Annotated in this window: 108 protein-coding genes, 4 tRNA genes and 3 pseudogenes (1 of these 115 running past the window's edge); 76 read left to right on the top strand and 39 right to left on the bottom strand. The window is 65.8% G+C overall.

Annotated features, from left to right (window positions below):
* Nucleotides 1–160: 160 nt before the first annotated feature.
* The 7 genes from IEW19_RS05825 (at nucleotide 161) to IEW19_RS05855 (ending at nucleotide 7995) form a co-directional block, all read left to right on the top strand.
* On the top strand, nucleotides 161–766 hold the full coding sequence (locus tag IEW19_RS05825; RefSeq protein WP_188570741.1) for a TetR/AcrR family transcriptional regulator: 606 nt from the start codon (nucleotides 161–163) through the stop codon (nucleotides 764–766).
* Nucleotides 766–2037, top strand: a complete 1272-nt coding sequence (locus tag IEW19_RS05830) for a glycosyltransferase (RefSeq protein ID WP_188570742.1) — start codon at nucleotides 766–768, stop codon at nucleotides 2035–2037. Before IEW19_RS05825 ends, IEW19_RS05830 begins: the two co-directional genes overlap by 1 nt.
* Nucleotides 2038–2071: 34 nt before the next feature.
* Entirely contained in the window at nucleotides 2072–3421 is a 1350-nt protein-coding gene (locus IEW19_RS05835; RefSeq protein WP_188570743.1) for a GAF domain-containing protein, read from the top strand.
* Nucleotides 3422–3511: 90 nt separating this feature from the next.
* Complete coding sequence (locus tag IEW19_RS05840; protein WP_229748359.1) at nucleotides 3512–4210, top strand: hypothetical protein; 699 nt, start codon at nucleotides 3512–3514, stop codon at nucleotides 4208–4210.
* A gap of 112 nt (nucleotides 4211–4322) precedes the next feature.
* Nucleotides 4323–5846 carry an acetaldehyde dehydrogenase ExaC gene (gene exaC, locus IEW19_RS05845; RefSeq protein WP_188570744.1) on the top strand — a complete coding sequence of 508 codons (1524 nt, stop codon included), beginning with the start codon at nucleotides 4323–4325 and terminating at the stop codon, nucleotides 5844–5846.
* 3 nt (nucleotides 5847–5849) lie between these two features.
* Nucleotides 5850–6257 (top strand): DUF779 domain-containing protein, encoded by a 408-nt coding sequence (locus tag IEW19_RS05850; protein WP_188570745.1) that lies wholly within the window; start codon nucleotides 5850–5852, stop codon nucleotides 6255–6257.
* A gap of 175 nt (nucleotides 6258–6432) precedes the next feature.
* Nucleotides 6433–7995, top strand: coding sequence for an amino acid permease (locus IEW19_RS05855; protein WP_188570746.1), 1563 nt, complete (start codon nucleotides 6433–6435; stop codon nucleotides 7993–7995).
* Nucleotides 7996–8148: 153 nt separating this feature from the next.
* Here IEW19_RS05855 and IEW19_RS05860 read toward each other — a convergent pair whose 3' ends face one another.
* The 3 genes from IEW19_RS05860 to IEW19_RS05870 form a co-directional block, all read right to left on the bottom strand.
* Complete coding sequence (locus IEW19_RS05860; RefSeq protein ID WP_188570747.1) at nucleotides 8149–8784, bottom strand: DUF2461 domain-containing protein; 636 nt, start codon at nucleotides 8782–8784, stop codon at nucleotides 8149–8151.
* A gap of 140 nt (nucleotides 8785–8924) precedes the next feature.
* Nucleotides 8925–10421, bottom strand: coding sequence for a catalase (locus tag IEW19_RS05865; RefSeq protein WP_188570748.1), 1497 nt, complete (start codon nucleotides 10419–10421; stop codon nucleotides 8925–8927).
* Nucleotides 10422–10428: 7 nt separating this feature from the next.
* Nucleotides 10429–10914: a Fur family transcriptional regulator gene (locus IEW19_RS05870; protein ID WP_188570749.1), complete on the bottom strand. Its 486-nt coding sequence runs from the start codon at nucleotides 10912–10914 to the stop codon at nucleotides 10429–10431.
* A gap of 80 nt (nucleotides 10915–10994) precedes the next feature.
* On the opposite strand from IEW19_RS05870, the gene IEW19_RS05875 reads away from it, so the two are divergent.
* Together IEW19_RS05875 and htpX are read left to right on the top strand one after the other, a co-directional pair.
* Nucleotides 10995–12266 (top strand): MFS transporter, encoded by a 1272-nt coding sequence (locus tag IEW19_RS05875; RefSeq protein WP_188570750.1) that lies wholly within the window; start codon nucleotides 10995–10997, stop codon nucleotides 12264–12266.
* Between the two features lie 28 nt (nucleotides 12267–12294).
* Entirely contained in the window at nucleotides 12295–13164 is an 870-nt protein-coding gene (gene htpX / locus IEW19_RS05880; protein ID WP_188570751.1) for a zinc metalloprotease HtpX, read from the top strand.
* Nucleotides 13165–13318: 154 nt separating this feature from the next.
* Here htpX and IEW19_RS05885 read toward each other — a convergent pair whose 3' ends face one another.
* On the bottom strand, nucleotides 13319–13810 hold the full coding sequence (locus IEW19_RS05885) for a YajQ family cyclic di-GMP-binding protein (RefSeq protein WP_018760541.1): 492 nt from the start codon (nucleotides 13808–13810) through the stop codon (nucleotides 13319–13321).
* Nucleotides 13811–13997: 187 nt separating this feature from the next.
* Here IEW19_RS05885 and IEW19_RS05890 point away from each other — a divergent pair, with 187 nt between their 5' ends.
* The 3 genes from IEW19_RS05890 to IEW19_RS05900 all read left to right on the top strand — a co-directional run bounded on the left by IEW19_RS05890 (nucleotide 13998) and on the right by IEW19_RS05900 (nucleotide 15090).
* Nucleotides 13998–14252 carry a hypothetical protein gene (locus IEW19_RS05890; RefSeq protein ID WP_188570752.1) on the top strand — a complete coding sequence of 85 codons (255 nt, stop codon included), beginning with the start codon at nucleotides 13998–14000 and terminating at the stop codon, nucleotides 14250–14252.
* Nucleotides 14253–14419: 167 nt separating this feature from the next.
* Nucleotides 14420–14501, top strand: a tRNA-Tyr gene (locus tag IEW19_RS05895).
* 163 nt (nucleotides 14502–14664) lie between these two features.
* Nucleotides 14665–15090: a CBS domain-containing protein gene (locus tag IEW19_RS05900; RefSeq protein WP_188570753.1), complete on the top strand. Its 426-nt coding sequence runs from the start codon at nucleotides 14665–14667 to the stop codon at nucleotides 15088–15090.
* Between the two features lie 82 nt (nucleotides 15091–15172).
* Here IEW19_RS05900 and IEW19_RS05905 read toward each other — a convergent pair whose 3' ends face one another.
* Nucleotides 15173–16168, bottom strand: coding sequence for a LysM peptidoglycan-binding domain-containing protein (locus tag IEW19_RS05905; RefSeq protein ID WP_188570754.1), 996 nt, complete (start codon nucleotides 16166–16168; stop codon nucleotides 15173–15175).
* A gap of 500 nt (nucleotides 16169–16668) precedes the next feature.
* Here IEW19_RS05905 and IEW19_RS05910 point away from each other — a divergent pair, with 500 nt between their 5' ends.
* Together IEW19_RS05910 and IEW19_RS05915 are read left to right on the top strand one after the other, a co-directional pair.
* The gene (locus IEW19_RS05910; protein WP_188570755.1) at nucleotides 16669–17223 is read left to right on the top strand and encodes an acyl-CoA thioesterase; all 555 of its coding nucleotides are present in this window, start codon (nucleotides 16669–16671) and stop codon (nucleotides 17221–17223) included.
* Nucleotides 17224–17317: 94 nt separating this feature from the next.
* Nucleotides 17318–17755, top strand: coding sequence for a thioredoxin family protein (locus IEW19_RS05915; RefSeq protein WP_188570756.1), 438 nt, complete (start codon nucleotides 17318–17320; stop codon nucleotides 17753–17755).
* 63 nt (nucleotides 17756–17818) lie between these two features.
* On the opposite strand, the gene IEW19_RS05920 is transcribed toward IEW19_RS05915, so the two are convergent.
* Entirely contained in the window at nucleotides 17819–18097 is a 279-nt protein-coding gene (locus IEW19_RS05920) for a putative quinol monooxygenase (protein WP_188570757.1), read from the bottom strand.
* A gap of 102 nt (nucleotides 18098–18199) precedes the next feature.
* Here IEW19_RS05920 and IEW19_RS05925 point away from each other — a divergent pair, with 102 nt between their 5' ends.
* Nucleotides 18200–19876, top strand: coding sequence for an AMP-binding protein (locus IEW19_RS05925; RefSeq protein WP_188570758.1), 1677 nt, complete (start codon nucleotides 18200–18202; stop codon nucleotides 19874–19876).
* Nucleotides 19877–20010: 134 nt separating this feature from the next.
* Here the strand turns inward: IEW19_RS05925 and IEW19_RS05930 are convergent, their stop codons facing one another.
* On the bottom strand, nucleotides 20011–20616 hold the full coding sequence (locus IEW19_RS05930; protein WP_188570759.1) for a hypothetical protein: 606 nt from the start codon (nucleotides 20614–20616) through the stop codon (nucleotides 20011–20013).
* Nucleotides 20617–20724: 108 nt separating this feature from the next.
* Nucleotides 20725–21708 carry a DNA-3-methyladenine glycosylase family protein gene (locus IEW19_RS05935; protein WP_188570760.1) on the bottom strand — a complete coding sequence of 328 codons (984 nt, stop codon included), beginning with the start codon at nucleotides 21706–21708 and terminating at the stop codon, nucleotides 20725–20727.
* A 152-nt stretch (nucleotides 21709–21860) separates the two neighbouring features.
* Here IEW19_RS05935 and IEW19_RS05940 point away from each other — a divergent pair, with 152 nt between their 5' ends.
* Nucleotides 21861–22265 (top strand): VOC family protein, encoded by a 405-nt coding sequence (locus IEW19_RS05940; RefSeq protein WP_188570761.1) that lies wholly within the window; start codon nucleotides 21861–21863, stop codon nucleotides 22263–22265.
* Between the two features lie 26 nt (nucleotides 22266–22291).
* Here the strand turns inward: IEW19_RS05940 and IEW19_RS05945 are convergent, their stop codons facing one another.
* Entirely contained in the window at nucleotides 22292–23479 is a 1188-nt protein-coding gene (locus IEW19_RS05945) for an ArsB/NhaD family transporter (protein ID WP_188570762.1), read from the bottom strand.
* Between the two features lie 59 nt (nucleotides 23480–23538).
* Between IEW19_RS05945 and IEW19_RS05950 the strand changes: the two genes are divergently transcribed.
* From IEW19_RS05950 to IEW19_RS05970, 5 genes are all read left to right on the top strand, one after another.
* Entirely contained in the window at nucleotides 23539–24924 is a 1386-nt protein-coding gene (locus tag IEW19_RS05950) for a cystathionine beta-synthase (protein ID WP_188570763.1), read from the top strand.
* A gap of 26 nt (nucleotides 24925–24950) precedes the next feature.
* Nucleotides 24951–26114 carry a cystathionine gamma-synthase gene (locus tag IEW19_RS05955; protein WP_188570764.1) on the top strand — a complete coding sequence of 388 codons (1164 nt, stop codon included), beginning with the start codon at nucleotides 24951–24953 and terminating at the stop codon, nucleotides 26112–26114.
* 110 nt (nucleotides 26115–26224) lie between these two features.
* A complete protein-coding gene (locus IEW19_RS05960) occupies nucleotides 26225–26731 on the top strand; it encodes a winged helix-turn-helix transcriptional regulator (protein WP_188570765.1) in 507 nt (168 codons plus the stop codon).
* Nucleotides 26728–28104, top strand: coding sequence for an MFS transporter (locus tag IEW19_RS05965; protein ID WP_188570766.1), 1377 nt, complete (start codon nucleotides 26728–26730; stop codon nucleotides 28102–28104). The genes IEW19_RS05960 and IEW19_RS05965 overlap by 4 nt, the downstream gene beginning before the upstream one ends.
* 37 nt (nucleotides 28105–28141) lie before the next feature.
* Nucleotides 28142–28912, top strand: a complete 771-nt coding sequence (locus tag IEW19_RS05970; protein WP_188570767.1) for an SDR family oxidoreductase — start codon at nucleotides 28142–28144, stop codon at nucleotides 28910–28912.
* A gap of 115 nt (nucleotides 28913–29027) precedes the next feature.
* On the opposite strand, the gene IEW19_RS05975 is transcribed toward IEW19_RS05970, so the two are convergent.
* On the bottom strand, nucleotides 29028–30203 hold the full coding sequence (locus IEW19_RS05975) for an acyl-CoA dehydrogenase family protein (protein WP_188570768.1): 1176 nt from the start codon (nucleotides 30201–30203) through the stop codon (nucleotides 29028–29030).
* A pseudogene (locus IEW19_RS05980) lies at nucleotides 30200–30490 on the bottom strand (amino acid transporter); the annotation flags it as partial. The gene IEW19_RS05975 and the pseudogene IEW19_RS05980, both read right to left, overlap by 4 nt.
* Nucleotides 30491–30823: 333 nt before the next feature.
* Here IEW19_RS05980 and IEW19_RS05985 point away from each other — a divergent pair.
* From IEW19_RS05985 to IEW19_RS06010, 6 genes are all read left to right on the top strand, one after another.
* Nucleotides 30824–31477, top strand: coding sequence for an MOSC domain-containing protein (locus IEW19_RS05985; RefSeq protein ID WP_188570769.1), 654 nt, complete (start codon nucleotides 30824–30826; stop codon nucleotides 31475–31477).
* A 406-nt stretch (nucleotides 31478–31883) separates the two neighbouring features.
* On the top strand, nucleotides 31884–33959 hold the full coding sequence (locus tag IEW19_RS05990; protein WP_188570770.1) for a DEAD/DEAH box helicase: 2076 nt from the start codon (nucleotides 31884–31886) through the stop codon (nucleotides 33957–33959).
* A gap of 297 nt (nucleotides 33960–34256) precedes the next feature.
* Nucleotides 34257–34328 (top strand) — tRNA-Thr (locus IEW19_RS05995).
* 60 nt (nucleotides 34329–34388) lie between these two features.
* Nucleotides 34389–34462, top strand: a tRNA-Met gene (locus IEW19_RS06000).
* A 254-nt stretch (nucleotides 34463–34716) separates the two neighbouring features.
* Nucleotides 34717–35514 (top strand): membrane protein insertase YidC, encoded by a 798-nt coding sequence (gene yidC, locus IEW19_RS06005; RefSeq protein WP_188570771.1) that lies wholly within the window; start codon nucleotides 34717–34719, stop codon nucleotides 35512–35514.
* Between the two features lie 22 nt (nucleotides 35515–35536).
* Nucleotides 35537–36091, top strand: a complete 555-nt coding sequence (locus IEW19_RS06010) for a dihydrofolate reductase family protein (RefSeq protein ID WP_188570772.1) — start codon at nucleotides 35537–35539, stop codon at nucleotides 36089–36091.
* Here the strand turns inward: IEW19_RS06010 and IEW19_RS06015 are convergent.
* The 5 genes from IEW19_RS06015 to IEW19_RS06035 are packed head-to-tail and all read right to left on the bottom strand — an operon-like array spanning nucleotide 36076 to nucleotide 44154.
* On the bottom strand, nucleotides 36076–37293 hold the full coding sequence (locus IEW19_RS06015) for an MFS transporter (protein ID WP_188570773.1): 1218 nt from the start codon (nucleotides 37291–37293) through the stop codon (nucleotides 36076–36078). The genes IEW19_RS06010 and IEW19_RS06015 overlap by 16 nt on opposite strands.
* A gap of 39 nt (nucleotides 37294–37332) precedes the next feature.
* Nucleotides 37333–38130: a respiratory nitrate reductase subunit gamma gene (gene narI, locus IEW19_RS06020; protein WP_188570774.1), complete on the bottom strand. Its 798-nt coding sequence runs from the start codon at nucleotides 38128–38130 to the stop codon at nucleotides 37333–37335.
* A 2-nt stretch (nucleotides 38131–38132) separates the two neighbouring features.
* Nucleotides 38133–38753, bottom strand: a complete 621-nt coding sequence (narJ, locus tag IEW19_RS06025; protein WP_188570775.1) for a nitrate reductase molybdenum cofactor assembly chaperone — start codon at nucleotides 38751–38753, stop codon at nucleotides 38133–38135.
* Nucleotides 38750–40444, bottom strand: coding sequence for a nitrate reductase subunit beta (narH, locus tag IEW19_RS06030; RefSeq protein WP_188570776.1), 1695 nt, complete (start codon nucleotides 40442–40444; stop codon nucleotides 38750–38752). Before narH ends, narJ begins: the two co-directional genes overlap by 4 nt.
* Nucleotides 40444–44154, bottom strand: a complete 3711-nt coding sequence (locus IEW19_RS06035; protein WP_188570777.1) for a nitrate reductase subunit alpha — start codon at nucleotides 44152–44154, stop codon at nucleotides 40444–40446. The genes narH and IEW19_RS06035 overlap by 1 nt, the downstream gene beginning before the upstream one ends.
* Before the next feature lie 104 nt (nucleotides 44155–44258).
* Here IEW19_RS06035 and IEW19_RS06040 point away from each other — a divergent pair, with 104 nt between their 5' ends.
* Nucleotides 44259–44915 carry an NAD(P)H-binding protein gene (locus tag IEW19_RS06040; protein WP_188570778.1) on the top strand — a complete coding sequence of 219 codons (657 nt, stop codon included), beginning with the start codon at nucleotides 44259–44261 and terminating at the stop codon, nucleotides 44913–44915.
* Here IEW19_RS06040 and IEW19_RS06045 read toward each other — a convergent pair.
* Nucleotides 44912–46126, bottom strand: coding sequence for an ROK family protein (locus IEW19_RS06045; RefSeq protein WP_188570779.1), 1215 nt, complete (start codon nucleotides 46124–46126; stop codon nucleotides 44912–44914). The genes IEW19_RS06040 and IEW19_RS06045 overlap by 4 nt on opposite strands.
* A 96-nt stretch (nucleotides 46127–46222) precedes the next feature.
* Here IEW19_RS06045 and IEW19_RS06050 point away from each other — a divergent pair, with 96 nt between their 5' ends.
* The 10 genes and pseudogenes from IEW19_RS06050 (at nucleotide 46223) to IEW19_RS06095 (ending at nucleotide 55711) form a co-directional block, all read left to right on the top strand.
* Nucleotides 46223–47935, top strand: coding sequence for a glycoside hydrolase family 13 protein (locus tag IEW19_RS06050; RefSeq protein ID WP_188570780.1), 1713 nt, complete (start codon nucleotides 46223–46225; stop codon nucleotides 47933–47935).
* A gap of 31 nt (nucleotides 47936–47966) precedes the next feature.
* A complete protein-coding gene (locus IEW19_RS06055; RefSeq protein ID WP_188570781.1) occupies nucleotides 47967–48908 on the top strand; it encodes an aldo/keto reductase in 942 nt (313 codons plus the stop codon).
* Nucleotides 48909–49076: 168 nt separating this feature from the next.
* Entirely contained in the window at nucleotides 49077–49940 is an 864-nt protein-coding gene (locus IEW19_RS06060) for an HpcH/HpaI aldolase/citrate lyase family protein (protein ID WP_188570782.1), read from the top strand.
* 28 nt (nucleotides 49941–49968) lie between these two features.
* Nucleotides 49969–50945: pseudogene (locus tag IEW19_RS06065) on the top strand (DUF2797 domain-containing protein).
* 54 nt (nucleotides 50946–50999) lie between these two features.
* Nucleotides 51000–51224 (top strand): DUF3188 domain-containing protein, encoded by a 225-nt coding sequence (locus IEW19_RS06070; protein WP_188570783.1) that lies wholly within the window; start codon nucleotides 51000–51002, stop codon nucleotides 51222–51224.
* 60 nt (nucleotides 51225–51284) lie between these two features.
* Entirely contained in the window at nucleotides 51285–51746 is a 462-nt protein-coding gene (locus tag IEW19_RS06075; protein ID WP_188570784.1) for an FAS1-like dehydratase domain-containing protein, read from the top strand.
* Between the two features lie 2 nt (nucleotides 51747–51748).
* On the top strand, nucleotides 51749–52186 hold the full coding sequence (locus tag IEW19_RS06080) for a MaoC family dehydratase (protein ID WP_188570785.1): 438 nt from the start codon (nucleotides 51749–51751) through the stop codon (nucleotides 52184–52186).
* Nucleotides 52187–52202: 16 nt separating this feature from the next.
* Nucleotides 52203–53480 carry an MFS transporter gene (locus IEW19_RS06085; protein WP_188570786.1) on the top strand — a complete coding sequence of 426 codons (1278 nt, stop codon included), beginning with the start codon at nucleotides 52203–52205 and terminating at the stop codon, nucleotides 53478–53480.
* A gap of 22 nt (nucleotides 53481–53502) precedes the next feature.
* Nucleotides 53503–54570 (top strand): UDP-N-acetylmuramate dehydrogenase, encoded by a 1068-nt coding sequence (locus IEW19_RS06090; RefSeq protein ID WP_188570787.1) that lies wholly within the window; start codon nucleotides 53503–53505, stop codon nucleotides 54568–54570.
* 37 nt (nucleotides 54571–54607) lie between these two features.
* Entirely contained in the window at nucleotides 54608–55711 is a 1104-nt protein-coding gene (locus tag IEW19_RS06095) for a winged helix DNA-binding domain-containing protein (protein ID WP_188570788.1), read from the top strand.
* A gap of 14 nt (nucleotides 55712–55725) precedes the next feature.
* Here the strand turns inward: IEW19_RS06095 and IEW19_RS06100 are convergent, their stop codons facing one another.
* A complete protein-coding gene (locus IEW19_RS06100; RefSeq protein ID WP_188570789.1) occupies nucleotides 55726–57369 on the bottom strand; it encodes an MFS transporter in 1644 nt (547 codons plus the stop codon).
* A 41-nt stretch (nucleotides 57370–57410) separates the two neighbouring features.
* On the bottom strand, nucleotides 57411–57803 hold the full coding sequence (locus IEW19_RS06105) for an SHOCT domain-containing protein (RefSeq protein ID WP_188570790.1): 393 nt from the start codon (nucleotides 57801–57803) through the stop codon (nucleotides 57411–57413).
* Nucleotides 57804–57939: 136 nt separating this feature from the next.
* Here IEW19_RS06105 and IEW19_RS06110 point away from each other — a divergent pair, with 136 nt between their 5' ends.
* A complete protein-coding gene (locus tag IEW19_RS06110) occupies nucleotides 57940–58506 on the top strand; it encodes a potassium channel family protein (protein WP_188570791.1) in 567 nt (188 codons plus the stop codon).
* 27 nt (nucleotides 58507–58533) lie between these two features.
* Here IEW19_RS06110 and asd read toward each other — a convergent pair whose 3' ends face one another.
* The 11 genes from asd to IEW19_RS06165 form a co-directional block, all read right to left on the bottom strand.
* Nucleotides 58534–59664: an aspartate-semialdehyde dehydrogenase gene (gene asd, locus IEW19_RS06115; RefSeq protein ID WP_188570792.1), complete on the bottom strand. Its 1131-nt coding sequence runs from the start codon at nucleotides 59662–59664 to the stop codon at nucleotides 58534–58536.
* Between the two features lie 632 nt (nucleotides 59665–60296).
* Nucleotides 60297–60698, bottom strand: a complete 402-nt coding sequence (locus IEW19_RS06120; RefSeq protein ID WP_188570793.1) for a hypothetical protein — start codon at nucleotides 60696–60698, stop codon at nucleotides 60297–60299.
* Complete coding sequence (locus tag IEW19_RS06125; protein WP_188570794.1) at nucleotides 60685–61338, bottom strand: hypothetical protein; 654 nt, start codon at nucleotides 61336–61338, stop codon at nucleotides 60685–60687. Before IEW19_RS06125 ends, IEW19_RS06120 begins: the two co-directional genes overlap by 14 nt.
* A gap of 9 nt (nucleotides 61339–61347) precedes the next feature.
* Complete coding sequence (locus IEW19_RS23405; protein WP_229748360.1) at nucleotides 61348–62460, bottom strand: hypothetical protein; 1113 nt, start codon at nucleotides 62458–62460, stop codon at nucleotides 61348–61350.
* Nucleotides 62461–62578: 118 nt separating this feature from the next.
* Complete coding sequence (locus IEW19_RS06135) at nucleotides 62579–62797, bottom strand: NF038396 family protein (protein ID WP_188570795.1); 219 nt, start codon at nucleotides 62795–62797, stop codon at nucleotides 62579–62581.
* Nucleotides 62798–62801: 4 nt separating this feature from the next.
* The gene (locus tag IEW19_RS06140) at nucleotides 62802–63386 is read right to left on the bottom strand and encodes a dihydrofolate reductase (RefSeq protein ID WP_188570796.1); all 585 of its coding nucleotides are present in this window, start codon (nucleotides 63384–63386) and stop codon (nucleotides 62802–62804) included.
* Nucleotides 63383–64186, bottom strand: a complete 804-nt coding sequence (locus tag IEW19_RS06145) for a thymidylate synthase (protein WP_188570797.1) — start codon at nucleotides 64184–64186, stop codon at nucleotides 63383–63385. The genes IEW19_RS06140 and IEW19_RS06145 overlap by 4 nt, the downstream gene beginning before the upstream one ends.
* 26 nt (nucleotides 64187–64212) lie before the next feature.
* Complete coding sequence (locus IEW19_RS06150) at nucleotides 64213–65181, bottom strand: NUDIX hydrolase (RefSeq protein ID WP_188570798.1); 969 nt, start codon at nucleotides 65179–65181, stop codon at nucleotides 64213–64215.
* A 9-nt stretch (nucleotides 65182–65190) separates the two neighbouring features.
* Nucleotides 65191–67440, bottom strand: a complete 2250-nt coding sequence (locus IEW19_RS06155) for an RNA degradosome polyphosphate kinase (protein ID WP_188570799.1) — start codon at nucleotides 67438–67440, stop codon at nucleotides 65191–65193.
* A gap of 130 nt (nucleotides 67441–67570) precedes the next feature.
* Complete coding sequence (gene mshD / locus IEW19_RS06160; protein WP_188570800.1) at nucleotides 67571–68539, bottom strand: mycothiol synthase; 969 nt, start codon at nucleotides 68537–68539, stop codon at nucleotides 67571–67573.
* A gap of 33 nt (nucleotides 68540–68572) precedes the next feature.
* Nucleotides 68573–69271, bottom strand: coding sequence for a winged helix-turn-helix transcriptional regulator (locus IEW19_RS06165; protein WP_133345752.1), 699 nt, complete (start codon nucleotides 69269–69271; stop codon nucleotides 68573–68575).
* A gap of 340 nt (nucleotides 69272–69611) precedes the next feature.
* Here IEW19_RS06165 and IEW19_RS06170 point away from each other — a divergent pair, with 340 nt between their 5' ends.
* The 6 genes from IEW19_RS06170 (at nucleotide 69612) to IEW19_RS06195 (ending at nucleotide 75041) form a co-directional block, all read left to right on the top strand.
* Nucleotides 69612–70379: a permease gene (locus tag IEW19_RS06170; protein WP_188570801.1), complete on the top strand. Its 768-nt coding sequence runs from the start codon at nucleotides 69612–69614 to the stop codon at nucleotides 70377–70379.
* A gap of 172 nt (nucleotides 70380–70551) precedes the next feature.
* Nucleotides 70552–71160: a nitrobindin family protein gene (locus tag IEW19_RS06175; RefSeq protein ID WP_188570802.1), complete on the top strand. Its 609-nt coding sequence runs from the start codon at nucleotides 70552–70554 to the stop codon at nucleotides 71158–71160.
* 17 nt (nucleotides 71161–71177) lie between these two features.
* Nucleotides 71178–71912, top strand: coding sequence for a flavodoxin family protein (locus tag IEW19_RS06180; RefSeq protein WP_188570803.1), 735 nt, complete (start codon nucleotides 71178–71180; stop codon nucleotides 71910–71912).
* Between the two features lie 22 nt (nucleotides 71913–71934).
* Nucleotides 71935–73017 carry a CAF17-like 4Fe-4S cluster assembly/insertion protein YgfZ gene (gene ygfZ / locus IEW19_RS06185; protein WP_188570804.1) on the top strand — a complete coding sequence of 361 codons (1083 nt, stop codon included), beginning with the start codon at nucleotides 71935–71937 and terminating at the stop codon, nucleotides 73015–73017.
* Nucleotides 73017–73448, top strand: coding sequence for an ankyrin repeat domain-containing protein (locus IEW19_RS06190; RefSeq protein ID WP_188570805.1), 432 nt, complete (start codon nucleotides 73017–73019; stop codon nucleotides 73446–73448). Before ygfZ ends, IEW19_RS06190 begins: the two co-directional genes overlap by 1 nt.
* 51 nt (nucleotides 73449–73499) lie before the next feature.
* Nucleotides 73500–75041, top strand: a complete 1542-nt coding sequence (locus IEW19_RS06195) for a DHA2 family efflux MFS transporter permease subunit (protein ID WP_188570806.1) — start codon at nucleotides 73500–73502, stop codon at nucleotides 75039–75041.
* Here IEW19_RS06195 and IEW19_RS06200 read toward each other — a convergent pair.
* The 5 genes from IEW19_RS06200 to IEW19_RS06220 all read right to left on the bottom strand — a co-directional run bounded on the left by IEW19_RS06200 (nucleotide 75003) and on the right by IEW19_RS06220 (nucleotide 79030).
* Nucleotides 75003–75719, bottom strand: coding sequence for a GNAT family N-acetyltransferase (locus IEW19_RS06200; RefSeq protein WP_188570807.1), 717 nt, complete (start codon nucleotides 75717–75719; stop codon nucleotides 75003–75005). The two genes, IEW19_RS06195 and IEW19_RS06200, sit on opposite strands and share 39 nt — an antisense overlap.
* Before the next feature lie 27 nt (nucleotides 75720–75746).
* A complete protein-coding gene (locus tag IEW19_RS06205) occupies nucleotides 75747–76772 on the bottom strand; it encodes an ATP-dependent 6-phosphofructokinase (RefSeq protein ID WP_188570808.1) in 1026 nt (341 codons plus the stop codon).
* Nucleotides 76773–76971: 199 nt separating this feature from the next.
* Nucleotides 76972–77226: a PspC domain-containing protein gene (locus tag IEW19_RS06210; RefSeq protein ID WP_188570809.1), complete on the bottom strand. Its 255-nt coding sequence runs from the start codon at nucleotides 77224–77226 to the stop codon at nucleotides 76972–76974.
* Nucleotides 77227–77229: 3 nt separating this feature from the next.
* Complete coding sequence (locus IEW19_RS06215) at nucleotides 77230–77487, bottom strand: hypothetical protein (protein WP_188570810.1); 258 nt, start codon at nucleotides 77485–77487, stop codon at nucleotides 77230–77232.
* 1 nt (nucleotide 77488) lies between these two features.
* Nucleotides 77489–79030: a PspC domain-containing protein gene (locus IEW19_RS06220; RefSeq protein ID WP_188570811.1), complete on the bottom strand. Its 1542-nt coding sequence runs from the start codon at nucleotides 79028–79030 to the stop codon at nucleotides 77489–77491.
* Between the two features lie 125 nt (nucleotides 79031–79155).
* Here IEW19_RS06220 and IEW19_RS06225 point away from each other — a divergent pair.
* Nucleotides 79156–80533, top strand: a pseudogene (locus IEW19_RS06225) (ATP-binding protein).
* Nucleotides 80530–81219 carry a LuxR C-terminal-related transcriptional regulator gene (locus tag IEW19_RS06230; protein WP_188570812.1) on the top strand — a complete coding sequence of 230 codons (690 nt, stop codon included), beginning with the start codon at nucleotides 80530–80532 and terminating at the stop codon, nucleotides 81217–81219. The pseudogene IEW19_RS06225 and the gene IEW19_RS06230 overlap by 4 nt, the downstream one beginning before the upstream one ends.
* Before the next feature lie 93 nt (nucleotides 81220–81312).
* Here IEW19_RS06230 and IEW19_RS06235 read toward each other — a convergent pair whose 3' ends face one another.
* Complete coding sequence (locus IEW19_RS06235; protein WP_188570813.1) at nucleotides 81313–82530, bottom strand: pyridoxal phosphate-dependent aminotransferase; 1218 nt, start codon at nucleotides 82528–82530, stop codon at nucleotides 81313–81315.
* 276 nt (nucleotides 82531–82806) lie between these two features.
* On the opposite strand from IEW19_RS06235, the gene IEW19_RS06240 reads away from it, so the two are divergent.
* From IEW19_RS06240 to rplL, 9 genes are all read left to right on the top strand, one after another.
* Nucleotides 82807–82879 (top strand) — tRNA-Trp (locus IEW19_RS06240).
* Nucleotides 82880–82961: 82 nt separating this feature from the next.
* Nucleotides 82962–83246 carry a preprotein translocase subunit SecE gene (gene secE, locus IEW19_RS06245; protein ID WP_056388913.1) on the top strand — a complete coding sequence of 95 codons (285 nt, stop codon included), beginning with the start codon at nucleotides 82962–82964 and terminating at the stop codon, nucleotides 83244–83246.
* Between the two features lie 113 nt (nucleotides 83247–83359).
* The gene (gene nusG / locus IEW19_RS06250; RefSeq protein WP_188570814.1) at nucleotides 83360–84172 is read left to right on the top strand and encodes a transcription termination/antitermination protein NusG; all 813 of its coding nucleotides are present in this window, start codon (nucleotides 83360–83362) and stop codon (nucleotides 84170–84172) included.
* A 128-nt stretch (nucleotides 84173–84300) separates the two neighbouring features.
* Nucleotides 84301–84732, top strand: a complete 432-nt coding sequence (gene rplK / locus IEW19_RS06255; RefSeq protein WP_003803853.1) for a 50S ribosomal protein L11 — start codon at nucleotides 84301–84303, stop codon at nucleotides 84730–84732.
* 180 nt (nucleotides 84733–84912) lie between these two features.
* Entirely contained in the window at nucleotides 84913–85620 is a 708-nt protein-coding gene (gene rplA, locus IEW19_RS06260; protein ID WP_188570815.1) for a 50S ribosomal protein L1, read from the top strand.
* A 133-nt stretch (nucleotides 85621–85753) separates the two neighbouring features.
* Nucleotides 85754–86848, top strand: coding sequence for a GNAT family N-acetyltransferase (locus IEW19_RS06265; protein WP_188570816.1), 1095 nt, complete (start codon nucleotides 85754–85756; stop codon nucleotides 86846–86848).
* Nucleotides 86849–86855: 7 nt separating this feature from the next.
* Nucleotides 86856–87974, top strand: a complete 1119-nt coding sequence (locus IEW19_RS06270; RefSeq protein WP_188570817.1) for a GNAT family N-acetyltransferase — start codon at nucleotides 86856–86858, stop codon at nucleotides 87972–87974.
* 296 nt (nucleotides 87975–88270) lie between these two features.
* Nucleotides 88271–88852: a 50S ribosomal protein L10 gene (gene rplJ / locus IEW19_RS06275; RefSeq protein WP_188570818.1), complete on the top strand. Its 582-nt coding sequence runs from the start codon at nucleotides 88271–88273 to the stop codon at nucleotides 88850–88852.
* 77 nt (nucleotides 88853–88929) lie between these two features.
* Nucleotides 88930–89307 carry a 50S ribosomal protein L7/L12 gene (rplL, locus tag IEW19_RS06280; RefSeq protein WP_188570819.1) on the top strand — a complete coding sequence of 126 codons (378 nt, stop codon included), beginning with the start codon at nucleotides 88930–88932 and terminating at the stop codon, nucleotides 89305–89307.
* Between the two features lie 72 nt (nucleotides 89308–89379).
* Here rplL and IEW19_RS06285 read toward each other — a convergent pair whose 3' ends face one another.
* Both IEW19_RS06285 and IEW19_RS06290 read right to left on the bottom strand, forming a co-directional pair.
* The gene (locus IEW19_RS06285) at nucleotides 89380–89877 is read right to left on the bottom strand and encodes an aminoacyl-tRNA deacylase (protein ID WP_188570820.1); all 498 of its coding nucleotides are present in this window, start codon (nucleotides 89875–89877) and stop codon (nucleotides 89380–89382) included.
* Nucleotides 89877–91076 carry an acetyl-CoA C-acetyltransferase gene (locus IEW19_RS06290; RefSeq protein ID WP_188570821.1) on the bottom strand — a complete coding sequence of 400 codons (1200 nt, stop codon included), beginning with the start codon at nucleotides 91074–91076 and terminating at the stop codon, nucleotides 89877–89879. Before IEW19_RS06290 ends, IEW19_RS06285 begins: the two co-directional genes overlap by 1 nt.
* Before the next feature lie 249 nt (nucleotides 91077–91325).
* On the opposite strand from IEW19_RS06290, the gene IEW19_RS06295 reads away from it, so the two are divergent.
* The 9 genes from IEW19_RS06295 to IEW19_RS06330 all read left to right on the top strand — a co-directional run bounded on the left by IEW19_RS06295 (nucleotide 91326) and on the right by IEW19_RS06330 (nucleotide 106139).
* A complete protein-coding gene (locus IEW19_RS06295; RefSeq protein WP_229748361.1) occupies nucleotides 91326–91808 on the top strand; it encodes a hypothetical protein in 483 nt (160 codons plus the stop codon).
* A 309-nt stretch (nucleotides 91809–92117) separates the two neighbouring features.
* A complete protein-coding gene (gene rpoB / locus IEW19_RS06300) occupies nucleotides 92118–95627 on the top strand; it encodes a DNA-directed RNA polymerase subunit beta (protein WP_188570822.1) in 3510 nt (1169 codons plus the stop codon).
* A gap of 104 nt (nucleotides 95628–95731) precedes the next feature.
* Complete coding sequence (locus IEW19_RS06305) at nucleotides 95732–99631, top strand: DNA-directed RNA polymerase subunit beta' (RefSeq protein WP_188570823.1); 3900 nt, start codon at nucleotides 95732–95734, stop codon at nucleotides 99629–99631.
* A 460-nt stretch (nucleotides 99632–100091) separates the two neighbouring features.
* Nucleotides 100092–100466 (top strand): 30S ribosomal protein S12, encoded by a 375-nt coding sequence (gene rpsL / locus IEW19_RS06310; RefSeq protein WP_009358312.1) that lies wholly within the window; start codon nucleotides 100092–100094, stop codon nucleotides 100464–100466.
* Nucleotide 100467: 1 nt separating this feature from the next.
* The gene (gene rpsG, locus IEW19_RS06315) at nucleotides 100468–100938 is read left to right on the top strand and encodes a 30S ribosomal protein S7 (protein ID WP_003803829.1); all 471 of its coding nucleotides are present in this window, start codon (nucleotides 100468–100470) and stop codon (nucleotides 100936–100938) included.
* A 69-nt stretch (nucleotides 100939–101007) separates the two neighbouring features.
* Complete coding sequence (gene fusA, locus IEW19_RS06320; RefSeq protein WP_188570824.1) at nucleotides 101008–103122, top strand: elongation factor G; 2115 nt, start codon at nucleotides 101008–101010, stop codon at nucleotides 103120–103122.
* Nucleotides 103123–103371: 249 nt separating this feature from the next.
* Entirely contained in the window at nucleotides 103372–104562 is a 1191-nt protein-coding gene (gene tuf / locus IEW19_RS06325) for an elongation factor Tu (RefSeq protein WP_018760460.1), read from the top strand.
* Between the two features lie 102 nt (nucleotides 104563–104664).
* The gene (locus tag IEW19_RS23900) at nucleotides 104665–104790 is read left to right on the top strand and encodes a hypothetical protein (RefSeq protein WP_256371453.1); all 126 of its coding nucleotides are present in this window, start codon (nucleotides 104665–104667) and stop codon (nucleotides 104788–104790) included.
* A 98-nt stretch (nucleotides 104791–104888) separates the two neighbouring features.
* Complete coding sequence (locus tag IEW19_RS06330) at nucleotides 104889–106139, top strand: Nramp family divalent metal transporter (RefSeq protein ID WP_188570825.1); 1251 nt, start codon at nucleotides 104889–104891, stop codon at nucleotides 106137–106139.
* Between the two features lie 18 nt (nucleotides 106140–106157).
* Here IEW19_RS06330 and IEW19_RS06335 read toward each other — a convergent pair whose 3' ends face one another.
* On the bottom strand, nucleotides 106158–107594 hold the full coding sequence (locus IEW19_RS06335) for a GH1 family beta-glucosidase (RefSeq protein ID WP_188570826.1): 1437 nt from the start codon (nucleotides 107592–107594) through the stop codon (nucleotides 106158–106160).
* A 396-nt stretch (nucleotides 107595–107990) separates the two neighbouring features.
* Between IEW19_RS06335 and rpsJ the strand changes: the two genes are divergently transcribed.
* The 11 genes in view from rpsJ to rpsQ are tightly spaced (at most 38 nt apart) and all read left to right on the top strand, a layout consistent with a single transcriptional unit that may run on beyond the window.
* Nucleotides 107991–108299 (top strand): 30S ribosomal protein S10, encoded by a 309-nt coding sequence (rpsJ, locus tag IEW19_RS06340; protein WP_003803825.1) that lies wholly within the window; start codon nucleotides 107991–107993, stop codon nucleotides 108297–108299.
* Between the two features lie 17 nt (nucleotides 108300–108316).
* Nucleotides 108317–108967 (top strand): 50S ribosomal protein L3, encoded by a 651-nt coding sequence (gene rplC / locus IEW19_RS06345; RefSeq protein ID WP_188570827.1) that lies wholly within the window; start codon nucleotides 108317–108319, stop codon nucleotides 108965–108967.
* A gap of 4 nt (nucleotides 108968–108971) precedes the next feature.
* Nucleotides 108972–109592, top strand: coding sequence for a 50S ribosomal protein L4 (rplD, locus tag IEW19_RS06350; RefSeq protein WP_188570828.1), 621 nt, complete (start codon nucleotides 108972–108974; stop codon nucleotides 109590–109592).
* On the top strand, nucleotides 109589–109894 hold the full coding sequence (rplW, locus tag IEW19_RS06355; protein ID WP_011692807.1) for a 50S ribosomal protein L23: 306 nt from the start codon (nucleotides 109589–109591) through the stop codon (nucleotides 109892–109894). The genes rplD and rplW overlap by 4 nt, the downstream gene beginning before the upstream one ends.
* A 29-nt stretch (nucleotides 109895–109923) precedes the next feature.
* Nucleotides 109924–110763: a 50S ribosomal protein L2 gene (rplB, locus tag IEW19_RS06360; protein ID WP_026264302.1), complete on the top strand. Its 840-nt coding sequence runs from the start codon at nucleotides 109924–109926 to the stop codon at nucleotides 110761–110763.
* A 12-nt stretch (nucleotides 110764–110775) separates the two neighbouring features.
* On the top strand, nucleotides 110776–111057 hold the full coding sequence (gene rpsS, locus IEW19_RS06365; RefSeq protein WP_003803803.1) for a 30S ribosomal protein S19: 282 nt from the start codon (nucleotides 110776–110778) through the stop codon (nucleotides 111055–111057).
* Between the two features lie 38 nt (nucleotides 111058–111095).
* Nucleotides 111096–111461, top strand: coding sequence for a 50S ribosomal protein L22 (gene rplV / locus IEW19_RS06370; RefSeq protein WP_009358304.1), 366 nt, complete (start codon nucleotides 111096–111098; stop codon nucleotides 111459–111461).
* Nucleotides 111462–112292, top strand: coding sequence for a 30S ribosomal protein S3 (gene rpsC, locus IEW19_RS06375; protein ID WP_188570829.1), 831 nt, complete (start codon nucleotides 111462–111464; stop codon nucleotides 112290–112292).
* Nucleotides 112293–112709: a 50S ribosomal protein L16 gene (gene rplP / locus IEW19_RS06380; RefSeq protein ID WP_015937848.1), complete on the top strand. Its 417-nt coding sequence runs from the start codon at nucleotides 112293–112295 to the stop codon at nucleotides 112707–112709.
* Nucleotides 112710–112711: 2 nt separating this feature from the next.
* A complete protein-coding gene (gene rpmC, locus IEW19_RS24110; RefSeq protein ID WP_188570830.1) occupies nucleotides 112712–113041 on the top strand; it encodes a 50S ribosomal protein L29 in 330 nt (109 codons plus the stop codon).
* Nucleotides 113038–113210 carry the 5' portion of a 30S ribosomal protein S17 gene (gene rpsQ / locus IEW19_RS06390; protein ID WP_018760451.1) on the top strand. 133 nt of this gene lie beyond the right edge of the window, so only the first 173 of its 306 coding nucleotides appear in the window; its start codon is at nucleotides 113038–113040; its stop codon lies off the right edge, out of view. Before rpmC ends, rpsQ begins: the two co-directional genes overlap by 4 nt.

Genomic DNA, 113210 nt, shown 5'->3' on the forward strand with positions numbered 1-113210 from the left:
CGCCGGCCTGCAGAGGACGGCAGTAGCGGCTGGATGCGGGCCCATTGCCCATCAGTCAAAACGGAAGTACGCGACACCCATCAAGCATCCCGGATGCGGTCATCAGGCTTTGGGAGACACGCCCTAGGCGCGGAAACGCATTCGAGTTAGTCTAATTAACATGAATGCGGGCGGGGCCCAACCCCGGGCATACGACTCCAGGAAACGTGCCTCCTCGGCGGCCGAAACGGGGCGCCGGATCCTGCAGGCCACCGAGGACCTCTTCCTGGAGGGGCCGTTGGCCGGGGTCACGCTCAGTGCAGTCGCCGCCCGTGCCGGTGTCACGGTGCAGACGGTCATCCGCAGGTTCGGGGACCGGGCAAGCCTGATCGATGCCTGCGCCCAAGCCGCCTCCGGCCGGGTGGGCAGCCAGCGCAACGCTGCTCCTCCCGGCGACGTCCCGGCCGCCATCGACAATCTCCTGGAACACTACGAAACCACCGCCGCGCTGGCCTTGAAGCTGTTGGCCGAGGAGCAAACCTCCCCCGTTTTGGCGGACATTACCGCTGGCGGCCGCCGCCTGCACCGCCAATGGTGCGGTCGGGTCTTCGCCCCATTCCTGGACCCACTGAACGGCAGCCCGGACCACGACCGCCGGCTGGCCCAGTTCGTCGCCCTCTGCGACGTCTACACCTGGAAACTGCTGCGCCTCGACGCCGGACTGAGCCGCGACCAGGTGGCACACTGCCTGCTCGAAATGCTCGCACCCTTCACCCGGAGGCCCTGATGTCCACAGTGCTTGCCTATACCTCACCCGCCATCGGCCACCTCTTCCCGATGGTCCCGCTGCTCCAGGAGCTTAAGGCCCGTGGGCATGAGGTGCATGTCCGCACCCTCCGCCAACAGGTCCCGCTGCTCCGCGACACAGGGTTGTATGCCAGCCCGGTGGCTGACAGCATCCTTGCGGTCGAGGCTGCGGACTACCGCGCCAGCGGCGCAAAGGCCGCGTTGGCTTCCAGTGTGGAGACCTTCACGGCCCGCGCCCGTTTCGATGCCCCTGACCTCCAGGAAGCCATCGACGCCGTGGACCCGGACCTGCTGCTTGTCGACATCAACGCGTGGGGAGCCCGCATCCAGGCCGAGGCCTCGGGCCTGCCGTGGGCCACTTTCAGCCCCTATACTCCGCCGCTGCAGTCGAGGGGAACGCCCCCATTCGGCCCCGGACTCGCGCCCATGTCCGGTCCTTTGGGACGGGCGCGCGATGCGGTGGCCCGCCGCCTGGTGATCGGGGCCGTCGAAAAGCTGATGCTGCCGCGCATCAATTCGCTGCGGGCAGGCCTGTCCGGCGGCACGCTTCCGCCCGTCAGCGGTGCCGACGAGATGTTCCTGACCGCGCCGCTGATGCTCGTGGCCACATCCGAGCCGTTCGAGTACCCCCATCCGGACTGGGGGCACGCCGTGCGCATGATCGGCGCCCTTGAGTGGGAGCCGCCCGCCGAGCATCCCGCCTGGCTCCGCGAGGGCCCGGGTCCGCTGGTCCTGGTAACCACCTCCTCCGAATACCAGGCCGACGAGGCCATCGTCCACGCCGCGCTGGCGGGCCTGGCCGCTGAACCGTTCACTGTGGTGGCCACCCTTCCGGCGTCGGAAGCGGGATCCGCGGGCGCCGGGCGTGCGCCCGGCACGGACGGCTTCGGGCCGGTCCCGGCAAACGCCCGACTTGAGCACTTTGTCCCGCACGGCAAGGTTCTTGACCACGCAGCAGTTGCCATAACCCACGGCGGCATGGGGGCAACACAGAAGGCGCTGGCCAAAGGCGTGCCCGTGGTGGTGGTTCCGTTCGGGCGCGACCAGCATGAGGTGGCGGCACGGGTGGTGGCGGCAGGCGCTGGAGTGCGGCTCAACAGGAAGCAGCTCACCCCCGAAAAGCTGCGTGCCGCCGTCCATCAGGCCCGGGGCAAAGCAGCGGGGGCGCGGCGGATTGCCGAAGGCTACGTTGCCGCCGGCGGAGCGGCGGCAGGGGTGGATGCGCTGGAGGAACTGGTACGGCTAGACTGACGGCCCTAGACGCCTGCACTTTTTCGGGAATTCGATGACGAACCTGCTCCAGCCTGAACCGCGCCAGCGTGCCGCCCTGGCCGGGCATGAGCGCCTGGGCGGCGCCACTCCCGAAATCCCCGGCCTGCGCAAACTCATCCGGGAATCCTGGCAGCGGTCGGCAAGCTTCAAGGCCGACCCGGACAGCCTGGCGGCGCCGCTGGCCTTCGACTGGGACGAGCTGGAGGATTACCGCCGGCAGCACCCCCTGGCCGCAATCATGCCGGTCATCAACAAACTCCTGGTCCAGCCCAGCCACGACAGCGGCCTCCTGGTGGCGGTGGGCGACGAAGTAGGCAGGCTGCTGTGGGTGGACGGCGACCCTGCCCTCCAGCGCCGTGCGGAAGGCATGATGTTCGTCCCCGGCGCCGACTGGTCCGAAGCCAGTGTTGGAACCAGCGCCCCGGGCACTGCCCTTGCCCTGGGCCGCGGAATCCAGATCGCCGGCGCCGAGCATTACCAGCGCGCGGTCCATCCCTGGAGCTGCACGGCGGTCCCTTTCCACGACCCCGACTCCGGCGCCGTGCTCGGCGTCGTGGACATCACCGGGACGGCCACCGCGGTGGCACCGCACACGCTGTCGCTGGTGGAGGCCACAGTGGCGGCGGCCCAGGCACAGTTGCGGGTGGAACGCCTGCAGCATGCCGCGGACCTTTCCAGGAAGCCGGCACGACGACGGTCCCCGGCCTCCGGCGCCGGCCAGGGTCCTGCTGCCCGGGAAGGAAGTCGTGCCAGGGAGGGCAGCCTCTACCGGAACAGCCTGCAGCTGCTGGGCCGGGACCAGGCGCTGCTCAGCATGGGCGGCAGGACGGTGTCCCTGTCCGCGCGGCACAGCGAAATCCTGGCCCTGCTCAGCACGCACCCGGAGGGGCTCAGCGCCGAGGAACTCAGTTCGCTGCTGTACCCGGGCGAGGGCTCTACCATCACCCTGCGGGCCGAGATGGTCCGCCTGCGCAAGGTCATCCAGCAGCTGAGCCCGGACGCTGTCCCGGGTTCGCGCCCCTACCGGCTCCCCCTGGACCTGGTGCCGGATTCGGGCCAGGTGCTCAGCTGCCTGCAGCGCGGTGCACACCGCATAGCCCTGGAAATCTACCGCGGCCAGGTGCTCCCGCGGTCGGAGGCGCCGGGCATCGCCGAACTGAGGAGCAGGGTCTCCTTCCTGCTCCGGGAAGCGGTCCTCACAGATGGAAGTGCCGAATCCCTGCTCAAGTACGCCGCCCTTCCTGAGGCAAGGGACGACGTCGGCATCCGGCGTGCTGCGCTCCGCCTCCTGCCGCCGCGCTCACCCAAGCGCGCCGCCGTCGTCGCCGACCTGGAACGGCTGGAAGCCGAACTGCGGGCCTGACTGTTGCCCGGGCAGCGCCGCCGCTGGTGCGGGCGGCACCCGGCCGGGGCCGATATCGTGGGGGCAAGCCAAACGAAAGCAGTTGCCCCCGTGAACAAGACCACAGCCAGTAAAAAGAAGTTCCTTGCCAATTCGGCCGTGACGGGCAAACGCCTCGGCGTCCTCCTTGCCGTTTCCGCCTTGGTTGCCGGCACGGCAGCCTGCTCCGGACCTTCGCCGGCGCCGTCTGTGCCGAGCGGTGGCACGTCCGCTGCCTCTTCTCCAACGGCGACGGCATCCGTGCCCGCAACGCCTGCCGCGCCGGCTGCAACCGGCTGGTCACTGGACCCCGCGGGCGGGAACGCAAGGATCAAGGCCGCGGGACTGGACGTTCTGAACGCCGAAGGGACCGCCGATCACTACCACGCGCACCTGGATGTGCTGGTGGACGGCAAGGCGGTCCCCGTGCCGGCCTATATCGGCTTCAGTTTCAGCGCCGCCGGCCAGCCCAACGGGATCTCCGCCTTACATACCCACGACACCTCCGGAATCATCCACGTGGAAGCCCCCACCGCCGGGCTGGCCTACACTCTGGGCCAGGTGCTCACGGAATGGGGAGTCATGGACGGGCAGGACGCCACAGGCACACCGCATGGTGGAACGGGCGGATGGAGCGCCTACGTGAACGGCGTACGGCAGGACGGACCGATCACCGGCGTCGTCCTGAAAGCCCACGACGAGGTTGTGCTTTCCTACGGAGCCGCGCCCTCGCCGGTACCGGCCACCTACTCCTTTCCGGCCGGACTCTAAAGCCGTTGCCTGCCCAGGTTGCAACCTTGCTGCAACCTTCCCGCTCCTACGCTGGGTCCATCGGCGAGCGCCCTTGTGGGCCAGCCTTCTGCACAGCAAAGGAGCTAAGCACATGACCGTTTACGCACAGCCGGGAACCGACGGTTCGAAGGTCACTTTCAAGGACCGGTACGAGAACTGGATTGGCGGCGAATGGGTGGCCCCTGTGAAGGGCCAGTACTTCGACAACATCACCCCCGTGACGGGCAAGGCGTTCTGCCAGGTCGCCCGCGGCACGGCGGAGGACATCGAACTGGCCCTGGACGCGGCGCACAAGGCCGCGCCCTCGTGGGGCAAAACTTCCGTGGCGGAGCGCGCCGCCATCCTGAACAGGATTGCCGACCGCATCGACGACAACCTCGAGATGTTGGCCGTCGCCGAGACATGGGACAACGGCAAGCCCATCCGGGAAACGATCAATGCAGACCTGCCGCTGGCCTCGGACCACTTCCGCTATTTCGCCTCCGCGGTCCGGGCGCAGGAAGGCAGCCTGTCCCAGCTGGACGACAACACCACCGCGTACCACTTCCACGAACCGCTCGGCGTGGTGGGCCAGATCATCCCCTGGAACTTCCCCATCCTCATGGCGGTATGGAAGCTGGCACCCGCGCTCGCCGCCGGCAATACCGTGGTGCTCAAGCCTGCGGAGCAGACGCCCAGCTCCATCCTGGTCCTGATGGAGCTCATCGGGGACCTGCTGCCCGCCGGTGTCATCAACGTGGTCAACGGCTTCGGCGTGGAGGCCGGGAAGCCGCTGGCGTCCAGTTCCCGGATCCGCAAGATCGCTTTCACCGGTGAGACCACCACCGGCCGGCTCATCAGCCAGTACGCCAGCCAGAACCTGATTCCCGTCACCCTGGAACTGGGCGGCAAGAGCCCCAACATCTTCTTCAACGATGTTGCCCAGGAGAACGACGCGTTCTACGACAAGGCCCAGGAGGGCTTCGCGCTCTTCGCCTTCAACCAGGGTGAAGTCTGCACCTGCCCGTCGCGGGCCCTGGTACAGGAGGACATCTACGAGTCATTCATGGCGGACGCCGTGGCCCGGGTGGAAAAGATGATCCAGGGCAACCCCCTGGACACCGAAACCCAGGTTGGTGCGCAGGCCTCCAACGACCAGCTGGAGAAGATCCTGTCCTATATCGACATCGGGAAGCAGGAGGGCGCCAAGGTGCTGACGGGCGGCGCCCGCGCAGAACTGCCGGGCGACCTGGCCGGCGGTTTCTACGTCCAGCCCACCGTGTTTGAGGGCCACAACCGGATGCGGATCTTCCAGGAGGAGATCTTCGGCCCCGTAGTGGCGGTGACGAAGTTCAGCGACTACAACGACGCCATGGGCATCGCCAACGACACGCTGTACGGTCTGGGAGCCGGCGTATGGTCCCGCAACGGCAACGTGGCTTACCGCGCAGGCCGGGAGATCCAGGCCGGCCGTGTCTGGGTCAACAACTACCACGCCTACCCCGCGGGCGCGGCCTTCGGCGGCTACAAGTCATCCGGCATCGGCCGTGAAAACCACGCCATGATGCTTGACCATTACCAGCAGACCAAGAACCTGCTGGTCAGCTACGACGAAAACAAGCTGGGTTTCTTCTAGGCCATGGCTTCCAACAGGCTCGATGCCGGCGTGACGCTGCCCGGGGAGGACTTTTCCAGGGTGGCGCTCACGCCTGCCGCAGTGGAGTTGCTGCGGCTGCTGTGGGACCGGCACGGCCCGCTCATGTTCCACCAGTCCGGCGGCTGCTGCGACGGGTCGTCCCCCATGTGCTACCCGGCAGGGGACTTCATCACGGGGGAGTCTGACATCCTGCTGGGGCTGTTCGACCTCTCCGACGGACTACGGCCCGAGCCGCTGGAGTTCTGGATGTCCCGGGAACAGTTCAACTATTGGAGCCACACCCATCTGACCGTGGACGTTGTACCGGGCCGGGGGAGCGGCTTTTCGGTGGAGGCGCCGGAGGGCAAACGTTTCCTGATCCGGTCAACGCTGATGGATTGGCCCTCCTGACCGGTTCGATCGAAAAGCGCTTGACGCCCTTCTGATGGAGGGCGTCAAGCTTTTTTGCAGAACAAGGTTCGGTTAACGGGCCGTCTCACCATTCGGAACAATTGGGACCGTCCAGTGGATGGACACTATCGTTGATAGGTCTGTTTCCATCACAAACCAGGATTGTGGCCCCCTTATGAACCTTCTGCGGACAAAATCCATCGAGCAGTCGATCGCCGACGCGGATGAGCCCGGACGCAAGCTTAAGCGTTCCCTCAGCACCTGGGACCTCATGATCATGGGCGTGGCAGTGGCTGTCGGCGCCGGCATCTTCTCGGTCGGCGCCAAAGCCGCCGCCAACTTTGCAGGTCCCGCCGTCACCCTCTCCTTCGCGATCGCCGCGGTCACGTGCGCGCTGGCCATCATGTGCTACGCCGAGTTCGCCACCGCCATTCCCGTGGCCGGCTCCGCCTACGTCTTCACCTATGCCACGATGGGCGAACTCCTTGCCTGGATCATTGGCTGGAACCTGATCCTGGAGCTGTTCACGGCCGCTGCGGTGATCGCCAAATACTGGGGCATCTACCTCAGCAAGGTATTCGCCCTCACGGGACTGGACATCCCCCCGGCCATCTCCCTGGGCGGCGTGGACCTCTACTGGGGCGCGTTCCTCATCGTGGCCATCTTCACCGTGCTGCTGGTGCTGGGCACCAAGCTCTCCGCCCGCGTTGGCAACATCTTCACCCTGATCAAGATCGGCGTGGTCCTGTTCGTGATCGTGGTGGGCTTCACCTACGTGAAGTTCGAGAACTACAGCCCGTTTGTACCGACTGCGCAGCCCCCGGCAGGCGACGGCGCCGCTGACGTCCTGAAGCAGTCGTTCTTCGGCTTCCTGACCGGGGCTGCCCCCGCCCAGTACGGCACCATGGGCATCTTCGCCGGTGCCGCGCTGGTGTTCTTTGCCTTCATCGGTTTCGACGTCGTGGCCACCTCCGCCGAAGAAGTGAAGAATCCGCAGAAGACCCTTCCCCGCGGCATCTTTGGCGGCCTGGCCTTGGTGACGCTGCTCTACATCCTCGTTTCCCTGGCCCTGACCGGCATGGTGTCCTACACCCAGCTGGCCGAGGCCAAGAGCCCCACCCTAACCACAGCCTTCGAAGCAGTGGGTGACACCTCCGCCGCCAAGGTCATTGCCTTCGGTTCCCTGGTGGGCCTGACCACGGTGATCATGGTGCTCCTCATGGGCCTGTCCCGCGTGGTGCTGGCCATGAGCCGCGACGGCCTGCTGCCCCGTTCCCTGTCAAAGACCAGCGAGAAGCGTTCGACGCCGGCGCGCCTCCAGATCATCTGCGGCGCCGCGGTTGCCCTGGTGGCAGGCCTCACCAACGTGGACCTGCTGGAGGAAATGATCAACATCGGTACGTTGTCGGCGTTCGTGGTGGTCAGCCTGGGAATCCTGGTGCTGCGCAGGAAGCGCCCGGACCTGAAGCCCGCCTTCCGCGTCCCGTTCGGCAAGGTACTGCCGATCGTTTCTGCCGTGCTGTGCCTGTACCTGATGACCAACCTCGCCGTGGAAACCTGGATCTTCTTCGCGTTCTGGCTGGTGCTGGGCCTTGCCATCTACTTCGCGTACGGCCAGCGCCACTCGCGGCTCAACGAGCGCTTCGCCGAAGCCAATGCGACGGTCAACGGTGCCCCCGGCTCCGCGCCCCGCATGGCCGCTGCGCCCGATGACGAGGACGAGCTTAGCCGGACCTGACGGTTCCGCCACGCCAGCTGTCGACCTGCCCGCCCGGCCTGTGCCGGGCGGGCAGGCGCGTTTCCGGGCAGCCGCGTTCCCGGGCAGCCGCGTTCCCGGCTCCCCAATGTCGTCCGGTTACCCAGTGTCTTCCGGCGGTCCAGTGCCTCCCCGTCAAGGCGCCGCGTACCGGCCCACCCACTCCACCAGCGGACGCAGCTGCCGCCACCTGGCTGCGATCTCCTCCGCGGCCGCTTCCGTGGATACCCAGGCAGGACGGGCCGGACCCCACCCGGTATACAGGGTCTTGTGCTTGAGGAGTTCCACCCGTGGGTGGTCCCTGTCGAAGCCGCGGGGGACGGTCTTGAGTTTCTCGCCTTCGATGCGGAAACCTGCCGCCGCCAACGAATCCACGATCTCCTGAAGGGCGGAGCCGCTGCCCGAAGCATCCGCCGCAGCCCGGAACCGGGCCAGCTGCGCAGGCGTATGGGAGCGGTAGCCGCCTCCCACCAGCAGCCCGTCGGCGCTGACCTGAAGGTAGTAGCCCACCCCTTCCTGCCTGGTGGCAAAGACGCCCTGGGCCGTTTTGTAGGGGGACTTGTCGGCTGAAAAGCGGACGTCCCGGTAGGGGCGGAACAGCCTGGCAGGACCGAACTCCGGCTCCAGCCCGGCCAGGAGCACCGCCAGCGGTTCCTTGACGGCGGCCTGGTACGTGTCCTTGTGTCCCAGCCACCACTCGCGGTTGTTGTGTTCTTCCAGCTCCGCATAGAACCGGAAGGCTTCCGGGGGAATGCCTGCAAATGTGTCCATGAACGGAGCCTAGGAGGGCCGCAGGGGGCAGGCCAGAGGACCTGGACCGTATGTGCAAAAGCGCCCGGCACCAAAAAGACCACCCCGCCACAGAATCCCGTGGCGGGGTGGTCCATCAGTCCAGCAGGCAGGAAGCCTTATCAGCCGATCTTGTTGGCGGATTCGGCATCCGAGGTGGGAGCCGAGGGTACAGCTGCTGCGCCCAGGTTGGCGCGCAGCTTGGCGCCCAGTTCGGCGTCAACGTTGGTCCAGTACTGGATGGCGCGTTCCTTGATGCCGGCGCTCTGGACGCCGCCCACGGCGCCGGTGATGGTCTCCAGGAAGCGGGCCTTTTCGGCTTCGTTGTAGACCTCCCGGTACAGCGTGCCGGCCTGGATGAAGTCGCTGTCCTCGGCGTGGAGGGAGTGCGCGGCGAGGGTCAGCTCGCCGTCGTTCTCCCAGCCGCCGGCCGGGTTCTGCGGCTCAACCGCAGCCGGGCCGCCCACCGAGTTCGGGGCGTAGACCGGAACCGAGGGGGCGTTGAACAGGAAGCGTCCCTGGCCGTCCTGGCTGTAGTTGTTGACCTGGTTCTTGGGCTGGTTCACCGGAACCTGGGCGTGGTTGGTGCCCACGCGGTAGCGGTGTGCGTCAGCGTAGGAGAAGATGCGGGCCTGCAGCATCTTGTCCGGGGAAGCAGCGATGCCCGGTACGAAGTTCGACGGCGCGAAGGTTGCCTGTTCGATCTGCGCGAAGTAGTTTTCCGGGTTCCGGTTCAGCTCCATGGTGCCCACCTTGATCAGGGGGTAATCCGCGTGCGGCCAGACCTTGGTCAGGTCGAACGGGTTGAAGCGGTAGGTCTTGGCGTCCTCGTAGGGCATGACCTGCACGTGCAGGTCCCAGGACGGGAAGTTGCCTGCGGCGATGTTCTCCGACAGGTCGCGGATGTAGAAGTCGGCGTCGGAGCCTGCAAGCTGTTCTGCCTGCTCGGAGCTCATGGAGTTCACGCCCTGGTTGGACCTGAAGTGGTACTTGACCCAGAAGCGCTCGCCCTCGGCGTTGATCCACTGGTAGGTGTGCGAGCCGTAGCCCTGCATCTCGCGCCAGGAGGCCGGCAGGCCGCGGTCACCCATGAGCCAGGTGACCTGGTGGGCAGACTCGGGGGACAGCGTCCAGAAGTCCCACTGCATGTCGGCGTCGCGGAGGTGGGTGCCCGGAAGGCGCTTCTGCGAGTGGATGAAATCGGGGAACTTGATGCCGTCGCGGATGAAGAAGACGGGGGTGTTGTTGCCCACCAGGTCGTAGTTGCCCTCGCTGGTGTAGAACTTCACGGCGAAACCGCGGGGATCGCGCCAGGTGTCCGGGGAACCGTTCTCGCCGGCCACGGAGGAGAAACGGATCAGCATCTCGGTTTCGACGCCGGGCTGCAGGAACGCGGCCTTGGTGTACTTGGAGATGTCCTCGGTGGTCTTGAACGTTCCGAATGCGCCGCCGCCCTTGGCGTGCACTACGCGCTCCGGCACCCGCTCACGGTTGAACTGGGCGAGCTTTTCAATGAGGTAGTGGTCAGTCAGGATGATGGCACCATCGGCACCAACTGACTTCGAGTGTGCGTCGGACGTAACCGGTGCACCTGACTGGGTTGTGGAAACGGCAGTCATTGTTCTCCTATTTCTCTTTTTTTTGCGAGGGACTATGGGGAGGAAGTTGCTGGGCCTGCTGGCAGTCCTGGCAGATGCCCTGGTACATGACGTCGGCAATCTGGATGGTCATGGGCTTGGCGTTCGGGTTCCAGTGGGGCGTAAGGCAGGGGGCATGGCCGACGGCGCAGTCCACGTCCTCTACCCGGCCGCAACTGACGCAGATGGCGTGGTGGTGGTTGTCGCCCACCCGCGTCTCGTACAGGGCGGGGGAGTGCGGCGGCTCGAAGCGGCGCAGCATGTGCAGGTCCGTCAGGTCGCCAAGGACAACATAAACGGACTGGGCCGTCAGCTCGGGCAGCTCTGCGCGGGCGGCGGCAAGGATGCTTTCGGCAGGGGAATGCGGGTGGCGTTCGACGGCGGCCAGCACGGCCAGCCGCTGCTTGGTCACCCTGCGGCCGTGGGCGCGCAGGGCTGCAGCCCACGCTTCCTGGCCGTCAAAGTGCTCCGTCATGGCTCCATTGAAGCACTTATTATTACTAACTCACAATAAGGCTTGGCTAACCTTCCCGTCGCGCCCGCTAGTGTTGCGGGGTGGGGAAACTACTTGCCGATGTCACGCCGCTCAAGGAAAGCCCCGCATTCCGCCGGCTGTGGCTCGGATCGGCAGTGTCCGCCGTCGGCAGCCAACTCACCCTGGTGGCAGTCAGCCTCGAGGTGTACCGCCTGACGCAGGACAGCTTCTATGTGGGCCTGCTGGGCATCTTCGCGCTGGTTCCCCTGGTGGTAGGCGGCCTGATGGGCGGCTCCATCGCGGATGCCCACGACCGCAGGCGCATTGCCCTGCTGGCCACGGCTGTCCTGTGGCTCACCACAGGCCTGATCGCCTTGCAGGCCTGGGTGCAGCTTGGGAACGTGTGGGTGCTGTACCTGCTGGTGGCGCTGCAAAGCGGCGCCCAGGCCATCAACCAACCGGCCCGCAGCGCCATCATTCCCACGCTCATCCGCAAGGAACTCCTGCCGGCGGCCAACGCGCTGAGCATGCTCTCCCTGGGCCTTGCCATGACTGCCGGGCCGCTGCTGGCCGGGCTCCTGGTGGCCTGGCTCGGGTTCGGCTGGACCTACACCATCGACTTTGCCAGCTTCGCCTTCGTCCTGTGGGCCGTCTACCGACTCCCGCCGATGCCGCCCGCCGGCACCCGCAGCAAGGTGGGGCTCCGCTCCGTCATCGAGGGATTCCGCTTCCTGGGAACCCGGCCCAACCTCCGGATGACCTTCATCATCGACCTGATTGCCATGATCCTGGCCCAGCCGCGGGCACTGCTCCCGGCCGTCGCTGCCCTGATGATCGGCGGCGGCGAGGCGACCGTGGGCATCCTGCTGGCCTGCACCGCCGTCGGGGCTTTCCTGGCCGGCCTGTTCTCCGGCCCGCTGGGCGGCGTGCGCCGCCAGGGGGCCGCCGTCGTCGTTTCCGTGATGGGCTGGGGCGCATCCATCGGGGCATTCGGCCTGGTGGTGCTGCTGGCAGGCCCGGCGCCTGGTGGCGCCGTGACCCTGTGGCTGCTTCCTGCCGCCGTCTGCTGCGCCCTTGCCGGCATCGCCGACTCCATCAGCAGCGTCTTCCGCAACACCATCCTCCAGGCCGCAGCCCCGGACCACCTCCGCGGGCGGCTGCAGGGCGTGTTCATCGTGGTGGTGGCCGGCGGCCCCCGGATCGGAGACCTGCTGGCCGGCGGCGCCACTAAGATTTTGAGCGAGGGCTGGGTCCTGATGCTCGGCGGTGCGCTGTGCATCGCGGGGGCGTGGCTGGCGGCGAAACTGCAGCCCGGGTTCCGGAAGTACGATGCGCGGAACCCGGTTCCCTAGCAAGCCGTTCCTTTAGTGAGGAGGAAACGTGCACAAACATCACAACGGCCTGAAGACCGCGGCACTGTTCGGGGTGCTGTGGGCGGTGCTGCTGGGCCTCGGAGGGCTGATAGGCGTGGGGATGCGCAGTTCGGCGCCCATCTGGATCATGGCCCTGATCGGCGTCGGCACCACCTTCTACGGCTACTGGAACAGCGACAAGATCGCAATCCGCTCCATGCAGGCTTTCCCGGTGACTGAGGCCCAGGCGCCGCAGCTCTACCAGATAGTCCGCGAGCTCTCGGCCCGCGCCAACCAGCCCATGCCGCGCATCTACGTCTCGCCCACCATGAACCCCAACGCGTTCGCCACCGGCCGCAACCCCCGCAACGCCGCTGTCTGCTGCACCGAGGGCATCCTGCAGCTCCTGGACGCCCGCGAGCTCCGCGGCGTCCTGGGCCACGAACTCATGCACGTCTACAACCGCGACATCCTCACCTCATCGGTAGCTGCCGCTGTCGCCGGCGTCATCACCTCGGTGGGGCAGATGCTGCTGCTGTTCGGCGGCGGTGACCGGCGGAACGCCAACCCGCTGGCCATGATCGCCACGGCACTGCTGGCACCTTTCGCGGCCTCGCTGATCCAGATGGCCATCTCCCGCACCAGGGAGTACGACGCCGACGAGGACGGCTCGCAGCTCACCGGCGATCCGCTGGCCCTCGCCTCAGCCCTGGGCAAGATCGAGCGCGGCGTCAGTATCGCGCCGCTCCCGCCGGACCAGCGGCTGGTGAACGCCTCGCACCTGATGATCGCCAATCCCTTCCGGGGCGGCGGCATGAACAAGTTGTTTGCCACCCATCCGCCCATGCGGGACCGGATTGTCCGGCTGGAGCGGATGGCGGGCCGGCCGCCGCAATAGTCCGGGATGCCCGCTGCAGCCGGGATCACGCCGTCGACACGGGAAATTGTCTCCGACACGCAAAATGGCTGGCGCACCCGGAATGTGGGGTGCGCCAGCCATTATGTGTGCAGCGGATAACTCTTTGCGCGCCGAAAACGACGGCGGTGGGAGGCTAGCTGCGGAAGTTCACGAACTGCAGGTCGGCTTCCTCGAAGTCCTTCAGCAGGGCCATGGTGGCCTGCAGGTCATCGCGGGACTTGGAGGAAACGCGCAGCTCGTCGCCCTGGATCTGCGACTTAACGGATTTGGGCGCTTCGTCGCGGATGAGCTTGTTGATCTTCTTTGCCAGGTCCTGGGCAATGCCTTCCTTGATGGAGGCTTCCAAGCGGAATTCCTTGCCGGAGGCGTAAGGCTCGCCGGTGTCCAGGGACTTCAGCGAGATGCCGCGGCGGATCAGTTTGGACTGCAGTACGTCCAGGACCGCCAGGACGCGTTCCTCGGAGTTGGCCTTCATGAGGATCTTCTCGCCGCTGAAGTCCACCTCGGCACCGACGCCTTTGAAGTCATAGCGCTGGGTGAGTTCCTTCTGGGCCTGGTTTAGCGCGTTGGCCACTTCCTGCTTGTCCACTTTGCTTACGACGTCGAACGTTGACTCGCCTGCCATGACTCTCCTTCTGCTGCTGGGAGCCCTGCGCGGGACAGGGCCTGGATCACTGGCATCCAGCCTAATACGGATGCCAGGACTGGTGTGGGCCGCCCGTTCACAGTTCCCTCTCAGCGGACGTACCGGGGGAACGAAGGAGGGGTGGCCAGAGTTGGAGGAGTTGTACCGCAGTTCGAAAGGGAACACCATGCACCGCAGAGCCGCCCGTTACGTCACCCGGACCACATCAGCAGCAGCCGGGGCGGTGGCAACAGCAGCAACCTCCGTAGCGGCGGCAGCGGTGGCCGCCTCCATCATCTTCAGCCCGGTGGCGGACTCGTCCTCCCGGATGGATGGGGTACGGGCAGACCTCCAGCGCGCGGTGCAGTTGAACCAGATCACCGCGGAGCAGGCAGTCAGCTTCGAGGCCAAGCTGGCGGGAAGGATCCTGGGGGAGGCGTAAAAACCTGGTTTTTCGAGCCCCGCTGGCGGCTTTCCTGGCAGCGCGCGGCCCGATTCGATTCTTCGCCGGAAGTTCTGTAAAGTTGTCTTGCCCGCGGTTACTGAAGCGGAACGGACCGGAAACGGACGCTCCGCAGACTGCATCAGCGGGTACTTCTTTTGAAGTTCGGCAGATTACCCGAGCGGCCAAAGGGGGCTGACTGTAAATCAGCTGGCAACGCCTACGGGGGTTCGAATCCCTCATCTGCCACCCAAGGAAAGCCTCCGGAACCACCAGGTTCCGGAGGCTTTTTCGTTGCTGCTGGAGGTCTCCGTCCGCCGTCGACACCATGATGGGGCGGGCGTAATCTGGCAGCATCGGCGCATGCGCCCGATGCCCTGCGTCGATATTTCCATCGATGAAGGAGGACTCAATGAGTGCTGTACGTGAATTCATGACCACTGATGCGCGATGCATCGGGGAGAACGAGTCCCTCGCGGACGCGGCCCGGATGATGGTGGACCTCGACTGCGGAGCGCTTCCCATCTGTGGTGACGACGGTAAGTTGAAGGGCATGATCACCGACCGCGACATCGTGCTCAAGTGCGTCGCCGCCGGCCGCGACCCGGGCCAGATGATGGCCCGCGACCTCGCCTCCGGCAAGCCGCATTGCATTGACGCCGACGCCAACGTTGATGCAGCCATCGACATGATGGAGAAGCACCAGATCCGCCGGCTCCCGGTGATCTCGGACCACAGGCTGGTGGGCATCATCAGCCAGGGTGACATTGCGCGCAACTACTCAGAGCAGCGTGTGGGCGAACTGGTGGAACACATCTCAGTACGCCACGGGATGTAGCCGGCGGCGCATCATGGCCTTGTCCGCGGACCCAACCCTTGAGGGTCCGGACCCGCGGACAAGCCTGGGAGCTTCAACGGTTTTAGTTCAGTGCAACCAGGAGCATGGTGCTGGTCCCCGGAATGCAGGTCTGCAGGATCGCCCGGGGGAATCCGCCGAAAACGGAGATGACGTCATTGGTGGTTCCGGGATTTGGCACTGTGCCGCGCCCGGTCACCGTGAAGGTTCCGTAGCCCGGGATGCTCACCGTCTCGCCCACTCCGATCCCGGAGAACCGGGCCCACCCCCCGCAGAAATCATGCTCGGTGATGAACAGCGAGTAGCCGTCATTGGGGGTGTAGTGGATGGGCCCGATGCAGGCGTCCACCATGGACTGGCCGCCGGACCCGGCAACGTAGATGGTGCGCACTGCAGGTGCGGCGGGCACAGCCGCGGGAGCCGGCGCCGGCGCGGACGCAGGTGCCGCGGCGGGCGCAGGGGCAGGAGCAGGAGCGGCAACCGGGGCAGGGGCGGCTACGGCCATCGCCGGCCCGGTCAGCAGGAGCGTCTGGCCCGGGTAAATGGTGCTGTAGGCGCTTAGTCCGTTGGCCGCGAGCATGGCGTTCATGTCCACGCCATGGCCGGCGGCGATCGCACCCACGGTATCGCCGGGCACCACCGTGTAGAGGTTCGGGTCGCCCGCTGGCGCCGGTTCGGGGGCAGCCGGGGCGGAAGCGGGCTCGGCCGGGGGAGCGGGCGCCGGCTCTGCCGCAGGAGCCGGCGCCTGTGCTGCGACGGCAGGTCCGGAATCCGTTGGGCCCGCAGGCTCCGCTGCGGCGGCTGGCTCGGCTGCGGTGCTGGGCGCCGGCGGTGGGGCGGCCTCTGCGACCTGGGCTGCCGCCGTCGTGCTTCCGTTGAGCGAAACGGGGGGAGCTGCAAGCGCGCCCACGCCCACTGCTGCCACCACTGCGGCGGTGGCCATCCCGGCCCAGAGCAAGTTGCTGATGACCGGCCTGCCGGTGCTGAGGTCTGTGCGGGGTTCGTCGGTGGCGAAGCTTCTGCTCTCGCCGTCAGGGGAAGTGAAGTACGTCTGGTTCATGGGTGGCCCATCAGGGTTCGGTCCAGCCAGGCAGTACAAAGCACGCCAGGACACGGGACGGATCAAGATGTCATTGCGCCGCCGCCCCCGGCGGAAGCCGGGGCCGCGGACGGCGCAGGTTGGAGGCAGCCGCACACCCAGAAAATGCGAAGCTCCGCGATAAGGCAGTGAGCTCCCGGAAGCCACCCGGGGAAACCTGCCAGTGCGTGTTTGGTCCTAGGAATCCCGAGTCTAGGAATCACGCCAAGGCGGGGGCACCAGTAGGGATTACCCGAGTTTTACCGCCCGGTACTCGCCGGCCGCGGGCCGTCTACTCAAGCCCGGGCGCCCCAATACTTGCCCGCCGGCCCTCTTCCAAGGCGGTGACGGCCCCTTGGCGCCAGGCTACAGCGGCACCACGCCGAGTAAGGCGATGCCGCTCATCATCAGGGCTGTGGCCACCAGCCGCCCGGACCGGTGCCAGCAGGCGGGACGATGTTACCCGCGGGTAGCATTGGCTCATGCACCTGCTCCTGAGAACCCTGCTCATGCTCTTCCGCTCCGCCCGGCGTCCGCCGCTGTCGGTGTGGGAGCCGTCGTCGCTGCCGCTGCGCGTCCTGCCGACGGACATCGACATCGCCATGCACGTCAACAACGGGATGTACCTGTCCCTGATGGACCTGGGCCGGTTCGACCTGATGGTGCGCAGCGGCGTCTGGAAGCGGATGCGCCGCCGCGGCTGGAGCCCGGTGGTGTCGGCGGAGACCATCGCCTTCCGCAAGTCCCTGCAGCTATGGCAGGAGTACGCCATCGAGACCCGCATCATCGGGCTGGACACCAAGGCGATCTTCTTTGAGCAGCGCATGGTGGCCGACGGCGAGATTTACGCACGTGCCTACATTGCCACCCGGCTGGTCACCAAGGCAGGTCCGGTCAGCCAGGAGGACATCGTGGCGGAGTTCGGAGCCCCGCCGGCGGACCTGGTCCTTCCCGAATGGATCCACGAGTGGCGCGCTTCCAGCGCCCTGCCCGGCAGCCGCACAGCCGCTCCGCACCAGTGGGACGCCAACCGCTGAAACCCGCGTGCCGGCGTCGTACTCCCCGCTATTCCCAATGACGCGGGGAGCGAACAGGCGCGACAGGCAGGTCAGGGGCGCGTACCGTGGACACATGGCTACCCTTGACATCACAGGTGAAAAGTTCGCATCGACGATCGAAGGAAATGACATTGTCCTGGTCGATTTCTGGGCAGAATGGTGCGGCCCCTGCAAGCAGTTCGGCCCCACGTACTCAACCGTCTCCGAGAAGCACTCGGACGTCCTCTTCACCAAGGTGGACACTGAAGCAGAGCAGCAGCTCGCCGCGGAGGCGGGCATCACCTCCATCCCCACGCTCATGGCCTTCCGCGAAAAGGTGCTGGTATTCTCCCAGCCCGGCGCGCTGAACGCCCAGCAGCTGGAACAGGTGGTGGACGCAGTGAAGGCGCTGGACATGGAGGAAGTCCACGCCCATGTGGCCCGCCAGCAGGAGGAAGCAGCCGCAGCGGCAGGCAACCCCGCCAGCCCGCAGGCCGGTCCCCAGGACGGCACGCAGATCCCCGACTTCTAAAGCTGATTAACGAAAAATGCGGGACCACCGGTGGGTGGTCCCGCATTTTGCGTTAAGGCTGCGCTAGACGCGTTCCACCTTGACCGGTTCGGCCAGCAGTGCGCTCAGCGATTCGTTCAGGTCCTGCACGGCGGTGCCCTTGGAGTGCTTGTCCAGGTCCTCCTCGGACGCCCACTGCTCGGTCAGGACCAGCCTTTCCTCCGTGGCTTCGGTCAGCTCGTAACGGATGCAGCCCTGCTCCTTCACCACCTCATCGATCGCGATTTCCAGGGCCAGCTTGACGCGGTAAAACTCGCCGTCGTTGGGAATGAACGTTGCTATCAGGTCAATGGGTGCACTCATGGATTTCACAATACCGGCCCCCGCAGCGCCGCCCTGTAGTGTTGCGCCCGTTTCCCGCCGGTCTTCCTTCTCCTGCCGGGATCCTGTTGGTAGCGTGCCATCATGCGTGCTTATACAGCCGGGGACACTGACGTCCCGCTCCTCGAGGAAACCATTGGCGCGAACTTCGAGCGGGTGGCCGCCCGGTTCCCCCTCCATGACGCCCTGATCGAGGCCGCTCCTGTGCCGGGCGGCGACGCGCGCCGCTGGAGCTACACCAAGATGAACGACGACGTCGACCGGCTGGCGCGCGCGCTCCTCGCCTTGGGCGTCGCCAAGGGGGAGCGGGTGGGCATCTGGAGCCCCAACTGCGCCGAGTGGACGCTGCTGCAGTACGCCACCGCCAAAACCGGCGCCATCCTGGTCAACGTCAACCCGGCGTACCGCAGCCACGAACTCGAATTCGTGGTCAAGCAGAACGGCATGCGCATGCTGGTCACGGCGCCGTCGGACACCAACAGCGACTACGTCGCGATGGCACGCCAGGCACTCCTCACCTGCCCGGACCTGCGCGAGCTCGTCTTCCTGCCGGACCACGGCCTGGAAGCCCTGAAGTCCGGCAGTCCCCAAAGCGATGCTGAACTGACGTACGCCGAACTGCTCACCCGGGCGGACGGCGTCGGGCATCCGGTCCTGAAGGCCCGCATGGCCGAACTCCACCCGCACGACCCCATCAACCTGCAGTACACCTCCGGCACCACGGGATTCCCAAAAGGGGCCACGCTGACGCACCACAACATCCTGAACAACGGCTTCGCGATCGGTGAGCTGCTGGGCTACACCGAACATGACCGGGTGGTCATTCCGGTGCCGTTCTACCACTGCTTCGGGATGGTAATCGGCAACCTCAACGCCCTCAGCCACGGCGCCGCCACCATCATTCCGGGGCGTGGCTTCTCGCCGGCGGCCGCGCTTGAGGCGGTGCAGGACTTTGCCGGGACTTCCCTGTACGGGGTGCCCACCATGTTCATCGCAGAACTTGCCCTGCCCGATTTCGGCTCCTACGACCTGTCCACGCTCCGCACCGGCGTGATGGCCGGTTCACTGTGCCCCATCGAGGTGATGAACCGGGTGATTTCGGAGATGAACATGGTGGACGTGGCCATTTGCTACGGCATGACTGAAACCTCGCCCGTATCCACCATGACGCGGAAGGGGGACACGCTCCAGCAGCGAACCGAGACCGTGGGCCGGACCATGCCGCAGCTGGAAAGCCGGATCGTGGACCCGGCTACGGGGGAGGAACTGGAGCGCGGGCAGATCGGTGAGCTCTGCACCCGGGGCTATGCCGTGATGGCAGGGTACTGGAACCAGCCGGAGAAGACTGCCGAAGCGATCGACGCCGACGGGTGGATGCACACCGGGGACCTTGCCTGGATGGACGACGACGGGTACGTCGTGGTGGAAGGCCGGATCAAGGACATGGTGATCCGCGGCGGCGAGAACATCTACCCCCGCGAGATCGAGGAGTTCCTGTACACGCATCCCGCCATCCAGGACGTGCAGGTGATCGGGGTCCCGGATCCCAAATACGGCGAGGAGCTGATGGCCTGCATTATCCTCAAACCGGGTGCGGCGCCGCTGGACGCGGCGGCGGTGGCCGAATACTGCCGGGGGCAACTGGCCCACTACAAGATCCCGCGCTATCTGGAGGTCCGCGAAAGTTTCCCCATGACCGTCTCCGGAAAGATCCGCAAAGTCCAGATGCGCGAGGAAGCGGTGGCCCGGCTGGGGCTGTGACTACCCGGGCTGCTGCACCAGGTCGAAGCGGACTTCCCCGTCGCAGATCGTGGTGATCCTGATGTTCCCCCAAATCAGTCCGGGCTCCAGCTTAAGCGAAGGGAGCCACAGGAGGCATGGGGAGAACTGCCCGACTAGTTCGTACGTCTGGATCCGGCTGGGCGGCGGGATGCCCGCACCGCCGCTGCTGCCATCAGGATCGCGGCGGCGAGCGCGGCGACGGCCAGGAGACCGCGCGAAGCACCTGGCGTGGGCGCCAAAGCACGGAAAGCCCCCCGCCGCGGACTGGCCTGACGCACCGTGGTGACTTCGTCCGGGGAAAGCTCCCAATCTGAGGGTGCGGGAAAGATTCCGGGCGGGAGCTGCTCCTCCCGGAGTTCGCGCCTGGCGGCGAGCCGCTCCCGGACCTCCTCGTTCGGGGCGGGCACAATCGCGTCGGCCGCCACGGCCGCGGGAAGGTCCACAATGTAGGGCTCACCGTAGAACGCTGAGGAAGCCACTGATTCCACCCAGGTGCCGGGTGGAGCCTTGATGCCCCTGCGGCTGAATTCGGACAACAGCAGGACCCGGATCTCGTCCAGGCCCTTGCCCTCAGCGTCCCGCGTAACCTCGAAGATGGCCAGCTGGAGCTGCAGCTTCTCGTCCGCGGCAGGGTCCGTGGCGGCGGGGTCCTGCCCGGTGGGATCGACGTCCAGAGGCTCCCTGCGGGCCTGGTTCCTGCTGCCTGGATTGGAGCTCATGGGGATCCTTTCGGTCATGGTTCAGCCGTCCGGCTGGCTGGACGCCCTTATTGGAGCCGTACCCATTGCTGCCAGGATCAAGCGTTTCTTTCCTGGGAACCCGGGACTTCAGTGCCTGCGGTGGTCCTGGATGGTCATCCGCGGTCCGAAGGTGGGTTTGCGGAAGCCGGTGCCCTGGATCATCCGGACCACACGCTGCCGGTGCCCCCGCCAGGGTTCCAGCAGCCGGAGCATCCCGGCGTCGTCCGTCCGGCGGCCGGTGAGTGCCGCGCCCACGTACGCCGCAAGGTGGTAGTCGCCCACCGAGATCGAGTCCGGGCAGCCGTGGGTGCGCTGCACCACCTCGGCGGCGGTCCAGGCCCCGATGCCTGGAATGACCTGCATCTTTTCCGCCGCCTGGGCGGCCGGCAGTGTGGCGAGGCGTTCAAGCGCGACGGCGGAGCGCAGCGCGCGCATGACAGTGGCCGAACGCTGGGGTCCCACCCCGGCCTTGTGCCACTCCCAACTGGGAACCTGCAGCCATTGCGCGGCCGTGGGTACCAGTACCAGGCCGGCCGGGGTGGACATTCCCGCCCGGGGCGCTGGTGTTCCATAGCGGTGCACCAGGTAGCGGTAGGCGCGCCGCGCCTCAATTACCGTCACCTTCTGCTCCAGGATGATCGGCACCAGTTGGTCCACCATGCGCCCGCTCGAAGGCAGCCGGACCGCCAGGCTGCGCCGCCGTGCCTCCCTGACCATGCGCGGCAGCGTGGCATGGAAGGCGGGTTCATCGAAGCCCCGCCAGTCGTCGTGGGCCCCCAACAGCCGGGGCGCTTCCTGCACCGCGGCTGCCGCGCCGGGCCCCCAGGCCTGGATGTCCACCAGCGGCCCGCCTGCTTCGCCGCCCGCCGGGACGAGCCGCATGGTTGCCGGGCCGGCCGGCGTGGTAAACGCAGTCCAAATGACGTCACCCTGGACGCTGAAGGAAGTATCGGTGTTGCCGGGCAGCAGCGGCGCAAGGGTGCGGGAAAGACTGTAGGGACCCTCCGGATACCACCGCATTGACACGTCCGCCGCCGCTGCCAGCCGAGGAGGTGCCGCTGCGATCGTCATGCCTTCCATCGTCCCACGGACCGCCGACAGCGGCGGGACCATAGGCCCTTCTGTGCTTCCCGCCCCCGGATTAGGATCACCGCGTGCGGTACCTGGGTGGCCGGCAATAACCAAAAGAAGCTGCAGACTTACAGAATTTCGGAGGGCAAACCATGGGTGGAGTAGTGCATTTCGAGATCCCCGCGGACGACCAGAAGCGGGCCAGGAAGTTCTACCAGGATGCGCTGGGCTGGCGGATAGAAGCGGTGCCGGGGATGGACTACAGCATGGTCATCACTACTGACATGGATGACGCCGGCCAGCCGGCGGCTCCGGGTGCCATTAACGGGGGAATGATGGCCAGGGAGGGCCAGATCACCAGCCCCGTGATCACCGTGGACGTTCCGGACATCAACGCCACGCTCAAGGCCGTGGAGGAGCTGGGCGGGTCCGTGGTCATGCCCAAGAACGAGATTCCGGGCATGGGCTTCACCGCCTACTTCAAGGATCCCGAGGGCAACGTGATGGGCCTCTGGGAAAATCTGCCCGCCGGCGAAGGACAGGGCGCAGGCAGCTGATCGGCAGCACGGCACGGAACGCCGCCTCAGGGCATGCCGGAAGACGCCCACAGCGCCAGGACGGCCAGCGGCACCGTCAGCGCCGCGGCCACCAGGCCCGCCGCCGCGAAGCCGCCCCACCGGATGGGGACGTTCAGCACCCGGAGCCGTTCATGCCACAGCAGCGTTGCCAGCGACGCCCACGGAGTGACCAGCGGGCCGAGGTTCACCCCGATGAGCAGGGCGGCAAGCCGGGCCGGTGATCCTGCCACCGGTTCCAGTGCCAGGTAGGCAGGGAGGTTGTTGGCGGCGTTGGCCGCGCCGGCACCCAGCCCGGCCAGCTGCAGGAGCGCAGGCAGGCTTTCGCCTGACCCGGCGACGCCTGCCAGCAGGGTGGTCAGGCCGTGGGCATGCAAGGTTTCCATCAGCATGAACAGGCCCACCGTCAGCATCAGCGGCCGCCAAGGGACCATGGACAACCGCAGGGCGGCGGGACGCCGGCGCACAAAGACCACCAGGAGGACTGCTGCGGCTGTGAGTGCCGGGTATTGGACCGGGACTCCGGACACGAGCGCCGGCAACAGGACCAGGAGTGTCACCGCGGCGGCCTTCAGCAGCGTGCGGTCGCGGACAGGATGGGCAGGCTGCGGGCCGTACGTCCCGCGGAGGTCCCGGCGGAACGCCAGCCACAGCAGGATGAGGGGGACCAGCACACCCACGACGGCGGGGGCCCACACCAGTCCCGCGAAGCGCCACGGGCTCAAGCCCAGCCGGTCCTGCGCCAGGAGGTTTGTCAGGTTGGAGACGGGCAGGAGCAGTGAAGCGGTGTTGGCCAGCCAGATGCTGGTCAGCGCAAACGGCAGCGGCGGGATCCGGGCGTGTACGGCCAGGAGGACCACCACAGGGGTGACCAGCACCGCCGTCGTGTCCAGGGACAGGAACACCGTGGACACCGCGGCCACCGCCACCACCAGGAGCCACAGCAGGAAGACCCGCCCCCGGCCCAGGGCGGCCAGCCGGTCCGTCACCGCCCGGAACAGCCCTGCCTCATCCACGAGTTCCGTGACCAGGGACATCGCCAGCACGAAGGCAAGGATGGGAATGGTGCGGGAAGCCAGTTCCCCGAAGGCGGGAAGGGGCAGGACACCCGATGCGAGGGTGGCCAGGCCTGCTGCAAGGGTTGCGCCGGGCAGCAGGAAACTGCGGGCTGCTTTCAGCCATGCGAACTGCTTCACCGGCTTATCCTCCCATCCCGGGCAGGGGACGCCGTGCAGTAAGCGGTAGCTTTGTACCTATGAAGTACGCCCAGTCCATCCTGGACCTCATCGGCAACACCCCGCTCATCAAACTCAACCACGTGACCGACGGCATCAAGGCCACCGTCCTGGTCAAGCTGGAGTACCTGAACCCTGGCGGATCCATCAAGGACCGCATCGCGGCGCAGATGATCGAGGATGCCGAACGCGACGGCAAGCTCAAGCCCGGCGGCACCATCGTGGAGCCCACCTCCGGCAACACCGGCGTGGGCCTGGCCCTGGTGGCGCAGCAAAAAGGCTACAAGTGCGTCTTCGTGGTCCCGGACAAGGTAGGCGAGGACAAGCGCGCCGTCCTGCAGGCCTACGGCGCGGAAGTGGTGGTCACGCCCACATCCGTGCCCCCGGACAGCCCGCAAAGCTACTACGGCGTCTCGGACCGGATCACCAGGGAGACGCCAGGCGCCTTCAAGCCAGACCAGTTCTCCAACCCTGCCGCCCCGGGCAGCCACTACAAGACCACCGGCCCCGAAATCTGGCGGGACACCGACGGCAAAGTCACCCACTGCGTCATCGGCGCCGGCACGGGGGGCACCATCACCGGCACCGGCCGGTACCTCAAGGAGGTTTCGGCTGACAGGCCGGAGTCCGACGGCGGGGTGGTCCGGATCATCGGCGCGGACCCTGAAGGTTCGGTCTACTCAGGCGGCACCGGGCGCCCTTACTTCGTTGAGGGCGTCGGGGAGGACATGTGGCCGGCGAACTACGACAAGACGGTCCCGGACCAGGTGATCGCCGTCAGCGACGCCGATTCCTTCGCCATGACCCGCCGCCTCGCAAGGGAAGAGGGGCTGCTGGTGGGCGGTTCCTCCGGGATGGCTGTAGTAGCCGCGCTGCAGGCGGCGAAGGACCTGCCGGAAAGCGCCGTCGTCGTGGTCATCCTGCCCGACTCGGGCCGCGGCTACCTGGCCAAGATCTTCAACGACCAGTGGATGCGCTCCTACGGTTTCCTCTCCGGCGGCGAGGAAACCTCCGTGGGGGAGGTCATCAAGTCCAAGAACGGCGAACTGCCGGACCTGGTGCACATCCACCCCAACGAGTCGGTCCGCGACGTCATCAACATCATGAACGAGTTCGGCGTCAGCCACATCCCGGTCCTCTCGCAGGAACCGCCCGTGGTCATGGGCGAGGTCCTGGGTGCCGTGGACGAGCGCACGCTGACCGCCAAGCTGTTCCGCGGCGAGGCCAAGCTGACGGATAAGATTTCCGAGCATATGGGCCCCAAGTTGCCCGTGATCGGATCGCTGGAAACCATCTCCGCCGCCAGGGAGCTGCTCTCCGACGCGGACACCCTGATGGTCACGTTCGTGGGCGCGCCCGTGGGCATCCTCACCCGGCACGACCTGCTGGCCTACCTCAGCAACTGATCTGCCTTACCCATGAAGGAGCACTCATGACTGCCTCTGAAAACCAGGGTTTCAACACCCGCGCCGTCCACGCCGGCCAGGCCTTCGAGCCCCGCACCGGAGCCGTGGTGCCGCCGCTGCACTTCAGCTCCACCTACGCCCAGGACGGCATCGGCGGCCTCCGCAGCGGGTATGAATACGGCCGCGGCGGCAACCCCACCAGGGACGCGCTGCAGGAACAACTCGCGGCGCTGGAACTGGGCACCCACGCCTACAGCTTCAGCTCCGGGCTCGCCGCGGAGGATGCCCTCATCCGCGCGCTCACCCGGCCCGGGGACCACATCGTGCTGGGCAATGACGCCTACGGCGGCACCTACCGGCTGATCAGCCGGGTGCTGGGGGACTGGGGGATCGGCAACACTCCGGTGGACATGGCCAACCTGGACAGGGTCCGCCATGCGGTGGCTGCGCACAAGACCCGGTTTGTGTGGGTGGAGACGCCGTCCAACCCGCTGATGAAGATCACCGACATCGTGGCGCTCGCCGACATCGCGCACGACGCCGGCGCCCTCCTGGTGGTCGACAACACCTTCGCGTCCCCGTACCTGCAGAACCCGCTCGCCCTGGGTGCCGACGTGGTGGTCCACTCCACCACCAAATACATTGGGGGCCACTCGGACGTAGTGGGCGGTGCCGTCATCGTCAAGGACGCGGAGCTGGCCGAGAAGATCGGCTTCGTCCAGTTCGCCGTGGGGGCCGTGTCCGGCCCCATGGACGCCTTCCTTACCACCCGGGGGCTGAAGACGCTCGGCGTGCGGATGGACCGGCACAGCCTCAACGGCCAAGCGGTGGCCGAGTGGCTGCTGGAGCGCCCTGAAGTGGAGGCCGTCCTGTATCCGGGCCTGCCCACCCACCCGGGCCACGAACTCGCAAAGAAGCAGATGCGGAGCTTCGGTGGCATGGTCTCGGTGCAGTTCAAGGGCGGTGAAGCGGCGGCCCGGAAGGTGGCAGAGTCCACCTCGGTGTTCACGCTGGCGGAGTCCCTGGGCGGCATCGAGTCCCTCATGAACTACCCCTCCGAGATGACCCACGCCTCGGTCAAGGGCACCGAGCTGGCCGTTCCGGTGAACCTGCTCCGACTCTCCTGCGGCATCGAGGACGTGGAAGACCTGCTCGCGGACCTGGACCAGGCCTTCTCCTCCATCCCGTAACCCTCCCGCGAGATGCCACTTAACGGCAGTGCCAGCCACCCGGACTGCCGTTAGATGCCATCTCGCGGAGGGCATGGCTTTCTTGAAGAAAGCCAGCTAGGGTTGGCGTCATGCCACTTCGATCCGACTGGTCCCAACGCAACTGCAGCATGGCGCGCGGCCTGGACATCCTGGGCGATCCCTGGTCCATCCTGGTCCTCCGCGAGGTCTTCTTCGGCAACGGACGCTTCGATGCCATGAGGAGCCGGCTGGAAGTGGCCGACTCGGTCCTCACCAAGCGGCTGGCAGGCCTGGTTGAGTCCGGGCTGCTGGCGAAGAAGGCGTACGACGACGGCGGCCGCACCCGCCAGGAGTACGTCCTCACTCCCAAGGGTGAAGACGCGCTCCCGGTCCTGAATGCCGTCACCATCTGGGCGGAAAAGCACCTGCCCGCCCCCTCGGATCAAGCCCACCTTTATGTCATCCACACCGGCTGCGGGAAACCCACCACCTCGGCGGACACCTGCACCGAATGCGGGGAACGGCTGTCCGCGGCCAACACCAGCTGGCACAGCCGGTCCAGGTCCGAGCATCCCATCCAGCTGTCCACCGCATCCGGGAAAGGAACCGCAGCGTGAGCTCCCTGCCGGAGAAAGCGGCCCAAGTCGCCGGGCCAACCGCAATCCTGCAGCCCCCGCCGGGCCGCCGCCTGCACCCCGCATGGATTGTCGCCGCCGTGGCGTTCCTGGCGCTCGTGGGAGCGGCCGGATTCCGGGCGGCCCCGGGTGTGCTCATGGTCCCGCTGCAGCAGGAGTTCGGCTGGTCCACCACGGTCCTTTCGGCGGCCGTCAGCATCAACCTGGTGCTTTTTGGGCTGACGGCGCCGTTTGCCGCCGCCCTGATGGAACGCTTCGGGGTCCGGGCCGTCACGGCAACCGCCCTGGTCCTGATCGGCATGGGCAGCGCGCTGACGGTGCTGGTGAACCAGTCCTGGCAGATCCTGCTCACCTGGGGGCTGCTGATAGGGCTCGGCACGGGCTCCATGGCGCTGGTCTTCGCCGCCACCGTCGCCAACACCTGGTTCACCAAGAGCCGCGGGCTGGTGATCGGCATCCTCACCGCCGGCAGCGCGGCCGGCCAGCTGGTCTTCCTGCCGTTCATCGCCCTGCTCGCGCAGGATCCCGGCTGGCGCCAAGCCTCCCTGTTGATCGCCGCCGGCGCCCTCGCCGTGGTTCCGCTGGTGTTGAAATTCCTTAAGAACTCGCCGGCCGACGTCGGCGTGCTGCCTTACGGGGCGGAGCCGGCGGACGCAGGAGCGCAGGAGCAGCGGGACGCTACCGCGGCGGTTCCGGAGGCAGGCCGGCGCGCAAACGCTGCCGTCCGCGCGCTGCAGGTGCTCCGCCGGGCCAGCAGGGTCCGGACCTTCTGGGCCCTGGCGGCCGGATTCGCGATCTGCGGGGCCACCACCAACGGCCTGATCGGCACCCACTTCATCCCCTCCGCGCACGACCACGGCATGCCCGAAACCACGGCTGCGGGACTGCTCGCCGTCGTCGGGATTTTCGACATCATCGGGACCATCGCCTCCGGCTGGCTGACCGACCGTTTCAACCCGCGCGTCCTGCTGGCCGTGTACTACCAGTTCCGCGGCATCGGGTTGCTGGTGCTGCCGCTGCTGCTGAACGCCGAGGTGCAGCCCAGCATGATCGTGTTCGTGGTGATCTACGGACTGGACTGGGTGGCCACCGTCCCACCCACGGCCGCCATCTGCCGCGAAACCTTCGGCGCGGACGGCAGCGTGGTCTTCGGGTGGGTGTTCGCAGCCCACCAGCTGGGCGCCGCTGTTGCCGCCATTGCCGCCGGAGCCCTCCGCGACGCCACAGGGCACTACACCTACGCGTGGTTCGGCGCGGCCGCCATGTGCACCATCGCCGCCGTCATCAGCGCCACCATCCGCCGGCACGGCGCACGGGGAACCAGGACAGGGGAAGCAGAGCCAGCCGCGGCCTGATCGGCGGCGGCCCCCGGGGCGCCGCTAGGCTGGTCGAATGGAATCCGTTGCACCCGCCCCTGCCCGTCCCGTTGCCCTGGTCACCGGCGTGGGGCGGCTGGCAAGCATCGGCGCGGGCATTTCCCGCCAGCTGGCCGCGGACGGCTGGGACTTGGTCCTGTCCTACTGGGCAGACTATGACGCCCGCATGGCGTGGGGGAGCGAACCCGAAGACGTGGTCCGCCTCACCGCCGAGCTGGAAGCCATTGGCGCCAAGGTCCATGTCCTTTCGGCCGATTTCCAGGACGCCGGCGTCCCGGACCGGCTCGTGGCCGAGGCCGCGCAGCTGGCCGGTCCGTTGCAGGGGCTGGTGCTCAGCCACGCCGAATCCGTCGATTCAGGGGTGCTGGACACCACCGTCGAATCCTTCGACCGGCACTTCGCCGTCAACACGCGTGCCAGCTGGCAGCTGATTGCCGCCTTCGCCCGGCAGGTAACGGACGACGGCGGCGCGATCGTTGCGCTGACCAGTGACCACACAGCGTTCAACCTTCCCTACGGCGCCTCGAAGGGAGCCCTGGACCGGATCGTGATCGCCGCGGCCCGGGAGCTGGGCCCGCAGGGGATCTCCGCAAACGTGCTGAACCCGGGTCCGGTGGATACGGGCTGGATGTCCGCTGACGTCCGTGAGGAACTCGCGGCCCAACAGCCCACCGGCCGCCTGGGCACCCCGGCGGACATTGCCGGGACCGTCGCCTTCCTGCTGTCGCCGGCCGGCCGCTGGGTATCCGGGCAACGGATCAAGGCCGACGGCGGCTTCTCGGCGTGATCCATCCCTGCCCGGCCCACCTTCCGCGCCGCCCCCTCCCCAACTAGGTCGCAGTAGTTGTCGTTTTGACCCTCCAAAACGACATTAACTGCGACCTAGTTGGGGGGGAGGGGGGTTAGTGGAAGGCGTCCAGGCCGGTGATGTGCCGGCCCAGGATCAGGGTGTGCACCTCGTCGGTGCCCTCGTAGGTCCGCACCGATTCCAGGTTCGCGGCGTGCCGCAGCGGTGAGTACTCCGTGGTGATGCCGTTGCCGCCCAGGATGGACCGCGCCTCCCGCGCCACGGCAATGGCTTCGCGGACGTTGTTCAGCTTGCCCAGGGAAATCTGCTCCGGCCGGATGGTCCCGGCGTCCTTCAGCCGGCCCAGATGCAGCGCCAGCAGGGTGCCCTTCTGGATCTCCACCAGCATGTTCACCAGTTTCTCCTGCGTGAGCTGGTAGCCGGCCAGCGGCTTGCCGAACTGCAGCCGCTCCAGCGAGTACGCCAGCGCAGCGTCGTAGGAATCACGGGCGGCTCCCATGGCACCCCAGGCGATCCCGTATCGGGCCTCGTTCAGGCAGGTGAACGGGCCGCGCAGCCCACGCGCACCCGGCAGCAGGGATTCGGGACCCAGCCGGACGTCGTCGAACACCACGTCGCACTGGATGGAGGCGCGCATGGACAACTTCTGGTCGATGGGCGTCGCCGTCACGCCGGGCGTGCCCGCCGGCACCAGGAAGCCGTGCACGCCGTCGTCCGTCATGGCCCACACCACCATGACGCCTGCCACCGAGGCCAGCCCGATCCAGCGCTTGGCACCGTTGAGCACCCAGCCGGCCTCATCCCCCCGGCCGTCCCGCGCCGCGAACGTGGCCATGGAGGCGGGATCTGAACCGGCTGTGGGCTCGGTCAGGGCGAAGCAGCCGACGACCTCGCCGGCGGCCATCCGGGGCAGCCACTCCTGCTTCTGCTCCTCGGAGCCCCAGGTGTGGATGGCGGTCATCGCCAGGGAACCCTGGACGGACACGAAGGTGCGGATGCCGGAGTCCCCGGCCTCCAGCTCCATCGCCGCGAGGCCGTATTCGACGGCGGACCGGCCCGGGCAGCCGTAGCCCTCCAGGTGCATCCCCAGGACGCCCAGCTCACCCAGTTCCGGCGCCAGGTCCAGCGGAAAGACGGCGTCGTCGTACCAGCCGGCAATGTTAGGTTTGATCCGCTGCTGCGTGAAATCACGGACCTTCTGCCGGAGATCCAGTTCCTCCGGGGACAGCAGGGAATCGAGGTCCAGGACGTCGGACGGGCCGGCCGTCATGGCTTCACCTGGAAGTAGCCGCGGGTGGCGGGCAGGAAACGGCAGACGAGAGCCAGCACAACTCCCAGCGCCAGCAGCGCCACGCCGCTGACAAAGGCCCCGCCGACGCCGAAGATCCGGGTATCGCCGTACGCCGGGTCCCACATCTGCACCGCTGAAATGAAGAATGCGGCGGTCAGCAGCAGTGCCCCGGCAAGGGGCAAGATGCCGCGGAACCACAGGTTCCGCGGCGACTCCCGCAGTGTTCCGCGGAAGAACCAGCAGCAGGCAAAGCCGGTCAGGGCGTAGTTGATGGTGCCGGCCAGCAGGGCGGTCACGCCGAGGCCCACCACTACGGTGCGCCGCTGGGAGCGCTTCTTGCGGGCGGCCGCCTGGTTGAGCTGCTTCTCCCGCTCGCGGGCAAACGGGTCCCAATTTGGGTCTTTCCGGTTCGAGTCCACGGCGTCCCCCTCAGTTGTTCGCGTGGTTTGGGCGCAGCGCTGCACCCCCAAATGCAAGTCTCGAATCAGCGTAGTCCCTGCCGGTGCCGCCTGCGAGCAGGAACGCACTCCTGAAACAGGGGAGAACTGCCCATGGCCGGTGTGCATGGGCGCCGTGCCGGGCAACCCTAGACTGATGCCATGCAATCAGGTTCTGTCCTCGCCGTCTGCCGTGTCCACCAGCTCCTCGGGGACCAGGGAAACGTTGGCGTCACGGCCATCGACAAGCGTCCGGCGGACGGTCCGGTGGCGGTCCACAGGCTGGGCCTGCGCGGGGATATCCAGGCCAACAGGGCGCACCACGGCGGGGAGGACCAGGCCGTCTACGCATACTCCCAGGCCGACGCCGATTTCTGGGCCGGCGCCTTGGGCCGGGAGCTGCCGCCGGGCACCTTTGGGGAGAACCTGCGGGTGTCCGGCATCGAAGCCACGCATGCGGTGATCGGGGAGCGGTGGAAGGTGGGGTCCGGCGTCGAGCTCGAAGTCACATCACCGCGCACCCCCTGCGCCACGTTCCAGCGCAGGATGAAGGAACCGCAGTGGGTGAAGCGCTTCACCGAGGAAGGCCGGGTGGGGACATACCTGCGCGTCATCCGCACCGGCAGCATCCAGGCCGGAGACCCCATCGAGCGGACGTTCGTCCCGCGCCACGGCATCACCATCGGCAGGTGGTTCAGTGAACCGGACGCGGCGGTCATCGAGGCCCTCCGCGGTGCAGAGGCCGACGGCGAGATCCGGCTCCAGGACGAATACCACACCAAGTTCGAGGTAGTGCTGCGGCGGCTGGGACGGTAGCCCCCGGCTCCCTGCGCGGCTGTGCGGCGGCCGTGTGCGCAAGCTCACCGCCGGCGTCGGCCTTTCGATTTCCGGTCCGCGGTGTCCTTGCCTTACACTTGAAACATCCCCCACTCCGGAAATCCCTTATTCCTGCCCAATTTTTGAGGCAGGACTGGCAAGTGTTGGGGCCCGCGCAAGCGATGCGGGCATTTTCATAGGGAGAGCCGGCTAAAGAAAACGCTGTACAGACTGCTGGGATAGCAGCCAAGAGATGCAGCGCGAAGTCCTGCCATGGGATTGCGAAAGCGCCGGACTTCTGTGACCGGCCGGTCAACGTTTGCCCGGCACCATCGGCACGTGTACTGCGGCTCCGCTCACCTCGGGTTGTGCCGCCTGGCCCCCTATGGATGAGGAATAACTCTCTATGCCCGAAAACCAGAACGAAACCACCGCTGTTACCGAGGACGCCCCCCTGGCTGCTGCCGAGGTTCCTGTAACCGCTCCCGCCGCAGAGGCTCCCGCTGCTGAGGCTCCTGCCAAGGCTGCCCCCGCCGCGGACGATGACGACGACTCGGTCAAGTTCGTTGACCTCGGCATCGACGCCCGTGTCCTTGCCGCCCTGCAGGATGTCGGGTACGAGAAGCCGTCCCCCATCCAGGCCGCCACCATCCCGCTGCTGCTCCAAGGCCGTGACGTAGTGGGCCTGGCGCAGACCGGTACCGGCAAGACTGCAGCATTCGCAGTGCCGGCGCTGTCCCGCCTGGCCGAACTCCACGACCTCAACGGCCCCTCCCGCAAGACCCAGGCCCTGGTCCTGGCCCCCACCCGCGAGCTGGCCCTCCAGGTTGCCGAGGCGTTCACCTCCTACGCCAAGCACATTGACGACTTCACCGTGCTGCCCGTCTACGGCGGCTCTGCCTACGGCCCCCAGCTCGCCGGCCTGCGCCGCGGTGCCCAGGTTGTTGTCGGTACCCCCGGCCGCGTGATCGACCACATCTCCAAGGGTTCGCTGGACCTGTCCGAACTCCAGTACCTGGTGCTGGACGAGGCAGACGAGATGCTCCGCATGGGCTTCGCCGAAGACGTGGAGCAGATCTTCCAGCAGACCCCGGAGGACCGCCAGGTGGCGCTGTTCTCTGCCACCATGCCGGGCCAGATCCGCCGGATGTCAAAGCAGTACCTGAACGATCCCGCCGAGGTCCAGGTCAAGTCCAAGACCACCACCGGCGCCAACACCCGCCAGCGCTACCTGCAGATCATGGGCCCGCAGAAGCTGGACGCCATGACCCGCATCCTTGAGGTGGAAGAGTTCGACGGCGTCATCGCCTTCGTGCGCACCAAGATGGCCACTGAAGACCTCGCTGACAAGCTCCGTGCCCGCGGCTTCCAGGCTGCCGCCATCAACGGCGACATTCCGCAGCAGCAGCGCGAGCGCACCGTTGACGCGCTGAAGGAGGGCCGGATCGATATCCTGGTGGCCACCGACGTCGCGGCCCGCGGCCTCGACGTGGAGCGCATCAGCCACGTGATCAACTACGACATCCCGCACGACACCGAGTCCTACGTGCACCGCATCGGCCGTACCGGCCGTGCGGGCCGCTCCGGGGACGCGATACTGTTCATGACGCCGCGGGAGAAGTACCTGCTGCGCTCCATTGAGAAGGCGACCCGCCAGCCGGTGGAGCAGATGCACCTGCCCACCGCCGAGACGGTCAACACCCTGCGCCTGGGCAAGTTCGCGGACAAGATCACGGAGACCCTTGAGTCAGAGGATGTCGCCGCGTTCCGTGACCTGATCGCCTCCTACGAGGAAGAGCACAACGTTCCGGCAGCAGAAATCGCTGCGGCACTGGCCGTCATGGCACAGGGCGGCCAGCCGCTGCTGGTCAAGGAACTGCCCGCGGCTCCCGAGTTCCAGAAGCGCGAACGCTCCAAGGACGGCTTCGGCTCACGCGGGCCGACCCGCGCCCTGACTGAGGGCAACGCCACCTACCGGATTGCTGTCGGACGCCGCCAGCGCGTGATGCCCGGCTCGATCGTGGGCGCCATCGCCAACGAGGGCGGCATCTCGTCCTCGCAGATCGGCGGCATCGACATCCGCTCGGACCACTCACTCGTGGAGCTGCCGGCGGACCTGAGCGCAGACCAGTTGCGTGCATTGTCCCGCACGCGGATCGGCGGCGAACTGATCCACCTTGAGCTGGACAACGGCCGCAAGCCCTCGGGCGACCGCGGCGCGTACCAGGGCAACCGTGGCGGGGACCGCGGCGGCAACTTCAAGGGCAGCGGCGGGTTCAAGAAGGAATTCCGGAAGAACGACGGCGAGCGGTCCTCCGCTGACCGTGGTGGCCGTTCGTACAGCGACCGTTCCGAGCGCTCCTTCGGTGACCGCGGCCAGTCCGGCGACTCCCGCTTCGGCGGCCACGGCGACGGCTCCCGCAAGCCCCGCAGCGGCGGCGACAACGGACACCGCGACTTCAACCGCAAGGGCAAGTGGTAAACCTCCCGCGCGTTGAGGAATTGACGACGGCGATGGGCCGGCTTTCGAGCCGGCCCATCGGCGTTTAACCGGGCCGGTGTGGGGCTGGACACATTCCGCTCCCGGAATGGACGTGCCTGGCCCCGGGGAGGCGCTGTCCGCCGTCGTCCTCCCTGCTCTCTTTGGCCCCCGCAGCCCCGGAATCCTGCGGAAAACGGCGCCACTGTCCGGTCAGAACCTACCTGTTCACCGCTGCCTGAACGGGCAGTGATGCCGATTTGTTGGTGCGTAAATCTTCCGGTAGAGTATTTACTCGTTGCCCCCCTAGCTCAGTGGTAGAGCGCGTTCTTGGTAAGAACGAGGTCACCGGATCGATTCCGGTGGGGGGCTCTGAATGAGGGCCTGTGTCAAGGCGGTTTGACCGGCTTGACACAGGTTTTTCTCATTCGTGGCGGTGTAGCTCAGTTGGTTAGAGCGCACGACTCATAATCGTGAGGTCGGGAGATCGAGCCTCCCCACCGCTACAGGCTAAGCCCCCGGGATCCGTGAGATTCCGGGGGTTTTCTTTATTCGTGGCGCCAGCAGGGTGGCCAACGTCAACACCGCCGTCTTCAACCCGGCCAGCGACTACGCCGTGGCCCGGGGCGCAGGCGGCACCGGGAGCACATGGTGACCCAGCGGGGGGACAGCGGAATCCGTCGGCCCCCGCGTCCTGCTTAACCGTGACAAGGGGAGTGATCCGCAGTAGCTTGGCAGCACCTGGCGGATGGGGAATTCGGTGGACTTTTTCACGGTGGTGATGGAGCCGTTCCGGTGGCTGGTGTCCAGCATCATGGTGGCTTTCCACGACTGGCTGGGCGCGACAGGCATGGCGCCGGGGACCGGCTGGACCTGGACCCTGTCCATCATCGGACTGGTGCTGGTCATCCGTGCGGCCCTGATCCCCGTGTTCCTGGCCCAGGTCAGGGCCCAGCGCCGGATGCGGCTCCTGCAGCCGGACCTGAAGGAACTCCAGGACAGGTACAAGGGCAGGACGGACCAGGCGTCGCGGCAGGCCATGGCCCAGGACCAGATGGCGCTTTACAGGAAGCACGGCACCAACCCGTTCTCGGCATGCCTGCCGCTGCTGATCCAGACGCCGTTCTTCCTGGCCCTTTTCCAGGTGCTGTCCGGAATCTCCAACGCCGCGGGAAAGGGCGAAGGCATCGGCGCGATGAGCCGCGAGCAGGTGCTGGAGTTCGAATCGTCCAGCATCTTCGGGGCGCCGCTTTCCGCCTCGCTGCTGCACGGGGGCGGCGACTTCACCGCCGTGGCCGTGCTCGCCGTCGCCATGATCCTGGTGATGACCGCGTGCCAGTTCCTCACCCAGAAACTTGTGGCCTCACAGACCATGGCCGGGCAGGACGCCGACAATCCCCTGATACGCCAGCAGAAGATCCTCCTCTACGTGCTGCCGGTGATTTTCGGTGTGGGCGGGATCTTTTTCCCGATCGGAGTCCTGGTCTACTGGACGGTCTCCAACCTTTGGACCCTGGGGCAGCAGTTCCTGGTGGCCCGAAGGCCTATGCCGGTTTGATCTCCGAGGGCAGAATGGGCGCATGGCGCAACTGATCTACTCCGGCCTCATGTCCTTGGACGGCTACACGGCGGATACCAACGGGAAATTTAACTGGGCGGCCCCCGATGAGGAAGTCCACGCCTTCGTCAACGACCTGGAACGGGACGTGGGCACCTTCCTCCTCGGACGCAGGATGTATGAGGTGCTGTCCGTGTGGGAAACCATGGGCACGGAGGAGGACCCGCCGGTGATCCAGGACTATGCCCGCATCTGGCAGGCCGCAGAGAAGGTGGTGTTCTCGGCATCGCTGGATGACGCCCCTGCGCCCCGTACCCGGCTGGAGCGGCAGTTCGTTCCGGCGGAAATCCGCGAGCTGAAGGCCACCACCGAAGGAAAGATCAGCATCGGCGGCCCCACGCTCGCTGGGCACGCCCTCAAGGCGGGGTTGGTGGACGAATGCCAGCTGTTCATCAATCCGGTCACCGTGGGCGGCGGCCTGCGCTTCCTGCCGGACGGCCTGGACGCGCGGCTGGAACTCCTTGAGGAACGCCGGTTCGGCAACGGCGTGGTGTACCTGCGTTACCGCGCACTCTGAACCGCAGGCGCGGGACGGCCCTGCACCGCGAAGAGCGTGAACACCAAGGCCACCAGGGCCGTGCCCACCAGCAGGAGCAGCCCGATCGAATAGCTGCGCGTCGCGGCGTCATACGTTGCCCCCATGACCAGCGGGGGAAAGTAGCCGCCCAGGCCGCCCGCGGCACTCACGATGCCGCTGATGCTGCCCACCTTTCCTGCCGGCGACAGGACACCCACCCAGGCGAAGACGCCGCCGGCCCCCAGGCCCAGCGCCCCAGCCATGGCGACGAAGGTGGCACCTGCCGGGACCTCGCCGTCGGGCCGCAGGTTCACCACCCAGCCCAGGACGGCGACGGCGGCAAGCGCCACGAGCACCACCGGCTTGGGTCCCAGCTTGTCCGCGAGCACCCCGCCCACCGGACGGGCAAGGACAGCGGCCAGGGCAAATCCCGCCGTGCGCGCGCCGGCGCCCGCAGGGTCGAGGCTGTACACGTCCCGCAGGTAGGTGGGCAGGTACGTGGCAAAGGAAACGAAGCCGCCGAAGACTACGGCGTAGAGGAAGCACATCTTCCAGGTGACCGCCGTCCTGGCGGCATCCATAAGCTTTGGCAGCACCGGTGCGTGGTTGGGCGCCCAGTCCGGCGATTCCTTCATGAGGAACCAGACCAGCGCCGCCATCACGGCCAGGATGCCGGAGATCAGCAGGTGCGTGGGAAAGTATCCAATCCACGTGACGAGCCGCGGATTCAGGAAAGCCGCCAGCGCGGTTCCTCCCATCCCCGCCCCAAAAACCCCAGTGGCGAAGCCACGCCTGGCAGGCTCGTACCAGGCGCTGACGAACGGGATACCGACGGCGAACACGGTCCCGGCGACGCCGAGCAGCAGCCCGGCCCCCAGCACCAGGGCGAAGGAACTGATGAGGCCGCCCACGGACACCAGGAGGATGGGCGGGATGGCGGCAAGCAGGACAAAGGTGAACATGGCCCTGCCGCCGTACTTGTCCGTAAGGGTGCCCACCACGATCCGGCCCAGCGACCCGACAAACACGGGCATGGCCACCAGGATCCCCGTGGTGGCCGGCGTCAGGGCCAGGTTCTGGGTGTAGAAGGCGCCCAGCGTGGCTACCGAGTTCCACGCCCAGAACCCTGCCACGGACGCCGCCGTCGCCAGCGCCAGGTTCAGCGCCCTGCCCGGGCCTGGCGTTGAAGTTGCTTCCGCCACTGCTTGCTCCTCACCACATCATCCAAGCCGCGCCGCCGGTCAGCGGTTGCGGGTGTCCCTGTCCGGCGTGCCCACTGCCGACCAGCCCCGGCCCCTGGTCTCCCTGTCCCGCGAGCGGTAGACGATGTATGGGCGGAACAGGTAGTGCAGGGGTGCCGTAAAGGCGTGCACCAGCCGGGTGAACGGCCAGATGACGAATAGTGCCATCCCCACCAGCGTGTGCAGGTGGAAGGTGAACGGGGCAGCTGCCATCGCCGCGATGTCAGGCTGGAAGATGAACAGCGACCGGAACCAGGGGGCCACGGTTTCCCGGTAGTTGTGCCCGTGTTCGCCTTCGAAGACGCTGGCGAGGGTGGTGAACAGGCCAAAAACGATGGCAGCGGTCAGCACCACGTACATGGTCTTGTCGTTCTTGGTTGTGGCCATGAAGACCGGCCCGGTGGTGCGCCGCCGGTAAATCAGCAGCGCTATCCCGCCCAGCGTCCCCACCCCCGCGACGCCGCCCACCAGGAGGGCGTTGAAGTGGTAGAACTCCTGGCTCATTCCCACAGCTTCCGTCCAGGCCATGGGGATCACCAGGCCAAAGAAGTGGCCCGCGATGACAGCCAGCAGCCCGAAGTGGAACAGCGGCGAGGCGATCCGCAGGAGCCTGGATTCGTACAGCTGGGAGGACCTGGTGGTCCAGCCGAACTGGTCGTACCGGTAGCGCCACACCAGGCCGCCCACCAGCACCACCACCATGACGTACGGCAGGACGCCCCACAGGACGGTGTCCCAGGTGTTAAGGACGACGGGGGCCCCTGGCTCCGTGGCCAGCGCCGCCCCGGGTGCCGGCATGGTCAGCCCCTCCTGACAGGCAGCAGCCGCGGGTCGTAGGGGTCCAGCCCCACGCTTTCGGTGGGTGGACCGTATCCGGCCATGCGCATCACTTCCTGCTCGTCCTGCGGTGACTTTCCTGGCAAGGTGGCGCAGATGGCCGCCAGGATCCGGGCGTGCGGCAGGTTGTCCCGCAGCAGCCCGAACCGAAGCATTTCCAGGCTGGCCCGGTAGCGTTCCAGCAGTCCGCGCCCCGCCGTGGGATCAACCCGGGCTGCGAACTCGAGCACCATGGGGAGGTAGTCGGGAAGTTCCCCGTCCAGGTCCACCAGGACGCCGCTGTGCCGGTAGGCCTCCTTGAAGAAGCCCAGCACTTCACCGCGGCGCCGGGTGTCCCCGTCAGTCCAGTAGCTCAGGTGCAGGGCGTGCCGCCTGCCGAGGTCGAACTCACGGACGTACTGTGACTGCAGTTCCATGGGTGGGGTGGCCTCCAGGAGGTCCAGCACCGGTACGAATTCCGGCAGCATCCCGGGAAACTCGGACAGCGCGGCCCGGACCAGGGGAACCCGCTCCACCAGTTCCTCATCCGGGTAGGACAGGCACCAGGCCGCGGCAAGGTAGAGCACCTGGTCGCGGCGGTTCATGGCTGGTCCTCGGCGCCGGCCAGTGTATCGGGCTGGGGCCCCTTGTCCGGGAACAGTCCCGGCGGAGCGCCGCGGCCGTCCCAGTTCAGCAGGTTCACCCTCCCGCGCAGGCCCGCCCCTTCCGCGATCGTGTCCGTGCTCTGCCGGTCCCGCAGGGCGTTGAACGTATCAACGGCCACCGGGACGGGCCTCCCGCTTGCCTCGCCGAACGGAGCCGAATCCTGCATGCCCGGCCCGCCGTCGAAATCCAGGGAGCAGCCCAGCTCCTCCAGGTCGTGGGCCTGTTCCAGGTGGGCCTTGGGAATGACGTAGCGCTCGCTGTATTTGGCGATGGCCATCAGCCGGTACATGTCGTACATGCCCTGCCCGTCCATGCCCACGGACTCCGGGATGGACTCGTCCGGGTCTTCGCCCAGGCTGATGCCGCGCATGAAGGAACGCATGGCCGCGAGCTTCCGCAACACGGCGGTGACCCGCTCCGTGTCCCCGGCGGTGAAGAGTTCGGCCAGGTACTCCACCGGGATCCGCAGGGCGTCGATGGCGCCGAACAGGTTGCCGGCGTCCTCGCCGTCGTGGCCCTGGTCGCGGAGCAGGTCAACCACGGGGGAGAGCGGCGGCACGTACCAGACCATGGGCATGGTGCGGTACTCCGGGTGCAGCGGCAGGGCCACTTTGTAGACCTTGGCCAGGGCGTACACGGGCGATCGCCGGGCGGCGTCAAGCCAGTCCTCCGGAATGCCCTGCGCCCGGGCGTCGGCCTGGACGCGGGGGTCGTGGGGGTCCAGCAGCACGTCCATCTGGGCGTCGTAGAGGTCCTGCGGGTCGGTGACGGACGCTGCCGCGGTGACGGCATCGGCGTCGTACAAAAACAACCCCAGGTAGCGCAGCCGCCCCACGCATGTTTCGGAGCAGACGGTGGGCAGGCCAACCTCCACGCGGGGGTAGCAGAACGTGCACTTCTCGGCCTTGCCGGTCTTGTGGTTGAAGTAGATCTTCTTGTAAGGGCAGCCGGTGACGCACTGGCGCCAGCCGCGGCACCGGTCCTGGTCCACCAGCACAATCCCGTCCTCCACCCTCTTGTAGATCGCGCCGGACGGGCAGGACGCCATGCAGGACGGGTTCAGACAGTGTTCGCAGATCCGGGGCAGGTAGAACATGAAGGTCTGCTCGAAGGCGAACTTGATCTTGTCCTCGGACTCGCGCCGGACCTTCTCCACGAGCGGATCCAGGTGGCCGTGGTCCTGGGAACCGCCCAGGTTGTCATCCCAGTTGGCGGACCACGTGATCTTGGTGTCCTCGCCGGTGATCAGCGACTTGGGACGGGCCACGGGGAAGTCGTCGCCCAGGGGAGCGTCCACCAGGGTTTTGTAGTCGTAGGTCCACGGCTCGTAGTAGTCCTTGAGCTCGGGCTGGACGGGGCTGGCGAAGATGCCGAACAGCTTCTTCACCCTGCCGCCGGCCTTCAGCGCCAGCTTGCCGCGCCGGTTCAGGGTCCAGCCGCCGTACCAGCGGTCCTGGTCCTCGTAGCGGCGGGGGTAGCCCTGCCCGGGCCGGGTCTCCACGTTGTTGAACCACACGTATTCCATGCCGGCACGGTTGGTCCACGCCTGCTTGCAGGTCACGGAGCACGTGTGGCAGCCGATGCATTTGTCCAGGTTCATCACCATGCCCATCTGGGCCATCACGCGCATCAGTACTGCACCTCCTGCGAGCGGCGGCGCACCGTGGCCACCATGTCGCGCTGGTTTCCGGTGGGGCCCAGATAGTTGAAGGCGTAGGCCAGCTGGGCGTAGCCGCCGGCCAGGTGCGACGGTTTCACCAGCAGCCGGGTCACCGAGTTGTGGATGCCGCCGCGCCGCCCGGTGGCCTCCGACTTGGGGACGTCGATGGTGCGTTCCTGGGCATGGTGGACGTAGACCACGCCGGCCGGCATGCGGTGGCTGACAATCGCGCGCGCCACCAGGACCCCGTTGACGTTGGTGCATTCCACCCAGTCGTTGTCACGGACCTTGATAGCATTGGCGTCGGCCGGGCTCATCCACACCGTTGGCCCGCCGCGGGACAGGGAGAGCATCAGCAGGTTGTCCTGGTACTCGGAATGGATGGACCACTTCGAGTGCGGCGTCAGGTACCTGACGGTCACCTCCATGGCACCGTCGGAACCCAGCCGGGGCTCGCCGAACAGCCGGTGCATGTCCAGCGGCGGCCGGTAGATGGGCAGGGACTCGCCAATGTCGGTGATCCAGTCGTGGTCAAGGAAGAAATGCATCCGGCCGGTAAGGGTGTGGAAGGGCTTGAGCCGTTCGATGTTGATGGTGAACGGCGCATACCGCCGGCCGCCGGTTTCCGAGCCGGACCATTCGGGGGAGGTGATCACCGGGACCGGCCCTGCCTGGGTCTGGGCGAAGGTGATGAACTTTTCCTCCGAGCCCTCCGCCAGGTCCGCGAGCTTCTGTCCCGTGCGGACCTCCAGGTCCTTGAAGCCCTGGACGGACAGGGCACCGTTGGTGGTCCCGGAGAATGCCAGGATCGCCTCGGCCATCTTCGCGTCCGTGTCCATGGCGGGCCGGCCATCCGCCGCGCCACCCAGCATCACCCCGTTGGAGTGGCTGAGCCGCTGCAGTGGTCCGGCCATTTTGTAGGTGACGTTCTTGACGGTGAAGCCCAGCTTGTCAGCCAGGGGCCCGACGGCGGCGAGCTTGTCCGCGATGGCCGTGTAGTCCCGCTCCACCACGGAAAAGACGGGCATGTTCTGCCCCGGCACCGCCGGAATGTCCGGGTCCCGCCAGTCCCGGACCCGGCCGCCGGGCTGGGCCAGCTGGCCCGGGGTGTCGTGCTGCAGCGGCACGCTCACCAGGTCCCGCCGGACGCCGAGGTGGGTTTGGGCCTGCCGGGAAAATTCCCTGGCCAGCAGGTGGAAGGTGTCAAAGTCGGTCTTGGTTTCCCAGGGCGGGTCGATGGCGGGGCTGAACGCGTGCACGAACGGGTGCATGTCCGTCGAGGAAAGATCGTGCTTTTCGTACCACGTGGCAGCGGGGAACACGACGTCGGAAAGCAGCGTGGTGGACGTCATCCGGAAGTCGGCGGAGACCAGGAGGTCCAGCTTTCCCTCCGGCGCCACCTGGTGCCAGGCCACATCCCGCGGCTTGAGCTCCTCCGCGCTGTCCCCGCCCAGGACGTTGTTGTGGGTGCCCAGCAGGTTGCGCAGGAAGTATTCGTTGCCCTTGGCGGAGGAACCGAACAGATTGGAGCGCCACAGCACCAGCGTCCGCGGCCAGTTGGCCGGCGCGTCGACATCCTCGATTGCGGGGTTGAGGGTGCGGTTCTTCAGGGCCTCGGCGATGTAGGCCGGTGTATCCGGCGAGGTCCCGGCGTCGACGGCGGCCTCCGCCTCATCCGCCACGTCCAGGGGATTGCGGTCGAACTGGGGGTAGAACGGCATCCAGCCGAGGCGGGCGGACTGGGCGATGGCGTCCGCCGTGTGCATGCCGTCCAGCTTTCCGGTGGACAGCGGCGACTTCAGGGCGTCCGCCGAATAGCCGTCCTGCCGCCACTGGTCCGTGTGCATGTACCAGTAGCTTGTGCCCGTCATGGTCCGCGGCGGCCGTGACCAGTCCAGGGCGTTGGCCAGGGACACCCAGCCGGTGACGGGCCGGGTTTTCTCCTGGCCCACGTAGTGCGCCCAGCCACCGCCGTTGCGGCCCATGCAGCCGGTGAGCATCACCAGTGCCAGCACCGCCCGGTAGGTGGCGTCGCCGTGGAACCACTGGCAGATGCCGGCCCCCATGATGATCATGGAGCGGCCCTTTGACTGCTCCGCGTTCCGGGCGAATTCCCGTGCCACCCGGATGCAGGCCTGCGCCGGAACACTGGTGATCTCCTCCTGCCACGCCGGGGTGTAGGGGGTGGCGGCGTCGTCGTAGCCCGCTGCCCACTCGCCGGGAAGGCCTTCCCTGCCCACGCCGTACTGGGCCAGCATGAGGTCGAACACGGTGGTCACCAGGTGGCCGCCAACCTCCATCACCGGGACGCCCCGGCGCAGGATGCTGCCTTCGCCGCCTGCGTCCTCGAAACAGGGGAGCAGGATTTCAGCGCTCTCCCCGGACACTTCGCGGAGGGACAAGGCCGGTTCGATCCCCTCAAGGTCCAGGTTCCATTTGCCTTCGCCGCTTGCCGAGTAGCGGAATCCCATGGATCCGTTGGGAACGGCGGCACGGGCCGCCGCCTTGTCGAACAAGACGGTGCGGAACGCTGCGTCCTCAGCCACGGACTCACCCGGGACGTCAAGGGCGGTGAGGAATTTCGACGGCGTGAGGGCGCCGTCGTCGGTCTTCTCCAGCCTGACCAGGAAGGGAAGGTCCGTGTACTGCTTCACGTAGTCCGTGAAGAACGGCACCTGCCGGTCCACGAAGAACTCCTTGAGCATCACGTGGCCCATGGCCATTGCCAGTGCAGCGTCCGTTCCCGCCTGCGCCGGAAGCCATTCATCGGCGAACTTGGTGTTGTCCGCGTAGTCAGGGCTGACCGTGACCACCTTGGTGCCGCGGTACCGGACCTCGGTCATCCAGTGCGCGTCCGGCGTGCGTGTCACCGGAACATTGGATCCCCACATCATGAGGTAGCGGGCGTCCCACCAGTCTCCGGATTCGGGAACGTCGGTCTGGTCCCCAAAAACCTGGGGGCTGGCGACGGGAAGGTCGGCGTACCAGTCGTAGAAGGACGTCATCACGCCGCCGATGAGCTGGATGAACCGCGTCCCCACGGCATGGGACACCATGGACATGGCCGGGATGGGGGAGAAGCCGGCGCACCGGTCCGGGCCATAGGTTTTGATCGTGTTCACGTGCGCCGCGGCGGCAATCTCGATGGCTTCCTGCCAGGACACGCGCACCAGGCCGCCTTTGCCCCGGGCCTGCTGGTAGCGGCGCCGCTTTTCCGGGTCGGCGGCTATCTCGGCAAAGGCCAGCACCGGGTCACCCAGCCGGGCCTTCGCCTCGCGGTACATCTCCACCAGGACGCCCCGGGCATAGGGAAAGCGAACCCGGGTGGGGGAGTAGGTGTACCAGGAAAAGGCTGCCCCGCGCGGGCAGCCCCTTGGCTCGTACTCAGGGCTGTCCGCCCCTACAGACGGATAATCCGTCTGTTGCGATTCCCACGTGATGATGCCGTCCTTGACATACACCTTCCAGGAACACGACCCAGTGCAGTTCACCCCGTGCGTGGAGCGCACCACCTTGTCATGGCTCCAGCGGTCGCGGTAGAAAATGTCACCTTTGCGGCCGCCCTCCCGGAACACCGCCCTGCCATCATCTGTCTCATCCCACTTCGTGAAGAAACGGCCCAGCTTCAACATTGCTTCTGATGCGGGTCCATCTAACCCCGCATGGGGTCCGGCAGTCATGCCCCAAAGCTAGGCGGGCGCTTTAAAGGCGGGATAGGGCACAAAGGCCCTGTTCAGGGCCATGTTGCTTCTGCATGGAGGGACCGGGCATGCACAATGGGTCCATGACACGTATCGCCATTATTGGCGGCCACGGGAAAGTGGCCCTCCTCCTGTCCGCCCTCCTCACCGGCGAGGGCCACTCCGTCACCTCGTTCATCCGCAATCCGGACCACGGCGGCGACGTCGCTGCCACCGGCGCCACGCCCGCGGTCCTGGACGTGGAGAATTCGACGACGGCGGCCATCGCCGAGGCCCTGGCCGGCCATGACGCCGTGGTCTGGTCCGCCGGCGCGGGCGGCGGCAATCCGGAGCGCACCTACGCGGTGGACCGGGACGCCGCCATCCGCTCCATGGATGCTGCTGCCCAGGCCGGCGTGGACCGGTACGTCATGGTGTCCTACTTCGGGGCGGGCAAGGACCACGGCGTGCCGGAAGGCAACAGTTTCTTCGCCTACGCGGAGGCCAAGGCGGCCGCGGACGAGTACCTGCGCGGCACCGGCCTGGCGTGGACCATCCTTGGTCCCGGCGCGCTGACGGACAAACCCGGAACGGGACTGATCGACGTCGACCCCTCCCCGGAAGGGGACCGTGACACGTCCCGTGCCAACACGGCCATCGTGGCAGCGGCAGTGCTTGACCTGCCCCGGACGGCCGGCCGGACCATCGAATTCCGCGACGGCACCCTGCCCGTGGCGGCGGCCCTGGAACCGGACGCCTAACCGTCCGCCGGCGTGGGCGCTGCCAGCTCCAGGTCCAGGGAGTTCCTTTCCACGTAGTCCAGGGCGCAGCGCACCGCGCCCACCGTCACGATGGAATCACCCAGCGGGGATACGGCCACCCGTGCCGGGGTGGCTGTGTACTCCTTCAGGCGCTCGGTGATGGGCGCGAGGAGCACGCCTGCGGAATCGGCCACGCCGCCGCCGATCACCACCAGCTCGGGGTTGAGCATGGTGGCCACGGTCCCCACCACCCGTGCCATCCTGTCCGCCAGGCGTTCCAGGATGCCCAGCGCCACGGCATCCCCTTCGGCCGCGGCGGAGAAGACCTGCTCTGCCTCCACCCGACCGGGCCCGAAGGCACGGAGGGTGGTTGGGGCGGAGGCAGCCAAGGCTTCGGCGGCCCAGGTGCGGGCCAGGTGGGCGATGCCGTAGGTGTCACCCACGCCTTCCACCAGGTCCAGGTAGGCAAGCTCCCCGGCGCTGCCGCGGGTTCCGTGCACCAGCCTGCCGCCCTCCATGATGCCGGACCCCAGCCGTTCGCTGGCCAGGATCACCACCACGTCGTCGATCCCCGCGGCTGCGCCCTGCCACCTGTCGCCCAGGGCGGCAAGGTTGGCGTCGTTCTCCAGCAGCACAGTCCAGCCCCGGGTCGCCTTGAGGGCGGGGCGCAGTCCCAGGTCGAAGAGCCCCCAGAACTCCTGGGTGGCCACCACATCCCCATGCCGGTCCACGGGCGCGGCCACTCCGGCGCAGACGGCAAGCACCTGCCCGGGATCCATCCCCGCTGAGCGCAGGGCCGCCGCGGCCACGGCGTCGATAAAGGCGATGCGTTCCCCCGACCCGACGTCCTTGGCCTGGAAGGGGCGGCTGGACCGGCCCAGGGTCGTGCCGCGGAGATCGGAAACCACCACGGTGACCTTGGAGTAGCCGATATCCATGCCCAGGACCACGCCGGCGCGCTCATTGAGCTCGAACCGGCGCGCGGGGCGGCCCTTCTGGTACCCGCCGAACTCGCGCTGGTTTTCCAGCTCCACGATCCACCGCCGCCGCACCAGGTCCTCACAGACGGCGATGGTGGTGGCCCGGGTCAGGCCGGTGGCCGCCATGACGTCCGTGACCGTCACGGCCGCGGACGCGCGCATGAACTCCAGGACCGCGCCGGCGCTGACCCTCCGCAGCAATTGGGGGGTGGCCGGAACCAGCTCAGGCATGCTGTTGACCTTCCTGTGCAAAGCACCAGATAATACTTGAGGAAGTAAATTTAGACTCAATATAAATATAGCCGCACTGAAGAAAAGGGTCAGTCCTTGTCCCCCACTGCCACTCTGGCAACCCTGTCCGACTCTGACCGTCTGGCCGACCCCAACTGGTGGCGCCAGGCCTCCGTCTACCAGATCTATCCGCGCAGCTTCGCTGACTCCAACGGCGATGGCATCGGTGACCTGAAGGGCATCACCGCCAAGGTCCCGTACCTGAAGTCCCTGGGGATCGACGCCGTCTGGCTGAGCCCGTTCTACCCCTCCGCGCTCGCCGACGGCGGCTATGACGTGGACGACTACCGCGACGTCGATCCGAAACTGGGCACGCTGGCGGACTTCGACGAAATGGCCAAGACCCTGCACGACGCCGGCATCAAACTGATTGCCGACATCGTCCCGAACCACTCCTCCAACCGGCACCAGTGGTTCCAGGAAGCGCTGGCCGCGCCCAAGGGTTCCCCTGCCCGGGACCGCTACATCTTCCGTGACGGCAAGGGCCCCAACGGTGAGTTCCCGCCGTCGGACTGGGACTCGGTGTTCGGCGGACCGGCGTGGGAGCGCATCACCGAACCGGACGGCACCCCTGGCCAGTGGTACATGCACATCTTCGCCAAGGAACAGCCGGACCTGAACTGGTCCAACCGGGAGATCCGCGATGATTTCCTCAAGACCCTGCGCTTCTGGTCGGACCGGGGCGTGGACGGTTTCCGGGTTGACGTGGCACATGCGCTCACCAAGGACCTCACCGAGCCGCTGCTCTCCAAGCTGGAGCTGAGCGCGGCCAACACGGGAGTGGACGGATTTGACGACGGCACGCACCCGTTCTGGGACCGCGACGAAGTGCACGAGATCTACGCCGAATGGCGCGAGGTGTTCAACGAGTACAACCCGCCGCGCACCGCCGTCGCCGAAGCCTGGGTCCACGCCACCCGCCGGGCCCGGTACGCCAGCCCCCAGGGCCTGGGCCAGGCGTTCAACTTCGACCTGCTCCAGGCCGACTTCGACGCCGCCGAGTACCGCGAAATCATCACCCGCAACCTCGCCGAGGCCGCTGCCACCGGCGCCTCCTCCACCTGGGTGTTTTCCAACCACGACGTCGTCCGCCACGCCACGCGCTACGGCCTGCCGCAGGTGGCCAAGGCGAAGGCCGGCGCCAAGGGCCAGGACGGCAAGGACTGGCTGCTCGCCGGCGGCCCCAAGGACCAGCTGGACGTGGACCTCGGTGAACGCCGGGCCCGCGCCGCCACCTTGCTGATGCTGGCCGTTCCCGGATCCGCCTACCTCTACCAGGGCGAAGAACTGGGCCTGCAGGAAGTGGCCGAGATTCCCGAATGGGAACGGCAGGACCCGTCCTTCTTCCGCAACAAGGGAGTGGAAATCGGCCGCGACGGCTGCCGCGTCCCGCTGCCCTGGACGGTGGAAGGCACCTCCTTCGGGTTCGGCGACGGCGGGTCCCACCTGCCGCAGCCGGACTGGTTCAGCAAGTACGCCGTCCAAGCCCAGGACGGAACTGAAGGCTCCACCCTGGAGCTCTACCGCAAGGCCCTGAAGCTGCGCCGTGAACTGCTCACCAATGAGGACCTCGAATGGGTGGAGAACGCCAACCCGGACGTGCTGCACTTCAAGCGCCCCAACGGCTGGACGTCCGTGACCAACTTCGGGAACACCGCCGTCGACCTTCCCGCCGGCACGGTGCTGGTCAGCAGCGCTCCCCTGGAGGACGGCAAGCTGCCGGCCAGCACCACGGCGTGGCTGCGCTGATGAGCCGTTCCCGCGGAAGCGGGTGCCCCTGATGCAGGAAGTCATCTACGGCTGCATGGGCCTTGGCGGCAGCTGGTCTGACGAGCCCCATGGAACCCAGCATGTGGACCAGGCCGCTGCCGCGGTCCAGGCCGCGCTCGACGCCGGCATCACCCTGTTCGACCACGCGGACATCTATCGCAGCGGCAAGTCCGAAGCCGTGTTCGGCGAGGTGCTGGCTGGCACGCCCGGGCTCCGGGACCGCGTCCGGCTGCAGACCAAGTGCGGGATCAGGTTGAACGAACGGGGCCTGGCCACCCACTACGACCTGAGCCGGGACGCCATCCTGGAGCGGGTCAACGGCAGCCTTAACCGGCTCCGGACGGACTATGTGGACATCCTCCTGCTGCACCGCCCGGACCCCCTCGCGGATCCGGCGGAGGTGGCATCCGCCGTCGGGCAGCTCATGGCGGAGGGCAAGGTCCGGCACCTGGGCGTTTCCAACATGTCAGCCGCCCAGATCGAGGTGCTGCAGGACCGGCTGGAGACGCCGGTGGTGGCCAACCAGCTCGAGATGAGCCTGCTCAAGCGGGCGTGGCTGGAAAGCCAGGTCCTGGTGAACCACCCGGAGCACCTGGACTACAGCTTTCCGCACGGCACGCTGGAGTACTGCACCCGCAACAACATCACCCTGCAGGCGTACGGCTCGCTGGCCCGCGGTGCCTACACCGGTGCCGAAACCGGGAGCCCCAGTTCCGCGGAGGCGGCCACCGCGGAACTGGTGGCGGAGCTCGCGGGGGAGTACAGCACCTCCGGCGAAGCCATCCTGCTGGGGTGGCTGATGAAGCATCCAGCGGGCATCGCGCCGGTGATCGGCACGGCCAACCCGGACCGGATCCGCGCCTGTGCCGACGCCGCCAGGGTGGCCCGGGCCATGACCCGCGCCGACTGGTACCGGCTCTGGGTCACGGCGCGGGGCAGCAACATCCCCTGACCCGCCCCAAGTAGGTAGCGCCAGGTGTCGTTTTGAACCCTCAAAGCGACACTTGGCGCTACCTACTTGGGTCAGGGGGCCGGTCACAACCCGTTTAGTTCGTATTGATCCCCACAAGCTGGCCGTTTTCTTCGCCGTGCCGCTTGCGGGCCGGATACTGTAGAAAGCATGACGTCTACCATCGCCACCGAGACCGTAAGGCCGGAACGCAATATCCCCGCAGAGATCGCCCGCTCCTGGCTGCTGGTCAATGCCATGAAGCCGGAGCTCTTCGACCAGTCGGCAGTTTCCCGCGCCGACTCGATCATCCTGGATATTGAAGATGCCGTGGACCCCTCCCAGAAAGACCAGGCCCGGAACAACGTCATCGACTGGCTGACCGCCGGCGGCAAGGCCTGGGTCCGCATCAATGACGCCACCAGCCCGTTCTGGGCCGATGACCTCGCCGGCCTGCGCGGCACCCCGGGCCTGCTGGGTGTCATGCTCGCCAAGACCGAATCCGCGGACCAGGTCACCGAGAGCTTCCACCGCATGGACGGCAAGACCCCCGTCATCCCCCTCGTCGAATCCGCGCTTGGCATCGAGGAAGCCAACCACATCGCCAAGGCGCAGGGCGCGTTCCGCCTGGCCTTCGGTTCCGGCGACTTCCGCCGCGATACCGGCATGGCCGCCACTCCGGAGGCCATGGCCTACCCCCGCGCCAAGCTCGTGGTCGCCAGCCGCGTGGGCAACCTGCCGGGGCCCATCGACGGCCCCACCGTGGGCACCAACCACCCCATCCTGCGCGAGCAGACCGGCATCACCGTGATGATGGGCATGACCGGCAAGCTCTGCCTGGCCATCGACCAGACCCCGGTGATCAACGAGGTCATCAGCCCCACGCCGTCGGACGTCGCCTGGGCCACCGACTTCATGAACGACTTCGAGGCCAACGGCCGCGTGATCCGTGACGGCTCCGACCTGCCCCGCCTGGGCCGCGCCGAGAAGATCATGAAGCTCGCGGTAGCCTTTGGGGTGCAGCCCGCGCTGTAGCGCCCACCCCATCAGTTCAGGAGACCCCGTGACCGATACCCGCTATCTGGTCCACGGGGTCTTTTGGGATGGTCCGCCGGCTTCCCGGGCAGGAGACGCTTCCAATGCTGCGGACGCTTCAAGAGATGCGGACGACGGCGGCGCCCCGGTTCTGCGCCTCCAGTCACCTGAGGGGGACTTCCGGCAGTTGGGCCTCCACGCCGGCGCGCGCCTGGGCTTCGAGGTGGTCCGGCCGGGCAAGTCCTGCCTGGGCCACGTCCAGGTCCACTCAGCAAGCTCCCGCAGCCATGTCCCCTGCGCCTCCGGCGCCCAGGCCGTCCGCGGAAAGCAGTGCGAGCGGTGCTTTGTGCTGGACGAGTCCCGGCTGATGCACGATTTCCACCGCGGCGGCCGGTCACCCCCGGCCTGCGCCAGTACCTGATGCAGGAACACTGGCTGTATGTCGCCACTTTCGCCGGCGGTGCCACCAAGGTGGGAACGGCCTCCGGCCCGCGCAAGTGGAACCGGCTGGCTGAGCAGGGTGCCGCAGTGGCCGGTTATGTTGCCAGGGCGCAGGATGGCCGGGTGGTGCGGATCCTTGAGGACCTGGTGACAGCCGACGTCGGCCTGGCGCAGCAGGTACGTTCCGCGGCCAAGGCGGACGCGCTGCTGCAGCCGCTCCCGGACACCGCGCTGAACGCCATCAATGCGAGCGCGGCCGGAGAGGTGCGGGCGCTGCTGGCGCGGACCGCCGTCGACGGTTTCGAGATTGTGAAGGAGGAGTGGGTCCGGCCCGCGCATGCGGACGCCCTGCACCAGGCGGGTTCCCGCCACGCATATCCGCACGCACTGGGCCAGGGGCAGCACGGCTTTGGCGTCGCTGCCCTGAGCGGGGCGAACGCGTTGGCCCGGCTGGACGGCACGGACGCCGGTTTCGTGGTGAACCTGTCCCAACTGGCCTCGCGGACGATCGTCCTGGGCAACTTCGCCTCCGCGGTGCCGGCAGTGCAGGAATCCCTGTTCTGACCCCGGGGTCCTGGCAACGCCGCCCGGCGGATGCGGACTCGGTAGACTTGGACGGTGCTGAACGAATTCTGGGCCACCGCGCCAACCCGCTACAAAGTCCTCGTTTTCAGCGCGATGGGACTGATCGCCGTGGGCATCATCCTCAACCTCATCGGCAACGCCAGCGGAAACCAGGGCCTGGCCATGGCCTCCCTGCCGCTGATCGGCCTGGGCCTTGTCCTGCACGTGGTCGGCCTCGTGGTCCGTGGCCAGGCTGTCCGGAAGAACCTCCGCCGGTAGCGGCTGCGGCTGCGGCGGGCCTTTTCTACCCGCCAACATGCGGACGATAGGCTGGAATCCATGACTATCAATCCGGACCTGCAGGGCCGAAGCTACCCTGCCGCAGAGGTGTATGACGTCGGCCGCGAGAAAATCCGCGAGTTCGCCCGCGCCGTGAAAGCCAGCCACCCTGCACACTTCGACGTGGACGCAGCCAGGGACCTGGGCCACAGCGACCTCGTGGCGCCGCCCACCTTCGCCATCATCATCGCCCAGCGCGCCGACGCCCAGCTCATCGAGGATCCTGAAGCGGGCATCGATTTCTCCCGTGTGGTCCACGCGGACCAGCGCTTCACCCACCACCGGCCCATCATTGCCGGGGACCGGCTCGTGGCGGAACTGCACGTTGACGGCGTCCGCGCCATGGGCGGCGGCGCCATGGTCACCACCCGTTCGGAGATATTCGCCCTCGGTTCCGGTGGCTCGCGGGAGCCCGTTACCACCACCACGTCATCCATCCTGGTCCGCGGAGAGGGACAGTAACCATGAGCCCCAGCATCCACGAACTCAGCCCCGGCCAGGAAATCGGCAGCCGCACCATCGAGGTCACCCGCACGGACCTGGTCAAGTACGCCGGCGCCTCCGGCGACTTCAACCCCATCCACTGGAACGAGGCCTTCGCCACCAGCGTGGAACTGCCCGGCGTGATCGCCCACGGCATGTTCACCATGGGCTCAGCCGTCCAACTGGTGACTGACTGGGCAGGCGACCCCGCCGCCGTCGTCGATTTCCAGACCCGCTTCACCAAGCCCGTCCTGGTCACCGACACCACCGGCACGGACCAGCCCGGCGCCAGCATCGAGGTCAGCGGCCTCATCGGAAAGCTCGACGCCGAAGCCAACACGGCGCGCATCGACCTCACGGTGGTCTCCGCCGGGCAAAAGGTCCTGATGAAGGCCCAGGCCCTCGTCAAGCTGTCCTGAGCACGAAGTTCAACCGTTGACCACTTCGTCGGCAGGAACCACGGCCACCGCCGCGCAGGTCACCTCCTGGCGCAACGCCGTGGTGGTGGCCTATGGTGCCAGCGGCCTGGCCTTCGCCTCCTGGGTGTCCAGGCTGCCGGCCATCCGGGACGCGCTGGACCTCACCCCGGGCAACGTCGGCGTCGTCCTCCTGTGCATGACCCTGGGCTCATTCGCCTCCGTTTCCGCCTCAGGACTCATCGTGCTGCGGCTGGGATCCAAACGGACCATCCGGACCGGCAGCATCATGGTGGGCGCAGGCCTGCTGGCCACCGGTTTTGGCACAACTGTGCTGGCAAGCCCCGTGGCAACTGCCATTGGCCTGTGCATCATCGGCCTGGGCACCGGGAGCTGGAACACTGCGTCCAATGTGGAGGGCGCGGCGGTGGAACGCGCGATGGGCCGGCACATCATGCCCCGGCTCCACGGTGCCTTCAGCCTCGGTACCGTGGCCGGCGCAGGGCTGGGCGCTATTGCCGCGGCGGTGTCCTTGCCGGTGTTCTGGCACCTTGCAGCGGCGGGGGCGGTGGTGGCGGTTTCGGTGGCGACGGCGGCTTCCTGGTTCCGTGCCGACGTCACCCCGGTGGCGGGGGAGCGCACCTACTCCCCGGACAACTTTGAGGACCCCACGACGGGTCCCATTCCCATCATTGCTGCTGGAACCACAGCGGACGCACCGCTGGACAACAAGCGCAAGGTCGCCCAGGCCTGGCGGGACCGGCGGACCCTGCTGCTGGGAGTCCTGGTGCTGGGCCTTGCCCTGGCCGAGGGCGCGGCCGGGGACTGGGTTGCCCTGGCCCTGGCGGACGGCCACGGACAGAGCGATGCCGCCGGGGCTGCAGGGTACGGGCTCTTTGTTGCGTTCATGACCATCGGCCGGTTCGCCGGCACAGTGGTGCTGGACCGCTATGGCCGCGTGCCCGTGATGCGATGGTGTTCGGCACTGGCTGTCCTGGGTCTCGGCATCTTCGTCTTCGCCCCGGCGCCTTGGCTCGCCTACGTGGGACTCGCGGCGTGGGGCCTGGGCGCATCCCTGGGTTTCCCGGTAGGTATGTCCGCCGCGGCAGACGATCCTTCCAAGGCCGCGGCACGGGTATCCGTGGTGTCCACGATCGGCTACGGGGCGTTCCTGTGCGGGCCGCCGCTGCTCGGGATGCTGGCCGGACACGTGGGCATCCTGCACTCCCTCCTGGCCGTGATGGTCATGCTCGCGCTTAGCTTCGTGCTGTCCCCGGTGGCCCGGAAGGCCAACTAGGTTTCCCTAGTATTGTTGACTGGTGACTCCCACACTGCTTTCCTCCCTGACCACGTCCGCCGTCGGCGGCCCTGCCGGCACCTTCATCGAGGCCCGGACAGAGGCTGAAATCATCGACGCCGTGAAGTCTTCGGACGCCGCCGGGGAACAGGTCCTGATCGTCAGCGGAGGCTCCAACCTCCTGGTGTCCGACGACGGGTTCCCCGGGACCGTCATCAGGATCGCCTCCCAGGGGTTCACGGTCAACGCCGAGGACTCATGCGGGGGAGTAGCCGTGGTGGTCCAGGCAGGCCACAACTGGGACAAGCTGGTGGAGTACGCGGTACGCCACGCCTGGTCCGGAATCGAGGCCTTGTCCGGCATCCCCGGCTCAACCGGTGCCACGCCGGTCCAGAACGTGGGTGCCTACGGCGCGGAAGTATCCCAGACCATCGCAGCCGTCCGCACCTGGGACCGCAAGCGGAACGCCGTGCAGACCTTCACCAATTCCGAGTTGAAGTTTGGGTACCGGGACTCCATCCTCAAGCAGACCACCGTCAACGGCTCGCCCAGGTACGTGGTCCTCACCGTGGAGTTCCAGCTGCCCCTGGGACGGATGAGCGCCCCCATCCGCTACGCGGAACTGGCCCGCTCCCTCGGCGTTGACGTGGGCAAGCGTGCCTACGCCAATGACGTCCGGCGTGAGGTGCTCCGGCTGCGCGCTTCAAAGGGCATGGTGTGGGACGCTGCGGACAGGGACACATACTCCACCGGCTCGTTCTTCACTAATCCCATCGTGCCGGCGGACGTGGCGGAGAAGCTGCCGGAATCCGCTCCCCGCTACCCGGCCGGACGGGACGGGCTGGTAAAGCTCTCCGCGGCGTGGCTGATCGACCAGTCAGGTTTCGGCAAGGGCTTCGGTTTGGAACCGGACGGCGTGGCCGGCGGCCGCGCTTCGCTGTCCACCAAACACACGCTCGCGATCACCAACCGCGGCTCCGCCAGCGCCGCTGACATGGTGGCTGTCGCACGGGAGGTGCGCACCGGCGTCGAACGGCGCTTTGGCATTTCCCTGCACCCCGAGCCGCTGCTCATCGGGCTGGCTCTGTAGCGCCCGCGCAGGCCGCGTCCGCGCCTAGGATGGGCGCATGGCTGCATCTGGTTCCGTACGCGCCCGCAGGATGATCGGCAGGCTCCGATTGGTGTCCCAGCGGCTTGCCGGGGACAGCGTTTCCTCTGTTCCGGAGTTGGTCCGGTGGATGACCGCCATGCAGGCGCAGGACCTGCAGGCCGCGCTGTGGGCGGTCGGCGTCCGAGTGCCGGGAGCGGGGATGGCCGATGTGAGGGCTGCCATCAATACTGGAGCCGTCGTCCGGTCCTGGCCGATGCGGGGAACACTGCATCTGGTCGCTCCCGGGGACCTGCGCTGGATGCTGGACCTCACTGCCGAGCGGCTTACCAGGAGCATCGCAGCCCGGCACCGACAGCTTGACATCGTGTGGTCAGATGTCGAGAAGGCACGCGATATTGCGCTGGACCGCATCCTGGCTGACGGTCCCATCAGCCGCTCCGGGCTCTTCAAGGTGTTCGACGCCGGAGGCCAGCCAACCCAGGGCCAGCGCGGCATCCACCTATTGGGTTCGCTCTGCCGGCACGGCTGGCTGGTGCCGGGGCCTCTTGCCGGCAACCAGCAGCTGATCGCGGCTTTTGATGACTGGATTCCGGCGTCCCCTGTCCCCGAACGCGGGGAAGCGGTTGCCCGGTTCCTGCTCCGCTACTTCCGGAGCCACGGACCTGCCACGCTCCGGGACTTCGCTTGGTGGACACAGCTCCCGCTGACCGAGGTCCGCGCTGCGTTGCAGAACGTTCGCGACGAACTGGTGGAACTCGAGTTTGATGGCACCAGCTACTGGCTGTCTCCGGAGGCGGCATCCCTCCTGGATACCGGCGTCCCGGGTGCGCGGTCCCTTCACCTGCTGCCCGGTTTCGACGAGTTCGTCCTGGGATACACAGACCGCACGCACGTCCTGGCACCCGAGCATTCCGACCTGATCGTTCCGGGCGGCAACGGCGTCTTCAAGAAAACGGTGGTTGCGGCGGGGAAGGTGGTGGGCACCTGGGCGCTCCACGGCTCGGGCCGGGGTGCCGCCGTCGTCCCCGAACTTTTCGACGGAACTGCGCCGCTGGGTCCCGCAGCCCAGGTTGCGCTCAGCCGCGCAGCCCAACGCTACTTGGCGTTTCAAAATACATGACGGCCGGGCGTAGCCTACGACGGTTCGGCCGGCTGGGCCGCGTGCGAGGACTCGGCCGGTTTGCCCACAGCCTCCTCGGGGAGCCGCCCGGTCAGGAACAGCGCGGAAATCGACAGCAATGCGGTCAGTGCCAGCGCCGCCCGCAGGGCATCCAGCCGGGAACTTGAATTGACCGACATTATTGCGTCGGCCACCTCTTGGTTGACCCCGGCGCTGTCGAGGGCACTCTGTAGCTGGGTGTCGGATATGAATGGTACTCCGCTGGCAAGCTGGACCGAGGCACGTTCCTGCACGGAGGGCGGAACAGCGGGATTGTCCTGGATGCCGGCCACGAACGATGCACTCAGTGTTGCGATGAGTACCGAACCGATCAGGGCTGTCCCAAGGGAGGCGCCGAGGTTGGTGGTGGTGTTCTGCAGCCCGCCCACCTCTGCGCTCTGCGAGTCCGGTACTGCCGAGACCGTGATGGCTCCCAGCTGGGAGGACACCGCGCCCAATCCCAAGCCCATCAGCAGCATGGGGATCGCGACGATGCCAGCATTCGCACCGGGGTCCATTCCCGCGACCAGGACAAGGATGCCGGCGATCACCAGGGCGAGGCCGATCCGGACCACACGGCGGGGATTGGCACGCGGCCGGAACTTGGGGATGCCGGCCGCGGCCAGGATCAGCGCGATGGACAGCGGGAAGATCCGTATGCCGGTTTCCAGCGCGCTCAGCTCCAGCACCACCGACAGAAACAGGGGGATGGTGAAGAAGACCCCGGCCTGGACAAGGAACTGGGCAAAGAAGACGCTGAGCCCGCCTGTGAGGCGCACGTTCCGGAAAAGCTGTGGATCGATCAGTGGGTCGCCGCCCGTGGCGGCGCGGTGCGAGGCAAGCCGCATGAACAGGTAGAGGACAAGCAGGCCGCCAATGAGCAGCCACACCACCGGTGAGAGTCCCAGGATTTCCGGCGCACCTGGCTTGGATTGCACCCAGCCCCACTCGCCCGAGCGCAGCACACCGTAAACCACCATGCCCAGCCCGACTATTGACAGCAGGGAGCCGGCCAGATCAAGGCGGACCTTGGCCGGCGGGACGTCTGCCACCTTTCGCAGGACCAGCAGGATGAGCAGGACGATGACTACCTCTCCGGCGAAGACATAGCGCCAGGAGGCGAACGTGGTAACGGCACCGCCTATCAATGGGCCTGCCGCGATCGCCATTGCCCCCGCAGCGGCCAGCAGTCCGTAGGCGGCAGCACGGCGGTCGGGCGGAAAGTTAGCTGCGACCAGGGCCACCAGGGCGGGCATGATCAGGGCCGCGCCGATCCCCTCCAGAAGGGACCAGCCAAGAAGCAGGACCCCCATGTTGGGGGCCAGCGCAGTGGTCAGGGAACCCGCGGCGTAAACCACCAGGCCGACGCCAAAGGCCCGGCGGCGGCCCAGGATGGTGCCGGCCTTGCCTCCTGTGAGCATCAGCGTCGCCATGACCAGCGTATAAAGTGTGATGGCGGTTTGGATGCCGGTGATCGTTGTGTCCAAGTCCGCGGCCACGGTGGCCATCGAAACGTTCATGACCGAACTGTCGAGGGCCATGAGGAACTGGCCGGATGCGAGTACTGCCAGGACGAGGCCGGGGCTGTTCCGGGTCTTTGAGGTCACCCCGGCCTGCATGGGATGCGTCACCTTTCGCGGAACTCGTACCGCGGGCTTGGTCATCTGCCCGCGAGGGCGCGGTTCTTCAGCACGGTGAACTCCTGCTCCGAGATGGCGCCTTCCTCCAGCAGGGACTTGGCTTTCGTGATCTCTTCGGCAGGGCCCGTACCGGCAATGGTCCGGACGTAGGACTCGGTGGCATCCTGTGCCGCTTCCGCCCGAATCGACTGGCGGACTGCCATGCCAGGGCCCCTTGCGAGCAGATAGACAATGACTGTCAGGAACGGGAGGAAGAAGCAGCAGATGACCCACAGGGCCTTTGACCAGCCCGGTAACGTCGCATCCCGGAACAGGTCAACCACCACTTGGAACAGCACAATCAGATAGGCAAAAAAAGCCATGCTCCAGAAAAGCACCCAAAAAAAGTCCCAGAAGTTTTCCCAGAAGTTCATCGGTCCTCCTATAGCAAAAAGTGGACACATTCCGCGGATGCATAAAGGGAACGGCGCGGCGTGTGATGCAACAATTTTGCCCTCGGCCCGGCTCGATTGGATGGGCCAAAAGTCCTTGCCGGAGCTATGATCAGGCATGGCAGCGAAGGGCTTTGGCCGGGAAGATCCGGTTCTTCTGCGGGAACTCGACGAGGCTGCGCGGCGGCGTGAAGTACTGCTCGTAGCTCTTCGGATGGTTGCCTTTGCCGCCATCATCCTTGGCCTGTATTTCTTGATTCCCGTCGGGGGATTCAACGACCAAAATGCCGCAGGCGCCTGGATCCGGCTGGCTGCCGTCGTCCTGGTCTTCCTGGCCGTTCTGGCCCTTCAATTACGGACCATCTTGACGGCGTACGTACCCCAGCTGCGGGCGGCCGAAGCCGTCGTCGAATTGGTCCTGCTGCTCTTGTGCCTCTTCGCGCTGCTTTACCTGTCCATGTCCGTGACGGACCCCGCGTCTTTCAGCGAGCCGCTAAGCAGGACCGATGCCCTGTACTTCACCACATCCACGTTCGCGACAGTCGGCTTCGGCGACATCACGCCGGTGAGTGAGCTTGCCCGGGGGTTGGTGGCCGTCCAGATGGTTGCAGGCCTGGGAGCACTTGTCATCATCGCGAGGGTAACGTTCTTTGCGGCAGGCCGCCGCCTGGGCCGGTACATGTAGGCGTACCGGCCAGGCTGGGAATCCCTGCTAGAGGTTGCCGGTGGCGATGTTGAGCATGCGGCGCAGGGGCTCGGCGGCGCCCCAGAGGAGCTGGTCACCCACCGTGAAGGCGCTGATGTACTGCGGGCCCATGTCCATCTTGCGGATGCGGCCCACCGGGATGTCCAGGGTGCCGGATGCCGCAACCGGCGTCAGATCGGCCATCGAAGCTTCCTTGGTGTTGGGAACCACCCTGGCCCACTGGTTGTCCTCGTCCAGCAGCTTCTCGATCTCGGCGACGGAGAGGTCCTCGCGCAGCTTGAGGGTCAGGGCCTGGGAGTGCGAGCGCATGGCGCCGATCCGCACGCAGAGGCCGTCCATGATGATGCGGTTGTCCTCGGAGGTGCCCAGGATCTTGTTGGTCTCAACCCCGGCTTTCCACTCCTCCTTGGACTGTCCGTTGCCCCGGTCGGCGTCGATCCAGGGGATCAGGGAGCCGGCCAGGGGGACGCCGAACTGGGTGGCGTCGATGTCCGTGCGCTGGTGGGCCAGGACTTTCCGGTCGATGTCCAGGATGGCCGACGCCGGGTCGTCCAGTTCCGTGCTGACCTCGGCGTTGAGCGTGCCGAACTGGCTGAGGAGCTCACGCATGTGCCGGGCGCCGCCGCCGGAGGCTGCCTGGTAGGTCATGGACGTGCCCCACTCAACCAGCCCGTTCTTGAAGAGTCCGCCGAGGCCCATCAGCATGCAGGAGACGGTGCAGTTGCCGCCGATGAAGTCCTTGGTGCCGTTGACCAGGCCCTTGTCGATGACGTCGCGGTTGATGGGGTCCAGCACGATGATCGAATCGTCGCTCATGCGCAGCGTGGAGGCGGCGTCGATCCAGAGGCCGTCCCAGCCGCGGCTGCGCAGCTCGCCGTGGACCTGCTTGGTGTAGTCCCCGCCCTGGGCGGTGACGATAATGGGCAGCTTGGCCAGCGTGTCGACGTCGAACGCGTTCTCGAGCTTGCCGGCGCCGTCAGCGAACGACGGCGCGGCACCACCCGCGTTGGAGGTGGAGAAGAACACCGGGTTGATGTTGGCGAAGTCGCCCTCGTCCTGCATGCGCTGCATCAGGACGGAACCGACCATGCCGCGCCATCCGACCAGGCCGACGGAAGGGGTAGCTGCTGTAGTCATTCGTACAGTTTAGACTTTGCATCCGGAAGGGCGCAGTCGGTTACGTCACGCCCGGCCGGTGCCGAGTTCCTCCAGTGAGTAGCTGTGCAGTTCGCCCGTCTTGGTCGTTCGCAGGACCCGCTTTTCACCCCGTGCAAGCGCGGCATTGGGAGACGTACAGCCCTGCGTTCCTTGAAGTAGTAGGCCCATGTCGTTGGGACGATCCAAAGCCCAAACGCAATGGCGAACACAATCTGGCCCCGATTGGGTTGCTCTGTGCCTCCACAAACAATTTGACGAGGAGCACGGCCACAACCGTCATGATTAGTGTGATCAGGATGGTCAGGAAGAGTGGTCCGCCAGCCGAATTAATCGGTTTGACGGCACTGCCAGCGTCGCCCTTGTAGACGCCGTATTCCTCCACCGTGAGTCCCTGCCTCGCAGCCCCTTGCTCCACATGCCGGCGGTAGTAACCCCATCGGCGCGACGACTCATTCGGTCCAGGAACTTCCTTGCCCATCAATTTCCTCTTTCCCTTTCCACGCCGGTGCCCGATCTTCCTTTAGATAGGCATGCGCGTGGCGGTTCATGCTTGTTGCATAGCCCAGGCTGCGAGGAGTTGGAAGGCAACGCGGGGACCTTGGTCCCGCGGCCTATTCAATAGGCCGCGGGAGGTTCCGGGCCTTGCGGAGCTTTTCGGCTTTGCGCTCCTTGAAATAGCTTGCCCATGCGACGACGAAGGGAAAAATGCACGCGGGGAAAACCCACCACGTCCGGCCGGCGATGTCCCAGGCATTCTGGAGGATCACCTGGACAACGAAATAGACCAGTCCTCCCATGCATGCCGTGAGGAGGATGGCAAGGAACAACAGGCCCCCGGAGGAGTTGACGGGCTTTAGGACGCCCAACCCGTCGTCCTTGCGGACCCCGTACTCGTCCTCGGTGTAGGCGACAACTTCACCGTTCTCTCCCGTACGGTGCAGCACGCGTTCTTCCGTTGGGTGATAGGGGACGTAGCCCGGCTCCTGCGGAACGTCGCGGCTACGCCTCGCCACGGAAGCCCTCTATTGCTTCGACGAGTCCGGCCTCATCAAGGCTCGGGGTTTCGTTCACTTCGTCGGTGGTGAAGTCGGGGACTCCTAAAGTCCAGGAATCGTCGTCCCGCCGGATCAGCAGGTGCTTCTCGGCATCGAGGGACTTGAAAACCAGATACGCCGTGCCGTCGACGTTCTGCTCGACGTGCTGGCGGACCACGCGGAAAGTCGCCTCGGATGAGCTGATTGAGGGGTCCTGGGCGAACACGAACCACGTGCCCAGGAGCCGTGGTTGCAGCATCAAAGCCACCCCCGGCGCCTCCAACAACACCACGTTGTCCATGCTGTCAGGTGTCAGCAGGGAAATTTCGGTCCAGTGCCGGGCATGCCCCATAGCTGTCGCCACCGCCGCCGCCACGCCTTTCACTGCGAGGTCGCCATCGTCATCAAGGGTAGCCATGTCCCTTGCCATCAGGGACGAGGCCCCCGCAGTTGAAAGGCTGACATCGTCCACCAGTTCTTGGGCTCCGAAGACACTGACGGACCGGTCTCGGGCGGCACCTTCGAATACGTTAAGGAGGTAGGCAAACTCGCCTACTCCGAAGCCCATGACGTCGACGCCAAGCCGTGGCTCCTGGGCCCTCTCATCTTGAACGGTCATGAAGGTCTCCTAATCCGCGAAGCCGAAGAACTTGGCTACTGATTTTCCTGCATCGTTGATGGTTTTCCCGGCGTCGCTGACGAACTTTCCCGGGTCCTTGACGGCGTTGGCGATTCCTTCACCTACATTTTTGCCGACGCTGCTGATGGTGTCCCAGTTCTCGTAGATGGCGATCCCTGCACTGGCAACCTGGCAGACCGTCCCCGCCGGTGGAGGCAGGAAACAGCCTATACCCAGGGCGGTTTTGCCGAGGCTGACTGCTCCTTGCTCCAAATTCCCGTCAGCGAAACTTTGCACCGAATCGTAGGCGCTGAAGCCGACTCCTACCCAGCCAAGACCGCGGGCCAGCCCGGATTTGCCAAGCCATTCGAATCTGCTGCCTGCGCCAATCCAAGGCTTCTCTGCGGTGAGGCTGGCGATCCTGTCCAGCGGCTTGAGGAACTTGTCCATCCCCTCCGTGTACCTGTCCAGGTTTTTCAAGGAGGCGATATCAGACGCACGATCGATCAACCTGATGGCGCGGTTCTTGTCGGAGGAAGTCTTGAGCAGGCTCTCGAGGTTTTTGTTGCCCTGTGTGGTTTGCCAGAGGTGCCGGCTATCGAAGGCCGGACCACCAATCCGGTGGCGCCCTTTTGTGAGCATGGACTTGACCATGTCAGCGCCATTGTTTTTCGCCACCCAGCCGTATTGGCCAATATGCTTCGCCAAGGTCAGCGGTGCCTTGACGTTCTTCTGGACGGCCATAAAGTTAGTGAGGCCACCCGCCAACGCGGCCCCGCCGAGGAGGGCCCAGTTATCCGGTGTACCTGCCGTAGGCCCAGTGCCCTTCCCACCCGCTCCTCCCGAGCCGTTGGTGCTGGCCTTCTCCTGCTCATCGGCGTTCCTCAGCAGCACCTTTGATTCCTGCTGGAGCCGCGTGACCGTCTGTTGAAGGAGCGTGCGGTGGTTGCTGTTCCAGTCAGACCGGAACCGCTGGGCGTCTGCGCCCTTCCATGCCGGGTTGTTGTTGATCTGGCTGCTCAGCTGCGTCGACTGCTGCTGCAGCAGGTCCGCGGTCTTGCTGAACTGCTGCGCGAGGGTCCGCAACTGCTCGATGTCGGCGCCCCACAAAGTTCCTGCCACCAGGATTCCCCCCAATACTTATCCGCAGCGGTCCACAGTGCTGTGTGCCCAGCCTAGGGCAGGAGCCGCCCGGTCGCGATGGGGCGGTCTCCCCATGCAACCAATCGGCCAGCCGCAGCTAACCCCGGTCTGACTGCTCCAAGACGGCGGCCTTCCGGGCACGCAGCGCGAAGAACGCGCCGAAGGTGAACACCTGCGTCACCACGACCAGCACGATGGCGCCGGCGATCTTGTTGCCGCCCAGGATCATGGTCAGCCCCACGATCGCGGACAGCAGCGCCAGCAGGGGCAGCAGCATGTAGCCCAGGACAAACAGGGTTTCGGGTTTCTTCAGCATGTTCCTAGCCCTCGGTCCGTGACCATTTGGTGAATCGGTAGCGTGTGCCGTTGGCGGCCGTCAGCCAGCCGTCCGGCGGGACGGAGGCGGACGCTTCCCAACTGGGGCCAAGCTCGGGGGCGAACGTGTCGCCGTCGGCCGTCACGTCGATGGTGGTGACCACCGCTACGTTGGCGAGCTCCGTGGACTGGCGGAAGACCTCCCCGCCGCCAAGGATCCAGACCGTCTCGCCGCCGTCGACAAACTGCGACTCAAGGAGCGCGTCGTCAAGGGAAGGAGCCACGACGGCGCCCTCCGCCTCAGGCGTGTTGGCCCAGCTTTTCTGCCGGGTGATGACGATGTTCGTGCGTCCGGGCAGGGGGCGGTATTTGTCCGGGAAGGACAGCCAGGTTTTGCGGCCCATGATCACGGGGTGCCCGGTGGTGAGCAGGGTGAAGTGCTTGAGGTCCTCGGGGAGGTGCCAGGGCATGTCCCCGTCCTTGCCGATGACGCCGTCGGACGTCTGTGCCCAGACCAAGCCGACGCCCGTGATCGAGGCGGCCAGTTCCTCCGTGAAGGACTGGGGGTCCGTGGAGTTTTCCGTGCTCATACGGCGATCGGTGCCTTAATCGTGGGGTGGTGCTGGTAGCCCACCACTTCGAAGTCCTCCAGCGTGTAGTCGAAGATCGACGCCGGCTTGCGGGTGATCTTCAACTGCGGGTACTGGTACGGCTCACGTTCCAGCTGCTTGAGGACCTGGTCCATGTGGTTCTCGTAAATGTGGACGTCCCCGCCGGTCCACACGAACTCACCCGGCTCAAGCCCCACCTGCTGGGCCACCATGCAGGTGAGCAGCGCGTACGAGGCGATGTTGAACGGCACGCCCAGGAACATGTCCGCGGAGCGCTGGTAGAGCTGGCAGGACAGCTTGCCGTTGGCCACGTAAAACTGGAAGAACGCGTGGCAGGGCGGCAGGGCCATGTCATTGAGTTCAGAGACATTCCAGGCGGACACGATGTGCCGTCGCGAGTCCGGGTTGGACTTCAGGTTCTCCATCAGTTCGGCAATCTGGTCGATGTGGCCGCCGTCCGGGGTGGGCCAGCTGCGCCACTGCACGCCATAGACAGGGCCCAGGTCGCCGTCCTCGTCAGCCCATTCGTTCCAGATGGTGACGCCTTGGTCCGTCATCCACTTGATGTTCGTCTCGCCGCGCAGGAACCACAAAAGTTCAACGGCCACAGACTTGAAATGGACCCGCTTGGTGGTGATCAGCGGGAAGCTTTTCGAGAGGTCAAAGCGCATCTGGCGGCCGAAAACGCTGGTGGTTCCGGTGCCGGTGCGGTCCGATTTATGGGTGCCGGAGGCCAGGACATCCCGCAGGAGGTCTTCATAAGGCGTTGGGATGCTCACGGTTCAAGTCTACTTGGGGCCGGGGCTCAGTCGTCGAAGGGCCTGAACTGCTCCACTGCCACAACCCGTGCCTTCCCGACCACGGCCACGTGGCACACCACCATCTCGCCGGGAGACAGGAAGGGGTCGCCGGCGGGCAGCAGCTTCGCGAGGTGTGCGGGCATGTGCGCGGACAGTTGCTTAAGGATGGTGGGCAGGGCGGGCCGGTGGGTGCAGACCACCACCGCCCGCTGTTTGTCGAAAAGGGATTCGATGACGGCGGCCGTCTTCTTCGGGCTGCGTTGGTGGTTGTGCTCGGTCAGGCCTTCTGCCAGCTTTACTTTGGCACCACTTTCCCGCGCGTACGGCGCCACGGTTGCCACACAGCGCAGCCACGGACTCGTCACCACCCGCATCGGCTTCCACGCCTTGAGGAGCCGGCCCACGGCCTGGGCCTGCCGGGTCCCGGTGACCGCCAGCGGACGCTCGCCCTCTGCCTTGCTCCAGGACGCGCGCGGTTTGGCCTTGGCGTGTCGGAGCACCAGCAGCGGCCAGGTGTCCAGGGCGCCGCGTTCGTGGGCGTCCCGCAGGGATTCAAGGGGCCCGACGTCGGAAGGGTTGGTCAGCAGGCGGGCGGCCTTTTCGGGGGCGCACCACATGACGCTGTCCACCTCCTTGCCGTCCGGAACCAGGCCGTTCCCGTTGACCTTGACCGCCCAGTAGTGGACCTTCTTCAGCCCGGACGCCACGTGGTAGTGGATGGACGGCAGCGGGATGCCCAGCGGTGCCCGAAGGCCGATCTCCTCCCAGACCTCACGAAGGGCGCACTCGGGGATGGTCTCGCCGGCGTCGATTTTTCCCTTGGGCCATGACCAGTCGTCATAGCTGGGCCGGTGGATCAGCAGGACTTCAAGGCGGTCCTTCACGACCCGCCACGGGATGGCGCCCGCAGCGGTCACGGCTACGGGTTCCCCCGGGTGGTCAGTCTGGTCGGCTACGAGTGCATCGCTCGACAACGCGGCTGCCTATCGCCGGCTGAGGCTGCGTTGCCGCGGCCGGGACGCCAGCAGCCAGGACTGGACGTCTTCGAGCGGTTTCCCGTCCTCGGAGAGGTGGTGCCGTATCCAGTTGCCCTCGTTGTCCAGGTGCCAGCTGGACGTGTCCGGGTCCATGTAGCGCTTCAGCAGGTCGAGGACGTAGGCGATGTCATCCGCGCTGGCCAGCTGGACAAGGGCCTCGACCCTGCGGTCCAGGTTGCGGTGCATCATGTCGGCGGATCCGATGTACACCACGGGATCCCCGCCGTTGGCGAAGGCGAAGACGCGGGAGTGCTCCAGGAACCGGCCCAGGATGGAGCGCACGGTGATGTTGTCGCTTAGGCCCGGAACGCCGGGGCGCAGCGAGCAAATGCCGCGGACCACCACGTCCACCTTCACCCCCGCCTGGGACGCGCGGTACAGCGAATCGATGATGGCCTCGTCCACCATCGAGTTCACTTTGATCTGCACATGCCCGGGCACGCCCGCCCGCGCGTTGCGGATTTCCGTCTCAATCCGGTCGATGAGCCCCGAACGCACGGAACGCGGCGCCACCAGGAGGCGCTTGAAGGTTGACTTGGGTGCGTAGCCGGAGAGCTGGTTGAACAGCTTGGAGAGGTCCTCGCCCACCTGGTCGTTGGCGGTCAGGAGGCCCAGGTCCTCGTAATACCGTGCCGTCCGCGGGTGGTAGTTGCCGGTGCCGATGTGGCAGTAGCGGCGCAGCCCGTCCACTTCCTGGCGGACCACCAGCGAAAGTTTGCAGTGCGTCTTCAGGCCCACGATGCCGTACACCACGTGCACGCCTGCCTGCTCCAGCTTGCGGGCCCAGGAGATATTGGCCTGCTCATCGAACCGTGCTTTGATCTCCACGAGGGCCAGGACCTGCTTGCCGGCCTCGGCGGCGTCGATCAGGGCGTCAACAATGGGGGAGTCGCCGGAGGTGCGGTACAGGGTCTGCTTGATGGCCTGGACCTTCGGGTCCGCCGCTGCCTGCTCCAGGAACGCCTGCACGGAGGTGGAGAACGAATCGTACGGGTGGTGCAGCAGGATGTCCCGGCGGCGCATGGCGGCGAACACGTTTGCCGCCTTGGACGTTTCGGATTCGTTCAGGTACCGCGAGGTGTGGGGGACGTGCTTGGGGTAGTGCAGGTCCGCCCGGTCGATCCCGGCGATTACTGACAGGCCGCGGAGGTCCAGCGGAGCCGGCACCGTATACACCTCGGATTCCTCCACACCCAGCTCGCGGATCAGCAGCGACCGGATGTTGGGGTTGATGTCATGGGTGACCTCAAGCCTGACTGGCGGCCCGAAGCGGCGCCGCAGGAGTTCCTTCTCCAAGGCCTGCAGGAGGTTCTCGGCGTCGTCCTCCTCCACCTCCACGTCCTCGTTCCGGGTGACGCGGAACGTGTGGTGCTCCAGGACCTCCATGCCGGGGAAGAGCTTGTCCAGGTTGACGGCGATGACTTCCTCAAGGGCGATGAACCGGGCCACACGGCCGGGCACGGCGCCGGCGCGGGGACCATCGATGGAGATCAGGCGGGGCAACTGGTCCGGGACCTTAACGCGGGCGAAGAGTTCCTTGTCGCTGACGGGGTTCCGGACCACCACGGCAAGGTTGAGCGACAGGCCCGAGATGTAAGGGAAGGGGTGCGCCGGATCCACGGCCAACGGCGTGAGGATGGGGAATACCTTTTCCGCAAACATCACGCTGAGCTGCTGCTTGGCGGCATCGTCCAGCTCCGCCCAGTGCATCAGATGGATGTGCTCATAAGCCAGGGCCGGGCGGATCTGGTCGGCGTAGACTTCCGCGTGCCGTTCCTGGAGCCGGTGGGCTTCCTCGCTTATCCGCTCAAGCACCTCGACGGGGCTCAGCCCGGCGGGGGAGGGGACTGCGAGTCCGGTGGCGATGCGGCGCTTGAGGCCAGCCACGCGGACCATGAAGAACTCGTCAAGGTTGGAGGCGAAAATGGACAGGAAGCTGACCCGCTCCAGCAAGTGGAGGGTTGGGTCCTCGGCCAGTTCCAGTACCCGGGAATTAAAGGCCAGCCAGCTCAGTTCACGGTCCAGGAACCGGTCCGGCCGGATGTCGCCTTCCGGCTGCAGGTTCGGCGCGAATTCGGGGATATCGATGCGGTCCTGGGTGGCCCTGGACGCCGGTACTTCAGAGGAGCCGAAGCGGGCCCGCACTGGTACCGCAACATCCCGGGACGTGGCTGTTCCGGAGGGTTCCGGGTTCATGGCTTCTCCTTTTGCTGGCGCTCTGGTGCCGGCGCTTCCGCCCCGCGCGGCTCCCTTTCAACCTTACAAGCATTCTCCTGCCACACGGCCCCTGATTTACGCCCTGCCAGGGGCTCACGTGGATGCCCTTTTACCCTCCCGCCGGACCATACATGACGTCCATATCCCAGCGGCTGAATCCCAGCCGCCGGTAGAGCGCCACGGCTGCGGTGTTGTCTGCGTCCACGTAGAGCATGACTCCGCTCAGCCCTGAGTCACGGAGGTGCCTGATGCCGGCGATGGTCAGTGCCTTGCCCAGGCCCATGCCCTGGGCCTCCGGTGCCACGCCCACCACGTAGACCTCCCCGATGGCAGGGTGCGTCCCGTGCCGGGGGTGGACCTTGGTCCAGTGGTAGCCCAGGAGGTGGCCGTCCCGGTCCTCGGCCAGGAAGAAGCCGGCAGGATCGAACCAGTCCTCCGCCATGCGTGCCTCAAGGTCAGCCCGGGTGAGGTTCCCCTGCTCCGGGTGGTGGGCGAACGCAGCCCGGTTGGCAGCCAGCCAGGAATCCTCATCCTTGCCCGGCACGAAGGTGCGGATCGATACCCCGTCCGGCAGGCCGGCGTCGGGAAGGTCCGCACCCGCCGTCGTCATCCGCATCTTCCACAGTTCACGCACCGGCGCGTAGCCATAGCGGGCGGCGAGGTCCGCGGCGGCCTCATGGTTGCCATGGGACCAGGCGTTCAGTCCGCCAAAGCCCCGGACTTCCTTGAGCGCGCCTACCAGCCGGTCCGCCACTCCCTGGTTCCGGTAGGAGGGGTGAACGGCAATTTCCAGGATGCCGCTGCCGTCAGTCTCTTCCACCACGACGGCGAAGCCCGCCAGGTCCTGGCCGGTCACCGGATCGGAGTCCTCATCGGGCGCGTAAAGGGCCAGGGTCAGCAGTGTGTGCTCCGCGGAATCTCCGGCACGCAGGGTCACCAGGGTCTGCTCGGAAATGGAAGGATTGCCGTCCGATTCCTCGGCCGCGGCCAGAACGTCGCGGCAGTCCTTCAGGAGCTGCTGGTCAACTCCGCCCCGGACGACATGGACGGGCCACTTTTGCGGATGCGCTGGAGTCATGAGCCAAGGCTATACGCCGGTGGCGCCCGGGGCTTAGGCCTCGGTGAGTTCGTCTTCCTGTTGCCGGACCAGGGTGAGGCGGTAGCCAACGTTCCTGACCGTGCTGATCAGGTTCTCGTGGTCCGCGCCGAGCTTGGCCCGTAAACGCCGGACGTGGACGTCAACAGTGCGGGTGCCGCCGTAGTAGTCGTAGCCCCAGACTTCGGTGAGCAGCTGCTGGCGGGTGAACACCCGGCCGGGGTGCTGCGCCAGGTACTTCAGGAGCTCGAACTCCTTGAAGGTCAGGTTCAGCGGCGCCCCGTTGACCCGGGCCGTGTAGCTTGCCTCGTCGATGACGACGCCGGCGGCGCGGATCTCGCTCGGGGCGTCCTCCTGCTCGGGCACCGCCCGGGCAACGGAGAGCCGGATGCGCGCCTCCACCTCGGCGGGTCCGGCGGAATCGAGGACGATGTCGTCAACAGCCCAGGCCGAGGACACCGCCGCCATGCCGCCTTCAGTAAGGATCAGGACCAACGGAGCGCTGAGTCCGGTGGCTTTCAGGAGCTGGGTGAGGGAACGGGCCCCCACCAGGTCCTTGCGGGCATCCAGCAGGACTATGTCGCAGGGGTCGGTTTCGAGGAGGGCCGTGGGCTCGGCGGGGAGGATATGGACCCTGTGGTTCAGCAACTCAAGGGCAGGCAGGATGTCCACCGAAGAACCGGTGCTGTTTGTCAGTAACAGGATGTGCGACATTGTTCCTCCAAGGGCCGTCCGCGCATCATTGGGCGACTGAACCGGATTCTCACCGGCCGGTACTGGCTTCCCGCACGAGGTTTTTGGTCCGTCAGCACGCCGCCGGCCAGCCACCTCAGCAGGGAGCGTAGCTGAACCTTGAGTATACCCGGCGGGCTCTTCCAGGCCACAGATCCACGCCATGGACGGGGACGTTTTGCGACACATCCAGTTCATATAGGGCAGGATTGAACCAGGGCGGACCAGCCCTGCCACGAGGGGGCGGACCAGCCTTCGGGCCGATCGCCAGGATGGGAAACAGCGCAGTGAGTGCACCGATGAAGCACAGGCGGGGCCCCGGATGACGGCGGAACTGCAGGCACCCGTGCGTTCGCTTGGTTCCTGGACGGTCGGCGTCGTCGGGATTGCCGGCCTCATCGCCATTATCGCCGGGGTGTATGCCTCGCCGGAGGCCCTGGTTGCCGTGGGCATCGTGATCGCCGCAGCCGTGGGCATCGGCTGGCCGCACTTCCTGCGCATCCCCGCCAAGAAGACGCTCGCCGCCGTCATCGCCCTGCCGGGTGCGGGCGCGGCTCTGGCGGCTGCCGTGGCGCCGGCCCCGGGATACCTGGACTGGACCCCGGCCTTCGTGGCGCTGGGAATGATGGCCGTCTTCGTGGTGCAGCTCATCCGCGGCACCGGGCAGGCCCAGCGGCTGGAATCCACCCTGGGATGCTGCGCCGGAGTCCTCTTGTCCTGCCTCGGCGCGGGCTGGATTGCCGGCGCCCGTTTCAATGGTGTCCGGGAGATGCTCCTGGTGGCAGCGGTCAGCGCGGCAGTGGCGTTGCTTGCGGGGCTCATCCGTTGGCCGGACAGCATCGTTGCACCGCTGGGGGTTGTGCTTGCAGGCCTGGCCGGCCCGCTCGCCGGGTTGGTCCTGTCAGACATCGCCGTCCTGCCGGCGGCCGTCTTTGGCGTGGTGGTGGGTGCGGTCCTGGCCAGCTTCCGCAGGCTGACCACACTCCGTGGCGCCCCGCTGAACATCCCCGCGGCGCTGAGCATGGGCCTTGCGCCGGTTTCGGCGGTGGGATCACTCGCCTACTTCATAGACAAACTACTCATCTACTAACGGGTTAGGATGGCACCATGTCCGTACTTGCTTTTGAAATCTTCTTCCTTGTCCTGCTCGGCATCGCGAGCCTGTCCATGGCCTGGTTCGCCGGTTTCGTGGTCTACCGCCTCTTCAAGGGCCAGAAGTAGCCAGCCTTTTCCAGGGCCGGCCGTATCTCGAGGTAACACCAATGCCCATTGAGATTCCTACAGATCTGACCCCCGAACTCGTTCCCCTTTCGTGGCTCATCGGTGAGTGGGAGGGCCGCGGCCGGCTGGGCAGCGGAGACGAGGATTCCGAACACTTCCTTCAGCACGTCTCCTTCACCCACAACGGCCTGCCATACCTCCAGTACCGTGCGGAAAGCTGGTTGACCGACGACGAAGGGACACGGCTTCGGCCGCTCACCGTCGAGACCGGTTTCTGGGCACTGGAGCGCAAACAGCTTGACGCCGACGGCGGTCCCGGCCTGGTGCCCGCGGACATCGTGCCGGTGCTGAAGAGCGCCGACGAGGTGGAGGCGCTGCGCAACAAGGACGGCGGCTTCGACATCTCCGTGTCCATCTCGCACCCGGGCGGAATCTCGGAACTGTACTACGGCCAGATCAAAGGCCCCCAGATCCAGTTGACCACCGACATGGTGATGCGCGGCAGCCACTCCAAGGACTACAGTGCAGCCACCAGGATCTTCGGCCTGGTGGACGGCAACCTTTTGTGGCGGTGGGATGTGGCCACGGGGGGAGAAACCGGAAAGGGGCTGGAGGCGCATGCCTCCGCGTTCCTGCACAAAGTCTCCTAACCAGGAAGGGTCGGGCCATGGAAAACGGCGCGGAAGCAGCAGGGAATCCTGGTGGCTACACCGGCCTCAAGGCCGTCTTCTTCAACGGAACCCTGAAGAAATCGCCCCAAACTTCCAACACTGAAGGCCTCATCACCATCAGTCGCCGGATCATGGAGAAACAGGGTGTTACCACCCGGGTGATCCGCGCCGTGGATCACGAGATCGCCTCCGGTGTCTACCCGGACATGAGGCAGTACGGCTGGGCGACGGATGAGTGGCCTCAGATATACCCGGCCGTCCAGGAAGCTGACATCGTGGTGGTGGCAGGACCTATCTGGCTGGGCGACAACTCCTCCCAGACCAAGAAACTGATTGAGCGCCTTTACGCCCATTCCGGCCAGCTCAACGCCAAGGGCCAGTGGGCGTTCTACCCAAAGGTGGGCGGCTGCCTGATCACCGGAAACGAGGACGGCATCAAGCACTGCGCCATGAACGTCCTCTACAGCCTGCAGCATATCGGCTTCAGCATCCCGCCCCAGGCGGACGCCGGCTGGATTGGACCCGTGGGGCCCGGCCCAAGCTACCTTGACGAAGGCTCGGGTGGTCCGGAAACCGACTTCACCAACCGCAATACCACCTTCATGACGTGGAACCTCCTGCACCTGGCGCGGATCCTGAAAGACGCCGGCGGCTACCCGGCCTACGGAAACCTGCCGCAGGAATGGTCGGCCGGAACCAGATTCGATTTTGAAAACCCGGAATACCGCTAGCTCCCCAGGACTTCTACTTCATATGACTACGCCCAGCCCTTTGTTGTCGCGCCCCGGCGCTGTCGAGGCCACCGGCCCTGACGCCGGAGTCGCCGCCCACTACGGCGAGCCGCTGCGCGAGCAGCGCGCCCTCGCCGCCGGAACCGCCGTCGTCGATCTTTCCCACCGCGGCGTGGTCACCGTCAGCGGACCCGACCGGCTCAGCTGGCTCAACACCCTGTCCTCGCAACAGGTTGCGGCCCTGAAGCCGGGCGAGTCCAGCGAACTGCTGCTCCTGAGCGTCCAGGGCCGCATCGACTTCGAGGCCCGCGTCATTGACGACGGCGGGACCACCTGGCTGATCGTTGAGGCCGCCGAGGCCGCACCCTTGGCCGAGTACCTCAACCGGATGAAGTTCATGCTGCGCGTGGAGGTTGACGACGCCTCCGCTGACTGGGCCGTGGTGGGCAGTACCCGGGCCGTCCCCGAGTGGTCCGGCCGGCTCGCCTGGCAGGACCCATGGCCGCACGTCGCTGCCGGCGGATACTCCTACGCCACCGTGCCGGAGGAGAGCCATCCGGGCCTTGAGCGCCCCTGGTTCGAGTACCTTATCCCCGCCGCGGCACTGGAGGACGCCGTCAAGGGCCGGGCGCTGGCCGGCGTGCTCGCCGCGGAGGCCCTGCGCGTCGCCGCGTGGCGCCCGCGCCTCGGCGCCGAGACCGATGACAAGACCATCCCGCACGAACTGGACCTGCTGCGCACCGCCGTGCACCTGGCCAAGGGCTGCTACAAGGGGCAGGAAACCATCGCCCGTGTCCACAACCTGGGTCATCCGCCGCGCCGCCTGGTGTTCCTGCAGCTGGACGGTTCGCAGCACACCCTGCCCGCGGCCGGCAGCCCGGTCATGGCAGGGGAGCGGAAAGTCGGAACGGTGACGTCGGTGGCGCAGCACTACGAGATGGGGCCCGTGGCCCTGGCGGTCGTAAAGCGTTCCGTGGCCCCGGATGAGATACTGACGGTCCTGGATGGCGACGAGCCTTACCCGGCCGCCCAGGAACTCATTGTCGCCCCTGACGCCGGCCAGGTGGTGGGGCGCCAGACCGGATTCCTGAGGGGGCCACGCTGATGACTGAGCACACCGGGACCATGCCTGCGGGCGGTGGGACGGAGGCAGCGGAAGTGCACGACGACGACGCGCTGGCTTTGGCGCATACGCTGTTCCAGGCTGCCCGCGAGGGAAACGACGCGCTGCTGGGTGCCTACCTGGACGGCGGGGTTCCCGCCACAATGACAAACGCCGCGGGTGATTCAATGCTCATGCTGGCCGCGTACCACGGCCATGCCGGGACAGTTCAGCTGCTCCTGCAGCACGGTGCCGACGCCAACACCGCCAACGACCGGGGCCAGACCCCACTCGCCGGAGCGGCATTCAAGGGCTACATGGACGTGGCCCGGGTCCTGCTGGGCGCCGGAGCGGATCCGGACGCCGGTGCGCCGTCGGCACGGGCCGCGGCGCAAATGTTTGCCCGCAGGGAGATCCTGGACCTGCTGGCCTAGCCTTACCGGGTTTCGGCCCGGCGCCAATCAAAACTCCTGAAGGATGACCGAGTGGAAAACGTAGCAAAGCCCTGGCCGGCACTGTGGTCCCTGGTGATCGGGTTCTTCATGATCCTGATCGATACCACCATCGTGTCCGTTGCCAACCCGCGGATCATGGAAGGCCTGCACGCGGACATCAACTCGGTGATCTGGGTGACCAGCGCCTACCTGCTGGCCTACGCCGTCCCGCTGCTCATCACCGGCCGCCTTGGCGACAGGTTCGGGCCCAAGAAGCTCTACCTCTCCGGGCTGGTGGTCTTCACCCTCGCCTCGCTCTGGTGCGGCCTGTCCGGGGACGTCGGGATCCTGATCGCTGCCCGTGTCCTCCAGGGCCTCGGCGCGGCGATGATGACACCGCAGACCATGGCCGTCATCACCCGGATCTTCCCGCCGGACCGCCGCGGCTCAGCCATGGCCGTGTGGGGCGCTACAGCGGGGATGGCCACCCTCGTGGGACCCATCCTGGGCGGCGTCCTGGTGGACGGCCTTGGCTGGGAGTGGATCTTCTTCATCAACGTGCCCATCGGCGTCGTTGGCTTCATCCTGGCGATGCGCAACGTTCCGGCACTGAGCACCCACCCGCACCGGTTCGATATTCCCGGCGTCCTGCTGAGCGCGGTGGGGCTGTTCCTGCTGGTATTTGGGATCCAGGAGGGTGAGACCTACAACTGGGGCACGATTACCGGGCCCATCAGCGTGTGGGGCCTGATCATCGCCGGCCTCGTGGTGCTCGTCGCCTTTGTCCTGTGGCAGAAGTTCAACAAGGGCGAGCCGCTGCTGCCGCTGGCGCTGTTCCGGGACCGGAACTTCTCGCTGGCCAACATTGGCATCACCACTGTGGGCTTCACCGTAACGGCCTTCAGCCTGCCGCTGATCTTCTACTACCAGCTGGTCCGGGGTCTTACCCCCACGCAGTCCGCCCTGATGATGGTGCCCATGGCGCTGATCTCCGGCGGCCTGGCACCAGTGGTGGGCAAGCTGGTGGACCGGGTGAACCCCAAATACATCACAGCCACCGGACTGGTGCTCATGGCGGTGGCACTCCTCTGGAACTCGGTCCTGATGCAGCCGGATACGCCGATCCTGATGTTCCTGCTTCCCAGCGCCGTCCTGGGCTTCGCCAACGCCGGCATCTGGGCGCCCCTCAGCACCACCGCCACCAGGAACCTGCCGCCGCGCCAGGCCGGGGCGGGCTCGGGCGTCTACAACACCACCCGCCAGATCGGCGCGGTCCTGGGCAGCGCCGCCATCGCCGTGCTGATCCAGTCCCGGCTGGCCGCTGAGCTTCCCTCGGGAGGGCCCGGCGGATCCGCAGGGGAAGGGATGGCAATGGGCGGCTCGCTGCCCGAGTTCCTGCACAGCGGGTTCTCGACGGCGATGGGCCAGTCCATCCTGCTGCCCGCCGCAGTGATCCTGGTGGGCGCGGCGGTGTCGTTGTTCTTCGCCAAGCCACAGCCGGTCCAGGGCTGGCAAGCACCTGGACAGGGGCAGGATCAGGAACAGGGCCCGGCGTCAGCGAAGGTGGACGCTGGTCTGGATTCCGCCGGCTGAGGGGCCGAGTTTCCGTGCCAGCGCCAGGCAGCCGGTGTTGCTGACGTCTGCCCGCCACTGCAGCGTCAGCCCGGCGGCGAGTGCCTCATGGGCGGCGATGGAGCCCGCAAGCGAGCCCAAACCGCGCCGCCGCCACCCGGGGTCCACCAGGACGCCCATGTTGGCCAGCAGGCCCTCCCACTCGCCGTAGGCCCCGCAGGCCAGGGGGACGCGCCTCCCGGCCTGCTCGTGCACGATGGTGTAGCGGTTTTCAAGGTCGGAGAGGCCCACTTCGTTGACGTCGTCCGGCGGGCAGCGGCCCTCCAGTTCGATCGCCTCGGGGTTACCGTGCGAGACCGTCAGTTCCTCCGACGGCTGCTGAAGCGGCAGGTCGTCGGCGAAGAACAAGGCCGCGGCACCGAGCCCATGGCCGCCAAGCTCCCTGGTCAGTTTCAGGAGCGTGACGTGGTGGGCCATTTCCCCGTCAGGGAGCTCTGTCGCGGCGTCGATGACGCTCTGCGGTCCCACCAGCACGGAACTGCCGAATAACCGCACGAACTCGACCGTCCGGGCTGATTCGTCGGCGCGGACAATCCGTTCCCCGGAAGCCAGGGCGTCGCCGAAAGCGTCGTCGTCAAGGCCCAGCCGGCGCGCCCACGCCAGCTGGATGATGGCCGCTGAACCGGGATCGAGTGTCATGGTCCCAGCCTAGGGCGGCCCAGTGACTTAGCCGAACAGGACCGCGGCCTCGTCGTAGCGGTTTTGCGGGACGGTCTTGAGCTGGCCCAGGGCTTCCGCGAAGGCGACGTGTTGGATGTCTGTGCCTTTCAGCGCCACCATGGTGCCCCAGTAGCCTTCCACTACGGAGTCGATGGCGGCCATGCCAAGCCGGGTGGCCAGTACCCTGTCGAACGCCGAAGGGACGCCGCCGCGCTGGATGTGGCCCAGGATGGTGGCGCGGGTTTCAATGCCGGTCCGGGCTTCGAGCTCCGGCGCCAACTGGTCCGCGATTCCGCCCAGGCGGGGGCGGCCGAAGGTGTCCAAGCCCCGTTCGGAGTGCGGGCTTTCCATGTGCTCCGGAACGAAGCCTTCGGCCACCACCACCAGGGGCGCACGGCCACGGGCGTGGGCTTCCTTGACCCATTCGGTGATCTGCTCGATGCTGACCTTCTGCTCCGGGATAAGGATGGCGTGCGCGCCGGCCGCCATACCGGCGTGCAGGGCAATCCAGCCCACGTGCCGGCCCATCACTTCGGCGATCATGCAGCGGTGGTGGGACTCACCAGTGGTTCGGAGCCGGTCGATGGCTTCGGTGGCGATCTGCACGGCGGTATCGAAACCGAAGGTGTAGTCGGTGGCGTCGAGGTCGTTGTCCACCGTCTTGGGGACGCCCACAATCTTGAGCCCGGCGTCGGTCAGGCGCTTCGCGGCGGCCAGCGTTCCCTCACCGCCAATGGCGATGATTGCGTCGATGCCCAGCCGGTCCATGTGGGCTTTGATGGCTTCGGGTCCGCCGCCGTTCTCGAACGGGTTGGTGCGGGAGGTGCCCAGGATGGTGCCGCCCTGCTTGGCGATGCCGCGGACCATGGTGCGGGGGATGTCGATGATGTCGCCCTCCACCACGCCGCGCCAGCCATCACGGAATCCAACGAATTCCTGGCCGTGGACGGCGATGCCCTTAAGCACGGCGCCTCGGATTACGGCGTTCAACCCGGGGCAGTCGCCACCGCTGGTAAGGATTCCAATTTTCATGTTCGGCTCAAATCCTGGGGAGAAGGTTTACAGGCAGAGCGCCACGCTGAGCTCACCTAGAAGTGTAGTGGGGTGTGTGGGGTACGACACAAACCGGTTACACAGGGCTTATGCAAGCAGCGAGGGCAGGCAAAGAGCCCCCGCCGGGTGAACGGATTCACCGGGCGGGGGCCTGGGCTGCCAGCTGGAGCCGGGCCGGTCAGCGATTCAGTGAGCGGCGGTCCAGGAACGCCTGAAGCGGGATCTCGTTGCGCTGGTCGGGGAGGATCACCCACGCCAGGACGTAGAAGACGAAGGCCGGGCCCGGAAGCAGGGCGAAGAGCAGGAAGGCGATACGGACAAAGGCAACGTCCACGTTGAGCTTGGCTGCGATGCCGCCGCAGACTCCGCCGAGCCACCGCTCCGGGCCGCGCTTCAGGCCAAAGCCCCTGACAATGCTGAAGAACTTATCCATGGTTCAAGACTTCCCTGTAGTTGGTTGGTTGTCACGTTTATGGGCGGAGAGCAGGCCGCCTGCCACCAGGGCCACGCCCGCGCCGACCATGAGGCCGATCAGGACGTAGGTGCCGTTGAGGGTGACGATGCCCAGCTGCGCCACGATGATCAGTGCGGCCAGCGCCAGGATGATCAGTCCCCACACGACGGTTCCCACCCTGGCTGGTGCCGGTCCGGGAGTGTCCTGGCCCGCCGTCGTCGAAATGTTGCTGCTGTCCATGTCAGCTGCCTTCCTGGATAGTGACGTTGCTGAAGGTGGCATTGATCCGGACCACCAGGTGGTTTCCGGGCTTGCCGGTGTTGTAGCTGCTTTCGCGGGTTGTGGTTCCCCCGCGCTGGCCGCTTGCCTCGTTCAGGTTTCCCATGGTCATGTCCGCCTTGATGTCCACGGGCACGTTTTGCGGTATCACCACGGTCACGTTGCTGGCGGTGATGTCCAGGGGGACCACGACGTCGGATGTCAGGGGAGCGGTGGGGGAGAGGTTCGTGAGGTCCATGGTTCCCCGCCCGGCGGTGATATCAATGCCGCCGCGCGCCTCCTGGATGCTCGCCGGATTCCAGTCCACCTGCTGGAAACGCATGCGGCCGTCACCCACGGTGTTGTAGACGCCGCCGGTGATCAGTGCGATCACGGCAAAGAGGCTCAGGATTCCGGAGGTCCGGCCGCGGAAGCCCGCCACCAGGATGCCCAGGCCAAGGACTGCCGCGGCACTGGCCCACACGATCGCGTTGGCCGAGCCGCCCAGGTCGATGATGTTCGCGGCATCGAGCGCCTTGAGCCCACCGCCCACCAGCAGGGCAGAACCGGTTGCGATGGCGACGGCGGGGGCGCCGGGACCCGATGGCCGGCGCTTGGGCGGCTGTGGTGGGACCCACGGTGCGGGGTAGCCGCCAGCCGCGGGTCCCCCGCTGCCCGGGTCGACGGGAGGCGTACCACTGGGAGGAGTACCGCCGGTGCCAGTGCTGCTGCCGTACGACGGCGCTGCGGGGACCCGCGCGGCCGGCCCGGGGGCCGTGCCTGCGGAGAACGATGAGGCGTGTTCCGTGCCGGAGCGTTCCATCGGGTAGGTGGCGGGGTAGGCCGCGCCGGAGGGTGGGGCGTGGCCGGCCATCGTGGGGTGGGCCTTGTTGCGCTGTGAGAGGAAGTAGATCAGGTAGATCGCGCCACCCACCCAGAAGACGGTCCAGAGCAGGCCGCTCAGGCCGTTATGGGTCCAGCCCCAGAAGCCCCCGCCAAGGCCGGTGAGTCCCAGGACCGTGGCGATCAGGGAACCAGTCATGCCGCTGGACCACCGGCCTGCACCGGCTTCCTGGACGTGGATCCTGCCGTCCGGTTCCGGGAGGAAGGCCCACGCCAGGCCGTAGAGCAGTACCCCGATGCCTGCCAGGAGGGTCAGGACAATCAGGATGCCGCGGATGATGATCGGGTCCACATTCAACCGGTGGGCGATGCCGCTGCAGACGCCGCCGATCCACCTGTCGTTGGTCCGGTAGATGCCTTGGCTGCGGATCCAGCCGAAGAAGTCTGTGGAAGGCGCCGGGGCAGGAGGGCTGCCCTGGAATGCGTATGCCTGGGCTGGGTCCGCAGGGCCGGCGGAGGGGCCGGTTTCCGGGCCAGTGGTGGGGCCCGCGGATGGGGCCGCCGCGAAGTTCGGAGGCGCCGAGGCGGGGGACGGGAGGGGCTCGGTGGGCTGCCCGCTGCCCGGGCCGGGCAACGGTTCGTCAGGGTGTTCGTCGTCGGGGGAAGGGGTCTGCGAGTTCATACCTCGATCCTCCCGTCCGGGCCCGTTGGCGCTCTACTGGGGGAAACCCTGAACCGTCCCTGAGCTGTCCCCGGGAAGCGGCCGGATACGGTCCGGGCAACCCTGATCCATGTTTGGATTGACCCATGACAACCCTTTCGGCGCGGCCGCCCCTGGCACGGAGCAGCGACCGTGTCATCGCGGGGGTGTGCTCCGGCCTCGCCGTGCACCTGGGGTGGCCGGTGAAGAACGTCCGCGTGGGCATGGTCCTTGCGTCCTTCGCAGGAGGGGCAGGCCTGGTTTTCTATGCATGGCTCTGGATCATGGTGCCCACCGCGGACGAGGCCGCGCGCCGCAACGCCCGCAGGCCGGCGTCGCCCATTGCGCCCACGGTGAGCCAGTCGACGGTGAGCCAGCCGATGCAGGGCCGCGCGACGCCGGGAACGGCGGACGACGGCGGGACCCGCGCAGGTGCCGCCGGTGCCGTTGGCTCTGTTCCCGGCGACGCCGGCGCGCTGGCCGGTCCACCCTGGTTCCGTGCGCGCGGGATGCGCTACGGGAAGGAAATCCTGCTCGGCTGCGGGCTCCTGCTGGTGGCTGGCATCATGATTGCCCAGTTGCTTGGCGTGGACGTGTCCCTCGGTACGCTGATTCCGGCCGCCGCAGTCCTGGGCGGCGCCTCCATCGCGTGGATGCAGCTGGACGAGACCCGCCGCGCGGGGCTGGTGGACAAGACCAAGGCCGACCAGGCCGGCGGATGGGGCCGCCTGGCAGCCGGCTTGGCGCTGGTGGTGGCCGGGGTCCTGGTGATGGTGTCCGGCTCAGGCTCGTGGGAGCAGACGTGGCTGGCGCTGCTGGCTTCCGTGGCGGTCCTGGGCGGCGTGGTCTTGGTCCTGCTGCCGTGGGCACTGAAATTCTGGCGGGACCTGGAAGCCGAGCGCGCCGGCAGGATCCGCGAGACGGAGCGGGCAGAGATCGCTGCCCACCTGCATGATTCCGTGCTGCAGACCCTCGCGCTGATCCAGCGCCGGGCAGGCAATGAGCACGACGTCGTCCGCCTGGCCCGTGCCCAGGAACGCGAGCTGCGTGGCTGGCTCTTCCAGGATCCCGGGCCGCGAAAGCGGCCAGCTTTCAGACCGGATCAAGGCTGTTGCAGGCGAGGTGGAGGACCTGCTTGGCAATGCCGTGGAGGTGGTCACCGTTGGTGATGCCGCCATGACCGAGGCGCACGAAGCCCTGGTCCAGGCAAGCCGGGAGGCTATGCTCAACGCCTCACGGCACGGCGGCGGGACGGTCTCGGTGTACCTCGAGGCGTCGGACGGGCAGGCCGAGATCTTCATCAAGGACAGGGGGCCGGGCTTTGAGCTGGGGGACGTACCGGCGGACCGGTTGGGAATCCGGGAATCGATAATCGGCAGGATGAAACGGCACGGCGGCTCGGCTGCCATCCTCAGCACGGGGGACGGCACCGAAGTCCGCCTCAGGCTGCCGGCTGCAGCAGAACACGCGGAAGGAAAATCATGAACACGACCCTGGGGACAGGAGCCGGCACCGCCCGGCCGGCCAATTCCGTACGGGTGGTCATCGTTGACGATCACGCTATCTTCCGGTCCGGGCTGAAAGCGGACCTCGATGCCAGCATCCACGTGGTGGGGGAGGCGGCCACCGTTGAACAGGCCATCGCCGTCATCGTCCAGCAGCGGCCCGATGTCGTCCTATTGGACGTGCACCTCCCCGGCGGACTCGGCGGAGGCGGCCGGGAAGTAATCGCCGGCTCCGCAGCGCTCCTGTCCACCACCCGTTTCCTGGCCCTGAGCGTTTCCGACGCCGCGGAGGACGTGGTGGCAGTCATCCGCGCCGGTGCCCGCGGCTACGTCACCAAGACCATCTCCGGCGCCGAGATCACCGACGCCGTTTTCCGGGTGGCCGGCGGCGATGCGGTCTTCTCCCCGCGCCTTGCCGGTTTCGTCCTGGACGCCTTCGGCACCGCCCCCGCAGACATCGCCGATGACGAACTGGACAAGCTCTCCGCCCGCGAACTCGAGGTCATGCGCCTTATCGCCCGCGGCTACAGCTACAAGGAAGTGGCAAAGGAGCTCTTCATCAGCATCAAAACCGTGGAGACCCACGTGTCCGCCGTGCTGCGGAAACTCCAGCTTTCCAGCCGCCACGAACTCACCAAGTGGGCCGCGGAGCGCCGCCTCCTCTAAACGCCCCATCATCTTTCGCCCCTTAAACCAGAACGCCCCATCACCAGCTGATGGGGCGTTCGGGTTTTTCCTGCGAAAAGTGATGGCGCGTTTCTACTGGGCCTTGCCCAGGAAGTCCTGCAGGCGCTGGACGCCCGTGGCCAGGTCGTCATCGCCAAGAGCGTAGGAGAGCCGCAGGAAGCCGGAGGGGCCGAAGGCCTCGCCCGGAACCACAGCCACCTCAACCTCGTCGAGGATCAAGGCAGCCAGTTCGGCGGAGGTCTGCGGAGTGGAGGTGCCGGACGCCGTCGGGAATTCCTTGCCCAGCAGCGCGCGGACGTCCGGGTACACGTAAAAGGCACCCTTCGGCGTCGGGCATTCCACGCCGGGGATGGCATTCAGGCCGGCGACGATGGCCTTGCGGCGGCGGTCAAACGCCACTTTCATTTCATCGACGGCGGTCAGCGGGCCGGACACCGCGGCGAGGGCAGCGATCTGCATGATGTTGGACACGTTGGAGGTGGCGTGCGACTGCAGATTGGTGGCCGCCTTGATGACGTCGGCGGGCCCGATCATCCAGCCCACGCGCCAGCCGGTCATGGCGTAGGTCTTGGCCACGCCGTTGAGGATGACCACCTTGTCGCCCAGCTCGGGGGCCGCGGTGGCAATCGACGTGAAGGGCACGCCGTCATAGGTCAGGTGCTCGTAGATCTCGTCCGTGACAACCCACAGGCCCTTGGCGGCAGCCCACTTGCCGATTTCCGCCACCTGTTCGGGGGAGTAGACAGCGCCGGTGGGGTTCGACGGCGAGACGAACAGCAGGATCTTGGTCCGGTCCGTCACGGCTGCTTCGAGCTGTTCAACTGTGACCAGGTAGTCCTGTTCCGGCCCGGCGAAAACCTCCACGGGCACGCCGCCGGCAAGCCGGATGGCTTCCGGGTAGGTGGTCCAGAACGGGGTGGGGACGATGACTTCGTCGCCCGGATCCACCAGTGTGGCAAAGGTGTTGTAGACGGCCTGCTTGCCGCCGTTGGTGACCAGCACCTGCGAGGACTCCACCGTGTAGCCGGAGTCGCGCAGGGTCTTTTCGGCGATAGCCTTCTTTAGCTCGGGCAGGCCGCCGGCAGGGGAGTAGCGGTGGAACCTGGGCTGGCCCGCAGCCTCAATCGCCGCTTGGACAATGTAGTCCGGGGTTGGGAAGTCGGGCTCGCCCACGCCGAAGCCAATAACCGGCCGGCCAGCTGCCTTCAGCGCCTTGGCCTTGGCATCGACGGCCAGGGTTGCGGATTCGGCAATTGCGGAAATGCGTTGGGAAACGCGGGCGGCAGACATGGCAGGTCCGTTCTTCGTTTGCAGCCGGGAGGCTGGAATGTGGGATTCGACGATTTCTACTCTATGCTGTTCACCGGACCCTCCGGGGTGCCGGTTTTGATTTGTGACTGCCCCGCGCAGCACGTTTCTGGCCGGACTTCGGATGGACCGGGGCGGGCTGGTTTTACCTACGCGAAGTTCTTGCGTAGACTGGTTCACCGGTGTTGAAACACGGATGATGGCGTGCCCCCCAGTTCAAGCTGGTGGTCGGTCGTCAAAGAGTGGAATTCACTCCACAGGGTAGTGGCGCAATTGGTAGCGCAGCGGTCTCCAAAACCGCAGGTTGCAGGTTCGAGTCCTGTCTGCCCTGCGCAAGCTGCTCCGGGTGAAAGCCCGGGGCAGGCGCAGCAACCATGGTTCTGATCAGGGCCGGGTAATCCACCATTGCAAAGATGAGCGAGGACCAGGTGACCGAAACAGCTGCCAGCAGCTCCAAGGGCCGCCCAGCTAAGAAGGAAGCCAAGGCAAACTTCTTCGCCCGCATTGCGCTTTTTGTCCGCCAGATCATCGGCGAACTGAAGAAGGTGGTTGCCCCCACCCGCAAGGAACTGATCAACTACACGCTCGTGGTGCTGGTGTTCGTGGCCATCATGATGGTCATCGTCAGCCTGCTGGACATTGGTTTCGGAACCGCTGTCAGCTGGATCTTCGGCGGCACCGGCCCCAAGGACAGCTAAGGCTGCACGGTCCGCAGGCCGCGCGTTCCACCGGGAAGCCGGAAGGAAACGCCGGCGTGCGGAATTGAGCCATTTAAATAGGCATGTACGGCAATGAGGAAGCAGGAGACCAAGTGTCTGAGCAGGAGCTCGAGGTAACCGAGACCGGGTTGGAAGAATCCCCGGACGTCACGGCAGAAGCCGGTGAAGAGTCCGAGGTTGAGTCCTCCACGCCCGAATCCGACGACGCCGCCTCCGACGTTGCAGAAGCAGACAACGCTTCAGACGCTGACGGGGAAGACGAGCCCGCCGACGCCCTCGCCGCCGCGGCAGCCACCGCAGCCGTGGATCCCGCGGAGGAGTTCAAGGCCAAGCTGCGCCGCCAGGAAGGTGACTGGTACGTCATCCACTCCTACGCCGGTTACGAAAACCGCGTGAAGGCCAACCTTGAAACCCGCATCCAGACCCTGGACATGGAAGATTACATCTTCGAAATCCAGGTGCCCATGGAAGAAGTCGTGGAGATCAAGAACGCCCAGCGCAAGGTGATCAACCGCGTCCGCATTCCCGGTTACGTCCTGGTCCGCATGGACCTGACCGACGCCTCCTGGGGCGCTGTCCGCCACACGCCCGGCGTCACCGGCTTCGTGGGCAACGCCCACAACCCGGTCCCGCTGCGCCTGGACGAGGTCTTCTCCATGCTCGCCCCTGTCTTCGAAGAGGAGCAGGCCGAGAAGGGCAAACCGGTCAACAAGCAGAACCAGGTTCCCGTGGCCGTCGACTTCGAGGTCGGGGAATCCGTCATCGTCAAGGAAGGTCCGTTCGAGACCCTCCCCGCCACCATCTCGGAGATCAAGCCCGAGTCCCAGACCCTCGTGGTCCTGGTCTCCATCTTCGAGCGCGAAACGCCCGTCACCCTGGCGTTCAACCAGGTCACCAAGATCTGAGAATCCTAGAATTCGTTCCGGCGGCGCCTGCTTAGCGGCACCGGAACGGCCGGCCGCCTTGCCATGGCGGCCAAAAACCTGAGGCACGCTCCTGTGCCCCAGGACGTTATTGAGAGAAGGACCCTACATTGGCTCCCAAGAAGAAGGTCACCGGCCTCATCAAGCTGCAGATCCAGGCAGGTGCCGCCAACCCGGCCCCGCCGATCGGTCCTGCGCTTGGCCAGCACGGTGTCAACATCATGGAATTCTGCAAGGCGTACAACGCTGCAACGGAAGCCCAGCGCGGAAACGTCATCCCCGTGGAAATCACGGTCTACGAGGACCGTTCCTTCACGTTCATCACCAAGACCCCGCCGGCTGCAGAACTCATCAAGAAGGCTGCAGGCGTCGCCAAGGGTTCAGCAACCCCGCACACCGTCAAGGTTGCCAAGCTGACCCAGGCCCAGGTCAACGAGATCGCTTCCACCAAGATGGAAGACCTCAACGCCACCAGCCTCGAAGGCGCAGCGAAGATCATCGCCGGCACCGCCCGCTCCATGGGCATCACCGTCGAGGGCTAAACCCCCAACAGCTGTCCAGCGTCAGGGTAATTGACGACGACGGGCGGCACCGCCGGGACACCGGCACCACAAACAAATTGAAATGTTGGCCGTCCGGGCCGGATAACGAACCGGATCGCCGACTGTGGCAGGGCCCAGCGCGGTCCGCAGACCACAACTGCACAAGGAGAAATAAGCAGCATGGCAAAGCGCAGCAAAGCATATGAGGCAGCAGCCGCCAAGATCGACGCGGAGAAGCACTACGCACCGTTCGAGGCAGTAACGCTGGCCAAGGACACCAACCCGTCCAAGTTCGACGCCACGATTGAGGTTGCCTTCCGCCTCGGCGTGGACCCCCGCAAGGCTGACCAGATGGTCCGCGGCACGGTCAACCTGCCCCACGGCACCGGTAAGACCGCCCGCGTCCTGGTCTTCGCCACGGGCGACAAGGCGGAGGCCGCGATCGCAGCCGGCGCCGACTTCGTCGGTTCCGACGACCTGATCGAACGTATCGCCGGCGGCTGGACCGACTTCGACGCCGCCGTTGCCACCCCTGACCTCATGGGCAAGGTTGGCCGCCTCGGTAAGGTCCTGGGCCCGCGTAACCTGATGCCGAACCCGAAGACGGGCACCGTGACCCCCGACGTCACCAAGGCCGTCAACGACATCAAGGGTGGAAAGATCGACTTCCGCGTCGACAAGCACTCCAACCTGCACTTCATCATCGGCAAGGTTTCGTTCGACGCCATCAAGCTGGCCGAGAACTACGCGGCAGCACTGGAAGAGGTCCTCCGCCTGAAGCCGTCCGCAGCCAAAGGCCGCTACATCCAGAAGGCCACCGTTGCCACCACGTTCGGCCCGGGCATCTCCGTTGACCCCAACGTCACCAAGGTGCTCACCGAGGCATAGTCCCCAGGGCAACCTGTGCCGGTAGGGCACGCATGAAGGGACCGTCCGGCTGTTGCCGGGCGGTTCCTTCGTCATTGCCACTGATTCCCCTGCGTTCCCTCGACAGCCGGGCGCTGCTGGCTAGGCTGGCATCATGACGCAGCCGAACGCCCTGGTGGTTTCCGCCGTCGTTGTTCCTCCCTCCGTGGATGCTGGGGGTGACTTCACGGATTTCCGTGATTGCCAGTCGATGCGGCAGGCGCACGAACTGGAAACGTGGGGCGACATGGACCGCGGCTACACCTACGCCGAGGAAGTGGAACACTGGCGCGGCACCCAGTACGAGGCGAGGCACCTTTTCGTGGGCCGGATCGGCCAAGAGGCGGTGGGCATGTGTTCGGTGACGCTGCCGTTGCGGGAAAACACCCTGACCGCCGGCATCAACGTCCTGGTATCGCCCGCCTTCCGACGGCGCGGGCTGGGCCTCCGACTCCTGCGCCATGCCGAGGCCGTGGCGCAGGACAACGGCCGTACCTCCCTGGACGGCTACTTTGAGCTTCCGGCAGGAGTGGCGGACGGGACCGGGCTGCTGCACGCCAAGTCGGGCGCTGGAGGCCTGCCGGCGGACCAGCCCTCCACCGCGTTCGCGGTGGCTGCCGGCTACGAGCTTGAACAGGTGGAGCGGTCCAGCCGCCTGGCCCTTCCCGTCCCGCCGTTCCTGCTGGCACAGCTGGAGGCCGGCGCCGCCGCCCACGCCGGGGACTACGTCCTGACGGGCTGGAATGACCAGTGTCCGGAGTCGCTCGTCACCAGCTACGCAGGGCTGAGGGCGCGGATGAGTACGGATGCACCCACCGCCGGCATGGACTGGGAGCGGGAGGACTGGGATGCCGCCCGCGTGCGGGACGACGAGCGGACCCTCATCCGGAGCGGCGTGCACTCAACGGTGTCAGCGGCCGTCCACCGCCCCACCGGTGAACTGGTTGCCTACACGGTCCTGGCCTGGCGTCCGCAGGTGCCGGAGTCGCTGATCCAGCAGGACACCCTGGTGGCGGCAGAGCACCGCGGGCACCGGCTGGGCATGCTGGTCAAGGCGGCCAACCTCCGCCGCGTGCAGGGGAAATGGCCTTCGGCGCGTTCGGTTTTGACATGGAATGCCAGCGAAAACCAGCATATGCTGGCGATAAATACCGCACTTGGATTCAGGCCCGCTGGCTATGAAGGTGAGTGGCAGAAACGGCTGGGATGATGCCCGCATGGCAATAGACGTGAAGATCGAGCAGCTATGGATCCCCGACTCACTGGATACCCCGGACGCAGCGGACTTCCTCGCCGCCGTGGAGGTGGGCCGCAAAGTGCGGATGCAGACGTGGGGCAGCGATGATCTCGCCTACGGTCCCCAGGAAAAGCTGCTTGAATTCGCGGACCCGTATGAGCGCCAGCTGATCCTGGTGGCCAAGGTGGATGGCGCCATCGTGGGCACGGTTGACATCGCACTGCCCCTGACCGACCACCTGGACCTCGCAGAGCTCACCCTGGACATCCTGCCCGAGTTCCAACGGAAGGGGGTGGGACGCCGGTTGCTCGAGGCGGCGGAACAGCTGGCCAGGGGTGAAGGCCGCACCATGATCCTGGTGGACACCAACCACCCGGGAGCGTCCCTGCACGAGTTTGAGCGGGCCCAGCTGGTCCCGGGTTCTGGCCAGGGATTCGTGCCCCTGGAGAGCCGCGAAGTGGAGTTCGCGCAGAAGACCGGATACACGCTGCAGCACATCGAACAGTTCAGTTCCTGCCTCCTGCCCCTGGACACCAAGCTGGTGGCCGATCTCCAGGCCGAAGCCGAGGAAGCGAACAACGGCAGGTACCGGCTGCACCACTGGACGGACCAGTGCCCGGACCAGTGGCTGGAGGGCGTCGCGGCCCTTGAGAACCAGGCAGGGGCCGACGTTGATCCGTCCCTTGAGTTGCCCATTGAACAGGACATGGTGTTCGACGCCGGCATCCTGCGCGAGGCGGAAGACGTCGCCATCGCGCAGGGCAGGAGAACAGTGGTCACCGCCGTGGAGCACATCGCCACGGGCGCGCTGGTGGGCCTGACCACCATCACAGTGCTGGCGCACAGGGCCGACGTCGTGTTCCAGGATGACACCCTGGTCCTGCAGGAGCACCGCGGCAACAAGCTGGGCCTGCTGATCAAGGTGGCCAACATGGAACGGCTCAGTGAGCAGTTCCCGGATGCGCGCATCATCTACACCTGGAACGCCCCCGAGAACCGGTACCTCCTGACAGTCAACAAACAGCTAGGCTTCCAGACGGCCGGCGTGACCGGGATCTGGCAAAAGGAGCTCCCCACGATGCATACCAGTACCAGCTGACCGGTCGATTTGGCGGACGGAGCCCCCTCGCGTAAGCTGGACGTACCAAAGACCGTCGGTTGTTGGAAATCCACTCTCCTGAACATGGCTCAACTCTGCAGTTGTGCGCTTGAGACAACAGTGGCTTTCCGGACGAAGGACCCTCAACGCAGGGCGGCCGGCGCAGGTGAACGAAGCAAAGCTCCACGGTACAGCCGTGTTGAGCCAAGCCCCGTGCATCTGCGCGGGGCGTTTTTAGTTTTAGCTCTCTTGAGCGGGGACCGTCGAATACCGGCACTATCCCCGGAAGGAGGGTTATGGCAACGCCTACCAAGGTTTCAGCAGTAGCTGAGATCACTAACGATTTCAAGGAATCGAACGCCGCTGTCCTGACCGAATACCGCGGGCTCACCGTTGCACAGCTCAAGCAGCTGCGTGTTTCTCTCGGCCAGGACACCAAGTTCGCGGTCGTCAAGAACACCCTGACCGCCATTGCAGCCAAGGAAGCCGGCGTCGAAGCATTCGACGGCCAGCTTGCCGGCCCCACTGCGATCGCGTTCATCAAGGGTGACGCAGTTGCCGCTGCCAAGAGCCTGACGGATTTTGCCAAGACCAACAAGCAGCTGGTCATCAAGACCGGTTACTTCGAGGGCAAGGCACTGAACGCCAGCGAAGTTGCTGCCCTGGCAGCACTCGAGTCCCGCGAGCTGCAGCTCGCCAAGGTTGCAGGCGTCCTCAAGGCCCCTGCCGCCGCAGCTGCACGCATCATCGACGCACTGCGCCTCAAGCTTGAAGAAGAGAACGGTGCACCGGCAGCTGCCGAAGCGCCCGCCGCTGAAGAAGCACCTGCCGCCGAAGCTGAAGCCCCGGCCGACGCTCCCGCAGCTGAAGAGAACTAATTCTCTTCACCCCACCAGACTCGGTGTGAAGGAAAGCCCCGCGCGGTCCGGACACCACAACAGGAAGGACGCCTACCATGGCGAAGCTCAGCAACGAAGAGCTCATTGAAGCTTTCAAGGAACTGACCATCATCGAGCTCTCCGAGTTCGTCAAGCTCTTCGAAGAGACCTTCGAAGTTACCGCCGCTGCTGTTGCAGTTGCCGGCCCCGCCGGTGGCGGAGCTGCTGAAGAGGTTGAAGAGAAGACCGACTTCGACGTCGTCCTCGAAGCTGCCGGTGACAAGAAGATCGCAGTGATCAAGGAAGTCCGCGCCATCACTTCCCTGGGCCTGAAGGAAGCAAAGGACCTGGTTGACAGCGCTCCCAAGGCTGTCCTCGAAGGTGCTACCAAGGAAGCTGCCGAGAAGGCCAAGGAGCAGCTCGAGGCTGCAGGCGCCACCGTTACCCTCAAGTAACAACGCCTTTTTCCGGGAAACCCCGTCCACTTCGGTGGACGGGGTCTCCTGCTTTAAAAGGTTCTTCCTGCCTCATCCAGGGTCGCTGATGTCGGCCACGACGGCGCCCAGCGCTTCAGTCAGCGCGTCGGCGTCCACGAACGCGCTGTAGCCATGGCCGCCGGCCCCCATGGAGATTCGGCGTCCGGTGATGGTGGCATCGGCGTAGACCGGCCAGGCGGTGGTACTGCCCAACGGTGTGATGGTGCCCCGCTCGTAGCCCGTAGCCTCCAGGGCCGTCTCGGCGGGCGGCAGGGACAGCTTGTTGACGCCCACCAGGGCACGGAGCTTGGGCCAGGAGATCTGGCGGTCACCCGGGATCAGTGCGAACAGGAAGCTCCCGTCCTTGTGCTTGACCACCAGGGACTTGACGATGTCCGCCGGCCTGATGCCCAGGATGTCAGCAGCCTCTTCAAGGCTCTTCGCTGCAGGCCGCTCCACCACGTCAACCTGCAGGCCCCGGGCTGCGGCGTCGGCCAGGAAGCGTTCCCGCCCGACGCCGTCCGTTGCCTTTCCGGACAGGCCCCCCATCAGTCGCGGTACAGCAGGAGGGCTTCGCCCTGGCCGCCCCCACCACAGAGGGACACGGCAGCCTTGCCTGTGCCGCGCCGTTTCAGCTCATGGGCGGCATGGGCAGCAAGCCGTGCCCCCGAGGCCCCGATCGGATGCCCCAAAGCGATGGCGCCGCCATGGATGTTGCACTTTTCCAGGGGGTAGTCCAGGTCCTTGAGGGACTGCACGGCTACCGAGCCGAATGCTTCATTGATCTCGATGAAGTCGAGGTCCGCTGTGCTCCAGCCAGCCTTGCCGAGGGCGTTCATGATGGCGTTGGAGGGCTGGGAATGCAGCGAGTTGTCAGGGCCGGCCACCTGCCCCGGCTTTCCAACCACCGCGAGGTACTCCAGCCCGTGCTCCTCGGCGTAGCCACGGGATGCGAGCACCAGGGCGGCGGCGCCGTCGGATAGCGGAGACGAGTTGCCGGCGGTGATGGTGCCGTCGGTAACGAAGGCAGCACGCAGGCCGGCCAGTGATTCAACTGAGGTATTGGGGCGGACCCCCTCGTCGGTGTCCACCACCAGGGGCTCGCCTTTGCGCTGCTTGACGCTGAGGGGTGCGATCTCGCCGTCGAACGTCCCATTCTTTGCCGCAAGCGCCGCGCGCTGGTGCGACTGGGCGGCAACGTTGTCCTGGGAGGAGCGGTCGATGCCCAGCGAGAGGTTCCGCGTCTCCGTGGACAGGCCCATCGATTCCCCGTCAAAGGCATCTGTCAGTCCGTCGTGGGCGGCGGCGTCCAGCGCCTGGATGGAGCCATAGGTCCATCCCTGGCGGGACCCCGGAAGCAGGTGCGGTGCCCGGCTCATGGACTCCTGGCCGCCCGCCACCACCACGGCGGCCTCGCCGGCGCGGATCATCCGGGCGGCGTCGATCACTGCGGTGAGGCCGGAGAGGCACACCTTGTTGACGGTCACCGCAGGGACGTTCCACTCGATGCCGGCGCCGATGGCGCTTTGCCGGGCGGGGTTCTGCCCGGCGCCTGCCTGGAGGACCTGGCCCATGATGACGGTTTCGACGTCGGCGGCGTCGATGCCGCTGGCCGCCAGGGCGGCCTTGATGGCGTGGGCGCCAAGGTCCACCGCCGTGAGGCTGGACAGTTGGCCGTTGATCCGGCCCTGCGGAGTTCGTGCCGCCCCGAGGATGACAACGTCACTGCTGTCAGGAGAGTTGCCCATGGTTACCACTTTCAATCCGGTTCCGGTGTAAGCCACCAAGGCTATCGTGAGCCTGGTCGCCCAACTATTCAAACGCCGGAACGCCTATGTGCATTCCTGGCGCGTGGCGTTGCGCCCGCGCTGAGCCCGGGCGGCAGGGGAGGGGTCCCCACCGGCGGGTTGTGCACGACGGCGGACGCTTGCGTAGGGTGGACGGCGAGGCTTTGCAGGGGGACACCGGGTCCGGGGCCGGATGGACGGAGCGGCATCGTGAAGAAGACACTGACCGTGGCAGCCATTGCCGCCCTGGCCGGAGGCATGCTGTCCGGCTGTTCTGTCTCCACGCCGGCCCCACCGGAAGCCGCCCAGCCAACAGCGTCGTCCGCCCAGGCCCGGGAAGCGGCCAGCAGCAGCCCTACCGCCACCGGGGGCGCGGGAAGCCAGGGCGCCAAGGCCACCGGAACCAGGGAAGCCTGCGAACTCTTCAACAAGCTGGTGGCTGACTATGCCGCTGTTTCGCCCGCTGACTCCAAAGGCTACGAGGACGTGTACATGAAGGCCCAGGACGCGAAGGACTCTGTCTCCGGGGACCTGCGGGGGCTGTTTGCCTCGCTCAGCCTGCTGGCCATCGACCGCTCCTCGGCGGCGGAGTCCGGCGCCAAGCCGGCGCAGGAGTCCCAGGACGCGGTCCGGGACGCCGTCTTCGCGAACTCCGCGGCCTGCACGGCGGAAGGCGTGACGCTTCGGCTCTAGCCGATCCGGAAGCGCATAAGCGGGAGCGGGAAACTGGGTGCTTGCAATCCGGCCGGATGTGGGGTAGACACGTAGGTTGTTTTGCCGTATCGTAGATATTTGCGTCTTCCCTGTTTACCTTCAGCCTTCATATAGCGGTGGGCTTTGCCTGGCAGCTGGCAATCAACGTGCCGTAACAACGGTCACAGCATAGTCAGCCCGGGCCCCGGGTCATATAGCGGAACCGGATGGTAGCGCTGCGGAGTCACTCCGCAGGGTGCACAGCGGGGGAGATCTGAAAACGCCTGAAGGTCTGTGGAAGGATCCCTCTTGGTCGCCTCGAGCACCTCTAATAACGAAACCGCTAACACCGCCGACAGCACTGATGGTGCCACTCGCCGGCTCTCATTCGCAAAGATTCACGAACCGCTTGACGTTCCGAATCTGCTTGCCCTGCAGACGGACAGCTTTGACTGGCTGGTCGGCAATGAGCGCTGGCAGGCACGCGTGGCAAAGGCTGTCGAAGAAAACGATCTCAGCGTCGCCACCACGTCCGGCCTGTCGGACATCTTCGAAGAGATCTCCCCGATCGAGGATTTCCAGGGCACCATGTCCCTGAGCTTCTCCGATCCGGAGTTCGCTGACCCGAAGTACACCATGGCCGAGTGCAAGGACCGGGACGCAACGTACTCGGCTCCGCTGTACGTCAAGGCCGAGTTCATGAACAACAACACGGGCGAAATCAAGCAGCAGACCGTGTTCATGGGTGACTTCCCGCTGATGACCGAGAAGGGCACCTTCGTCGTCAACGGCACCGAGCGTGTCGTCGTCTCCCAGCTGGTCCGTTCGCCGGGCGCCTACTTCGAGCGTGCCGCTGACAAGACCAGCGACAAGGACATCTTCACCGCCAAGATCATCCCGTCCCGCGGTGCATGGTTCGAGCTCGAGATCGACAAGCGCGACCAGGTGGGTGTCCGCCTCGACCGCAAGCGCAAGCAGTCCGTCACCGTCCTGCTGAAGGCCCTTGGCTGGACCGAAGGCCAGATCCTCGAAGAGTTCGGCCAGTACGACTCCATGCGGGCAACCCTGGAGAAGGACGCCACCGAGACCCGCGAAGACGCCCTGCTGGACATCTACCGCAAGCTGCGTCCGGGCGAGCCGCCCACCGTCGAGGCTGCCCAGTCGCTGCTGGACAACCTGTACTTCAACTCCAAGCGCTACGATCTGGCCAAGGTTGGCCGCTACAAGATCAACCGCAAGCTGGGCATCGACCGCTCCCTTGGCGACAAGGAAGCATCAGTCCTGCACGTTGAAGACATCGTTGCCATGATCAAGTTCCTCGTTGCGCTGCACGCCGGCGAGAAGACCATCAAGGGCACCCGCGATGGCCAGGAAGTGGACCTGCGCGTCGAAATCGACGACATCGACCACTTCGGCAACCGCCGCATCCGCGCCGTCGGCGAGCTCATCGAGAACCAGGTCCGCACCGGCCTGTCCCGTATGGAGCGCGTCGTCCGCGAGCGTATGACCACCCAGGACGTCGAGGCCATCACGCCGCAGACCCTGATCAACATCCGCCCCGTGGTTGCAGCCATCAAGGAGTTCTTCGGAACCTCCCAGCTGTCGCAGTTCATGGACCAGAACAACCCGCTTTCGGGCCTGACCCACAAGCGCCGCCTGTCGGCCCTTGGCCCCGGTGGTCTGTCCCGTGACCGCGCCGGCATGGAAGTCCGTGACGTGCACCCGTCCCACTACGGACGCATGTGCCCCATCGAAACCCCTGAAGGCCCGAACATCGGCCTGATCGGTTCGCTGGCTTCCTACGGACGCATCAACCCGTTCGGCTTCATCGAGACCCCGTACCGCCTGGTCAAGGACGGCGTCGTGTCCGACGACGTCCAGTACCTGACGGCCGACGACGAAGCTGAGGTCCTGATCGCCCAGGCCAACGCGCCGCTGGACGAGAACAACAAGTTCTCCGAGGACACCGTCCTGGTCCGTGCCCGTGGTGGTGGGGGAGAGCCCGTCCTGGTTCCGGCCGAGGACGTTGAGTTCATGGATGTCTCCCCGCGCCAGATGGTGTCCGTGGCCACCGCCCTGATCCCGTTCCTCGAGCACGACGATGCAAACCGCGCACTCATGGGTGCCAACATGCAGCGCCAGGCCGTGCCGCTGGTCCGTTCCGAGGCCCCGTTCGTGGGCACCGGCATGGAGCGCGCCGCAGCTGTCGACGCCGGTGATGTCACCATCGCGAAGAAGGCCGGTGTGGTCACCGAGGTTTCCGCCGAGCTCGTCATCATGCTCAACGACGACGGCACGGAAACCAACTACCGCATCAACAAGTTCGCCCGCTCCAACCAGGGCAACTGCTACAACAACCGCGTACTGGTGAACGAAGGCCAGCGCCTGGAAGTCGGCGGCATCATCGCCGACGGCCCGGCAACGGACCAGGGCGAACTCGCACTGGGCAAGAACCTGCTCGTGGCATTCATGTCATGGGAAGGCCACAACTTCGAGGACGCCATCATCCTCTCGCAGCGCATTGTTGCCGAGGACGTCCTTTCCTCCATCCACATCGAGGAGCACGAGATCGATGCCCGCGACACCAAGCTTGGTGCCGAGGAAATCACCCGTGACATCCCCAACGTGTCCGAGGAAGTACTGGCAGGCCTGGACGAGCGCGGCATCATCCACATCGGTGCCGAGGTTGAAGCAGGGGACATCCTGGTCGGAAAGGTCACCCCGAAGGGTGAAACCGAACTGACCCCGGAAGAGCGCCTGCTGCGCGCCATCTTCGGTGAGAAGTCCCGCGAAGTCCGCGACACCTCCCTGAAGGTGCCCCACGGCGAGTCCGGCACCGTCATCGGCGTGCGCGTCTTCGACCGCGACAACGACGACGAGCTGCCCCCGGGCGTGAACCAGCTGGTCCGCGTCTACGTGGCCGCCAAGCGCAAGATCACCGACGGCGACAAGCTCGCCGGCCGCCACGGCAACAAGGGCGTTATCTCCAAGATCCTTCCGATCGAGGACATGCCCTTCCTTGCCGACGGCACCCCCGTTGACATCGTCCTGAACCCGCTGGGTGTTCCGGGCCGTATGAACGTGGGCCAGGTGCTCGAGACGCACCTCGGCTGGGTTGCCAAGACCGGTTGGAAGATCGAAGGCGAGCCCGAGTGGGTCAAGCAGCTGCCCAACCTGCCGCGCGAGAGTGGTCCAACCACTGTTGCCACGCCGGTGTTCGACGGTGCCCGCGAAGAGGAAATCACGGGCCTGCTGGACTCCACCAACGTGACCCGCGACGGTGACCGCCTGATCAACTCCTCGGGCAAGACCCGCTTGTTTGACGGCCGCTCCGGCGAGCCGTTCCCGGATCCGATCTCGGTCGGCTACATGTACATCCTGAAGCTCCACCACCTGGTGGACGACAAGATCCACGCCCGCTCCACCGGCCCGTACTCCATGATCACGCAGCAGCCGCTGGGTGGTAAGGCACAGTTCGGTGGCCAGCGCTTCGGTGAAATGGAAGTGTGGGCGCTCGAAGCTTACGGCGCCGCCTACACGCTCCAGGAACTCCTCACGATCAAGTCCGATGACATCCACGGTCGCGTGAAGGTCTACGAAGCGATCGTCAAGGGCGAGAACATCCCGGAGCCGGGTGTTCCCGAATCCTTCAAGGTCTTGATCAAGGAAATGCAGTCGCTGTGCCTGAACGTGGAAGTTCTTTCCACGGACGGAACCACAATTGAAATGCGTGACTCTGATGACGCAGTCTTCACGGCTGCGGAAGAACTGGGCATCGATCTGTCTCGCGCAGAGCCCAGCTCCGTAGAAGAGGTCTAGCAGGAGGTTTACGACGGCGGGTGACCACCCGCCGTCGTACGCCCCCTCCCTCATCCCGCACCTAAGACTTCAGAATTTAGAGAACAAGAGAGAACAGGGACCATATGTCCAGCGAATCCTCCTTCGGCCTCATGCAGATCGGCCTCGCCACCGCGGAAGACATCCGCGGCTGGTCGTACGGCGAGGTTAAGAAGCCGGAAACCATCAACTACCGCACGCTCAAGCCCGAGAAGGACGGCCTCTTCTGCGAGAAGATCTTCGGCCCGTCCCGGGACTGGGAATGCTACTGCGGCAAGTACAAGCGCGTGCGCTTCAAGGGCATCATCTGTGAGCGCTGTGGCGTCGAAGTCACCCGCGCCAAGGTCCGCCGTGAGCGCATGGGCCACATCGAACTGGCCGCCCCCGTCACGCACATCTGGTACTTCAAGGGTGTTCCGTCCCGCCTGGGCTACCTCCTTGACCTGGCCCCGAAGGACCTCGAAAAGGTCATCTACTTCGCTGCCTACATGATCACCAGCGTCGACGAGGCTGCCCGCCACGAGGAACTGCCCAACCTGCAGGTTGAGCACGACATTGAGAAGAAGCAGCTGATCGACAACCGCGACGCCGACATCGCGGCCATCGCCCGCGACCTTGAAGGCGAAATCGCGCGCCTTGAGGGCGAAGGCGCAAAGGCTGCCGACAAGAAGAAGGCCCGCGACTCCGCCGACCGCCAGATGGCCAACGTGCGCAAGCGTGCCGACGCCGACATCGAGCGCCTCGAGCAGGTCTGGGACCGCTTCAAGAACCTCAAGGTCGCCGACCTCGAAGGTGACGAGGGCCTGTACCGCGAACTGCGTGACCGCTACGGCATGTACTTCGAAGGCTCCATGGGCGCCGAAGCCATCAAGAAGCGCCTCGAGAACTTCGACATGCAGGCCGAGTCCGACCTGCTGCGCGACGTCATCGCCAACGGCAAGGGCCAGCGCAAGACCCGCGCCCTCAAGCGCCTGAAGGTGGTCAACGCGTTCCTGACCACCAACAACAGCCCGCTTGGCATGGTCCTCGACGCCGTCCCGGTGATCCCGCCGGAACTGCGCCCCATGGTCCAGCTGGACGGTGGCCGCTTCGCGACCTCCGACCTCAACGACCTGTACCGCCGCGTGATCAACCGCAACAACCGCCTCAAGCGCCTGCTTGATTTGGGTGCTCCGGAGATCATCGTCAACAACGAGAAGCGCATGCTTCAGGAAGCTGTTGACAGCCTCTTCGACAACGGCCGCCGCGGCCGCCCGGTCACCGGACCGGGCAACCGTCCGCTGAAGTCCCTGAGCGACATGCTCAAGGGCAAGCAGGGCCGTTTCCGCCAGAACCTCCTCGGCAAGCGCGTCGACTACTCCGGCCGTTCGGTCATCGTCGTCGGCCCGCAGCTGAAGCTGCACCAGTGCGGCCTGCCCAAGCAGATGGCCCTGGAGCTCTTCAAGCCGTTCGTGATGAAGCGGCTGGTTGACCTCAACCACGCCCAGAACATCAAGTCGGCCAAGCGGATGGTGGAGCGCTACCGCCCGCAGGTCTGGGACGTGCTCGAAGAGATCATCACCGAACACCCGGTGCTGCTCAACCGTGCACCTACCCTGCACCGCCTGGGCATCCAGGCGTTCGAGCCGCAGCTTGTTGAAGGCAAGGCAATCCAGCTGCACCCGCTGGTTTGTGGCGCCTTCAACGCCGACTTCGACGGCGACCAGATGGCAGTCCACCTGCCGCTGAGCCCCGAGGCGCAGGCTGAGGCCCGCATCCTGATGCTGTCCTCGAACAACATCCTGAAGCCCTCTGACGGACGCCCGGTCACCCTGCCTTCGCAGGATATGATCATCGGCCTGTACCACCTGACCACCAAGCGCAAGGGTTCGGCCGGTGAAGGCCGCATCTTCGGTTCGGTTTCGGAGGCCATCATGGCGTTCGATGCCCGTGAGCTGCACCTGAACTCGCAGGTCAAGATCCGACTCGAAGGCTTCGTTCCGTACGCCGACTGGGAAGCTCCTGAAGGCTGGGAGCAGGGCCAGCCTGCCCTCGTCCAGACCTCCCTCGGCCAGGTCCTCTTCAACGAGACCCTGCCCGAGGACTACCCGTGGGTTGAAGCCGTTGCCGACAAGGGCGAACTGTCCCGGATCGTCAACGACCTCGCCGAGCGCTACCCGAAGGTGGTCACCGCTGCAACGCTGGACAACCTGAAGGATGCCGGTTTCTACTGGGCCACGCGTTCAGGCGTCACCGTCGCCATCTCCGACATCGAGGTTCCTGCTGCCAAGCCGGAAATCCTTGCCGGGTACGAAGAGCGGGCCGCCAAGATCCAGGGCCAGTACGACAAGGGCCTGATCGACGACGACGAGCGTCGCCAGGAACTGATCGAGATCTGGAACAAGGCCACGAACGACATCGCCTCCGTGATGCGTGAGAGCCTCTCGCCGATGAACACCATCAACCGCATGGTGTCCTCCGGTGCACGTGGTAACTGGATGCAGGTCCGCCAGATCGCGGGTATCCGTGGCCTGGTGGCCAACCCGAAGGGTGAAATCATCCCGCGTCCCATCAAGTCCTCCTACCGCGAGGGCCTGTCGGTGCTGGAATACTTCATCGCCACGCACGGTGCCCGTAAGGGCCTGGCCGATACCGCCCTGCGTACCGCCAACTCGGGTTACCTGACCCGTCGTCTGGTGGACGTCTCGCAGGACGTCATCGTCCGTGAAGAGGACTGCGGCACCGAGCGTGGCCTGGTCACGCCCATCGCCGTCGCCGATTCCAACGGCGAGCTCGTCCTGGACGAGAACGTCGAGAACAGCGCCTACGCACGTACGCTGGCCGTCGACGTCGTGGACTCCGAGGGCAACGTCCTCGCAGCCGCCGGCACCGACTGCGGCGACGTGGTCATCGCTGAGCTCTTCAAGGCAGGCATCACCGAGGTCAAGGTCCGCTCCGTACTTACCTGTGAGTCCAGCGTCGGCACCTGCGCCCTCTGCTACGGCCGTTCGCTGGCCACCGGTAAGACCGTGGACATCGGCGAGGCCGTGGGCATCATCGCGGCACAGTCCATCGGCGAACCCGGTACCCAGCTGACCATGCGTACGTTCCACACCGGTGGTGCTGTTTCCGCCGGCGGCGGTGACGACATCACCCAGGGTCTGCCCCGTATCCAGGAGCTCTTCGAAGCCCGTACTCCGAAGGGTGTTGCCCCGATTGCTGAAGCAGCCGGCCGCATCGCCATCGAGGAGTCCGAGCGCCAGATGCGCCTCGTCATCACCCCTGATGACGGAACGGAAGAGATCGCTTACCCGGTTCTCCGCCGTTCACGCCTGCTGATCGAAGACGGCGACCACGTTTCCGTTGGCCAGAAGCTGATCAACGGTCCGGTGGACCCCAAGCAGGTCCTGCGCATCATGGGTCCGCGTGCGGCACAGAAGTTCCTGGTGGACGAGGTCCAGGGCGTGTACCGCAGCCAGGGCATCGGTATCCACGACAAGCACGTCGAGGTTATCGTCCGCCAGATGCTGCGCCGCGTCACGGTCATCGAGTCCGGCGAATCGGACCTGCTGCCCGGCGAGCTCGCCGAGCGCAGCCGCTTCGAGGATGCCAACCGCCGCGTTGTGTCCGAGGGCAAGACTCCGGCTTCCGGACGTCCCGAGCTCATGGGCATCACCAAGGCGTCGCTGGCCACCGAGTCCTGGCTGTCCGCAGCTTCCTTCCAGGAGACCACCCGCGTCCTGACGCAGGCGGCCATGGAAGGCAAGAGCGATCCGCTGCTGGGCCTGAAGGAAAACGTCATCATCGGTAAGCTGATCCCGGCCGGCACGGGCCTCCCGCGCTACACCGAGGTCACCGTGGAGCCCACTGAAGAAGCAAAGGCCAACCTGTTCACCGGCCCCAGCGCGTTCAGTGACTTCTCGTACGACACCCTGGGCGGTGACGGAGCTCCCGAGTTCCACGCCATCCCGCTGGATGACTACGACCTGGGCAACGACTTCCGGTAACCGCCGGCCGTAACGAGCCTGACCGAGGGATGGTCCCGCATCGCAAGGTGGGGGACCATCCCCGTTTAACCCATCGATTGCTCCGAAACTGCCGTTTTCATCGCTCAAAACGGCAAGTACGGAGCAATCGATGGGTGACGATGCCCCGATTAAGGCATGGAGCCTGTCCATGCTAAACTTGTTACCAATTGTTATTGTGGCAGTGGATGAGTGCGCCGGTATCAGCTGAAAGGCTGGACCAGAGCGACGTTTCCGGTTTGCAGGGTTCTTGTGCAACGTATGCCACATTTTTGCATGCCTAGGGAACTGCAGGAATGTACGTTTCGTCCCGGTGTGCGATCCGACTATTAAGGCTTCGCCTTCGCCGCCATGGAGATTCCCTTCAGGGCCCGGGCGGCGGGGCATCGCAACAGGAGAGTGGCCGGAAACAGCCACTCCGGATAAAACGGAGAACACGAGAGTGCCTACGATTAACCAGCTGGTCCGCAAGGGCCGCACGCCAAAGGTCTCAAAGACCAAGGCTCCCGCGCTTAAGGGCAGCCCCATGCGCCGCGGTGTCTGCACCCGCGTCTACACCACCACCCCGAAGAAGCCGAACTCGGCTCTGCGCAAGGTGGCACGTGTGCGCCTCAACGGCGGCGTGGAAGTTACCGCCTACATCCCCGGTGTTGGCCACAACCTGCAGGAGCACTCCATTGTGCTCGTTCGCGGTGGTCGTGTGAAGGACCTCCCGGGTGTCCGCTACAAGATCGTCCGTGGCGCCCTCGATACCCAGGGTGTGAAGAACCGTAAGCAGGCCCGCAGCCGCTACGGCGCAAAGATGGAGAAGAAGTAATATGCCTCGCAAGGGTCCGGCCCCCAAGCGGCCGCTCGTTTCGGATCCGGTATACGGTTCCCCGCTGGTAACCCAGCTCATCAACAAGGTGCTCGTTGACGGCAAGAAGTCCACGGCAGAGCGCATTGTCTACGGTGCCCTCGAAGGCGCACGCGCCAAGTCCGGCGGCGACCCCGTTGCAGCCCTGAAGAAGGCCATGGACAACGTCAAGCCTTCGCTCGAGGTCCGCTCCCGCCGCGTCGGCGGCGCCACCTACCAGGTTCCGGTTGAGGTCAAGCCGGGCCGCTCCACCGCACTCGCACTGCGTTGGCTGGTTGGCTACTCCAAGGCCCGCCGTGAAAAGACGATGACCGAACGCCTCCAGAACGAAATCCTGGATGCGTCCAACGGTCTCGGTGCCGCTGTGAAGCGTCGCGAAGACACCCACAAGATGGCCGAGTCCAACAAGGCCTTCGCACACTACCGCTGGTAATACTCCCCGGATGCTGCCGGCTCAACCGAGCCGGCGGCGAACGTGTAGTCCATCCCAAAAGGAGACCCCGTGGCACAGGACGTGCTTACCGACCTTAGCAAGGTCCGCAACATCGGCATCATGGCCCACATTGATGCCGGCAAGACCACTACAACCGAGCGCATCCTGTTCTACACGGGTGTGAACCACAAGATCGGCGAAACGCACGACGGCGCTTCGACCACTGACTGGATGGAGCAGGAGAAGGAACGCGGCATCACCATCACGTCGGCCGCCGTGACCTGCTTCTGGGAAAACAACCAGATCAACATCATCGACACCCCCGGCCACGTGGACTTCACCGTGGAGGTTGAGCGCTCCCTGCGCGTCCTCGACGGCGCAGTTGCCGTCTTCGATGGCAAGGAAGGCGTTGAGCCGCAGTCCGAGACCGTGTGGCGCCAGGCTGACAAGTACAACGTTCCGCGTATCTGCTTCGTCAACAAGATGGACAAGCTCGGTGCTGACTTCTACTTCACCGTAGACACCATCGTCAGCCGCCTCGGCGCCAAACCGCTGGTCATGCAGCTGCCCATCGGTGCCGAGAACGACTTCATCGGCGTCGTGGACCTGCTCTACATGCGTGCCCTGGTGTGGCCCGGCGATGCCAAGGGTGACGTCACCATGGGTGCCAAGTACGAGATCCGCGAGATCCCGGCCGACCTCCAGGAAAAGGCTGAGGAGTACCGCGCGAACCTCGTTGAGACCGTCGCTGAGTCCTCCGAGGAACTCATGGAGAAGTACCTTGAGGGCGAAGAGATCTCGATCGACGAGCTCAAGGCCGGCATCCGCAAGATGACCATCAACTCCGAGCTGTACCCGATCTTCTGCGGTTCCGCGTTCAAGAACCGCGGCGTTCAGCCCATGCTCGACGCAGTTGTGGACTACCTGCCGAACCCGCTCGACGTTCCCCCGATGGTCGGCCACGATCCCCGCGACGAAGAGAAGGAACTGACCCGCAAGCCTTCCGCTGAGGAGCCGTTCTCGGCCCTGGCGTTCAAGATTGCTGCGCACCCCTTCTTCGGCCAGCTCACCTTCATCCGCGTGTACTCCGGTCACGTGGAAGCAGGCGCTCAGGTGGTCAACTCCACCAAGGGCAAGAAGGAGCGCATCGGCAAGCTCTTCCAGATGCACGCCAACAAGGAAATGCCCGTCGAGGGCGCTACCGCCGGCCACATCTACGCAGCCATCGGTCTGAAGGACACCACCACGGGCGACACCCTGTGCGACTCCGCAAACCAGATCGTGCTCGAATCCATGAGCTTCCCGGAGCCCGTGATCTCGGTCGCCATCGAGCCCAACACCAAGGGTGACCAGGAGAAGCTCTCCACGGCCATCCAGAAGCTCTCCGCTGAGGACCCCACCTTCCAGGTGTCCCTCAACGAAGACACCGGCCAGACCATCATCGCCGGCATGGGCGAACTCCACCTGGACATCCTGGTGGACCGCATGCGCCGGGAATTCAAGGTCGAGGCAAACGTGGGCAAGCCCCAGGTTGCCTACCGCGAAACCATCAAGCGCGCCGTCGAACGCCACGACTACACGCACAAGAAGCAGACCGGTGGTTCGGGCCAGTTCGCAAAGATCCAGATCGCCATCGAGCCGCTGGATACTGCCGAGGGCGAGCTGTACGAGTTCGAGAACAAGGTCACCGGTGGCCGCGTTCCCCGCGAGTACATCCCGTCTGTTGACGCGGGCATCCAGGATGCATTGAACGACGGCGTCCTGGCCGGCTACCCGGTTGTCGGCATCAAGGCCACGCTGATCGACGGCGCGTACCACGATGTTGACTCTTCGGAAATGGCGTTCAAGATCGCCGGCCGCATGGCTTTCAAGGAAGCTGCACGCAAGGCGAACCCGGTTCTGCTCGAACCGCTGATGGATGTCGAGGTCCGCACCCCTGAGGAATACATGGGTGAAGTTATCGGTGACCTCAACTCCCGCCGTGGCCAGATGCAGTCCATGGAAGATGCACAGGGCGTCAAGGTCATCCGCGCGCACGTTCCGCTGTCCGGCATGTTCGGCTACATCGGTGACCTGCGCTCCAAGACCCAGGGCCGTGCTGTGTACTCAATGACGTTCAACAGCTACGCCGAGGTCCCGAAGGCAGTTGCCGACGAGATCATCCAGAAGACCCGCGGCGAATAGTCCCCGGACTTCTCAAAGCAACAAACTCGGATGCGCTTGCCGGCAACGGAAAGCACAGCCGGTGCAGGTGGCCGGGCACGGCCCACGCCGATTTTCGGCCATCTGCACGAACAGGATCCTGGGACTAGTATTAGTTCCTGAATCTGCAATTTCACCAATCCAAAGCCCCCCAAGTAGACTTACCTGAGTTTCTGCCGCGACAAGTGCGGCAGGAGGGTATGTCATTTGAAAACGTTCTAGGAGGAACCTGTGGCAAAGGCAAAGTTCGAGCGGACTAAGCCGCACGTCAACATCGGCACCATTGGTCACGTTGACCATGGTAAGACGACGCTGACGGCCGCCATTTCCAAGGTGCTGTACGACAAGTACCCGACTCTCAACGAGAAGCGCGACTTCGCGTCGATCGACTCTGCACCCGAAGAGCGTCAGCGCGGTATTACCATCAACATCTCCCACGTGGAGTACCAGACCGAGAAGCGTCACTACGCACACGTTGACGCCCCCGGCCACGCTGACTACATCAAGAACATGATCACAGGTGCTGCCCAGATGGACGGCGCAATCCTCGTGGTTGCCGCTACCGACGGCCCGATGGCTCAGACCCGCGAGCACGTTCTGCTCGCCCGCCAGGTTGGCGTTCCCTACCTGCTGGTTGCGCTGAACAAGGCTGACATGGTCGACGATGAGGAACTCCTCGACCTCGTCGAAATGGAAGTTCGTGAGCTCCTGAGCTCGCAGGGCTTCGACGGCGACAACGCTCCGGTTGTCCGCGTTTCCGGCCTGAAGGCCCTGGAAGGCGACCCGGAGTGGGTCAAGTCCGTTGAGGACCTGATGGCTGCTGTCGACGAGTCCGTTCCGGACCCCGTACGTGACCGCGACAAGCCGTTCCTGATGCCGATCGAGGACGTCTTCACCATCACCGGCCGTGGCACCGTTGTTACGGGCCGCGCCGAGCGTGGAACCCTCGCCATCAACTCCGAGGTCGAGATCGTCGGCATCCGCCCGGTCCAGAAGACCACGGTTACCGGTATCGAGATGTTCCACAAGCAGCTCGACGAAGCATGGGCCGGCGAGAACTGTGGCCTCCTGCTCCGCGGTCTGAAGCGCGACGATGTCGAGCGTGGCCAGGTTGTCGTCAAGCCGGGTTCCATCACCCCGCACACCGACTTCGAAGCCAACGTCTACATCCTCTCCAAGGACGAAGGCGGACGTCACAACCCGTTCTACTCCAACTACCGCCCGCAGTTCTACTTCCGCACCACTGACGTAACCGGCGTTATCACCCTGCCCGAGGGCACGGAAATGGTTATGCCTGGCGACAACACTGAGATGACCGTTGCGCTCATCCAGCCCATCGCTATGGAAGAGGGCCTCGGCTTCGCAATCCGCGAAGGCGGCCGCACCGTTGGTTCGGGACGCGTTACCAAGATCATCAAGTAGTACTTGCTGAGCTTTTAGGACGGCCCCGCTGCTTCAGGCAGCGGGGCCGTTCTTTTGTTAAAGGGCCCCCTGATACTGTTGCAGCACTGAAAGGAGATCATCATGGGATGGCTTATCTTCCTGATCATCGCGGTTGCCGTTGTGGCCGGTGTGTTCTGGGTCAAAAGGAATTTCCGGCACGAGATCGACCGGGCCAAGCGCATCAACAGGGCAAACAAGAACCAGTAGCGTCCCGGACCTGCTGGCATGCCTTAAAAGTATTTTTCGGTCTGCCTAAATTCGCGGTATCCTCGTTGTATTGATGCCCGCAACGACGAGGACATGCCATGGCTGCTTCAACACTGGCAGCGGAATCCGCTCCTACCAAGGGCTGGTCACGCCTGCTCCTGCTCGGGCCCGCCTTTGTCGCCGCAATCGCCTACGTCGACCCGGGAAACGTCGCCGCGAACCTGACCGCCGGGGCCAATTTCGGATACCTGCTGGTGTGGGTTCTCGTTGCTGCCAATGCCATGGCCGTGCTGATCCAGTACCAGTCCGCCAAGCTTGGACTTGCCACCGGGATGAGCCTGCCGGAGATACTCGGCAAACGCCTGGGCCCCCGCCGACGCCGCGCGTACTGGGTCCAGGCCGAAATCGTTGCCGGAGCCACGGACATGGCCGAAGTGATCGGCGGTGCAGTTGCGCTCAACCTGTTGTTCGGCCTGCCGCTGCTCACGGGCGGAGTCATCATTGGCCTGGCCTCCATGCTCCTGTTGGCGCTGCAGTCGCACCGCAGCCAAAAGTCTTTCGAACTCGCAATCCTGACCCTGCTGGGCGTCATCGCCGTAGGGTTCGTCTCCGGCCTTTTCGTCAGTCCGCCGGACGCAGGCGGCGCCCTCGCCGGACTTGTGCCCCGGTTCGAGGGAACCGATACCGTCCTGCTCGCGGCCGGCATGCTCGGCGCCACCGTCATGCCGCACGCCATCTACTTGCACTCGGCTCTTGCCCGGGACCGCCACGGCTTCTCGGAGGACCCGGCGGTCAGAACGCGGCTGATCCGGGCTACCCGCGTGGATGTCGCCGGAGCCTTGTTGCTCGCCGGGATAGTCAATATCGCCATGCTGTTGTTGGCAGCCTCAAGCCTTCGCGGCGTGGAGGGGACTGACACCATCGCCGGGGCGCACGCGGCCGTGACATCGGCACTGGGGCCAATTGTCGGCGTCGTATTTGCTGTAGGCCTCCTGGCCTCGGGACTGGCGTCCACGTCGGTGGGCTGCTATGCCGGGGCCACCGTCATGGGCGGGCTGCTGAAGGTTCGGATTCCGCTGCTGGTCCGCCGGACTGTCACCCTGGTCCCGGCGCTGGTGGTCCTGGGTGCCGGCATAGAACCTACGCTGGCGCTGGTCCTCAGCCAGGTCCTCCTGAGTTTTGGTATTCCGTTCGCGCTGATTCCGTTGATCCGGCTGACCGGCAGCCGCAAGGTGATGGGCATCCACGCCGACTCAAAACCGCTGCGGATCGCCGGATGGACCAGCGCCACGCTCATAGTCGGCCTGAACTGCGTCTTGATCTTCCTGACATTGGCGGGACATGGCTGAGTGGCTGGCTAAGCGCCGTCAGTATTCCATGCCGGCGCGTGCCCGGGAGAGCGCCTGATACCAGTAGAAGGACCGCTTGGGGGTGCGCTCCAGCGAATCGAAGTCCACGTGCACCAGGCCGAAACGCTGTGAGTAGCCGGCTGCCCACTCGAAGTTATCCATCAGCGTCCACACGTAGTAGCCGCGCAGGTCCACGCCCTCCGCCAGTCCGCCGGGAGCGGTGGCCTCAAGCGCAGCCCCCAGATGCGCGGCAAGGTACTCCACCCGGTCCGCGTCTTCAAGTGTCTCCGAGACCCGGTCGGGTTCGGGGAAGCTCGCCCCACCCTCGGTGATGTACACCGGCGGCAGGGCCTGCCCGTACCGGTCGCGCATTTCCTGCAGCAGGACGCCCAGGTGTTCCGGCGCCACCGGCCACCCAAATCCAGTGCTGCCGTACTCCGGGTAGCCCACCTCGTGGAAGGGCAGCTTGGCGAGTTCCTGGTGCGTGTCGGCCGGCAGGGGGGTGATGCCCGGCCCCAGTGCCACCTTGACCGGGAAGTAGTAATTCAGCCCGTAGAAATCCAGGGGCTGGTGAATTGTCTTGAGGTCCGCGTCGGAGATCCTGCCGATGGAGCGCAGCCAGGGCTTGGCGTACAGCGGCAGCGAGGGGTACCGGCCCAGCAGGACGGGGTCTGCATAGAGCCGGTTCATCAGCAGATCGTACAGGTGGGCGACGAGCCGGTCCCCGAACTTGCGGGTAGCCGGCCTGACGGGGGAGTGCAGGTTGGTCAGGCCGATGCCGCCCGATACCCCGGCGGCCCGCAGCGCCTGCACGCCGAGCCCGTGCGCCAGGAGCTGGTTGTGGATGGCGGGAAGGGCCTCGAACATCAATCGGCGGCCCGGGGCGTGCACGCCCAGGGCATAGCCGTTCAGCGTGACTGATACAGGTTCGTTGAGGGTGACCCATTGCGCCACCCGGTCCCCGAACCGCTCACCGGCAGCACGCGCGTACTCACCAAACCGCTCAGCTGTGTCCCGGTTCAGCCAGCCGCCGCGGTGTTCCAGGGGCAAAGGCGTGTCCCAGTGGTAAAGGGTGGCCATGGGCGAAATGCCGGCATCAAGGAGTTGATCGATCAGGCGGTCGTAAAAGTCCAGGCCTTGGGCATTGAACCCGCGTTGGCCGTCAGGCTGGATGCGCGGCCAGGACAGCGAGAACCGGTAGGAGTCCACGCCCAATTCCCTGAGGAGTGCCACGTCCTCCGGGGACCTGTTGTAGTGGTCGCACGCGACCGCGGGGGAGTGGCCATCCTGGATGGTACCGGGCTTCTCCACGAAGGCATCCCATCCCGACGGCCCGCGGCCCCCGGCCCTCAGTGCGCCTTCGATCTGGAACGCCGCAGCCGCGACGCCAAGGGTAAACGACGGCGGCACGCGTCCGGCCAGTTCGGTCACCGATTCGGTGTCTTCCAGGGTCATGCCCCTATCATCCGGCCGGTTCCGGTCCACGGCAATGGCTCTGCTGGGCGACAATCAGGAGCCGATTCGCATCTGCTGTGGTTTTCCGGCATACTAGGTGAGTTGTTCAAGCGCTTCTTCGCGTCCCGATCCGGATAATGCCGGGTGCAGGGTCCAAGCTGAAGACCAAACATAACCCACCCCCAAGGAACTGCGGATCTACATGTGCGCCTAGTGCGACACGCCCGACCGCGGGGGTCGGTTACGCCGGCAAGGTGAGGAACCCGGATTCATCCGGATTCAGCTTGTGCGGCGGATGGTGGTTACGACCTCAAATGCTTCGGCAGCCATACAACGTGTAAGTGAACAGGGCAGCCCTAAACCGGGGAAGCACAGACTGAAAGAGAGTCAGGCGACATGGCGGGACAAAAAATCCGCATCCGGCTGAAGTCATACGACCACGAGGTCATTGACGTTTCAGCACGGAAGATCGTTGAGACGGTCACGCGCGCAGGCGCAACGGTAGTTGGCCCCGTGCCGCTGCCCACGGAGAAGAACGTGTACTGCGTGATCCGCTCTCCGCACAAGTACAAGGACAGCCGCGAGCACTTCGAAATGCGCACGCACAAGCGTCTTATCGACATCATCGATCCCACGCCGAAGGCTGTTGACTCGCTCATGCGTCTCGACCTGCCGGCTGACGTGAACATCGAAATCAAGCTGTAGGGAGGTGCTGAGAGACTATGACCGCAACCCGTAACGTAAAGGGCCTGCTGGGCACGAAGCTCGGCATGACCCAGGTCTGGGACGAGAACAACAAGCTCATCCCCGTCACTGTGGTCCAGGCAGACTCGAACGTCATCACCCAGCTGCGCAACGCAGAAGTTGATGGCTACGTCGCCGTTCAGATCGGCTACGGCCAGATCGATCCCCGCAAAGTCACCAAGCCGCTGGCTGGTCACTTTGAAAAGGCAGGCGTCACGCCTCGCCGCCACGTCGTCGAACTCCGTACCGCAGATGCTGCCGAGTACGAGCTGGGCCAGGAGCTCTCCGTAGAGCTCTTCGAAGCCGGCCAGAAGATCGACGTCATCGGCACCACCAAGGGTAAGGGCTTCGCCGGTGTTATGAAGCGTCACGGCTTCCACGGCGTTGGAGCTTCCCACGGTGCCCACAAGAACCACCGTAAGCCCGGTTCAATCGGTGGCGCATCCACCCCGAGCCGCGTCTTCAAGGGCATGAAAATGGCCGGCCGCATGGGCGCCGTGCGTCACACCACGCTGAACCTCACGGTTCACGCGGTTGACGCCGAGAAGTCGCTGCTCCTGATCAAGGGTGCCGTTCCCGGTGCCCGCGGCCAGGTCGTCTTCGTACGTACCGCCGTGAAGGGAGCCTAGTTCAATGGCTAACACTGTCCAGGTTGACCTGCCTGCAGAGATCTTCGACGTTCAGACCAACGTGCCCCTGCTGCACCAGGTCGTCGTTGCCCAGCTCGCTGCTGCCCGCCAGGGAACCCACAAGACCAAGACCCGCGCTGAAGTTTCCGGTGCAGGACGCAAGCCGTTCAAGCAGAAGGGCACCGGCCGCGCCCGTCAGGGTTCCATCCGTGCTCCCCACATGACCGGCGGTGGCGTTGTCCACGGTCCCACCCCGCGTGACTACAGCCAGCGCACCCCCAAGAAGATGATTGCTGCTGCACTGCGCGGCGCACTCTCTGACCGGGCCCGCAACGGTCGCATCCACGTTGTCGCAGAACTGGTTGAAGGCGCCAAGCCCTCCGCCAAGACCGCCCTGGCAACGCTCCGCGGTGTGTCCGACCGCAAGAACCTGCTGGTCGTCATCGAGCGCGATAACGACGTTGCTGCACTGTCCGTGCGCAACCTCGCCGGCATTCACGTTCTGTACGCAGACCAGCTGAACACCTACGACGTTCTCGTCTCAGATGACGTTGTCTTCACCAAGGCTGCTTACGACGCATTCGTTGCCGCTAAGGCAGCTAAGAACGAGGAGGATGCCAAGTGAGTGCAGCCACCATCAAGGATCCCCGCGACGTCGTGCTTGCACCCGTCGTGTCGGAAAAGAGCTACGGGCTGATCGACGAGGGCAAGTACACCTTCCTGGTGGACCCCCGTTCGAACAAGACCGAGATCAAGCTGGCCGTGGAGAAGATCTTCTCCGTCAAGGTCGAATCGATCAACACCATCAACCGTGCCGGTAAGCGCAAGCGCACCAAATTCGGATGGGGTACCCGCAAGAACACCAAGCGTGCGATTGTCACCCTCAAAGAAGGCACCATCGACATCTTCGGCGGTCCGCTCGCGTAGCGGAGACCACTTTAACGAGGAAATAAATTATGGGAATCCGTAAGTACAAGCCGACTACACCGGGCCGTCGTGGCTCGAGCGTAGCGGACTTTATCGAAATCACGCGGTCGACGCCGGAAAAGTCGTTGGTACGTCCGCTGCCCAAGAAGGGCGGCCGTAACAACACCGGTAAGATCACCACCCGCCACAAGGGTGGTGGACACAAGCGCCAGTACCGTCTGATCGACTTCCGTCGCCACGACAAGGACGGCGTCAACGCCCGCGTTGCCGAAATCGAGTACGATCCGAACCGCACGGCTCGCATCGCCCTCCTCCACTACGTTGATGGCACCAAGCGTTACATCATCGCTCCCAACAAGCTCTCCCAGGGTGACGTTGTTGAGGCAGGTGCCGGTGCTGACATCAAGCCCGGTAACAACCTGCCCCTGCTCAACATCCCGGTGGGTACCGTCATCCACGCAGTGGAACTGCGTCCCGGTGGCGGCGCCAAGATGGGCCGCTCCGCCGGCGCATCCATCCAGCTTGTTGCCAAGGAAGGCCGCTTCGCCCAGCTGCGCCTGCCTTCCGGTGAAATCCGCAACGTTGACGTGCGCTGCCGCGCGACCGTCGGCGAGGTGGGCAACGCCGAGCAGTCGAACATCAACTGGGGCAAGGCCGGCCGTATGCGCTGGAAGGGCGTCCGCCCGACCGTCCGTGGTGTCGCCATGAACCCGGTTGACCACCCGCACGGTGGTGGTGAGGGTAAGACGTCCGGTGGACGTAACCCCGTCAACCCCAACGGTAAGCGTGAAGGCCGCACCCGCCGCCCCAACAAAGAGAGCGACAAGCTTATTGTGCGTCGCCGTCGTACTGGCAAGAACAAGCGATAGGAGCCTGGACACATGCCACGCAGCCTGAAAAAAGGTCCTTTCGTTGACCAGCACCTCTTTGTGAAGGTAGCCAGGGAAAACGAAAAGGGCACCAAGAACGTCATCAAGACCTGGTCCCGCCGTTCGATGATCATCCCCGACATGCTCGGGCACACGATCGCCGTTCACGACGGACGCAAGCACATCCCGGTGTTTGTCACTGAGTCGATGGTCGGGCACAAGCTCGGCGAATTCGCTCCCACGCGGACATTCCGCGGCCATGTCAAGGACGACCGTAAGGGCAAGCGCCGCTAGGCGCCTGCGCTTACGTCAAAGACGAGAGAAGGAAAGCAATGGAAGCCAAGGCAATTGCGCGCCACATCCGCGTAACGCCTATGAAGGCCCGGCGCGTCGTCAACCTTGTTCGTGGTTTGCAAGCGAATGAGGCTCTGGCAATTCTGAAGTTTGCCCCGCAGGCAGCTTCGGAGCCGGTATTCAAGGTAGTTCAGTCGGCAATCTCCAACGCCCGGGTCCTCGCGGACCGCGACGGCGTGGCGTTTGACGAAGGCGACCTCATCATCAGCGAAGCGTTTGTTGATGAAGGCCCGACCATGAAGCGGTTCCAGCCGCGTGCCCAGGGTCGTGCATTTCAGATCAAGAAGCGCACCAGCCACATCACCGTGGTAGTCGCTACCCCGGAGAAAGAGGAGGCTCGCTAAGTGGGACAGAAAGTAAACCCGCACGGGTTCCGACTCGGCATCACCACCGATCACGTATCGCACTGGTTCGCTGACAGCACCAAGGCCGGACAGCGGTACAAGGACTTCGTTCGCGAAGACATCCGCATCCGCCAGCTCATGTCCACCGGCATGGAGCGCGCCGGTATCGCCAAGGTCGAGATCGAGCGTACCCGTGACCGCGTCCGCGTGGACATCCACACGGCACGTCCGGGCATCGTCATCGGCCGCCGTGGAGCAGAAGCAGACCGCATACGCGGCGAGCTCGAAAAGCTCACCGGCAAGCAGGTCCAGCTGAACATCCTCGAGGTCAAGAACCCCGAGATGGAAGCCCAGCTTGTGGCCCAGGGCGTTGCAGAGCAGCTGACTTCCCGCGTGGCATTCCGCCGTGCCATGAAGAAGGCCATGCAGTCCGCACAGCGTGCAGGTGCCAAGGGCATCCGTATCGCCTGCTCGGGCCGCCTGGGTGGCGCTGAAATGTCCCGCTCGGAGTTCTACCGCGAAGGCCGTGTGCCCCTGCACACGCTCCGCGCGAACATCGACTATGGCTTCTACGAAGCCAAGACCACCTTCGGCCGCATTGGCGTGAAGGTTTGGATCTACAAGGGTGACGTCACCGCCAAGGAACTGGCCGCACAGGCTGCTGCCGCACCGTCCCGCGGTGGCCGTGGCGAGCGTCCCGGCCGTCCGGGTGGCGCTGACCGCGGTGACCGCCGCCGTCGCAACGACCGCCCGGCCGCTGACGCAGCTTCAGCTGCCGAAGCTCCGGCAGCTGAAGCTGCACCTGCAGCAGCAGAAGGAGGACAGGCTTAAATGCTTATCCCACGTCGAGTCAAGCACCGTAAGCAGCACCACCCGGGTCGTTCCGGCGCTGCCACGGGCGGCACTGAGGTCTCGTTCGGTGAGTGGGGTATCCAGGCTCTGAGCCCGGCATACGTCACCAACCGTCAGATCGAATCTGCCCGTATTGCGATGACCCGCCACATCAAGCGTGGCGGTAAGGTCTGGATCAACATCTACCCGGACCGTCCCCTGACCAAGAAGCCGGCCGAAACCCGCATGGGTTCCGGTAAGGGTTCACCGGAATGGTGGGTCGCAAACGTCAAGCCGGGCCGGGTTCTTTTCGAACTCTCCGGTGTCAATGAAGAGGTAGCTCGCGAGGCCCTGCGCCTGGCAATCCACAAGCTGCCGTTGAAGGCACGCATTGTGCGTCGCGAAGGTGGTGAGTAGAAATGGCAGTAGGATCCAAGGATCTGGCTCCCGCGCAGCTGGACGGTTTCGACAACGAGCGTCTCGTTGAAGAACTCCGCAAGGCCAAGGAAGAGCTGTTCAACCTGCGTTTCCAGTCCGCCACCGGACAGCTGGAGAACCACGGTCGCCTGCGTGCAGTAAAGAAGGACATTGCCCGCATCTACACCGTTCTCCGCGAACGCGAGCTGGGCATTCGTGCCGAGGTTGCCGCACCGGTTGTGGAAGCCAAGGAAGAAAAGAAGTCCAAGAAGGCTGCAACCAAGAAGGCCGAAGAGGCTGAAGCGGTTGAGACCGAGGAGGATGCCAAGTGAGTGAAAAGGACGAGAACGTGACGGAAACTGCTACCGCCGCCAAGGCTGGGGAGCGCGGTTACCGCAAGACGCGTCGCGGCTACGTGGTCTCCGACAAGATGGAAAAGACCATCGTTGTCGAGGTTGAGGACCGCGTAAAGCACGCACTGTACGGCAAGGTCATCCGCCG

Origin of the sequence: Arthrobacter liuii (assembly GCF_014639275.1) — a bacterium.
Lineage (GTDB): Bacteria > Actinomycetota > Actinomycetes > Actinomycetales > Micrococcaceae > Arthrobacter > Arthrobacter liuii.

Coding starts and splice junctions, on each gene's coding strand:
- IEW19_RS06190 (WP_188570805.1), top strand. CDS start 73,017: ATGACTGAGCACACCGGGACCATGCCTGCGGGCGGTGGGACGGAGGCA.
- rplL (WP_188570819.1), top strand. CDS start 88,930: ATGGCGAAGCTCAGCAACGAAGAGCTCATTGAAGCTTTCAAGGAACTG.
- IEW19_RS06285 (WP_188570820.1), bottom strand. CDS start 89,877: ATGGGGGGCCTGTCCGGAAAGGCAACGGACGGCGTCGGGCGGGAACGC.
- IEW19_RS05830 (WP_188570742.1), top strand. CDS start 766: ATGTCCACAGTGCTTGCCTATACCTCACCCGCCATCGGCCACCTCTTC.
- IEW19_RS06235 (WP_188570813.1), bottom strand. CDS start 82,530: ATGTCTGCCGCCCGCGTTTCCCAACGCATTTCCGCAATTGCCGAATCC.
- IEW19_RS06125 (WP_188570794.1), bottom strand. CDS start 61,338: ATGACCGTTCAAGATGAGAGGGCCCAGGAGCCACGGCTTGGCGTCGAC.
- IEW19_RS05870 (WP_188570749.1), bottom strand. CDS start 10,914: ATGACGGAGCACTTTGACGGCCAGGAAGCGTGGGCTGCAGCCCTGCGC.
- IEW19_RS06055 (WP_188570781.1), top strand. CDS start 47,967: ATGCAGGAAGTCATCTACGGCTGCATGGGCCTTGGCGGCAGCTGGTCT.
- rplB (WP_026264302.1), top strand. CDS start 109,924: ATGGGAATCCGTAAGTACAAGCCGACTACACCGGGCCGTCGTGGCTCG.
- rpsJ (WP_003803825.1), top strand. CDS start 107,991: ATGGCGGGACAAAAAATCCGCATCCGGCTGAAGTCATACGACCACGAG.
- IEW19_RS06060 (WP_188570782.1), top strand. CDS start 49,077: ATGACGTCTACCATCGCCACCGAGACCGTAAGGCCGGAACGCAATATC.
- IEW19_RS06075 (WP_188570784.1), top strand. CDS start 51,285: ATGACTATCAATCCGGACCTGCAGGGCCGAAGCTACCCTGCCGCAGAG.
- IEW19_RS06215 (WP_188570810.1), bottom strand. CDS start 77,487: ATGGACAGCAGCAACATTTCGACGACGGCGGGCCAGGACACTCCCGGA.
- IEW19_RS06270 (WP_188570817.1), top strand. CDS start 86,856: ATGGCAATAGACGTGAAGATCGAGCAGCTATGGATCCCCGACTCACTG.
- IEW19_RS06110 (WP_188570791.1), top strand. CDS start 57,940: ATGGCAGCGAAGGGCTTTGGCCGGGAAGATCCGGTTCTTCTGCGGGAA.
- IEW19_RS06155 (WP_188570799.1), bottom strand. CDS start 67,440: ATGAACCCGGAACCCTCCGGAACAGCCACGTCCCGGGATGTTGCGGTA.
- IEW19_RS05920 (WP_188570757.1), bottom strand. CDS start 18,097: ATGAGTGCACCCATTGACCTGATAGCAACGTTCATTCCCAACGACGGC.
- IEW19_RS05905 (WP_188570754.1), bottom strand. CDS start 16,168: ATGAACCAGACGTACTTCACTTCCCCTGACGGCGAGAGCAGAAGCTTC.
- IEW19_RS06265 (WP_188570816.1), top strand. CDS start 85,754: ATGACGCAGCCGAACGCCCTGGTGGTTTCCGCCGTCGTTGTTCCTCCC.
- rpsS (WP_003803803.1), top strand. CDS start 110,776: ATGCCACGCAGCCTGAAAAAAGGTCCTTTCGTTGACCAGCACCTCTTT.
- IEW19_RS05925 (WP_188570758.1), top strand. CDS start 18,200: ATGCGTGCTTATACAGCCGGGGACACTGACGTCCCGCTCCTCGAGGAA.
- IEW19_RS05865 (WP_188570748.1), bottom strand. CDS start 10,421: ATGACTGCCGTTTCCACAACCCAGTCAGGTGCACCGGTTACGTCCGAC.
- secE (WP_056388913.1), top strand. CDS start 82,962: ATGAGCGAGGACCAGGTGACCGAAACAGCTGCCAGCAGCTCCAAGGGC.
- IEW19_RS05885 (WP_018760541.1), bottom strand. CDS start 13,810: ATGGCAGGCGAGTCAACGTTCGACGTCGTAAGCAAAGTGGACAAGCAG.
- asd (WP_188570792.1), bottom strand. CDS start 59,664: ATGACTACAGCAGCTACCCCTTCCGTCGGCCTGGTCGGATGGCGCGGC.
- IEW19_RS05935 (WP_188570760.1), bottom strand. CDS start 21,708: ATGACGATCGCAGCGGCACCTCCTCGGCTGGCAGCGGCGGCGGACGTG.
- exaC (WP_188570744.1), top strand. CDS start 4,323: ATGACCGTTTACGCACAGCCGGGAACCGACGGTTCGAAGGTCACTTTC.
- rplA (WP_188570815.1), top strand. CDS start 84,913: ATGGCAAAGCGCAGCAAAGCATATGAGGCAGCAGCCGCCAAGATCGAC.
- IEW19_RS05890 (WP_188570752.1), top strand. CDS start 13,998: ATGCACCGCAGAGCCGCCCGTTACGTCACCCGGACCACATCAGCAGCA.
- IEW19_RS05900 (WP_188570753.1), top strand. CDS start 14,665: ATGAGTGCTGTACGTGAATTCATGACCACTGATGCGCGATGCATCGGG.
- rplD (WP_188570828.1), top strand. CDS start 108,972: ATGGCTAACACTGTCCAGGTTGACCTGCCTGCAGAGATCTTCGACGTT.
- IEW19_RS06105 (WP_188570790.1), bottom strand. CDS start 57,803: ATGAACTTCTGGGAAAACTTCTGGGACTTTTTTTGGGTGCTTTTCTGG.
- IEW19_RS05990 (WP_188570770.1), top strand. CDS start 31,884: ATGCCCGAAAACCAGAACGAAACCACCGCTGTTACCGAGGACGCCCCC.
- IEW19_RS05970 (WP_188570767.1), top strand. CDS start 28,142: ATGGAATCCGTTGCACCCGCCCCTGCCCGTCCCGTTGCCCTGGTCACC.
- IEW19_RS05985 (WP_188570769.1), top strand. CDS start 30,824: ATGCAATCAGGTTCTGTCCTCGCCGTCTGCCGTGTCCACCAGCTCCTC.
- IEW19_RS05940 (WP_188570761.1), top strand. CDS start 21,861: ATGGGTGGAGTAGTGCATTTCGAGATCCCCGCGGACGACCAGAAGCGG.
- IEW19_RS05975 (WP_188570768.1), bottom strand. CDS start 30,203: ATGACGGCCGGCCCGTCCGACGTCCTGGACCTCGATTCCCTGCTGTCC.
- IEW19_RS06335 (WP_188570826.1), bottom strand. CDS start 107,594: ATGACCCTGGAAGACACCGAATCGGTGACCGAACTGGCCGGACGCGTG.
- IEW19_RS06330 (WP_188570825.1), top strand. CDS start 104,889: ATGGCTGCTTCAACACTGGCAGCGGAATCCGCTCCTACCAAGGGCTGG.
- IEW19_RS06170 (WP_188570801.1), top strand. CDS start 69,612: ATGACGGCGGAACTGCAGGCACCCGTGCGTTCGCTTGGTTCCTGGACG.
- IEW19_RS06290 (WP_188570821.1), bottom strand. CDS start 91,076: ATGGGCAACTCTCCTGACAGCAGTGACGTTGTCATCCTCGGGGCGGCA.
- IEW19_RS06095 (WP_188570788.1), top strand. CDS start 54,608: ATGGCTGCATCTGGTTCCGTACGCGCCCGCAGGATGATCGGCAGGCTC.
- ygfZ (WP_188570804.1), top strand. CDS start 71,935: ATGACTACGCCCAGCCCTTTGTTGTCGCGCCCCGGCGCTGTCGAGGCC.
- IEW19_RS05960 (WP_188570765.1), top strand. CDS start 26,225: ATGCCACTTCGATCCGACTGGTCCCAACGCAACTGCAGCATGGCGCGC.
- IEW19_RS06135 (WP_188570795.1), bottom strand. CDS start 62,797: ATGCTGAAGAAACCCGAAACCCTGTTTGTCCTGGGCTACATGCTGCTG.
- IEW19_RS06305 (WP_188570823.1), top strand. CDS start 95,732: ATGTCCAGCGAATCCTCCTTCGGCCTCATGCAGATCGGCCTCGCCACC.
- IEW19_RS06100 (WP_188570789.1), bottom strand. CDS start 57,369: ATGCAGGCCGGGGTGACCTCAAAGACCCGGAACAGCCCCGGCCTCGTC.
- mshD (WP_188570800.1), bottom strand. CDS start 68,539: ATGACTCCAGCGCATCCGCAAAAGTGGCCCGTCCATGTCGTCCGGGGC.
- rplC (WP_188570827.1), top strand. CDS start 108,317: ATGACCGCAACCCGTAACGTAAAGGGCCTGCTGGGCACGAAGCTCGGC.
- rpmC (WP_188570830.1), top strand. CDS start 112,712: ATGGCAGTAGGATCCAAGGATCTGGCTCCCGCGCAGCTGGACGGTTTC.
- IEW19_RS06230 (WP_188570812.1), top strand. CDS start 80,530: ATGAACACGACCCTGGGGACAGGAGCCGGCACCGCCCGGCCGGCCAAT.
- IEW19_RS06180 (WP_188570803.1), top strand. CDS start 71,178: ATGGAAAACGGCGCGGAAGCAGCAGGGAATCCTGGTGGCTACACCGGC.
- IEW19_RS23900 (WP_256371453.1), top strand. CDS start 104,665: ATGGGATGGCTTATCTTCCTGATCATCGCGGTTGCCGTTGTGGCCGGT.
- IEW19_RS06140 (WP_188570796.1), bottom strand. CDS start 63,386: ATGAGCACGGAAAACTCCACGGACCCCCAGTCCTTCACGGAGGAACTG.
- IEW19_RS05850 (WP_188570745.1), top strand. CDS start 5,850: ATGGCTTCCAACAGGCTCGATGCCGGCGTGACGCTGCCCGGGGAGGAC.
- IEW19_RS06035 (WP_188570777.1), bottom strand. CDS start 44,154: ATGACTGCCGGACCCCATGCGGGGTTAGATGGACCCGCATCAGAAGCA.
- IEW19_RS05930 (WP_188570759.1), bottom strand. CDS start 20,616: ATGAGCTCCAATCCAGGCAGCAGGAACCAGGCCCGCAGGGAGCCTCTG.
- IEW19_RS05950 (WP_188570763.1), top strand. CDS start 23,539: ATGAAGTACGCCCAGTCCATCCTGGACCTCATCGGCAACACCCCGCTC.
- IEW19_RS06080 (WP_188570785.1), top strand. CDS start 51,749: ATGAGCCCCAGCATCCACGAACTCAGCCCCGGCCAGGAAATCGGCAGC.
- IEW19_RS05835 (WP_188570743.1), top strand. CDS start 2,072: ATGACGAACCTGCTCCAGCCTGAACCGCGCCAGCGTGCCGCCCTGGCC.
- IEW19_RS06045 (WP_188570779.1), bottom strand. CDS start 46,126: ATGCCTGAGCTGGTTCCGGCCACCCCCCAATTGCTGCGGAGGGTCAGC.
- IEW19_RS05855 (WP_188570746.1), top strand. CDS start 6,433: ATGAACCTTCTGCGGACAAAATCCATCGAGCAGTCGATCGCCGACGCG.
- rpsG (WP_003803829.1), top strand. CDS start 100,468: ATGCCTCGCAAGGGTCCGGCCCCCAAGCGGCCGCTCGTTTCGGATCCG.
- IEW19_RS06210 (WP_188570809.1), bottom strand. CDS start 77,226: ATGGATAAGTTCTTCAGCATTGTCAGGGGCTTTGGCCTGAAGCGCGGC.
- IEW19_RS06175 (WP_188570802.1), top strand. CDS start 70,552: ATGCCCATTGAGATTCCTACAGATCTGACCCCCGAACTCGTTCCCCTT.
- narH (WP_188570776.1), bottom strand. CDS start 40,444: ATGCGCGTGATGGCCCAGATGGGCATGGTGATGAACCTGGACAAATGC.
- IEW19_RS05955 (WP_188570764.1), top strand. CDS start 24,951: ATGACTGCCTCTGAAAACCAGGGTTTCAACACCCGCGCCGTCCACGCC.
- IEW19_RS05825 (WP_188570741.1), top strand. CDS start 161: ATGAATGCGGGCGGGGCCCAACCCCGGGCATACGACTCCAGGAAACGT.
- IEW19_RS06205 (WP_188570808.1), bottom strand. CDS start 76,772: ATGAAAATTGGAATCCTTACCAGCGGTGGCGACTGCCCCGGGTTGAAC.
- IEW19_RS05915 (WP_188570756.1), top strand. CDS start 17,318: ATGGCTACCCTTGACATCACAGGTGAAAAGTTCGCATCGACGATCGAA.
- IEW19_RS06165 (WP_133345752.1), bottom strand. CDS start 69,271: ATGTCGCACATCCTGTTACTGACAAACAGCACCGGTTCTTCGGTGGAC.
- IEW19_RS05860 (WP_188570747.1), bottom strand. CDS start 8,784: ATGGACACATTTGCAGGCATTCCCCCGGAAGCCTTCCGGTTCTATGCG.
- IEW19_RS06010 (WP_188570772.1), top strand. CDS start 35,537: ATGGCGCAACTGATCTACTCCGGCCTCATGTCCTTGGACGGCTACACG.
- rplJ (WP_188570818.1), top strand. CDS start 88,271: ATGGCAACGCCTACCAAGGTTTCAGCAGTAGCTGAGATCACTAACGAT.
- narI (WP_188570774.1), bottom strand. CDS start 38,130: ATGCCGGCACCCGGGGCGGCGCTGGCCACGGAGCCAGGGGCCCCCGTC.
- IEW19_RS06200 (WP_188570807.1), bottom strand. CDS start 75,719: ATGACACTCGATCCCGGTTCAGCGGCCATCATCCAGCTGGCGTGGGCG.
- IEW19_RS06040 (WP_188570778.1), top strand. CDS start 44,259: ATGACACGTATCGCCATTATTGGCGGCCACGGGAAAGTGGCCCTCCTC.
- rplV (WP_009358304.1), top strand. CDS start 111,096: ATGGAAGCCAAGGCAATTGCGCGCCACATCCGCGTAACGCCTATGAAG.
- IEW19_RS05910 (WP_188570755.1), top strand. CDS start 16,669: ATGCACCTGCTCCTGAGAACCCTGCTCATGCTCTTCCGCTCCGCCCGG.
- rplP (WP_015937848.1), top strand. CDS start 112,293: ATGCTTATCCCACGTCGAGTCAAGCACCGTAAGCAGCACCACCCGGGT.
- narJ (WP_188570775.1), bottom strand. CDS start 38,753: ATGAACCGCCGCGACCAGGTGCTCTACCTTGCCGCGGCCTGGTGCCTG.
- IEW19_RS06220 (WP_188570811.1), bottom strand. CDS start 79,030: ATGAACTCGCAGACCCCTTCCCCCGACGACGAACACCCTGACGAACCG.